A 115,343-nucleotide genomic window follows, 5' to 3' on the forward strand; every position below is an offset into this window, starting at 1 on the left:
AAGGGCGCGTAGCTCAGCGGGAGAGCACTGCATTGACATTGCAGGGGTCACTGGTTCAATCCCAGTCGTGCCCACCATAAAAACCCCAGGCCTAAAGCCTGGGGTTTTTATGTTGGATCAGCACGACGTTATCAAAAAATGCCAACCGCAAAGCGGCTTGGTGCGTGCCCACCATAAAAACCCCAGGCCTAAAGCCTGGGGTTTTTTTGGTGGATCAGCTTGGGCGTTATCAAATGAATGCCTGCCGCAAAGCGGCTTGGTGCGTGCCCACCATCGAAACCCCTAGGGAAACCTGGGGATTTCGTCATTTCTGGTTTTGTTATTTGGGGTCCATTTTAGGGCCAAGTGCCAAACTTCATCTCACTTTGCTCTCTGTTTTTGGCAGACGGAGAAGCGATAAGCGTGCTAAATTTACTTTGATCATGTCTGCTTTACGCCCTGAAATTGGGCATAATCTGAGGGTGGCTGGAACTTCTGCTTTTAGCCAATAAGAGACATCAAGAAAATCTTGAAATAAACTCAACCATAACCATGTGTTCCAAAGGGTCTTATATTTTATTTAAATTTGGTTTTTAAAAATGAACATGTCTGGGGGCAACATAGCTCGGAGGACTTTTGGCAAACTGGCAATCATCGTTGCCGTTTTAACATTGGTCGTTGTGTTCTCGCCTGCTCCGGCGGCTGCATTGGAAAAAGTCACCTTGCAACTGCGCTGGGATCACCAGTTTGGGTTCGCCGGTTACTACGCGGCCAAGTGGCAGGGTTATTATAAAAAGGCCGGTCTGGACGTTAATATTGTGTCCGCATTCGAGCCCGATGGAAAGTTTCATAAAGCCACGCGGGAGGTCGCCCAAGGTCGTGCCGATTTTAGCGTCGGCGGCGTTGATATCTTACAAGCCTGGGACAATGGAGCTCCACTCGTCGTGGTGTCATCCATATATCAGCAGAGCCCAGTTGCCTTTTACGCCAAAGCAGGGACAAAACTTAATAGCCCCGCTGACCTAACTAAGCTCCGTATTGGAACTCTTGGCCCCGATGGGATTGCAAACGTTGAATTACGAGCAATGTTGCGGGCAGAAAACATCGATCCTACCTTGGTCAAAACAACCCGTTTTAAAGAAAAGTATGGGCTTCTTGATCTTGCAAAGGGAAATATCGATGTCGCCTCGGGTTATACTATTTCGGCGGGCTGGTTGGCAAAAGAACTGGGACTGGAATTAATTCGCCTACGTGCTTCAACCTATGGGGTCGATTTTTACGGCAGCGCGATTTTTTCAAATCAAAATTTTGTCGAGAATAATCCTCAAGTGGTAGAAAAATTTGTCTCCGCCAGTCTAAATGGTTGGTCATATGCCCTAACGCATGGGGAAGAGATCGCCGACCGTATTTCACAAGAGTTCAAGCGCAAAATACTGCTAAAAGACAAGAAGGGATTCAACCGTTTCCAGATTGAGCCTGTAACGGAGTTGACACTTTTCCCAATTGTAGAACTTGGTCACACCAATCCGGAACGCTGGCGTCGCATGCATGCCGCTCTAAAAGACAGTGGCTTAATAAAGGGAAATTTCGACGCCAAAAAATTAATTTTTGACCCTGAAATGCGCGAACGTGAAAGTCGTGTGCAGTTTAATAAAAATTTTATTTTGATCCTCATCGTCGGCGTTGTTGTCGGTATATTTGTTTGGATTTGGACTTTACAGAGAAGTCTTGCCCAGCGTCGTTATGCAGAGAACGAACTGAAAATTATGCATGACGGACTAGAACTACTGGTTAAGGAACGCACCGCAGACTTATCCGAAAGTGAGGCAAATCTAACTGAAGCCCAAAGGATTGCCAACTTTGGAAGTTGGAAAATAAATATTAATACGGGGGAAGCTTTCTGGTCCGACCAACGCTATCGCATATTCGGTTTCGAGCCCGGTGAGATTGAACCGTCCCTTGAAAATTTTAAGAAATCCCTTCATCCGGATGATCGCGTCAGGGTGATTTCGGAAATGATGGATGCCTTTAAAACAGAAGAAACCCTCGATACAGAATGTCGCATTATTCGACCAAATGGCGAAGAACGCATCATTCATATAATCGGTGAAACCAGCAGTGGGGGTGATCCGGACAACCAATTGATGTCGGGAACCGTTCTCGATATTACCGAGCGTAAGATTGTCGATAATGAACTCCTCAGTGCCAAGGAAGAGGCTGAAGCCGCCAACCGGGCCAAGTCCGAATTCCTCGCCAACATGAGCCACGAGTTGCGTACGCCCCTGAACGCGGTTATTGGTTTTTCAGACACGATGAAGGAGGGAATATTCGGCCCCCTCAACGAAAAGTATATGGAATACGCTAAAGATATTAATAGTTCCGGCGTACACTTACTCCAACTCGTCAATGATATCCTCGACCTTGCAAAGCTGGAAAACCAAACGACAGAATTGCATAATGAAGAAGTCACACCGAAAGAAATTATTGGTGAGATAATCCCGTTTCTCAGCGGAATGATGAGCGCCCGGCGTATTGAATTCGTTGACCTGTGCGATGGTCACGAAAATGTCGTGTTATTGGCCGACAGGACCAGATTGAAGCAGGTTCTGCTAAATCTTTTCACCAATGCGATCAAATATAATAACGAAGGTGGCAAGGTTTTTCTAAGCTGCGAAGGGTTAGCCAATGGAATGAACAGGATTATGATCGAAGACACCGGTTTGGGTATCCCTTTGTCTTCACAGTCACATCTGTTTGAAGCGTTCAATCGTTTGGGTTATGACGACTCCAATATCAAGGGAACTGGCATCGGCCTGACTATCTCAAAGCACTTAATGGAGCTTATGGGTGGGCAGATCGGTTTTGAAAGTAAAGAAGGCAAGGGAAGCAAATTCTGGATTGAGATTCCATGAGATGCTTTTGATGAACTCTGATGCCCGCTATGGGTCAAAAACAGAAATTAATAACACCCCACAATAATGTCTGCTCTACCCCCTCAAAGCGACATTAAATTCCGGAAACTGGATTTTCCGATTTTACTTCTGCTTACCGTAGAAAAGCGGACATAATCAGGTGGTGGAAATTGAGATCATATCAGAGCGAGAAAAGGCATCGAAATGAATAGCCCCGTACTAATTGCCCGGGCTGTCTGGAAGAAGTTTTAATTCTCTCAGTAACTTCCGAACTTTTGAGGCCGGCACACCCATGTTTGCTCCCCCGTATTCAGGTATGATGGCGGCATTAACGGCAACCACCGCTCCATCGGTGTCAAGCACCGGTCCCCCGCTGCCGCCGCTTGTGGTTTCGGCATCATAGACGATTGCCGTTTCCGACGCCTTGCCAACAATTCCCCGACTGACAAGGGGTACAATTAGGCTTTTCTCGGCAAGCTTTGCGGCCACGCTCCAGAATCCCATATCACCTGATTTTTGAAGCTCCTCGATAAAGGATTCGCCTGATTGGGCCAACATCAGTCGTAGGCCGGTGGGATATCCCATAACCAATATTTCGTCACCGGGTATAGGTGGGTCGGTAGCCAGTGGCAGGAATTTTTCCGGTCCGTCCCCATTTATGAAGCGCAGGACCGCCAGGTCCGCGTTCTCACTGGCCTGAACAAGTTCAACATTTCCCGCAACAGGAGATCCGGACACGTAAAAGATAAATTTCATCATCTCTGGCTTCAGCCCCTGATTTGCAAGTGTCTCGGTACCGGCATCGTTCTCCCATGGCAAAGCCACGTGCCGGTTCGTAATAAGCACCCCCTTTTTACTGACGACGAAGCCGGTTCCAGTAAACTTTCGTTCTATGACAGGCCCATTACCTTCAAGCCTTACCAGCGGTTTCCCCTGAGGTGAGACTAAAAGCTGGCCTTCCTCATTGACGACATGGCGGAGTATTCGTCCACTGGATGTCTCCCGAAAGCCATAAGCGCCTTGCAGAAAAACAATTGCAGATAGTGATTCCGTGACCACGCGGGCGCTGGACTCCGAACGACGTTCCAAGGTTTTTAAGCGATCGGCATGGGAGCTTATGCGATTTTTGATGTCTTTTCGGAGGTCATTCAAATCGTTGGGCGTTAACGCTTCGCTGCGGGCCCGGGCCAAGGCACGAGAGACGTTATCAAGCCGGGATGCACTCTGTTCCAAACGTTGTTGCAGCAGAACGTTCAGGCGGCTTTGTTGGTAAGTGACAATAACAAGCCCGGAAATTGCGACAATGACGCCCAGGCGAAAAAGCAGGGTGGTCTCACTCATCAGACGCCTCACCAAGCCGCCAAATGCAATCAAGAGCCGTTGAATTAGGGGTCGGCGACTTGTGCGCAGATAGGCTAATCCGTCGCTTAGTATGTCGCTGATCGATTTCTTGGGCGGCTTGTCTCTTTGATAGAGCCGAAAGCGGGACAGCGGCCCAGCGTCACCGAATTCGATCATGTCCCCATGCTTGAGCATTTGGCTGGTGACGGGCTTCTTGTTTACCCGAACGATCCCCTCCTCAAGTGCTTCAATTTCATAACTGCCTTCGATACCGTGCAGGCGCGCGATGGTACCGTCTCGCGTTTCACCTTGAGGTGGTTCACCCACACGGACGATTCTGCCTGGACTTAGGGAAACATCCAAGGTGGAACCTTTTAGCCAACTGACCGTACTTTTGGATGGGCCTGTCTGATGCACCAGGGAGGCCACGCTATCTTGCTCACGTTTGCTCGGCAATTTGTTCATTGTACTGCCATCTAACCGAAGGGCGGTTTTATTGAGCACTATTCTAGAACAAGTTAAAAGGATGGCAATCGTTCAGGAAAGATTCTTGATGTCGACTTTTGGTCAGAAGCAGAAGTAATCAGCACACCAAATTTACGTCTGCTATACCCCCTCAAAGTGGACATTAATCTCGAGAAATCTGATTTTGCTTTTTTGACTTCTGCTTTCCGTAGAAAAACGGACATTATCGGGTGGTGGAAATTAAGTCCGTTATTAGCCAATAGGAGACATTGGCGTTAGTTAAAATTGACGATGGAATGCTAAATTGGAACGGGGCAAAATGTGATAATTCAAGTCACGGCTATCTCCAAATTCAATGGGCGACTTTCTGAGATTTCCGCTTATTCTATTCATTCCATCCCTATCGAGCATCCTGACAAACAAGCGCATAGAGAAATGCGTTAACCAAGGCTATTCTTCCTAAATGCTTGATGCCCTTACTCACAGGCCGTTGATGGCCATTATTCTGGTCGCCTTTCTTCTCTGGATCGGGGTGCGGGCCGTAAGACCCAGAACCATTCGCTACCGGCAGCTCTATATTTTGCCGAGTGTCTTTCTGGCCATCTCGGCGAACCAGATGTTCCTTACTTACGCCGTTGAAATATGGGGCTTTTTGGCATGGGTCGCGACGACAATACTGGCCTGCGGGGTTAGTTGGCGAATGTCTGAAAAAACATCAATCCACATTGACAGGAGTGCCGGGACCATTGAACTGCCCGGGACCTGGGTGACACTTTCCCTGATACTGCTTTTTATTGGCGCCCGCCTGTATTTCGGTCGGCAGCTTTATGTCTCCCCTGATTTACGGGTCGATCCGGACTTCATTGCCCAGATACTCGCCATGACAGGTCTGGTCAGCGGTTACTACCTGGGCCGGTCAGGCTCCTTCCTGATCCGCTATTTTCGAGCGACACCGCGCTGAGGGCGGTTATTTATCAAGTATTTTGTGAATTTTCCGGGCTATGTCTTCGCTACCGACCCCAAACGGGAAATAGCTTATAAACCGGCCATCGGGCCCCATCAGATATGTTGCCGCGGAGTGATTGATCAGGTACTGGTTTTTTTCCGGCTCTTCAGCCTGGTCATCCGAGTTGCCAATGGAAGGGGGCAGGAATACTTTGAAAAAAGTCGCACCGTAATCGTCGGCAAGACTGATAATCTTATCCTTTTCGCCCGTTAGTCCGACCATGCGGGGATGGAAGTTGCTGACATACCCAGCCAGTTCCTGAACCGTATCACGCTCCGGGTCGACGCTTATGAAGACCGGTTGAATTGACCGGCCTTCCTCGCCCAATAAATCCAGCGCGTCGCCAATAACCTGCATGGTTGTCGGGCAAACGTCCGGGCAATAGGTGTAGCCGAAAAACAGCAACAGATACTTACCCAGAAAATCCCGGTCAGTGACAGTTCGACCCGTATGATCGACAAGGCTGAACGGGCCCCCGTACTGACCATAACGGGCAAGCTTGTCGTCATCATCAGCGCCATATGCCGCGTCAGACGTTGCTATAACCAACAGAAAGGAGAACAGGATAAGGTACGTTTTCTTCATTGTTCGGGATTATGGGAACACGGCCACGTAATAAGCAAATGATTTCAGGATGCAATAGCTGCTTCGGCATCAGAAGACCCGTCAGTGTCTTCTGGATATTTCTTACCAGCCAAAAATCCATCGATTCTGGCACAGGTTTCAATGGACTGTTTTACACAGGTCGCGATAGCCGGTCCGGTGAAATAATTGCCCGTCACAAACAGGCCGGGATGGCGTTGTTCGGCTTCATGGATGCGTTTCAAGCGTCGCCCATGGCCGGTTGTCAATTGCGGCAGGCCCTGCGACCATTGGCGAACCCGCGACACGACAGGCTCGCCTGTTGCCCCCAGCAGATCGCCAAATTCTTCCCGGGCCAGCGCCGTTATATCCTGCGTACTCATTAAAGCCATATCGGGAGCCCGCGCCCCACCAACATAACCAGAAAGCGCTACATGCCCGACGGGGGCGCGATTTGTGAACATGCTTGAAGGGAACAAGGCACCACTCAAGGGGCGTTTTTCACCTGCCGGGGCAAGAAAGCCCAGACCGTCAAGCGGGTGGTCGACCTGATTGCGCCTGTAGCCCAGGAAGGCAACGGCAATGGGCGGTGCAGCAATTTCAGAAATCGCCTGTGCCGCCGATGCATCCATTGCTTCCAACAATGACGCAGAGACATGTGGTTGCGTGGCGATAATGACGGCACGGGCCGACACGGCGCCGGATTTAGCCGTGGAAATTTTGAAACCTTTAGCGATGCGCGTCAAAGAAGTGACCACAACACCGGTCCGGATCGTACTTCCAAGCTGGTTTGCCAATGCTGTTGGCAATGTGCCGATGCCGTCTGTCCAGGAAAACAGCCTGCGACCTGGCATTCTTCCGTTTCTGAATCGCTTGCTAAGAACGGCCCTGGAAATTGAGCCATATTGACGCTCCATTTCAACGATGGTTGGGAACACGGCGTTAACTGAAAGGTTTTCAGCCTTTCCCGCATAGAGCCCGGCAACCAACGGATCAATAACCTTGTCAGTGAATTCACGGCCAAAGCGGCGACCCCAGAATTCGGCAATCGTTTCCTCCCCGTCTGATTTGCGCCTGGGAATGATCATTTCAGACATCAGGCGTAACCGTGCAAGCGGTGACAGATATCCCGACATGAGGAACCCCAGGGGATGGGTCGAAATCCCCTGTAAGCGTCCGCCACCGACCAGGTATCGTGATTTAACTTGCGTATCCAGTTCTGTGCGCAAGCTTTCAAGGCCAAGATCGCGAGATAACCCGACCGCCTCCATGGCCTGGGCATTGACCGAACTGGGCCCGTGTTCCATCAGAAAACCACCGAACTTTTCTGACTGTGCGTTGCCGCCGGGCCTGATCTGGCGTTCCAGCACAACGACTTTATAACCCTGAGCGGTCAACGCGTATGCGGCGCTCAGGCCGGAAACACCGCCGCCGATAATGGCAACATCGAAAGTCATTGCTTGACCCCCAGTCGCTTTAAAAGTGACCCTGCGGGGCTGTCGGATGCAAAGGATGGCGGCTTTCCACGGCCTTTGAATTTTTTTCGGGCCAATGCACCCATGACCTCTGCCGTCACTTCATTTCCGCCCTGATCGCGCACGAAGCTTTCCGCCCTCACCCGCACGAAACGACGCACGAACGAAGGAATTCTCCCCAACCATTCTTCCGCGCCCGGCGTCCATGTCATGGTGCTTTCTTCTACCCCAAGAGGCTCGATAATAGCGCCACCCTGAGGCTCGTACCCGCACAGGAAGTCCTCGCCCATCATGTTGCCGTCGCGGGCCAGAGGGCGGGCCCGGCAACCACCACACAATTTACTGTATTCGCAAGCCCCGCAACGTCCTTGTAGGGTGGGGCTGCGAAGCTGCTGAAATACCGGAGCATCTCGCCACAGCTCTGAGAATGAAGTTTCGCGTACATTACCGACAGAATTTTCCATGTAGGGACAGGGTGTCACCTCGCCCGTTGGGGTGACTCTGGCATAACGGGTACCGGCCAGGCAGCCGCCGGCTTCGTATCCGTGTGCCGTCGTTACTGGCCAGGATGGGTCAAGCTCAAGGGCCATGCGTTTGAAATGCGGTGCGCACTTGGCGCGTACGATCATACCGGTTTCATCACGCGCCGCTTCGGTGACCTGGGCCAATACCCTTTCATAAGTCTCAAGCGATATGTTGGTGACCTTCTCGCCGCGCCCGGTGCAGACCAGGAAAAAAACGTTGAAAACGAAGGCCCCGGATTCCCGTGCAAAGGCGATCATGTCATCCAGCTCATCGGCATTGTCGTTGGTTACTGAAAAATGAATTTGAAACCGCAGATCATTGTTGCGACAGGCATCAATACCGGCCATGGCTTTTTCCCATGCTCCGGGCTGGCCGCGAAAGTCGTCATGATAAGCCGGATCAAGGGAATCGATGCTGATGCCAATACCCTGCACACCGGCTTCCTTCAGGGCCTTGGCCCGTGCGTCATTTAGCATGGTGCCATTGGAACCGACGACAACCATCAAACCATGATCGCTGGCATGAGTCGCCAATTCACCAAGGTCTCGACGCATCATCGGTTCGCCACCGGTCAGAACGATCATGGTTTCATCACTCATGGCGGCGATGTTATCGATCACGAATTTTACTTCATCCGTGTTCAATTCTGAGCCATCGCCGTTTTGACGGGTCCCGGCATCAAGATAGCAATGGGCGCACTCAAGATTGCACCGCTGGGTCAGATTAAGGGCGACCAGAAAAGGTTCCTTGGGGTCGGAAACCACCAACGGGCTAGTCCTCCGCGTCCGCTGTTTTTGTGTGGCCGCCATCCAACATTGCCTGGTGCATGGCCTTGCGGGCTTCCTCAAGCCCGGCCTCGACGATTTCAAGGGTAATGTCGCTCGCCCCACGCGCCCGTGCCACTTCCTCGATACGGGCCTTGGTCTTTTCACGCATACCGTCGGGAACCCGTGAAATACGCGCCAATGAAGCTGCCGCCCAGGTGAACTCGTCTGTTTTTGCGGCCGTCTTGTCCAGGAACGCCTGAACATGTTCGACACCGATTTCAGACGCACCTTCACGCCGGGCTTTCTTTTCTGCCCTAAGCATAATCCCGGCGGCAATATCGTTATCCCCGGTTGCATCGACCAGCGCCATGGCCTCAGGGGCCCATTTCAAGGCCTCCTCTCCGGTTTCCTTGGCCCGGTGTGCCGGACAACCTTTAGGCATCAACTGTTGGCTAACAACATCGACGATGTCCCGGGTAATAAAGGTGTGACCATGTTCCTGGGCGTGGCGGATGACCGCCTTGCGCGCCATTCCACGGGCGAATTCAGGGGCCCGGCCTAACAAGTCCTCGGCCTCGTTACTCCATGAAATCGTTTCCTCTGCAATGACCTCAAAGGGTGGCCGGTGCGAGGTCTGGCCAAGCCAGACATGGCAAGGAGCGGTGCGAAGCAAATTTTCAGCATTGCCGCCAATATCCAGATCATCATCGACATGAACACCGGTCTTGCCGATAACCAAAAGGCTTGCGTTTACGTCGATCAAATAATCCAGGATCGCTTTGAAAACTTTGCCGTCAAGCAGCTTGGTCGTCAGTTCGACGCCTTCATCGGCGGCGGTTCGTTGAGCAATTTCAAGGTGCGACTGATAGATCTTGGCGATACCGTCATCGATCAGTTCTTCATGCAGCTGTTCCTGTTCCTTGAAACGGAAGACCTTTCCGGCTTCGTCGCTAAGAACACCGGCAATCTTGTTAAAGGCGACATAGTGATAATAAGGGTCATAAGCGGCGACGGCGTGAACTTCGACCCCAAGACGCCGACCGATATCCAGTGCCGTCATCAAGGCACCATTGGAAAGTTCCGATCCATCAATACCGACGACAATCGGGCCATCGCCAATCGAACGGTTGGAATCCTTTATGACCAATGTGTCGATGGGGCTGCGTCTTACCACCCTTTCACAAACAGTGCCGATCAGGCTGCCCGGTACAGCGCCCAGGCCAAGCGCCCCCAGAGTCAGCACATCGTAATTTCCACTGCTGGCGGCCTCGACAATACGAGCGTAGTTCTTGCCTTCGGGGCTTAGACGATGAAATGGCAATTCAGCTTTTTCGCAAGCCTCTGCCGCGACGTCATGGTAGCTGTCGGATATGATGTTCAGGCCGCGCGTGATCAGGCTGTCATGAACATCGCGCTGATACATCATTTCCTCTTCTTCCAGATAACGTTCCGGCAATCCGCCTTCCATCTGCTTGAAGCGCCGGTCGTGCAACATGGCGGCGTAAGCATGGATTCCGGTAATTTCACCATCGGCAGATTTGGCAAGACGTACGGATTCTTCAAGCGCCCGGTCAGAGTATTCCGATGCATCCAGGGCGACCAGAACACGGCCCAGCTTGGCGGCACCACCTGTAACTTCAACTTCATCTGAAGCAACTTTTTGGGACTGGTTTTGTGGCGTCATGTGGGTTTCCTTTTTTTACTAGAACAGCGGGTGACTGTCGTCTTTGGCTTCTTTCAATGTCGCCCCCATGTGAGAGGCGCCACCAACCATCTTCCATTGTCCATCAATTCTCGTCAGCCAGTGGTTGAGCATGATCCAGCGATCAACAGCCAGAAAATCGCCACCCTTTTTCTCAATCCCCATCAAAGCGCCTGTGCAATTGAGAATGGCGTCGCCACCGGTGACATGGATGTTTGAAAAGGCGTGAATGGAATAAAGATCATCGTAGGCATTAAAGATTTCAAGCCACATGAAGCGCAGCTGCCGCTTGGTGATGCCCTGGTGCAGGTAATCATCCGCGTAAAGCGCCATGATGCGGTCAATGTCTTCGGCCTTAAGCGCCGCTTCCACTTCATCATAAAAAGCCCGGAATTCCTGCATGGCTTCATAATTTGCGACAATCTGATCTTCTTCCGGCAACTGAATGTCGGCCCGCGCCGGGGTTGCTGCGAGCACGAAGGCCGCCAGCAGAACCATCAAGAAATTTGATTTTCTCATACTTTTTTTCCTCCATCAGATTGGCGGCGAGACGCACCCATGGCGGCGCCGAGCGCAAACAACACTATTCCAGTCATAAAAATTCCCGCATGAAACGGATTAACTTCCATTGATCCGCGCCACGACAACATCATGTCGAGGGAACCGAGAATGATCAGGATAACTCCAAATATTTTTGTTACGACGCCTTTTGGGTTTGTTGCCATGGCTTAGACCTCTTGATCCTTTGCAGCACTTTTGGCCCACCAGACCAAGCCACCAAAAATTATACCGGCGACGATTAACGCCAATATGTATGGTTTGGCGCTATCCGCAGGTTTAAGCAGCAACCAATACCACGTGGTGCGCGTATGCTTGGTTCCGGTCTCAGAGTTGGAGCCATCCCAGTTTGCAAAGGCGATGGGAATGAAGCGCCCTTCAACAAGTTGCAAGTCGCTTTCGGCGTTGGAAGTGCTCAACGGTCGTTTCATAACCACCCGCCATGTTCCATCCTTGTAGGCGCTGCTGGCCACCAGGCCGATGTTGGCGGCATCTCTTTCTTCGATATTTTCAGAACCGGTAGCATTTGCGGCACTGACTGATTGGGGTGTTTCGGAAGTACCGCTGCGCCAGGTCAGTAAATTGACCGGGTTATTTGTGTCACCATTGATGAAGTACGGTTTCTGCGTGCCTTCCGGTATGGTCACCGGCAATTGCACGGAAATCATGTCTTCAAAGGGTACCTTATCGGCGATCTTGTCGATGTCGGGATCGCCCGGAATACTTCTGGTGCGATCATCCCACTCCAGCATCATCGCCAGTTCCGTTTCGTTATAAAAAGCGCTGAGCGTGATGGTGTCATTGGAATAGGTGAACACCCGTTCTTTTTCAAAAATTTGCGGCACCATCATGAAAGTGGTCAGTTCCGCCGTGTCCCAGGCCGGATCGTTTGGATCGGACGGCACATCACCTTCGATACGGTTGGCCTTGACCACGGTGTTTTCAGCCGCCACGACCTTGTCGGTCTTGGCCAGCGACTGGACATAGTTGGCGACATTCCAGCGGTCCTCGACAGAAAGTTTAACCTTGCTCTTGGGGTTGGCGAAGGACGGCATCTGGGTGCCGGGAATCCCGGTCGAGACACGGGTGAAAATGTCCTTAGGATCGTTAGAACCCCGGAAAGTCCATGGCTTGGTCAGGTTGCGCGGCCACGTGCGCTCGCCGTTATCGCCTTTCAACTTCTTGATGCCATCGCCCTTACCGTCCTGGCCATGGCATTCTGAGCAGCGATCGCCTTCATGGAACAATTCCTTTCCCTTGGCGATGCTGGCTTCCGACGTCGCCACCTGGGTGCCGTAGTCGACGCTCACACCGGGCTCTTCTTCCAGTTCAGCGAAGGCCTTGATATAGGCGACCAAATCCCAGCGGTCCTGCTCATCCTTCAGGATATCCTTCCACCCCGGCATGTCGGTTCCCGGCATACCGTCGGAGATCATGCGGAAGAGATCGGCGTCGTTGGGGAAGTCCTCGTCGAAGGGGGTCGTGATGATCTTGTAAAGACCACCGGTGAAGTCACGCGGTGGCGGCACCAGCAAATCCCCGGCAGGTCCGTCGCCCTCGCCTTCTTCGCCGTGGCACCAGACACAACGCTTCATGTAAATCTTTTCGCCATTTTCAACATCGCCAGGGGCCGCCACTGACGGGCCACCGGTGATGGTTCCGGCAATCAAGGCTACAAAGGCAAGCCCTTTGAATAATTTAAAAGTCATCATTCGTGCCCCCATGATCTGGGCTCGTAGCCGGTGTAGTCATAGAGGAACAAAATGACCTTCCAAATCTCTTCTTCTGTCAGGAAATCCTCCCAGACGGGCATGGCCGACAGCCAGGGCGTCGCTTCTTTTGGCAGGCCGGGACCACCTGTGGAAATACGCCAGAACAGATAAGCTTCCTGCAATTGGGCGATGGTGCCAATGTCCTGGAAATTAAGTGGCACAGGGTTCAACCCCTGCGCATAGGGCCCCTTACCATCGAGCTTGTCGCCATGACAGTATTGGCAGTTCTTGATGTAGACGGCGCCACCTTCCATGACCAACTCTGCGAACTTTTCCGGATCTTCCTTTTCAAACTTGCGATACGGGTTTTCCAGGGTCAGAAGGTTGTAGCGTTTGCCAAAGACCTTGACCGCCGCAGGCGGGGCCGGGTGAATAGTGCGCAATTCCAGTGGCGCTTCAAAACTGGGCTTCATTTGCTGATAGGTAAACCAGCCGAAGAACAGCGGCACCACCACGAATACGACATTACGAAGCATTTTTTTGGACGGGTCTTCAACCAGCGCCTTTATCGGGCCGACGATTTCCTCGGTGCTTTCCTCATTGAAGGTAAACACCATGTAAGTGCCGGCGACGACGAAGAACATATACATGTTAAGCAGGCTGGACGGAATGACCTGTTCCAGAATGACATCAAAGACCAGAACGAATCCGCCGTAAACGCCGACAAGGACGAGAATGGCTTGCAGTAGTCGGGGTATTTTCACCGCATTCTCCTCCTATTTCAGTCCACTTAGGTATTCGGTCAGGCGTTCGATTTCGACGGCGAACATCACGTCCCCCAGATCATCAGGCATGATGTCTTCTTCAAAACCTTCGGCAATTTCAGCATTGGGATAAAGGATTGCCCGGCGCAGGTATTCCCGATCACGCGTCGCCCCTATCTTGCTCAAATCGGGGCCAAGATCGCCTTCATCCTCGCCGATGATGTGACACGTACCGCAGCCGAATTCGGCGGCAATTTCAATGGGGTCTTCCAAAGGCTCGCGCTCTTCAACTTCCGCCTCTTCTTCTTCCGCGTCGCCCGCGTCGGTTGGGATCTCGACGGTGACTTCGGCGCCGCCGGAATCCTGAAGGAAGGCGACAACAGCCAGAAGCTCGGCCTCTAACAAACCGATAGATCCCCCTGAAACATCAGGCATGGGGCTAATCGTGTCACCACTGCCGGCCTTGCCAAACCCGGCGACCACGTAAGCGGAAGGCTTGATCATGGATTCTATTATGTATCCGGCCAGATCATTCGCCTCGCCCTCGTACCTGGCATCGGCCAGTCGTTCTTTAGTATTAGGAATGATTTGCTCAAGCATGGGAGCGCGTCCCAGTTCGTTATGGCACAGTTTGCATGTGCCCTTGCCGTTCAGAACCCTGTCCCCCAGTGCAATAAACTGATCCATGGTCATGGCACCGAGATCAATTTTTTCCTGCACGGGCGGAGGCGCCGGTTCAATGCGTGGAATGCCGAAGTTGGAAAACCCGGCGAAACCGGCAATGGTTAAAAGAGAAAACCCGATAACTGCAAGGAATTGTTTCATCTTTCTATTCCTTCCAGAACCCGGCAGCATCGGTCTTCTGACCGCTGATTTGGGCAAGCCAGAAGACGAAGATAACCATCGCCATGAACATGATCGTTGCCACCGATATGACATTCGTCGCGTAACCGAGCGAAGGCGTGAAGGCGTCGGGTGAATTGTCACGGAAAACATCAACAACGTGCCAGTGCTGGCGAATGCCTGATCTGATGTAGCCCATCAGGCCCATTAGCCAGGTGAAGGATACGGCCAACAGGAACAAGGCGTACTGGGAGCGTGGTGGCACGCGGCCCCAGCGCTGCGGCGCCACCTCCCTGGCGTTCTTGTAAATCATTGAATCGATCACCGTCGAGATCACAATAACAGCCAGTGTCGTCAACACCTGCGGGATTGACGCTGCCACCTTGTAGACGGTGTTGGTGAAATAGCCGTGATAGATGCCAAGAAAGAAGATGTTGGCGAATGCCATGGTAAACAAGGCGATTTGGGCGGCGTTGCCGGCCTTGATCCAATCGACCGTCGCGATCTTGTTGGCCCGTCTGTAATAAAGGAAGCTCAGATAGGTCAAAAGGATCATCAGGTTCACGGCGGTGTTCTTGGCCGGCATGATGCCAAGCGGCCCCAGGTATTTGTGATAAGGCCCGCCAAGAGCTTTCAGTTCCTCGTTGCTTAGCACCAGTGTGTGCGGTGTAAACCAGACCAGGAAGGCGGCGACGATGAAGAAACCCAGATACTTCATGTATTTGTAATAACGCACGCCACCTTCACTGCGCCCCAGACCACACCAGAGATAGTAGTTGGCCGACAGGAACAAGGTGCCGATCAGCACCGCCTGAATGATAAACAACCAGGCGAAGATGCCACCCATCAGGGTGATGCCCATTTGCTGACTGTAAGCGTAGATTTCCGCCACCAGATAGTATCCGGCGAAGGGCAGCGGCAGTAGGCCTGCGATGGCCACGAAGTTGGCGTTGTAGCCCATCCAGTCGTAATGGGCCTTTTCTTCAGGCGTGCGGGCGCTAAGAAACTTGTATGCCGCGTAAGCGCCAATGATCGAACCGCCGTAAGCGATGTTGGCGACAAAGCGGTGCAGGTTGATCGGGTTCCACAGGAAGTTATGCATGGCGTCCCAGACCTGTCCGTTGAAGACGCCGGCGGCATCTACCGCTTCGGGACTCATCATGAAGGTCAGCCACGAATTAGCCAGCAGCATCAAAACCGTACCGACAGCATTGAGCAGAAGCCCGATGGTCAGATGCACCCATTTCCTGAACGGGCCTTGCAACCAGTGCCAGCCATAATAATAAATATACAGGCACGCGCTTTCAGCGAAGAAAATCAGCGCGTAATAGATCATCGTCTCTTTAAAGATAGAGGTCATATAGGCCATGACATGGGGGTAGAAGACCAGCAATCCCATGGTCAAAAGGCCGCCGACGATAGCGGTCAGGGAATAAGCCGTCAGGCTGACCTTGATAAATTCGTAAGCCATATTGTCGTAGCGTTTGTCCCGGGTCTTCATGCCAATGGCTTCGATGATGAAAACAAATATGGGAACGGCCAAAACGAAAGCGGCAAACCAGAGGTGCAACTGGGCCGCGATCCAGACAAAAATGCGGCCGTTAAACCCTAAGAAACTGGGATAATCCTTTTCAGTGGTTTGCGGGGCTGGCTGATAGGGTGAAACGTCAAGAGCGGCGTCTGCTGCTACTTCTTCAGCGGCAAAAGCCAAACCGGCATCCAGTCCGGATGAAACAATCGGAACAATGAACAAGCCCAGCAAAAGCGCCAGCAGCACTCCGGTTATTTTGCTTGGAATTCTCGGCTTCATTTTCATGTTCCCGTTTAGCCGTGAAAGAACAGAGTGAGCCCTTGCGCGCTCATCAGAGCGTAATCAAGGGCGAAGAACAAAACGCCGAACGCGACGGCAGCAACGACAAAAGCTACGAAAGAGTTGGTCACGGTCTTCCTCTCTTATTCAAAGGCGTCGGTTAGACGGCCCTGTCACAGGAACCAGATAAAAAATGCCAGGCAACCACACGCAACAACGCTGAATAATGCCGGGCCTGCCCATGGGTATTTGTTTTCTGGCTCTTCGTTCATATCCATTTCCGTTCAGCAATCCGCGACATTGTGTTTCTTGGTGTTGACCCGGCCTTCGTTCACCCGTAGTTTTTGTTTCATGGACACAGATAAAAAATCAAAATTCGCGAACGGCTTTATCTTCTTTGGTATGGCCATCAATGCCGTCTTTATCGTACTGATCCTGATTTATTACGTATTCTGATCCTGCTATCCCTGTTTTCCCTTGCACTGACACAGATCACGCAGCTTCTTGACCAAACCGTCAATGTCGGCGTCGCTCAGTGTCTTTCCCCAAGGCGGCATCATTTCTGATTTAGAGGCGATAGGCCCGCCCTCGCGAATAACATTGCGAAGGTCGGCGTCAGTAAGTTTGTCCATTTCGGTAGCGTTGTTAAAAGCTCGTGGCGTGACCGGGAAATCCTCGGTCACGTTAATTCCTTTGCCGTCCCCCTCTGCGCCATGGCATTGGGCACAATAGAACTGGAAGACTTTTTCGGTGTCTTCTGCGAAGGCATTGCCCGTCCCAACCGTAGCGGTCATGACAAGAGCCAATGCGAAGATGATGCTTTTGGTTTTCATCGGTCTGTTGTCCTTATTTCTTCGGCTTGAAACTGGCGATATGGCGAGAGACATTTTTCATGTCCTTGTCACTGAGGATGCCGACGAAATTCGGCATGTCTTTGACAGGTTTGAATACTGTCGGGTTTTTCAAATAGGCGAGTATCCAGTCCGGATTCAGGCGCACCCCGGCTTCAACCAGGGATGGGCCGCTCAGGCCGCCCTTAACCCCCTTTTTCTTGTCCGGATACTGATGACAGCCCGAACACGGCATCTTCTTGGTGAAGATTAATTTCCCTTTGGGGTTTTTCTTAGGCTTGACTGATCCCGCCTCGATATCCGCCGAGGTAAGGCTCATCAGAAAATCCTTAACCGATGCAGCGTCCCCGCCTGCCAGCTTGGGGTGATCACCGGGGTTTTTGTCGGTTAGTGAATTATAAGCCATCAGGCGTATCGGTTGAGGATCGGCTAGCCAGCCACCGAGCCAATCAGCATTGAACTTTGATCCCGCGTACCACAATTCAGGCCCTTTCTTGGCAAGCACATCATCGATGGTTTTTTCCTTGGCCGGACCATCGGTGTAATGGCAGTCAGTACACTTGTTGGCTTCAAATGTGGCCTTGCCAGCAGCGGCATCGGCAAAGGCATCGCCTGCCGAAAGGCCCGCCAGGGCCAGTCCTGTCATTATTGAAATGACTGTTTTCATGTTCCTATTCTCCTCATGTCGTCTCGGATTCTGGTTCCGCCTCAACTCTTCTCACCATCCACACCAGCAAGACGCCAGATATGATGAAACCAAGGGCGCTAAAGATGTAGACACTCATCGGAATACCGGCATCGATGAAAACGTAGTGCCATGTTGAGAGGCTCATGATGATGCCGTGTTCGCCGTTGGATCCATCCCAGGCATTCAGGGACATGGGGATGAACTGTCCGGCTTCAAATTGAACATCGTTCTTGTCGCTTGTCTTGCGCGGGCGTTTCATGACCATGGTCCACTGTCCCTGATCCCAATTGGCTTTCGAGACAATTTGCTGCTGGTCTTCCTTTTGAATTTTCGGATTTTGACGCCAGCCCCGGGCATTGGCATCGACGGCGCCATTTCCACCCTGCTCTGCGCTGTCCGCATTCCACATCCACAAATTCACCTGATTGGATGAATCCCCGCGGAAGAAATGGGGCTTTTTGGTTCCCGATGGCGGTTTTACAGGAAACTGCAGGGCAATTGAGTCCCGGAAAGTATTCAGGTCGCGAGCGATCATATTGTTGGCAGCAACATAAGAACTATAAGTGCCGACCTTTTGAATTTCGGCGACGTTCAACTCCTTCGCCGGATCATGTTTGATATCCTTAAAAGGATCATCCCAAGTCAGCTTGAAGGCAATTTCAGTGTCATTGACCATGGCCTGAATCGTCGCCATTTCGATGCTGGGGTTCTGCCAGCGAGGCGGGGAAACGACCTGCCCGGCTAAGCGCATGTCCATTGGCTGGGCATTGTTCCAGGCCTGATCCGACGGATCGACTGGTAATTCACCAGTGGTTTGAAATGCTTCTAGAACCTGATGCTTCGTCAAATCGTGTTGCATGGATTTGATGAAATTGGCCAGCGCCCAGCGATCTTCTTCCGGCAATGTCTTGACGAACGACGGCATGGGCGTGCCGTTGATACCTGAAGTAAAGCGCATGAATATTTGTTCGACTTCGCTTCCCCCCTTGATCTTCCATGGATGGGTGACATTGCGAATACGGATCGGGAAGCCCCAGTCATCCTTGCGGAATTCCTTGTTGCCATCGCCGCGGCCGGTTTTACCATGACAACTCCAGCACTTGGCCCGCTCAAAAATTTCCTTGCCCCTGGCAACAAGTTCAGGGCTGAAAGGCGGCATATTGGCCGGCAATGAAACAGTTTTACCGGTCTTAACAGGATCAAGATCGGGCTCATCAAATTCCATGGCAAAAGTTTTAATATAAGATATGACCTCCCAGCGTTCTTCTTCGGACAATCCGTTCTTGATCAGATCGCCGTCAAATGCCTGCATGGCCGTGCCGGGAAGGCCGCGACTGACGGTGCGGAACAGATCATTATCGGTCGGCAATTCACCGGAAGTTGTCGTGCGGAATTTGTATGTACCGAGGGTAAAGTCGCGGGGCCGCGGATCCAGATAATCCGCTGCCGGTCCACCACCATCACCAAGCAATCCGTGACAGAAACTGCACCGCCTGATGTAGGTTTGGCGGCCTTTTTCGACAAATTCTTCCGTTGCCTCCGGCATTGGTCCGCTGGGAACTGTGCCAGCCATCGCCTTAATGGGAGCCAGAAAGACAAGCAATGTCAGGGCTGCGCCGAAGATTCCGAAAGTCATGTTTGTTATCCTGTTCATGTTATCGGTCCCCACGGCTCAATGTTTTTCAGGAATACGGGGCGTTTTTTCCGCCAAATCGTATTCCGCCATGATGATCAACCAACGCTCTTCTTCGGTTAAGCTGACTTTCCATACGGGCATCGCTGAATCCCAGGGGGTCGCTTCCAGCGGCAATCCGGGGCCGCCATTTTCCACACGCCAGAATGTATAACCTTCGACAATTGTTTCGATGGTTCCGTTGTCCGTAAAGTTAATCGGTCGCAATTTAAAACCATCGGCCATGGGGCCGTCACCGGCCACGCTGTCACCGTGACAGGGCCTGCAATTCATGGCGTACAGGGCGCGCCCTTCATATAACCGCACTTCAAGCAAAGCGGCATGTGCCGTTTCAGCATCAACGTTTCCGGATTCCAACGCCTCCCGGAACTTTTTGATTGCCGGGGTATTAATAGCGAGTAACGGATCTTCCTCACCGGTCTCATCCATCCAGATTTCAAAATCGGGCAGGACCTGTTCGATAAACTGGATTTCACCGGTCTTGGCCTGTTCGATGAATGCCGCGACCTGATCTTCGGTCGGATTGGCCATGGGGTTTTGCAGATCTTCCATCTTCTTGGGAAAGTTGGAAGATGGATGCTGAATGCGCAGGGCAACGGGGGCTGCAATCTTGGGAACAACATTATCATAGACGTACCAGCCAACCGCAGCGGAAACGAGAACAATACCGACAGCCCGAACCGGTTTTGTAAATTCACCCCGCAGGAAGCGTTTAATGGGGCGAAGAAAATCGTTCAAAGGCCCATCGTCAAATGTGACCAGCAAGAACATGGCGATCAACGTCAACACCATATAGATGAAGATCAGCGCACCCGGCACCGGCAGTGGGAAAGGTAATCCGGTGACTTCTCTGGCAACGGCAGGGATACCAAACTTAACGATCAGGTAAATGACGACGACTGAAAGAATGACCGTCCAGAAGCTGTTGAGTCTAGATTTCATCGTATCATTCCCCATCCTTCTTTTTGGCTTTCTGCATAATCATGAAGGCTTGCAGGTCCTGGAAATCCTTGACTGTCATCGCTTCGTTCAAGTCCTCAGGCATAACTGATGCGTTCTCGTCAACGGCCATTGACTTGATGTCCGTCTTGGCGATTTCTTCTTCTTCACCATTTTTCTTTATGATGGTGACCAGTGAGGCATCCTCGGCGGATTTCACACCGATAATCTTCGTGCCGTCCTTGGTTTCAACAGTGTAAGTCTCGAAACCCGGTGTGATTTTTTTGGCGGGGCTCAAGATGCTCTCGGCAATAAACTTGATCCCCTTATCGCCAATAGTGGACAGGTCTGGCCCAACCATAGCTTCGCCCTCAAGGGAATGGCATTCTTCGCAATTGTCTTCCCAGACAACGGCCCCGTTGCCGGGATCGCCACCACCCGCAGCCTGAGCGGCCTGAATCTTGGAATAGAATTTCGTGGAAATTTCAGATGGCGCACTGTTGATCGCTTCCATATCCAGATCACCGCCCTGAACCATCAGGTAAGCGACAATGGCTTTGATCTCGTTCAGGTTGAGGGAAATGGGCGGTGCGTAAACGACAGCCATTTCATTCTTGTATCCGCTAACGACGTAAGCACCCGGCTCAGCCATACTCTCGATCACATAATCAATGGCGGTAAAAGCATTTCCGGTTTTCTCAGAGCGCTCCTTGGCCCGTTCGGCGGCTCGTGCGCCCATCGGCAACGGGAACTTTTCACCAAATTGCCCGTGATTTGGGCCACGTACAGCACTACCTTGCCCGCCCAGGCTATGACATGTGTAACAACGGCCCTTACCCCAATAAAGCGCCTCGCCACCTTCCGGGCTCATATCTACAGCCCCTGTTGGTTCCTTGGCGCCCCCGGAAAGATCAGTAATCGCGTATCCGATCCAGTTGTAGAGAAGAATAGTAATCACCAGAAAGCCGAATACTTTGTAGATTGGTTTGTTCATTCTGCTTCCCCCTCGTTTTCACTGGAGGATGGCTCGCTGTTCACCTTGTTGACCAAATTGCCAAGCCAGAACATAAAGGCACAACCGACAAGGAATAACAGCACAGCGCCGCCGACCTGCTGGGTCATCACGAAATTGGTCGGTGTACCTGCCCAGTCGGAGGTATCACGCATAATTCCGAAAATGTGCCAGTCACCACGCAGACCGGATCGTATAAAGCCCATCAGCCCCATGTTCATGGTGATGACAATGGTCAGCAACAAAAGGGCATACTGGGAACGGGTGGTCATCTTGCCCCACTTCAGGGTTCCCACTTCTTTTGAACCTTTCCACAAGAACATGTCGATGGCGGTCACCAGGATCAAACAACTGATCAATTGCAGGAATTGCGATACCGCGACGTTGCGCAATACAGGAGACGCTTTCTCCATAACGACAAAGCCCCAGACGCCTAGGAAAATGGCAACATTGAAAGCGGTTACCGAAAGGTAGATGCCCTGCGCCAATTTGCCGTGATCGTTTAACGCCAGCACCACACACACGGCCGCCGTTGCACATTCAAAGATCAGCAACCAGCCCATGACGCGCATGTAATAGGCACGGTCGGCAGGCAGGTCTAGTGCCGCCGGGTCCATCGTCATCATCGTTAGCGCATATTGACCGACCAGCAAAATGGCAGCGATACCCGCTCCGATAATCACCAGCTTGGCGGTCTTTCCCTGTTCGCGGATTGATACGGGATCAACCTTGTTGCCACGCCTGTAGAGCAGGAAACTGAAGAAGGTCGACAGAATAATCAGGTTGACGACGGCGTTCTTCGCAGGCATCAGGCCCAGGAATTTCAGCATCGGGTGGTACTGGCTTCCGCCCATTTCCCCAACTTCCAGCGCGGACAGCGGAAGGTTATGGGGGGTTAACCAGATCGCAAAGGACAGGATCAACGCAAACAGGATGAACTTGATAAATTTATAATAACGCTCGGCTCCCGGAATGCGGGTCATGCCGCTCCACAGATAATAATTGGAAATCAGGAACAATGATCCGACGAGCATCGCCTGAATAATGAATGTCCACGAAAAGTCACCGCCCATCATATTGTTACCCATGACGGCGCTGGTCGAATAGACCTCGCGGCCAAGATAATAGCCGGCAAACGGGAGCGGAATCAGGGCCGCCACAGCAACCATGTTGGACACATATCCCATCCAGTCGTAATGGGCTTTGTCTTCAATGGTTTTGGAACCGATAAATTTGACGGCGGCATATGAGCCTGCGACCAAACCGCCGAAGGCCAGATTGCCAAGCATACGATGGATGGCAATGGGGGTGGCCAGAATATTTTCAAACGCCTGCCAGGTGGTGCCGGTAATTTCGAGTGCCGCGTTTACACCGACCGGGCTCATCATGAATCCGGCCATTGAGTTGGCGAGCATCATGATCATGGTGCCTGCAACATTCAGCATGATGCCGATGGAAATGTGCGTCGTCTTCAGATTTTTTGTCATGAAGAAACAGGCGGCGACAGGTACAAGGTAGAATACGATGATAAAGACACGCGTATCCGTGCGCATACCGCCTTCGGGATCAAAGACGCCAAAAGTGAAAGCGATGGTAAGCAGGATGGATACAGCGCCCAGCGCTTTCAAAATCAACTGCAACGGGCGGCCGAATTCCCGGCCCCCTTTCATTGCCTTCCATCCGTAGTAGTAGAGATAGAGGAAGAACGTTTCAAAGAAGAACAACAAGGCATACATGAACATGATGTCTTTGAAGACACCCGCCATGAAACCCCAGAAAGTTGGATAAAGGGTGACCATCGCAAAGGCCATTAATCCCCCAAGGGCCGCAGTCGTAGCGTAAGCAACGCTTAAAAGAGACGTAAATTCATAAGCAAGTTTGTCATATTTATCGTCTTTTGAACGCCAACCGACGATTTCGATAACCAGGGCGAACATGGGCACGCCGAGCACAAAAGCACCGAAGTAAAGATGCATTTGCGCCAGGAACCAGACAAGACGCCTTGAATCTAGCCCCAAGAATTGCCTGTAAACATTTCCTTCCTGGGCAAAAGCCTGAGAGGCAAAAAGAACAAGGGCCAAAAGGGCTAAAACAGCAACACCCGGCTTTGTAAGGCGATTAAACACCTGTTTCATATCCTGTTTTTCCCTTGCTCTATTCGCTTCGCACAATTCTTGCCATGACGTTTTCAGCCGTCATCTTTGAAGGTAAAGCTTTGTTCAAGCGAACCACCCGCCTCAACCGTGATTTTGGCTTTTTGCACGCCATATCGCGGATGCCATGCCTTCAGGGTGTATTTGCCGGCAGGAATGCCGTCCAGAGAGTACGAACCATCTTCGCCGACAACGACTGCGTAGGGATGGGAAGGTGCCATCATGAAGCCGAACATGAAGTTATGGGCTTCGCAGTTAATGCCGATGTAGGGTCCACGCCTGGTTTTCAGATCCTGCACCAGGTCACCCGGATCAGGCTGGCCGAAGTTGAAGATGCCCTTCTTGACGACGCGGCCTTTTTCGACGCCGATCATCTCGCGGGTATTGATGTTGTGCAGCACGCCAGGGTCGCTGTTACGAATGGTAATCGGGCCGGGTTTGATGACCTGGGCCCAGGGATGGAATCGGCATCCCTTCTGATTAATCAGATAAACCCCATCGGTCGGGGTTCCCCAATCCTTGCCTTCCTTGATTTTGTCCAGGAACACGAATGAGCCGCGCAATGCCCCGTCCTTGACATCAACCCAGATGACTTCGCGATCTCCATCACCACAAACTGTCTGATCCTTGGTGATAAGGATTTGTTCGGTAGCATCAGCCGGCAAAGCGCCTTCAAACATCACCTTGCCGGTAACCGTTGCACCACCAGTGACGGCGATGACCTTGTATTTATTCTTGGCGGCTTCTGCGGCCAGTGGGGCCAACATCATCAAGGCGATGGCAGCGGCGAAGCCCTTGCGTATTACGTTTGTTTTCATGGGAGATAAATCCTTTCTTCCTTCAATCCTTGTCATTTACGCGACAACCGGCGCCGCGCTGGAATTTTGACTTCCATTCAGTTCCTCAAGCGCTTCGATCGCCACTTTCCAGAACCGTTTGCTCTGTTCATCATGAAGCGTCTCGATAAACAAGGCGCTGGCGGCTTGCCGGTCGATGCCCTTAAGCATCCGTGCGGCATGGCGACCGTGATAGCCCTCGTGGGCATATGAAAATTCCACCAGGGTTTCGATAACCCCGGGGGCCGCTGTATCGGCTAAGGCCTGCGCGGCGGCAAGCCGGACAGAGGAATCCGGATCCGCCAACAGTCTGCCAACGCCAGCCCCGGCCTCGCCCAGACGCCCGAGAGAGCGAATGGCTTCGCTACGCACGAAGCTATCCTCATCATCAAGACAGTTAATCAGGACCATCACCACAGAGGCCGTGTTGGTTCCTCCCAAGGCACGTACGGCCTGGTGGCGGATGTCCCGGTTATCGGATTTCGCCTCGGCTTGCAGGGCATCAAGGACTTCAAGCGGCATCTCAGATACATCACCGGCAATATGGGCCAGGGAATCGATGCTCGTTTGCCGAAGGTCTTTGTCGCCGTTTAACAATGGATCAAGCAGGGCGAGGGTTACGTCGGGTTGCGAAAAATTGCCAAGCAATCGCGCCGCGAACAGGCGCACATCTTCGTGCAAAACAACATCAGGAACGACCGGGATCGTCCGTCGACCCTTTTTACCAGCCCCTGTCAGACTCAAAAATTCAATGTCTTCTGGCGTCAACTCGACATCATCGGGGGGAGAAACGACCTCTTGGGATTTGAACCCGCCAAGGATTGAATCAAGAGTCGAAGTTGGAATTTCTTCTTCCGGTTCCCCGGCAACGTCTTCATCGACTTCCTCTGCATTTTCCTCTGGCTTGCTGCTGACAGCCTCTTCTGCATCATCTGTTTCAGGTTCCACTTCAGGCACGGGAACAAGCTCGCCGGAAACGGCCGCAAGAAGAGTCTCGCCCGCTGCATTGGGCCAATCGTCCTGGGCGGCCAATTCTGCAATTGCCGACATCGCCTCGAGACGAACCTGCCTGTCCGTGCATGTCAGGATTCCTGCTAGGCCTTGCAGGGCTTCATCCCCGCCGACCATCTGCAGGCCGCGAATGGCGCCGCGCTGGACTTCTGATGAAATTTCTTCATCAGCCAACATGCTGGCCAGTTCCGATGTCGCTTTCTTGGGATTGACGGCTGCAAAAGCAGTCGCGGCGGCAGACGCGATGACAGTGGATGGGGAACTCATCAGTTCGCACAACCGATCATCGAGCATCGGGGTATTGGTCAATTCAGGATGTTCGGTCAGCAATTCGAGCACCGCCAACCGGACTTCCGGGTTCTTGTCATCAAGCAACAGATCCAGTCGGCTTTCGTGGTGGGCTCCGCACAGACGCACCGTTTCAGCACGGACCTGTGGTTCCTCATCAAGAAGCAAGGCGACAAGACGTTCGTCCGCTGGATTTTTTTCGGCCAGGCCCCTGGCCGCAGCGAGACGCACTTCACTTGATGGATCTATGATTGCCAATTGCACGGCGTCCATGACCCCCGGTCCCTCACACCCGGATATCACCGAAGCCGCGTGGCGGCGCAGCCGCGTGTCACTATTTTCAAGGTACGTGGCAAGGGCGCTTACGCCCGAGGAGCCGATCCGGGCCAGGGCTTTCATAGCGGTATCTGTAATGTCGAGCGCTTCATCGTCGTTTATCGCCGCAACGATACCCGGAATCGCGTCATCTACTCCAAGGTTGGCTAGTCCCTCCATAGCCTTTAGCTGCATGTCAAGCCAATCGTCCCATCCGGTTGCGAAGAATTCCTCTTCATCCCAGACGATGTCTTCGTCACGACCGGCCAGAATGCGCAGCAGCCACGGTATGACTTCGTCGTTTCGGGAAGCAGCAAGCGCCGTCATGGCCGCCAGTTTTACTTCCGGGCAGGGATCTCCGATCAAGTTTTCAAGAAGTTGTTTATTCGCTTTCGGGTCGGCAAATCCGGCCAATGCGGTTGCGGCATCCGTGCGGACATCCTCGTCCTCGTCCAAAAGCGCCTTTATCAAGGCATCTACGGCTTTTTCACCACCGATTTTTCCTAACGCCTGGGCGGCGACAGTACGATGGATATCGATACCCCCAAGCAGCACTTCGCAAAGAATATTGCAAACATTGCCATCATCAGTTGCATTGGAGTTTGGCATTGGTGGTATTTCAGTATTTTTTGTTTCTATTTTCACCCCAGCTTCCATTATCGCCTTCTATTCGATGTTTACATTTGTATCGAAAAAAAATCCGAAAACGTGGCCCGGGAAATTAATCCCGGACCACGCCCACGCAGGAGAGATCAGATAATGTCGCGCGGTGCGAAGGACATTGTTCGGAAGGTCCGTTTGTATTTGGACTCTCCGATCTTCTTCACTTTCGCCACACCCATCTTGTAGTTGTAGTTACCGCTGATCCAGTCGACGATACGACCTTCAAGGGCGTTCGCAGGCTGTGACTTATGCAGGAAGTCCATGAACATGACACCCGGCTTGATATGGCGGGTGACAATCGCGACACCTGTTACGGCTGCTTTTGTCAGGACGACATTATCGTTCTTCATTTGACCGGAGAACGAATAGTCACTGCCTTCGATACCAAGGGTGGATTCTTTCAATCCCGGTACCCGGTTCGAGTAGACCATCAGAAGGTCGCCACTTTCGATGCCGCGAGCTTTGGCATCGGCAGGACTGATTTCGACATAGTTGTCGGGCCAGCGTTGATGGATATACGGACGCCGGTCGTCATCGAAGCCAGACTGCCAACGTTCGTTTGTCCGTCCAGAGGTGCACCACAATTCGTCACCTTTGGGGCTTAGCCATTCCCAATAGTCCGAGAACAGCGACCATGGCGACTTCTGAATGTTGCAACGTCCGGTCTGACTGTTGAAATGCGTCAGTTTCTTGTTGAAGACGTTGCCAGCCTGGGCACCTGTCGCCGACAGCTTCCGGGTCGTGTCATGAAGCCTGACGGAACCGACGAGAGTGCCATCCTCTTCCATGGTGACCGGACCCTGAATGCCATCGGTTCCAAGTTCCCGCATTTTTTCATGCAGGGTCTTGCCCTCACGATGGGCTGCCACCTTGACCATGTTGAAGTCCTTGCGGCTGCCGCGCGAGAAGCGGGCGGACTCTTCGGCAACTTCGTTGGAATTCTTCCAGTCGAAGCCGTCATAACCCATGCGTTGGGCAAGTTGGGCAATGATCCACCAGTCGGGTTTTGCATCACCCGGTGCATCATAAAACTTGCTGTACAGCCGCAGGCGTCTTTCGCCGTTGGCGCGCATGAAGTCTTCTTCACCCCAGGTAGCGGCAGGGAAGACGATGTCGGCGAATTGGGCACCGATCGGGTCAACCAGATAAATGTCCTGATTGATCACCACCATGCCACCGGAATCGGCCCGTTTTTTCAGGGTATCGACGATATCCTTCTTGTCATACGAGCGAACCTGATGCGGATTGGCCGAGACCAGTTCCCTGAAACGCTTGGCCAGTTGCTGCGATCCACACATTGACTGGATCCAGGTGGTGCCAATGACGTGGGCAAAACGGGTGTGTCCCGAAATTGTCCAGGTATCGGTATCCAGGGCGCGTTTACGACGACCCGGCACCTTCAAGGGTGATTTGGCACGCGGATACTTACCGCCGCGCTGACCACCGCGTTGATGGCCACCGGCCCGTCCGATCATCTGACCCGGACGACCGCCAGCACCACAGATGATGCCGAGGGCGGAAATAGCCTGGGTGTTGCCAACGTTATTGGACCAATAGAAGCCTTTCTCAATCATGATCGAGGTTTTAGGCCGTTTGCCGTTGACCGGCTTGGCAAGCCATTCGGCTGCCGTGCGGATCTTGTCGGCGTCAACGCCCGAGACCTTGGATGCATTTTCGACCGTGAATTCTTTCTGGGAAAGAAGCCACTTCTTCCAATCCTCGTAGCCACCGGTCTGGAACTTGCCCCAGGTGGTGCGCCACTGCCAGGGGGTATTACGCGTTCCCTGGCCAAAGCCTGAACTGGATCCCCACTTGTCGTTGACCCAGTTCTTGATCCAGTCAGCGTCTTGCCAGTTATTTTCTGCGATAATACGCGCCATCGCATTGACAACCAGCAAGTCAGTTCCGGGAAGAACGTCTAGCCACAAGCCGCCATTTTTCTCGGCGTAAGCAACACCGGCAGTGCGGCGCGGTCCCATCATGATGGCCTTCTGGCCGCCCTGGATGGCTGGCATGATCCATTGAGTCCACAAAATGGTTTTGGTCTCGTAAGGATCCGTACCACACATCAATAGCGTGTCGGCATCGTGCCAATCCTGATAGGCCGGGCCAAAGTTGTCGAAGCCGGCGTCTCGGAAGCCGGGCGTCGATGACACGTCCGAGGGCGTGTCGTGGAACGTGAAATTGGCCGTGTTGATGTGACGCAACGCATACTTGGTAATGGCGTACGTATTCTCGATATATTGATACGAGTATGTTTTAACACCGTAAGCGTTGTCGCCGTGTTTGGCGATCACGTGGCGACCCACCTGGGCGGCGACGTCAAGGGCGAAGTCCCAACTCACCGGTTGCAAAATACCATAAATTCTCATCAAGGGAGATTTCAGGCGATCACGGGTTGGTGTTTGCGGATTGTAGCATTTTTCCGCAATACAACCGCCACGGATCGACGAATCGCCATTGACGTTGACGGCATTGGTATCCTTGTCAGGCAGGATCACAACGTTGTGCGGTTTTTCATCGTGCATGACGACATTGTGTTGAGTGGGGGCGACCCATGATCCTAGCGGCGATACGGGGAAATCTTCCCCGAAGGCGTTCTGATCAGCTGTCGGTCCACCATCTTCAACGGTGGTGGGCCAGCGGTAAACCTTGTAGCCGCAGGCAACAATGCAATAGTCACATGCCGTGGTCAGGACTTCCGCATTTTTTGGCGGAAGCGGGACGTCGGTCTTGGGGATGTAATATGGTGTTGACAATTTATGTTCCTCCCTAACCCTGCAAGTTGTCGTGACGGCCGAAGATCAGGCCGAAAACGCCAACCGCGTAAATGTTGTCACCATCAAGCTCCAACAGGACCTGCGGCAAACTTTGATAAGCCTGACCCGAAATCAGAATCCCGTGACGGGTCAGATCGTAGGTCGACAGATGCAACGGACAGGCACCAAGGGATTTGGTATCGCCCTTGTAAGAGCCTGAGAGAGGCCCACCCTGATGAGTGCAAGTGTTGTTGAAAGCGACGACGTCACGATCGGCGCCGATGCCGCCACCGGCCTCTACGCCAAGCTTGACGATGACCGATTCGGAATAAGCGCCTTCGTCAGGATATGAAAAGTCGAGAGGTTCATCCTGTTTCAGGTCGCTCATCTTGGCGATCAGCTTGCGTGGATAGGTAGAGACCATCGCCGGTGTATTTGCGGCGACGCCAGCGCAACCGCTGAGCATGACGACCGAAACAGTGGCCCCCGATGTCAACAGGAACTCGCGCCGGTTTACCAGGCACTTGCCGCCCTTTTTATCGCTTTTGGCCATTTCGCTGTTGGCCAAATCATGGCTTACCGGAACATCCGATCCGCTCATATGGGTTTCGATAGATTTTGTTTTAGTCATTTTCATATCCCCCTTATCTGACCGGAGCAGGTAATGGTGCGTAGGGTGGAAGTTTCGGCGATGCGATCTTGATCTCGTCGCCGGAAAGAGATTCCAGGAAAGCAACCAGATCTGTGATCTCGTCCTCGGAAAGATTCAAGGGTTTGATCAAATCAGTCTTGTTGGCCGAAAACTCGTTCTTACCGCCACCCTCGTTATAGAACTCAACAACCTCTTGCAGATCGAAGAAAGTTCCGTTGTGCATATATGGCGCCGTGTAGAGCGTATAACGCAGACTTGGCGTACGGAATTTGCCTTTGTCCTGCTCCAGCTTGGTGCGGAAGTAGAAGCCCGCATCGTCCTTGACTTCGCGATACATCTTCTGGGTTACACCCTTGGCATAGTTCTCGAACCGGAAGGTGATCTGAGCCAGGCCATTATCAAGCCAGGTTTCGGCACGTGGAACGCCCAGGTTGTAGTACTTCTGATCGCTGAACAAGGCACCGTTGTGGCATTCGATGCAGTTGGCTTTGCCTTCAAACAGGCCCTTGCCACGAACCGCTTCTTCAGACAACGCTGACTTATCGCCGTTCATATATTTGTCGAAGGGCGTATCGCGTTGCACCAGGGTGCGTTCAAATGATGCCATTGCCCGCCAGGCATTTTTCATCTTCGGATATTCGTCGCCGAACACATCCTTGAACCGTTTGCGGTATTCGGGGATGAAGGCCAGACGCGCGGTGCCGATATCCGTTTCCAGATTGCCGGCAACACCACCTTTGGCGGCTGATGGCGCCTGAGCTTCCAGCGACTTGGCCGAGCCGGCCCAGAACAACTTGCCATAGTAGGCAGAGTTAACGACCGTCTGGCTGTTACGCCAATGTATGGTGCCGGGATAACCGCGGGAAATATCGCCCGAGAATCCCCAGCCTTGTTTAGGCTCATGGCAGGTTGAACACGCCACCGACGCATCGCCGCTGAGGCGTGTGTCGAAGAACAGCAGCTTGCCAAGTTCAATTTTTTCCGGCGTCTGCTTGTTATCGGATGGAATTGGTGGCGGCCCGAGGGCAGCCAGAGGCGCATTCACATCCGCCTGCACTGGACCGACAAGGGCGGCAACAGCAACCCCGATGGCCAGCCCGAAGGTGGTGGTTTTTGTCATAAACGTTGTCATCATCCTGCTCCTAGTTCGGGGTGTTGACCCAATCCGCGATAGCCGTGTAGTTGGCCGGGATTTTGTCTTTCCACACATGTTCTGCACTGGTCAGTGGATCACCACTAAGGGACTCCAGATAGGCAACCAGATCGGATTGTTCGCCTGCTGACATGCCAAGAGGCTTAAGAGCCTTGTCCTTGTTGGCATCCGAGCCACCGCCCTTGTTGTAGAAAGCGACAACATCCGACAGGGTTTTGATCATGCCATTGTGCATGTAAGGCGCTGTGTACTTCAGTTCGCGAAGTGTTGGCGTCATGAATTTGCCAATATCGGAACCGTCAGTTTTGTGTGAACGCACATGTGCACCGACGTCACGGCGAATGTTGAAGATGTTCTCAATACCCATAAACAGGCCGAAGGCGACATACGTATGATGACGCATGGGATCAAACCAGATGTCCGGGTTGTTGGGAACGGCCGTATTATGAGGCTTGTCATCCGTAAAGCGGGTGCCGGTATGGCAGGTATCGCACTTTTTAGCATGGAAAACGTTTGCGCCACGCTTGGCGGCGGCAGACAACGTACCTTTATCGAACGGAGCACCGCGCGAGGTAAGGGTCTTCAGATATTCGGGAATGGCTTTACGAACCGAACCGTTGGACGGTTCGCCGTAACCGGCATCCTTGAACATTTTCAGATAGACAGGATCCTGCTTGACGCGTTCCTGCATGATCCGCATATCCATATTCATTTTATAATCTTCAGTGATCGATTCACGGGTCACATCATTAAGGTTGGTACCCAGACGTCCGTCATGGAACCACGCCGCTTTATGAGCCGTATTGATCAGGGTCGGGGTGTTGCGGAACCCTTCCGAACCCGGGTATGCCTTGGAAAGTGCCAGGCCGTCCGCGAAACCTTTTTCGGGTATGTGGCAGGTAGCACAGCTCTGTGAACTGTCTCCGGAAAGACGCTTGTCGAAAAACAGTCGTTTTCCTAAAGCCGCCTTTTTGGCATCGACCTCGATCGCCTTAACCGGCCCGGTTTCATGAGCGGTGGTGTTATTCGATACTAAAGTGAAAGAAACTAAAACAGCCAAGGCCAGCCCGATATTTTGGGCCCAACCAAGACGCATCAATTTTGGAAAGCATGGTGACATTAGCTTTTCCCTCCCGTTCAAGGCGCTCTTGCTAGCTATAAGATGACGCCTCATTATTCGTGGGCCCCTTAGATAATCTTCGTCGCAAAGATGGTCCCACATCCTCAAATCAGGGGGGGAGTTTGAGCGTGATTTTTTCCCAGATCAATTCGCTAAATTGTTCATTTTATTGACTTTAGACTGCGTATAATGTGCGCAGCCTGCCAACATGAAAAACAACGGTTTAATGGGCTAATTCAAATTGTTTTAATATGCGAAAAGGAAAAATTGAACGTTTCGTTCAACACCGCCGGGATGTTTGAATGATTCGGGGACGTGGTTTTTGGAAAAAACGGAGAAGAAAATTTACAGTTGATCACTCTTCACGAACGAAACCGAATTCACCGATCCGGCGTTCCAGCCGGGGCCGGCTTATACCGAGAATTTTACAGGCTTTTCCCTTGTGCCAACCCGTTGCGACGAGCACCGAACGGATATGATCGCGTTCCAGTTCCTTGAGCGACATACCTGAAGTCTTTCCTTCCGAGGGAGGTGTGAGTTTCTTTCCGCTAACGATTTCCTCTGGCAGGAACTTAATGTTCAGGGAATCCCCCTGAGCGATGACAACAGCCTTCATCAGTATGTTTTCAAGTTGGCGCACGTTGCCGGGCCAGTCATATGCGACAAGGACATCCATGCAATCGGATGCAACACGCTTGATGACCTTGCCTGCTTCCTTGTTGATCTTGTTAACCAACCGCTCGACAATCAGGGGAATATCTTCTCGGCGCTCACTGAGCGGCGGAATGGCAATGCTGAATACGCCAAGCCGGTAGTACAGGTCTTCACGAAATTTCCCGCTTGCCACCTGCTGGGCCAAATCATCACTGGAAGCCATTATCAACCGGCATTCGGCTTTCACCGGCATGACGACACCGGTCGGGGTGTATTCGTTGTCTTCAAGAAACTTCAACAATTTTCCCTGAAGATGGAGAGACAGCGAAGTAATCTCATCTAGAAACAATGTGCCCGTACCGGCCAGATTGATCTTACCCGGTTTGTTTCCATCGGCATTCCCATTCACGATTCCGAAAAGCTCATTTTCCAGGAGTGTGTCGTCCGAAGAAGAACAATTGACTACGACAAACGGTTTTTCAGCATCAGCCGCCGCTCCGGCATTATGGATGGCTCTTGCCACGGCTTCCTTGCCGGTACCCGGCGCACCATGAATATGAACATTTACGCGGTTTTGTGAGGCAATTCCGATCAGCTTGAAAACATATTGTATGCCCGGTGATCGCCCAACGATGATCCCGTGCCGATCATCCTGGGCAAGGATGATGTCGTCTCCTGAATGACTGGTAACCTTGGTGATGGCCTTATCGACGGCGGCCTCCAGCTGTTCAAGGTCGATCGGCTTGGGCACGTAATCGACGGCTCCGCCACGCATTGCGGCCACCGTACTGTCAAGATCCTGAAAAGCCGTGATCATGATAAAGGGCAGTTCCGGCACCATTTCGTGAACTTCTTTCAGGAGCGACAGACCGTCCCGTCCGGGCATACGGATGTCGCTGATCACCAGGTCAAAGGATTCAGATTTGATAAAAGCCAGGCCTTCCTCGGCGGCGCTTGCGGTTTCGACATCGAAGCCATGGTCTTCAAAGTGCAGCTTCAGCGTTCTGCAACTCGCTTGCTCGTCGTCGATTACCAGTATTCTCGTCATCACCGTCAGCCTTATTAATCTCTTTTCGCCGTTGGCAGGGTGAACGAAACCTGCGTTCCAATGCCGACACGCGAGACCAGGGATATTTCACCGCCATGGCGCTCAATGATACCTTTAACGATAGCTAAACCCAAGCCTGTGCCTTTGGTGCGTGTCGTAAAAAATGGTTCCATGACGTCACCAATGACGTCTTCTTCTATACCGCAACCGGCATCTGAAACTTCTATGGTAATCCACGGATTTGCAGATTGCTCCTGTAATTGGCCTGAAATTGTCATAACTCCGCCATCGGACATCGCGTGAATGGCATTTTCGATCAGATTTCTCAAGGCCGCGATAACCTTGAAGCGGTCACAATAAATGCGCGGCAGGCCCTTATCCAGATTACATACGACTTCAATGGCGTATTTCTCGACGATGTGCGACACCGCCGTCAAGGCGTCTTCGATAATCGTGTCGAGTTGATGCCAGTCGGATTGCAGTTTTTCCGGGCGAGCATAACTCAACATATCGCTCAGGAACTGTTCCATATATCGGACCTGATCGAGTCCGATTTGTGTATGTTCCTGCTCCGGGTCACCTGGATTGGAATGCTTTCTGTTGAGAATTTGCAAATTCATCTTGATCGTTGAGAGAGCATTCCTCAGGTCATGGGCGATCATGCTGGCCATGCGGCCAAGGACAGTCAATGAGCGCGTCTCGGTAATTTCCCGAGACCTTTCTTCAACTTCTTTTTCCAGTTGCTCCTGATAAGCCCGAGCCAGGGTAATGTCACGCTGAATACCCAAAAACGAGACAATATGACCGCTCTCGTCGAGAATCGGGCTGATGGTCAGATCGGCTGGATAAATTTCACCATTTTTTTTCTTGTTCCAGACCTCGCCCCGCCATGGTTTCCCAAGCGAAATTGCCTTCCACATTTTGCGGTGGGTTTCCGGGCGTGTCCTGGGCGATTTGACGATTGCAGGCCTTTGCCCGATGGCCTCGTTTGTCGAATAACCGGTAATCCTCTCGAAGGAAGGGTTGGCGTAATAGATTATACTTTCCGGATTGGTCAAAATAATGGCATCGGTGGCGCCTTCAACAGCTTGGGCGAAGGCCGCGAGTTCATTTTCCGACTGACTGACCCGTCGGGCCATACGGTTAAATTCTTCGGCCAGTTCGCCAATTTCATCCGAGCTTGAGATTTTTACCGGATGATCCCTGTCGCCTCGGGCGAACTGGCGAACACCTTTGCGTAAATCATGCAAGGGCTGGGTCATTGTCCAGGCCAACAAACCACCGGCGAACCCAACCAGAATAACACCAAAAAAACCGGTGACAGCAAACGATCCCAGGGATTTCTTTAGCCCTGCGTAGCTTTCATCTGGCGATTGCGTGACAACCACCGACCACCCTGGCAAGGAGAAAACATCTCTCAGGGCGTTAATTGAAGCAATGGGAGCGACGCAGACAAGGCGATCCCACAAACCGCCATCGCTGGTGGGTAGGGAAATCCAGTAAGGTTCGGAACCGGGCTTCAAACCCTTGGCGGGAACAGCATTTGATGGCTTTTTTTTCGATAGGGCGGCGATCAGGAATGGCCGCGCTTCTCCGTGTAATGGCACGCCCGCGTAATCGACAGCAATGGCTTCACCGGTCTGGCCGAAACGCAGCGACATCACATCCTGGGTAAAAATCTTGAAATCCAGTTCAGCGTAGACAAACCCGGCAATGTTGACGCCGCCCCATACCGGCATCACCACTTTCAACAGATTGCTGGAAATGTCGATGTCCAGATAAGTAAAGTGTTCTTCTCTGGATTTGACCTTTAGGTACCAGGCATGGTCCCTGACAACCCTGTCTCCCGTCGTGACCGTCGAACCAATAAGCACACCGCGGTGATCATAAACCGAAAAATCCTTGACCAGGGCGCCTTCAAGGCCGGCCAGAATGGACAGACGCTGGGAAAGTTGTGGGTGAAAGTATTCCTTGCGCAGTTTGCTGTTCGCCGAATTCTGCCATTCCCGATCCAGACGCTTGAGCCGTACTTCGATCCAATCATCGGAACGGTTGCGATAAAGGTGGTTGCCTTCCATCACCGCTTCCGCCGTCAGCACGTCAATGGCGATATTGCGTATCAGGGAAGTTTTCTGCGTTAAATGGTTTTCAAACTGGTCGGAGACCCGGCTTGCGATTTGGCAATAGGTCTGGCCGAGAGTGCCCTGAATCGAAACAAGACCCGTCACATAAACGACAGCCGCAGATATAAGAAGCACACCGACTGCGCCAAGACCAAACCAGGTCGCCAGGCGACCGCGAATACCGAGTGATTTTCTTCCGGTGTCTGATGTCATGCAGCAACCTTCACAAATTTCCTGTTCGCGTGCTTCCCCATCTGGACGTTCGATGCCTCTAGCATGTAACCTCACCGTGCCATCGGCACCCAAGAAACGCATTTACTCTAGACTGACAGTACAATGAATATCAGCAATGACAATAGATCGGGCGCAAGCATACGCCGCGATTTAGGGACAGCCAAAGAGACAACATCCCCGAAGTTCACTGGTGTTTGTCTTTTGTTGTTGCTGGCTTTCGTCATGTCCTTTAGCGCAAGAATGGACGCCAGGGCCTACGAATTGAAGCAACCTGTTGACTCTGGCAGCATCCGGGGAAAAGTTCATATTGGCAATGCCATTCCATTGGTCAAGCGCATGCAAATCTTCAAGGACCAAAAGATATGCGGAACCAAGCACCGGGACATCCCGCTGGTACAGGCGAGTGGCGACGGATTGCTTAATACCGTTGTCTATCTTGAAGACATCTCATCAGGCAAACCGTTCCGGGCGGCTTCAAAGAAAATTACCGTCAACCAGCTTGGCTGCCGTTTTATTCCGCATTTGTCGGTGATGGCCAACGGCGGCGAGATCGAGATTATCAACTCCGATACGATCCTCCACAACATCCACACTTATGAAATGGTTGGGCCCGCCAATTTCTCGGCGTTCAGCGTTTCACAACCCCAAAGGGGGGATATCGTCACAAAGCGCATTGAACTAAAAAGAAGCGTTGGCATGAGAATAATGTGCGATGCCCATGATTTCATGCGTGGCTTTGTCTTCGTTGCCCGCAATCCTTATTACGCCATTGTCGATGGTGATGGCGAGTTCTTCATAGACAACGTGCCACCGGGTACCTATGCAATCAAAAGCTGGCATGGAACCCTGGGAGAAAAACAAGCCTCCGTATCCATCCAGCCAAATGGCGTTGTAAAAATTGAATTTTTTTATTGAAGAGCTTTGTCAGTGGGGGCTCTGTGGGATTAACCGAACTGAACAAACCTGTTGTTTTGGAAAATGTAATCACCGCATGAAAATTACTGGTTTTTGAAATATTTCTTATTAACTTCAACAAAAGATTTTAGTCCGCTTTGGGTCAAAAACGGAAGTAAACAGCACCCTGAAATAACGTCCGCTTTACCTCTTGAAAACGGACATCAAATTCCGGAAACTGGATTTTGTGTTTTTTTTACTTCCGCTAACCGTAGAAAAACGGACATTATCGGGTGGCCACCAAAAAGTCAGCTTTTAGCCAAACTCGGACATTCATCAACTCACCGGGTATATCCGAGAAAAATCGGTTTTTGGTTGGAAGTCACGCGTTTATTTTCTATCATTTGCAGGGTGTGACAAGTGCCATCAGAGGGCCGAGTTGATGACCGTAGAAAATCATTTCAACTGGGAATGGAAGGAACTGGCAGATAAGTCCTGCCTGTATGTTACGGTCAGTGAAGTGGTTGACGACCAGCACTGGATCGCCTTTTTCGAAGAGGTAATGGAAACTTACCAGGACGTCGAAGCCTTTATTATTATCGATATCCGGCATGTCGAAGATCGAATCAGCCTGGAGGGTCTCCAGGGAGTCATCGACATCCTCAAAAGACAGGGTGTCAAAAGCGCCGTTTTCGCCGCCCTCACGACCCACGAATATCACGATTTGACGGCCAGTATGTTCCAATGCTTGGCCGGAATGAGTGACTTCAAACTACAGGTCGACGTCTTCTTCAATGAAGATTCGGCGAGAAGATGGATGATAGAGAGGATCGGATGAGACTAAAGCTGATTTATTGGAACCTTATCCGTGAGATTATCCGAAGCGGCCAATAAATGTCGGCAATGGGTCAAAAACAGAAGTAAACAGCATCCTATAATGACGTCTGCTTAACCCCCTAAAAGTGAACCTGTACTTGCAAATTTTAAAGATAAAATTATTACCCTGGGTTCATCATTATTTAATCAGCATTACTGAATGAGAAATACAGCCTGGTGTATTGTCATCCATTTAATTCCAATAGATCATCCGCACCATTTTCACTTCTGATAATATTTTCACGTAGGTGTGTTATGGATGTTTTGAGTTGACGAAGGCTGGCACGATAGCCGAACCTGAACCCGCTATTAAATAACGGGTGCGCAACAGGATGACTGACTCCCCTTCGTACAACGCAAACCGCTGGCAGCGTTTCTCCGACTGGGACAAGCGTCCGTTGAGGCTCGATCAGTTTGCTGTTGAAGATCCTGAAAACGGTTTCGCCGCTTTTGCCGGGGCCAAAGACCCCGAACCGGGTGTCGCCATCGTCGATGGAAAAATCACATCAATGGACGGTGTCGCTGTTGAAGACTTCGACATGATCGACGCCTTTATCGCTCAACATCACCTTGATCTTGAAATTGCAGAAGAAGCCATGGCGATGGCGTCGGGCGACGTCGCCCGTATGCTGGTTGATATGAATGTGCCTCGTGTAGATTTAACACGACTGGCAAGAGGCATGACCCCGGCGAAGCTCGCCGAAGTGGTCGCCCAGCTTAACGCCATGGAAATCAGTTTTTCCTATTCAAAAATGCGGGCCCGGCAAACACCGGGCAATCAGGCCCATGTGACAAATGCCAAGGACGACCCGTTGCAACTGGGCGCCGATGCCGCCATCGCCGTTGCCCTTGGGTTTGACGAAATCGAGACGACGATGCGTGTCTCCCGTAACGCCTGGTCAAATGCAATGGCCTGTTGTGTGGGTTCGTCCGTCGGCCGCGCCGGTACTTTGTTCCAGTGTTCAAGCGAGGAAGCCGAAGAACTTGAAATCGGTATGGCCGGGTTCACCTCGTACGCCGAGACCGTGTCCGTCTATGGTACCGAAAGCGCTTTTATTGACGGCGACGACACGCCCTGGTCAAAAACCTGGCTGGCTGCGGCTTACGCCTCGCGCGGGATCAAGATGCGCTGTACATCAGGGGCGGCTGCAGAATTGTTGATGGGCTTCCACGAAGCCAAATCGTTGTTATATCTTGAAGCGCGTTGCCTGTGCGTGCAACGCGGTATGGGATCACAGGGAACGCAAAACGGTGGCATCGATGGTGCGCCACTGGCATCCACTGTTGTTGGCGGCGTCCGCGAATTGATGGCTGAAAACCTGCTCGCCGTGTGGCTCGACCTGGAATGCGCATCGGGTAACGACGCCCGCCATTCGGAATCGGAAATCCGGGTTGGCGCCAAAATCCTGCCGTTCCTGATTGCCGGATCAGACCTGATTTGTTCGGGTTTCGGCAGCATCCTGAAATACGACAATTCCTTTAACCCGTCTTCTTTCAACGGTGAGGAACTGGAAGATTTTCTTGTCCTGCAACGTGATTTTGAAGCTGACGGAGGTTTAAAATCGGTCGAAGAAGCGACTGCCCTTTCTTTGCGCACCCAGGCCATTGAGGCGCTGTCCTTTGTATTTGATGACCTTGGGCTTTCAACCCCTGATGAAAACATGAAGCGATCTGTCGCCGTCGCGTCCGGCTCCGACGATACCGATAGTTACCTGCCACGGGCTGTCGCCGACATCAGCGACCAGATCAAAGACCGCGCCATCACTGTCGTCGATGTCATAAAGTCGCTGCACAAGGGAGGATTTATCGAGGAAGCCGAAAACCTGCTTTTTCTCGTCAAGCTGCGTGTCTCTGGTGATTATCTGCAAACATCAGCCGTTGTTCGGGATCGCAAGATCATCAGCGCCATCAACGATCCCAACCTGTACCAGGGACCGGGAACCGGTTACCGGGTCAGTGCTGAGAGACGAGAAGAACTGGCGGCCATTCGTGATGTTCTGGATCGGGAAAGCGTACTGCGGGCCGAAGCCATTTACGAACCGGCCGAAAGCAAACGGGTTTCCTATCACACCATGGGACCGGCAGAGCCCGGAACGAACTCAGCTGAAGTGGTCATCGCCTTAAGTCCCGGCTTCGGCAACGCTCTTTTTAGGACCTTGGCCGGGCACCCGCTAAGTCACGTTATTGGGGAATTGAAAGCAGGCATCGAAGGCGAAGGTGCGCAAATGCGCATTGTCCGCTGTCGTCATACGGCGGATACGTCATTTCTCGGCCTGACGGCGGCGGGATTGTCGGGCTCTGGCGTAGGCATCGGCTTACAAGCCAAGGGAACCGCGGTCATTCATCATAAAGAGCGTCTGCCCCATAACAATCTGGAACTGTTTTCCAATGCGCCGATCACGACTTTGCAGCACTACCGTGGGATGGGCCGTAATGCCGCCATTTACGCCCGGGGCCATATGCCTGACCCGATCGTCGTTCCGACCCATGGGGAAGCGCTGGGTGCGCGTTTCCACGCCCGGGTCGCACTGACTTACGCCATTGAAACCGAAATGACGGAAGACGGGGCGAGCCCGGAATTGATAGACGTGCGTTTAGCTAAGGAAACATCATGACCGGCAAACCCCTTTCCGCCGCCGACTATCCCCTTGCCGAAAAACGTTCGGAATTGGTCAAGGGCGCGCGTGGCAAACACCTGGACGACTTAACCCTTGACGGGGTTGTCAGCGGTGATGTGACCATGGAAGATTTACGGATCACCCCTGAGGCCCTGCATCAACAGGCCGAAATTGCCCGCGCGGTAGGGCGGGGTGAGCTGGCCCAGAATTTTGAACGGGCATCGGAAATGGCGCGCATACCCCAACCGGTGATCATGGAAATGTACGAAATGCTGCGCCCCGGTCGGGCCTCTGACAAGCAAGCACTGATTAATGCAGCGCAGCGCCTTCGCGCCGAATTTCAGGCGGACATATTGGCTGCTTTCATTGAAGAAGCAGCCGATGTTTATGAAAATCGCGGCCTGTTCACGGCCCGCTATTAACTGATATTGAAAGGATCGTTCCCGTGAATTGGAAAACCGATTACCGTTCTATTTATTATGATGGCGCACCCGAACCTGACGATCTGGTGCTTAAGCCTGAAGAAACCGCGCTGCTTGTTATCGATGTTCAGAATACCTACCTGAAACGCCCGGACCGTGATGGCTTAAGTGCCGACGAACAAAGCAGCTACGACGCCTGGACTCCTTTTCATGATCGTATGCGCGATAGTGTCATTCCCCGCACCCGGGAGCTTCTCGATTTGTGCCGCGCCAGCGACATTGAGTGTTTGTTCGCCCGCATCGCCTGTCATACAACGGACGGTCGCGATCGGTCTTTAAGTCAGAAGATGCCCGGATGGAATAACCTTCTTTTACCCAAAAACGATGAACCCTCGCAAATGGTCGATATATTGTCGCCGCAGGGCGATGAAATTTGTGTCACAAAAACCACAGATTCAGCGCTAACAGGAACCAATTTACGGCTGATCCTGAATAATGTCGGGATCAAGAATGTCATCTGTTGTGGCATCTTCACAGATCAGTGCGTATCATCAACGGTAAGAAGCCTGGCTGATGAAAGTTTCAACGTCATTGTTATTGAGGACTGTTGCGCAGCGGGATCAAACGATCTGCATGACAAGGAACTGGAAATCATCAATATGATTTACTGCCATGTCATGTCTGCCGCAGAACTAAAACAAATGATGGGTCTTAAATGACAGCAAACAGGCCGTTTTTTCGTGTCAAGAACCGCCTACCAAGGGTCAAGACGGTTAGTTAGCGTGGGCATAGTGTATTCTTGATAATTGTATGTTGTTTGTTTTCTGGCACCGTCCATTTGGCAGCCTTCAAGGCCTTAAAAAACAAAAGAGGCAGGGGCGCAAACGGGGTTCTAAATTGAGCTCTAAACAGGCAACCACTCAGAAAAGAACAAAATAGGGAGACAACAATGTTCAAAAATAAAATTAATCGTCGAAACTTTATGCAGCAGACGGGTGTCTGGGCGGCAGCAGCCGCTGCCGGAACGTTACCCAAGTTCGCCCACGCTGCCCGTGACAAGGAACTCAACATCTACTGTTGGGAAGGTTACAACTCTGATGATGTACTTGACCCTTTCCGTCGTGAATTTGGCGCCAAGGTTCGTGCTGAAGGCCTGACATCTGATCCCGACGCGGTCAACCGGTTGCGGGCAGGGGAAACCAAGGTCTGGGATCTGGTCAATCTGAACAATCCCTGGGCTCGTGAAATGATGTATCCGGAAGGCCTCATCAAACCGATCTCGCGTGAGCGTTTCGAGCCCATGTACAAGGATATGATGCCGGCATTTCATCCCCCCTACTCTTGGGCTATGGACAAATCCGGCAAGGAATTGCTTGGCATGACCCAGCGTTTCGGCCCCTTCAACTTCGTCGTCAACACCAACAAAATCTCGCGTTCCATGGGCGAAGATCAGGGCTTTAATTTGTTTCTTGATCCCAAGATGAAGGGCAAGTACGGCATCCTCACGTATGATAACTGGAACATTTATCACATGTGCATCGCCGCCGGCGTCGATCCCTTCAAGAAGCATTCGAAGGCGGAAATCGCGGCCTATGCCAAGGTCTGTAAGCAAATATTCAATGGCGCCAAGCTGTTGACTGATGATCTGGTTGCCATGAACCTGGCGATGATCAACGGCGAAATTGATGCTTCCTTCACGGGCGGCACCTACACCGCTTCTCCGGCACGTTTCGACGGCGCCAAGCAAATCCGTGGCATCACCCCGAAAAAGGGACCGATGAATGGAAAAGGCGGTATCGTCTGGATTGAATTAACCTCGGTCGTTAACAATCCTGATCCTTCCGGACTGTCAGAAGACTTCCTGGCCTACGTGCAGCGCCCCGATGTCTCCAAGAAAGTGGCGTTTGCTGAAGGCACCTACAACCCAGTCACCCAAATGGGGTCGGATAAAGTAATGGCACAGTTCAACAAGGAAGAGCTCGATGCCATTCAGTGGGATACGCTGGAAGAGGAAATGTCCAATTCCACGGATTATGATATCAATCCGGATTATGCGGATATGTATGATATTTATTCCGCTGCCAAGCGTGAACGTGAAAGCTGAGACCAGAACGCAAACGCTTTGAAGATGTTTTACCGTTCCGGGAGGATTTATGACAGACAAGGCTGAGACGTTCCTGGAATTGAAAGGTATCACGAAGAAATTCGGTGAGTTTACCGCCGTCAGCAACGTGAACCTGCAGATAACCGAAGGGGAGTTTTTCACCCTTGTCGGTCCATCCGGATCGGGAAAGACAACAATGATTCGTTTGCTGGTGGGCATGGACCTGCCCACCAGCGGCGACATCAACCTGAAGGGGGCGCGGCTTAACGATGTCCCCGCAAACAAACGCCCCACCTGTATGGTGTTTCAAAGTCTGGCGCTGTTTCCGCATCGCAGTGTCGGCGAAAATATCGAATTTCCTTTAAAGATCGCCAAGGTCGCACCGGCACAAAGACGCGAGCGTGCCCATGCCTTGCTTGAGCAATTACACCTGCCTTTGGATTTTTACGACAAGGGTATTAACCAGTGTTCCGGTGGCGAGCGTCAGCGTGTTGCATTGGCCCGGGCACTGGCCTTTGACCCGGAACTTCTGTTCTTTGACGAGCCGCTTTCGGCCCTTGATTTCAGGTTGCGTAAAGCGCTGGAAAAGGAACTCAAGGACATCCACCGTGAAACCGGGAAGACCTTTGTCTACATTACCCATTCGCTGGAAGAAGCGATGGTGATGTCAGACCGCATCGGCATCATGAAGGACGGTGAACTTGTCCAGATTGGCACACCCCATGAAATTTATAACAAACCGATCAACAAGTTCGTCGCCCAGTTCATGGGTGAGGTCAACACCCTTGAGGTAGAGGCCACGGGCCCGACAACCGTGCGCGATATCCACGGCGAAGGGGATTTTGAGGTCAATTCAATGCCGGACCAGTTTAGCCGGGGTTATTTGATTGTACGACCCGAAGTGATGAAGCTAGGGCCCGGGGCATCCGGACTTCCCAACATTTTAAAAGGAAAGTTTTTCAACGACTACGCCTTGGGTTCGCGCATGCAGTACCAAATTCGCTCGGATTCGGGCGATCAATGGCTTGTCGAACGATTGCAGGACGAAGTCTTTGAGGGCACTTTTGGAGACACGGTTTCCCTTGGCTGGCGACCGGAAGATTCAATTCTGGTAAGCGATTAAATCCAATGGCTGAACAAAGCAGCAACAGCAAATGGCGATTTAACCCGGGCTCACTGGCAGCCATTCCGGTCTCTCTGTTTCTGCTGATCGGTTTTGCCGGTCCGCTGGCGATGGTCGTCGGGTACAGTTTCATGCCCGCCAAGACGTTCTCGCTGCTGCAAATTCCAACCCTGGAAAACTATGTTTCGGTTATTGCCGACAGCTACTACCTGTCTTTCCTGTGGTCGCTTTTACTGTCTTCCACGGCCGTCATCCTGTTGTTTGTGATTTGCTACCCGATGGCATACGGAATGGCCAAGTTGTTCGGCAAGTGGGCCAACCTGATTACCGCCCTAATTGTTTTGCCGCTGCTGATTTCTGAAAATATTCGCCTCTTTGGCTGGGTTCTGATCCTGCTCAAAAATGGTATTCTTGACGGTACGCTTAAATATCTTTTCGATGTCTCGGCATCCGGCCTTTTGTTTACGGTTCCGGCGATTGTCCTGGGCATCGTTTATGTCTATCTGCCGTTTATGTTGTTTCCGCTGGTTATCGGTATATCGATGGTGCCAGAAAGTTTGAAAGAGGCTGCCTCCGATCTTGGCGCTTCGCGCTGGCAAATATTCAAAGAGATCGAAATTCCCCTGTCCATGCCGGGAATCATGATCGGCGGCATCCTGACCTTTATTCTGGCCCTTGGGTCTTTGGCTGAATCAAAAATTCTCGGCGGGCAGGCTGTCATCATGATCTCTGATGACATCGAAAGCTCCTTCACTTTTGCCCAGAACTGGCCCAAGGGCTCTGTCCTTTCGGTTTTGCTGATTGCCCTTTCCGGTATCATCGTTTTTATCCTGTTCAGGAAAATTGATCTTGACCAGATTATCGGGCGGCGGTGAGCACGATGAATGAACAACAAAAACGCCGCCTGACAAAAAACCTGATCGCACTGTGGTCGATATGCGTTATCGGATTTTTGTACGTGCCGATGATCGCCGTGGTTCTGGCATCGTTTTCCAAGCAACGCTATTTCCAGTTCCCAATCGCTAGCTGGACTTTGAAATGGTATGAAAAGGCCAGCAGCTCCCTTTCCATTCGTGATTTGTTATGGACTTCGGTAAGCGTCGCCTTGCTGGTGACGCTGTTTTCCATCATCCTGGCTTTTTTCGGTTCACTGGCTTTTGCCCGTTACGAATGGAAGGGACGCAAACTCTATCAGCGCCTTATTTTGCTGCCGATCTTCTTTCCTCAGGCGGTCCTTGGTCTTGCCCTTTTGTTATGGTTTTCATCAATCGGCATCATCCCCAACTGGCAAACCGCCGTATTCGCCCACATGGTCTGGATCGTCCCCATTGTCACCCTGATCATGTCGATCCAGGTGTACAGTTTTGATCCGGCCCTTGAAGAGGCCGCCTTCGATCTTGGCGCAACCCGGTTGCAGGTGTTGCGGGAAATCACCCTGCCTATTCTGTCCCCGGGCATTGTTTCGGGCGGCTTATTCGCCTTTCTTTTGTCTTGGGGAAATTTTCCACTTTCGATGTTTACCACCGGCGCCGACCAAACCGTACCTGAATGGCTGTATGCCAAAATGGTTTCCGGATACACACCAATGGTACCGACCCTTGGTTCCTTTACCATGGGAAGCGCCGCTTCGGTGTTGATCATTGTTTATCTGGTGTGGTTTGTCTTGCGCCATAAAAATGCAAAACTACAACAAAATCCAGACGAGTAGGGAGAGTGACATGTTGACATCAATCAGTGGGCGTTCGGTTATTGTTACCGGTGGCAGCAAGGGTATTGGCAAGGGCATTGCCCGTGTTTTCGCCAATCAGGGCGCCAAGGTTTTAATAGTTTCGCGCACCCTTGCCGAAGGTGAGGCCTGTGCCGAGGAACTGGGTAACGGTGCCAGTGCGTTCGCCGCCGATGTGTCGGACTGGGATCAATCCCAGGCCATGGCCGCCGAAGCTGTTGAGCGCCATGGTGGTCTGGATATTCTGTGCGCCAACGCCGGTTGTTTCCCGCAAACCAACATTGAAGACATGGACCCGTCCGAATGGGACATGGTCATGGGCACCAACCTCAAGGGTAATTTCCTGAGCGTCAAAGCCTGTCTGCCAGCCTTGATAAAATCCGATCAGGGCCGCGTCGTCCTGACCTCGTCAATCACCGGCCCCGTAACCGGCTTTCCCGGTTGGTCCCACTACGGGGCGTCAAAATCAGGACAGCTTGGCTTTATGCGCACGGCCTGTATCGAGCTTGCAAAATACAACATCACCATGAACGCCGTCATGCCGGGCAATATCGCCACCGAAGGACTTGCCGATCTGGGCGAGGATTACATCAAGACCATGGAAGCCTCAATCCCCCTTAAAAAGATCGGCGTCGTTGAAGATATCGGCAATGCGGCCCTGTTCCTGGCGTCAAAAGAAGCCAATTACATTACCGGCCAGACAATTATTGTTGATGGTGGACAAATTCTGCCGGAATCTCTCGAAGCGCTCGAATAGAGATTAGCTCCCGATAAGACGCCTGCGCATCGCCCGCGGGCTTTCGCCAGTCCAGCGGCGGACCGCTCGTGAAAAGGCGGAAAGTTCCGAATAGCCAAGCAGGAAGGCGATTTCAGATAACGGCAGATGGCGTTGCTTCAAATAGGCATGGGCCAGATCGTAGCGAGTCGCCTGTATCAGTTCTTTATAGGTTAATCCGGCAAGAGACAGCTCGCGCTGGATGCTGGCCGATGACAGTTGCAGGGCCTCACCAACGATCTCCAGCGAAGGGCAACCTTCGGGCAGTTTCATCCGGATGACGGATCTGACGCGATCGGTGACGGACTCAAAACCATCGCGCCCGGAACCCAACTCGGCAAGACAAGTCTGCATCATTGTCATCAGGGCAAGATCACAGCTTGGCATTGGATGATCGAGAATTTCTGGTTTGAACACCAGTGCATTGACCGGTTGAGAAAAATAGGCGGCGGCGCCGAAGGCATTTTCATGGGCTTTGGCGGCTTCCGGTTTTGGGTGCTCGAAATAAACTTCCTCTGGCGTCCAGTCCTGACCCAGGCATTCGCGGAATACATTCAGAAACATACCGAGTGACAGTTCGGCATCCTGCCGTCTTTCAACAATTTCCGGGGCTGTAATCTGATATTCAAACATCATCATGCCGTCATTGCGCGAGCGCAGGTTGAGCATGGAATTTTCCTGATGATAGGGAAAATAGCTAACAAGGTTTTCCAGGGCTGCGCCCAAAGTTGGCGAGGTGACACCTACATAGCCCCATAATCCCAAATCCTGGGGCTTGAACTGGTTGCCGAACCATAAACCGAAATTCTGGTTTTCCGTTCGCCGCGCCGCTTCTTCAAACAGCCGGCAAAAAGATGAAAGCTTCAATTGCAGAGTGGTCTCGCCAGCCATGGAAGGGGCAAGCCCGGAATTTCCGAAAATGCTGTCAATATCGCCACCCTGTTCACAAATATGATCGACGATTCCAGTGGCAGCGGAAGCCAATATCGCAGGCGTAGAGGGACCGACCGATGAATTCGGCGACGCAAATTTCACAGCCTGCAATATATCTCCCATTCACCATCCCCAGCCGTCACGGCATTGATTTTGCCGATCTGCCAAAGATCATTGCATGAGGAAGGCCATGGGATCAAGCTAGGGTAGGTTAAGTTAACCGAAACGCAATAAATATGCTTCACACAAAGGGACGGTTCCACGGGTGTATTCTACGCCCATCGATTGCGCCAGATCCGTCTCGTTATGGGAGCCGATCCAGGCAACAAGCAGTAAACGGCGCAGCATCACAAAGGTCGGGATTTCATCTTCATCTTCTTTGGGAAGGTCAATGACTTTCCGGTAACCGCGAACCCAGGCTTCAAGTAACTCCGGAACTTCCGGCTTGTGTTCAAAAAACGAAACGGTGGTGGCGCAGTCATAAAGCAGCCAGCTAAAACCACTGTCGTCGAAATCAATAACCTTGGTGACGTCGCCATCAATCAGCAGATTGGCGAGGCGCATGTCGCAGTGAATTAAACCAAAGCGCTCATCCGATTTGCCAAATTTTTCCAGGCGGCGGCCGATCAGATCGACGGTTTTGGCGAAAACAGTCTCAATTTCCGGGGTTAATCCCATACCGTTGCGCCAGAAACCCCAGTGCGGGGTATCGCCCAGGCTGGTGTCAAAATCCCATATCAGGCGTTCAAAAAAGGCGGGCTTTTGCCAGCCCCTGACATGTAGGTGCATACGCGCCGTCATCTCGCCCAACACTTCAAAAGGGGCCCTCAAATCATGCTGTTCTTCGTCCGGCTCCTCGCCATCCTCCCAGGCGAATAAAACCACATGGCGCTGGCCCGGTACTTGCGCGTGCGAGACAACCTGGATGATCTCGCCATCCTTTCCGGCAATGGGTGTTGGCGTCACAACCGCACCGTCTTCGCGCAGGGCCGACGCCCACGCCAGTTCAGAGGCAATGGCAGCCTTGCTGTGATAGCCTTCCCGGTGGACACGCAATGCCCAACACTGACCCGATGAAGGATCATCGACGCGGTAAGTCGCATTTTCAGACAAATTGATGAGTGTTGATTCAGAACCGGCGGGTAAATCAAAATGACCAAGGGATTGCATGGACAGGCCGTGCAATCGACGGAGCTGTTCTTCGTAAGGTAAATGTTCAAAATCTGACATTTTATCTTCAGGCCCCGAAGTCGAAAGTTCTATGACTTTAAGTCTATCACCCTGGAATGGTCATCACTAACCCTAGCGTTCAGGCAGTGGCATTACTTGACATCAAGACGCGAGGATTTGACTGACGTTGGGGTTAATTCAGGCGCAATAAAAGGCGACGTTGTTGTCTAAAAAATGATTGTGCAGGTCTGTATCCGGATCATCATCGCTGATAACAATATCCAGTTCGCTTAGGGTGCATAACTGTTGTACGCCCTGCTGAGAGAACCGGAAATGATCGATCAGCAGCATATTTTTTGATGATTGTTTAAGCATCGTCTTGACCATCCAGCTGGTTCTGGAATCGGATTCCGAAACGCCGTCCGCTGACAAACCGTCAGCAAAAAACACCGCCACATCAGCATTATACCTGGACAGAAATTCCGTCGTCTCCTGACCCCAGCAAAATCCTTCCAGACGGTCCACATCCCCCGGCGCCAGTACGACCCGCAAATTATCATTATTAACCAGTGTCAGGGCTTCACGAATGCCGTTGGTGATAACGGTCAGGCGTTTTTCGGTTTCGGCCAGTTCAAGGGCCAGTAACAACGCCGTCGTTCCGGGACTCAACATGATAACCTGTTCATCCTGCAACAGGTCATGGGCCTTGCGGGCGATGGCCTTGCGTTCAGGCACATGCTTATCTTGGCGGGCCTCAAAACTAAGGACATTTCCGACCGGAATAACAACTGCGCCACCATAGCGCCGCTGTAACTGGCCACTGTCACACAGGGCATCGAAATCACGGCGGATGGTTTCCCGGGACACGTTCAGCTTGGCCGCCAAATCACGGATCATGATGCCCGGATCAAGGTTAATTTCCTCGAGCAATTTCTTTTGCCGGTTTGCTTTCTTTTGTGCGCCAAGGCCGGTCATTAAATTACGCTTACCCTTATCCTGAATATCAAAGTCTTGAACGTTCGGCCGTGAAAAGTCCAGAGATTTTGAGTAAATGTGGCATTTGCCAGTGAATACTATGCATAAAATCTGGCTAAAAATGGTGATTTATTGATAAACGCTATAAAAAATGTTGCAAATGGCACAAAAAATGATAACGTTCACACAGCTCCTATCAAGCTTAAGGCGAGGCACCCCGTGAGTCAGGCAAAACTCGATTTTCTTGAGGCATCAAAGACATACTGGAACCCCAACAAGACGGAGTTCTGGCAGGATGCCGGTATTGATCTGGTCATTGATAAACGCGAAGGCTATTGCTTCCACGATATGGATGGCAAGCGTCTTATTGATGTCCATCTTAACGGCGGCACATACAACCTTGGACACCGCAATCCTGAACTGGTTGAGGTCCTGAACGCCGGGGCCAAGCGCTTCGACATGGGCAACCATCATTTCCCGGCCCTCGCCCGCACGGCATTGGCGGAGGCCCTGGCAGAATGTACGCCAGAGGGCCTGCAATACACGATCTATGGCGCCGGTGGTGCGGAAGCCATTGAACTGGCCATAAAATCGGCACGCAACGCCACCCAGAAGCGCAAAATCGTCTCTATCATCAAGGCCTACCACGGTCATTCAGGGCTGGCCGTCAAAACCGGTGACGAGCGTTTCTCCAAGACGTTTCTGTCGGAAGACACGCTTGATGAATTTATTCAGGTTCCCTTCAACGATCCCGAAGCCATGGAAGAGGCGCTAAAGGGTCGTGATGTCGCCGCTGTGATTATGGAAACAATCCCCGCGACTTATGGTTTTCCCATGCCACACGAAGGCTATTTGCCAAGCGTCAAGGGCTTGTGTGAAAAATACGATGCCCTGTACATCGCCGATGAGGTGCAAACCGGGCTGATGCGCACCGGCGAATTGTGGGCGATCACCAAGTACGGGGTGACACCCGACATCATGGTCGTCGGCAAGGGCATTACCGGCGGCATGTATCCCATTTCGTGTTGTGTTGTTAACGAACGCGCCGGAGCATGGCTTAAACAGGACGGTTTTGCCCATATGTCAACAGCCGGCGGGGCCGAACTGGGTTGCGTTGTCGCCCTGAAAGTTCTTGAAATCACCCAACGACCCGAAGTCGCTTCCATGGTTCGTTATATCGGTGATTTTGCTCGCGCCGGGCTTGATGAAATTCAAGCCCTGTACCCGGATTTCTTCATCGGCATTCGCCAGAACGGGGTCATTCTGGGACTTGAATTCAATCATCCCGAAGGTGCCAAGCTGGTGATGCGGCGGATCTATGAAAACGGCGTTTGGGCCATTTTTTCGACCCTGGATCCCAGCGTCTTGCAATTCAAACTGGGCATTTTAATGACCCAGGGCCTTACCGAAGACCTGTTGCGCCGTATGGAAACGTCAATCGGTCAGGCCCGCCAGGACATGCTCGAAATGCGTGGACGGAAAGTATCTTAGATGGATCCGCAAATCGCCCAGTTGGTAGACATCAGCCAGTCACAAGTCGCCATGCAGGCGCGCGCCGAAATGGTCTTGGAGCGAGCCCGCTGGGCTTCCCAGGTCTTTCAACGCTACGACCGGCAAAAAACCATGGCCATCGCTGACGCCGTTGCCCATGCCGCCCATGCAAAGGCTGCAGAATATGGTGAATGGGCGGTGCGTGAAACGGGATTTGGCGTCGCCGAACACAAGACCCTCAAGAACGAACTGAGCAGCATTCCCCTTGTTGACTACTACCGCGACTGGAATTTCATCGACCCGCGCACGGATGAACGCACCGGTGTTATTGAAATCCCCAAACCAGCGGGCGTGATTTTTGCCCTGGTGCCTTCGACAAATCCCATATCGACGCTTTATTTCAAAATTCTGTCGGCCCTGATGACACGCAACGCCATTGTCATCAGCCCCCATCCGGCGGCGCTGCAATGCTGTGTCGATGCGGCCAGAACCCTTTCCGAAGCGGCAACCGCCGCCGGTGCGCCGGAAGGCATCATCCAGTTTCTCGAAGAAATCAGCCTGCCGCTTGTTGATGAATTTATGAAGTCGGAAAAAACCGATGTCATTTTAGCCACCGGCGGCACCCCCATGGTCCGCGCCGCTTATTCATCATCCAACCCGGCCCTGGGGGTTGGTCCTGGAAACGCGCCGGTATTTGTCGACGCGACAGCCGACCTGAAAGCTGCGGCCGGGCACATCATTGACAGTAAATCCTTTGATAATTCTGTCCTGTGCACCAATGAATCCGTACTGATTACCCTTGATGATGTGGCTTCAACACTTGAGCGTGAATTAACCCGCGCCGGCGCCCACGTTTGCAAGCCCGAACAAGCCGACGCCCTGCGTAGTTATCTGTTCCACGAACGCGGCTTTAACGTCGAAGCTTTGGGTCGTGACGCGACCTGGATTGCTGAACAGGCAGGCTTCAAGGTCAACCGTAACACCAAAATCCTTGTCGCTCCCATCAACATGATCGGGGTTGGCGAAATGTTGTCACACGAAAAACTGTGCCCGGTGCTGGGTTACTTCGTCGCCAGCAGCGTCAATCAGGCGTTGATGCAGGCACGGGCCCTGTTGAGGCTTTCGGGGGCCGGACATTCCGCCGCCATTCATTCAAACGACACCCAGACCATCACCGACTACGCCGCCATGGTCGAGGTCTACCGAGTTGTCGTCAATGCCCCTTGCAGTCAGGGTGCGGCAGGTTTTGCCACCAATCTTGCACCAACATTTACTATCGGCACCGGTTTCTTTGGCCGCTCGTCAGTTGGCGAGAACGTCGGACCGCAGCATCTTGTCAACTGGACACGGATCGCCTGGCACAAGGACGGCGGCCCCGTTGACAGCACCGTCATGGGGCAACTAAAGCATCCGGGGCCGCTGCCCAAAGCGCCCGCCGATGGCGTTCCCGGCCAAAGCCGCCCCGTTTCAATGGTTCCATCGGCCAGCAGCGCACAAAGTACGCCGCCCCGTGATGATCTGCGCGAACAAATTCGCCTGATCATCGCCGAAGAACTTCGCGATGTTTTGAAGGATTGACCGGTGGCAGAACTCAGATCATCAATTTTTATCGACCAGTTGCAACCGCAGACCCTGAGCTACATGAGCACCTGGATGCGCGGCTCATTGCCACGCTCGAACGTGGCGGCACAAATAATAGAAGTTGCGCCGGGACTGGATATCGAAGCACTGACCGATATTGCGATCAAGCACACGGGTGTTCAGGCGGGCATTCTGGTGGTCGAACGGCAGTTCGGTTATCTGGAGTTTCATTCCCGCGACACGGCGGCGGTGAAGGCCTCGGCATCAGCGGTGATGGACGCCCTGGGCGCGTCAGCCAGCGACGCCACCCGGCCAACAATTCTCGGCTCCAAAGTGATCACCAATATCGACCATCAACACGCCTTCCTGATCAATCGCAACAAACTGGGTTCGATGATCATCGCCGGTGAAACCCTGTATACCCTTGAGATGCAGCCTGCTTCTTACGCCATTCTGGCCGCCAACGAGGCCGAGAAGGCGGCGCATATCAAGGTTATCGATTTCCGCATGATTGGCGCCAATGGGCGGGTTTACCTTTCCGGCAGTGAAGCCGATATCCCCAACGCCCGGGCGGCGGCTGAAAATGCCCTGCACCTGCTTGGCGCGGAACAGGGGATTCAATGATGGCTGACCCGATGATGGCATCCCTGGTTCGTGAAGTGCTGGCAGAGGAACTGGCCCGTATTCGTGGCGACAAGGCGTCCGCCCCGCAACAATCGGCGGTCCGGGAGGAAAAAGTCAGCATTTCCAGCGATGCCGATTTGCAATTGCTGGTCAAACAGGTTCTGACGATGGCCGATAATCCGGCTGATCGCAGCGCCCTTGAGGGTGGCAATATTGTCTTCCGGCTGGCAAACACCGCAGCGTCCGTACAGGGTCAACTTAATGCCGGCGGCGGTGGCAGCCACACCTTTGAACGTGGATTGCTTTCCGAACGCCTTGTCGATCAACTTCCGGCAGGCATCAAAATACTGCAACTGGGAAAACATGCACAAACGACGCCGTTGGCGCGAGACCGCTTAAGCCAACGCGGCATCTTGATTGAAAGGATGAAACAATGATTAGAGGACGGATTATCGGCCGCATCTGGTCGACAAAACGAATCGACTCTCTGCCCCAGGGCGCTTTGCTTGAGGTCGAGATTGATGGTGGCCCCCGGGTGGTTGCATTCGACCCCCTTGGCTGCGGCGAAGGCGAAGAGGTCCTGATTACGCAAGGATCGGTCGCCGCCGGATATTTTGAAGGATTCAAGGCCCCTGTGGACGCCTTGATTATCGGTTCCATCGACGACCATTCCTGATTCCAGGGTCGTCACCATAATTGTTTATTTTGAAGTAAGAAGAGGAGAAGAAAATGGCTAATCAAGCACTGGGTATGATCGAAACGAAAGGCTACGTCGCCGCGCTGGCGGCTGCCGACGCGATGGTAAAAGCCGCCAACGTCATCATTGTCAAACGTGAAGAAGTCGGTGATGGCCTTGTCGCTGTTGTCATCTCGGGTGATGTGGGGGCCGTCAAGGCGGCCACGGAAGCTGGTGCTGAAACCGCCGGTCAGGTCGGTGAGCTTGTTTCGGTTCACGTTATTCCGCGTCCCCATCAAGACCTCGACAAGCACTTCACGTCGAAAAAATAAACTTGGGCAAGCTCAAACGGCCCGCTTTCCTGCGAAGCCAGCGTGGGAAAGCGGTCGCAGAGCCTTGCGCAAGAAAACGGGTTTCTAAATGACCGAACTACGTGTCTATCTTCCTATTGAGGATCTTCAACCCCAATTCGCGGCGTATATGTCAACGCCCGTGCGGGCCCGTGGCTACCCGCCCATGCAGGGTGATAACAGCCTGATTATCGAGGTTGCCCCGGCCCTGGCCATTCACAGGATTGTCGATCTGGCGTTAAAGGAAGCGCCTGATATGGAGCCCGGTATCTTGTTCACCGAGCGGCAATTCGGCCTCCTTGAGCTTCATTCCAAAAACAGCAAGGAGCTTGCCGGGGCGGGCCAGGCGATTCTTGAGGGGATCGGCGCCAAGGCAACCGATCAGTTGGCCCCGGCGACTCTTTATACGGACATCATCGAGAACATCGCCGACCAGCACGCCATTATTTTGAACCGTATGCGCAATGCATCGATGATCCTGCCAGGCCAGGCCCTGCTGCTATACGAGATGGCCCCGGCGCTATTTGCCGCCGTCGCCGCCAACGAAGCCGAAAAAGTAGCCCCTGAAACCACCATCGTCGATATCCAGATGATGGGAGCGACGGGCCGGGTCTTTATGGCCGGGACACCGGATGACCTGAAAATTGCTCAAGCAGCTATCGACAACACCCTTCAAGGGATTAATGGCCGAGCAAAATAATATTAGGCGATACCCCCCATCAACAACGAGGGCGTGGCCGGTCATAAAGTCGAAGCGATCGGATGTTTCCTCATTCGTAGCCCACCGTCGCCATATCCGATCATGGCTAAAAGCGGACTAACTTAAGACCCGTCGATAATGTCTGCTTTAGGGGGGTAAAGCAGACATTATCCGACGGTTGTTTGCACGTCTGCTAATAGCCAAAAGCAGCCGTCTGAGAGAATGGTTCTTGCGGACTGAATTTACTCACACAAGCACCCATTACCTGCGCGTTTGGTTAGTTCATCAAAGAAAAACTCGAAAAAACCGGAGCAAATTTCTAGATACCCATCAGGAACTTCTGCTTTTAGCCAGCAACGGACTCTAGAGGCTGCAAAATCTGCAGCGTCAAAAATTCTCTCTGCTTGCTTTTTAGTGATCCACTTCGTCTGTTTCATGGTGGATAGGCGCTGACGTCAAACATCGCACTGTGACGAAGGATGTTGTTCCGCATTTAGAAAATCGAAAGGCGCCATTTTTAAAACTTTAGTCGAAACACACGATTGACCAGAGCGAACAATCCCAAGCCCGAGACAGGTGTGACTTGTCGTGCCATTGGGTGAGGAATAGGCCGACTCAAGGTAATTTCCGTTATGACTAATAGGGGGTACTGTTCGAGTTGGGTCAACGGGCGCTGTCAAAGCCAGCATGTTTTTGAGTCCGCTCATCCACCTGATATCTCGAAGTCGCGGGCAATCAGACCAACACAGTCACCGGCACTCACACCGCCCTGTGCGCGGCGACAAATCAGAACCCCGTCTACGCCAGATTCGATCGGTAATGGCTTGGTTTGCAATAAGTCAAAACCATGAATTCGGCCGAGAAGAGATCCGCGGCTGACGTCGCCCCCGAGCTCGATCACCGGCTCGTAGATGCCGTCGATGCCGGCCATCACAAAAGATTCAGCCTCCTGCGTTTCCATCAAGCGCGTTTCCTTGGGTACCTCCTGCTCCGTCCCGATATCCATCTCCAGCACCTCGAAATGCGCTAGAATGCGGCGCACGCCGAGTTCTCCGATAGCGACAGCGCGTGGGGAGATACCGCCGCCTCCACCGAGCTCGGTGGTAATCACGAGCTTGCCTTTCGATTCGGCCGTGTAGTCAAGCAGTCCATAACTGTCAATATCGCTGGCAACAAGCCCGATAGGCGCGGCAAATGCCCGCAAAGCACTGAGCGCGCGCGTGTCTCTATCGTGATCTCCGGTGCGGTGCGTTGCTGCAAGAGGTTGGTATAGAAGAGATTGCCCACCCGAATGGAGATCGACCACGATATCCGACTCGGAAAAGAGGATCCGGGCGACGTAGTCGGCGATCATCTCGCTCGGTCCCCCATGGATATTTCCCGGGAATAATCGGTTCAGATTGAGGCCATCGAGGGGTGAGTTGCGATGGCCGGCTTTAAAGGCTGGAAAGTTCAATGCTGGAACAATGATGAGCCGACCATTCAGCAAGGTATGGTCAAGGTTTTGGGCGAGGCGCGTGAGCACAAGTGGGCCCTCGTATTCGTCTCCGTGAACGCCGGCAATGAGCAACACTGTCGGTCCTTCACCCTTGCGAGCCACAGCAATCGGCACACTTACGACTCCGTAGGCTGAATCGTTGGTTGAGATAGGTACGTGAAAGTGACCGCAACGAAGCCCCTCGGCGCCAAGGTCGATTGTCGCTCTTACCCGTTCTTCAGCCATTGCTGTTCTTCGTCCTACCAGAGCATTTAAAGTTTGATTCGAATTGTTACGCTCGATATTTGCTATAGTGTCCAGGCCCGCGTCGATCTGCCGTGCGATCAAGGGGTCTTACCATAACCTTCAATGGCCATCAAGCTGACCGTGAGCGGTGTTTTGCCGCGTCGATGCCTGTGGGTGTTCGCGGCCCGGCAGGCGGATGATAATTATTGACTCCAGAAACTGTTTTATTTACCGTTAAATGATACTTTATCGTTAAATGTATGTCTTGAAGGTTTGACGAAAGCATCGGATCTGTTGGGGGCCAAGAACAATGGACGGCAGCAAGACCAGTGTAGGCGTAATTCTTCCCGACGACGGTCCCTTCGATTACGAATGGCTGCGCTTGGAGCCGTGGCTGGCCGAGAGCCGCTATCACGACGTGACGTGCCTCGTCCAACGGTCTCCGGCTGATGGGATCATGGCCGAGGAAAACCTCAAGGCGATCGGTGCCGTGGACGCCCTGGGACCCTGTGCGCGAAAGCTCCGGAAGGCGGATGCCGAGGTTCTGCTTTGGGCCTGCACCAGTGGCAGCTTCGTTAAGGGATACTCCGGTGCCCGGCGGCAATTGGAGGAATTGTCGGCGCTCGGAGGCTGTCCGGCGACAAGCACGTCGATAGCGATGGCAGAGGCGATGCACAGCATTGGGGCCGACAAGGTCGACCTCCTCAGTGCCTACTCCGACCCCGTCACGGCCTTGCTGGTGGACTTTCTGCGCGACAGCGGTATCGCCGTCGGCCTCGTCAGTAGCCTTGGCTGCGATGTGACCGAGGAGTCCTTCGCCATCGATATCGAGCGCGAGGTCAGCAGCTTCGCCGAAGAATATCCAAGCCCGCTGCCCATCCTCGTTCCAGACACGGCCATTAATACCCTCGATCTTTTGGGTCGCCTTGAGGCGGCTGCGGGCCGGGTAGTTGTAACGGCGAACCAGGCCTCTCTTTGGCACGCGGTCTATCTGATTCGTGGCGGAGGCGAAGATATCGTGCGCGCATTTCAATGCACGGATTCGCGGGAACCGGCGTGATGAATTGGGACTATGTCGCGAACCTCAACTGGGCACTTGCCTGGGAGTTCCGGCAGGCGCTGTACCAGGGACTCCTCATGACGCTCACCTTCTTTTTTCTGGGCGGCGCTCTCGGCACTACGCTGGCGCTGGTCCTCAGCGTTTGTCTACGGAGCACCTTGGTGCCGCTGCGCTGGGTCGTGGTCGCCTTTATCGAGACTTTCCGTAACATGCCGTTGCTGGTACAATTGGTCTGGATTCACTTCGCGTTGCCGGCGTTCAGCGGCATCAGGACCGACGTTTTTGAGAGCGGGCTAATCGCGCTCACATTCAACGTCGGTTCATACGTTGCCGAGATAATCCGGGCTGGCATCGAGGCAATACCAAAGGGCCAGTGGGAGGGCGCCCGCTCGCTCTCCCTTGGCGGCTATCCCACTTGGCGCTACGTCATCCTGCCCCAAGCGTTCCGCATGATGCTGCCGGCGCTTGCCAACATGACAATCAGCCTTCTCAAGGGCACCTCGATTCTCTCCATAATCTCGATCGCCGAGTTGATGAGGGCGACCACGCGGATCAGCACCCACACCGCGCGCCCGGTAGAGATGTTCACCATCGCCGCTGTCATCTACTTCATTTTCGGCATTCTTTTCGTCCGCGCATTCGCGTGGTTGGAGCGCCGCTACGAACTGCGGACGTTCTAATGGCAGAAGGACCGCGAGAATCATGAACCTTGACTGGACCGTCGTAACCCAGAACTACAGCCTGTTGGCGGAGGGGCTTGGGGTCACCCTCCTCGTCACGGCAGTGACCCTGGTGTTCGGGGGGCTTCTCGGCCTCGTCGTCTGCGCGGCTCGATTATCGAGTCCCCGCGTCCTTGCTTCGGCGGCCCGCGGGTACATCTCCTTCTTCCGCGTCACGCCCGAGCTGGTGCTAATTTTCTGGATCTACTTTTGCCTACCACCACTCTTCGACTTGCGTCTCTCCGCCTGGACCTCGGGCACGCTGGCGCTGACCTGCGTCGCGGCCGCCTATATGGCCGAGATCTACCGGGCCGGTATCGAGGCGATACCGCAGGGCCAGATCGAGGCCTGCCGGGCTCTCGGCCTGCGTTGGCTGCCGATTTGGTTGAAGGTCCTACTGCCGCAGGCGGTCCGGCGTATGATGCCCGCGTTCCTCAACTACTTCACCGAAATCCTTAAGAATTCGACCCTGTTGGCTGGCATCGGAGTCACTGAGCTAGCCTATCAGGCCTACACAAAGGGAGCCCAGACATACCGCTATCTGGAGTTGCTGTCGGCTATTGCCATCATCTTCTTCTTGATCATCTTTCCTATCAGCATGATCGTTCGCGCTGGGGAGGCTAGACTGGCGAGGAAGACCGGAAACTAATACCACCGCCGGCACCGCCGGTATCGAAGTGGGGCGTGGCTCCGAACCCCGGAGAGGCCCTTAAACCCGAAGAAAACAAGGAGGAAGTTATGAGACATCTAATTCGAAACGGCCTGTTGGCACTTATCGGCTTTGCATTCGTTTCCGTGGCTTCGGCACAAACTTCGCCGACCATCGACAGTATCAAGAAAGAGGGCGTGATCCGCATAGCCATGGCTGATTCGCCGCCGTCCCAGGCGAAGAACCCGGCAACGAACGAATGGGAGGGCTTCAACGTCGAAATGGCCAATGATTTAGCCAAGGTCCTGGGGGTCAAGCTCGAGATCGTGGACGCCACCTGGGCGACCCTGATTCCCGGGCTGCTAGCCAAGCAGTATGACCTTTGTATGGTCGATATGTTTGCCACGCCTGAGAGGGCGCTGGCCGTGGTCTTCACAGACTCCTACAATACCCTCGGTTATTCGTTCCTGGTCCGGGCCGATTCCAAATTCAAGACCTGGCGCGACCTGAATGCCTCGGGAGTCACGATCGCGACGCTCTCGGGAACCTCGGGCGAACCTTTCGTGCAAACACGCATGCCGAAGGCAGAGATGAAGTCCATGGTCTCGGACAATAACTACGCGCCGCACATGGAGGTGATGAACGGCCGCGCTGACGCCCACATCACCGACCACATTAACAACCTATTGTTCATCAAGAACAATGCGAGCGCGAACCTGCGCACAGTGCCGGAGGATAAGCCACTACTCAATGCCACGGGCCTTGCCTACGCCACCCGGCCCGGCGACCCGCACTTCCACGCATTCCTCAACACCTGGATCAGTTATTTGCGGGATTCCGGGCAGCTGGAAGAGTTGCGGCTCAAGTACTTCGAATACTAAACACAAGGGCATGGACGGGGTAGCCGAGCTCCCCGTCCTTGTCGCCCTCGGCCACTTTATCTGGAGGAAACCCATCATGCCGGAAAGACCCACCCTGATCCGACTCGGTTTGCGCAAGCGGGTGTCGGAAATCGTTCTGCGACTGCGCTGGGACCGTTCGCCCCTCACCTGTGCGGCGGTGGTCCGCCAACTGCCGGTTGAGAACCAAGTCTGGCACGCCAAGTACGCGAACAACGAGATCTACACCCTGACGCCACCATTCGACGAACCGCCGCCAGCGGAATGGGGCTGCGTCTATCCGGGCCCCGGCGATCTGCTCTACATTCCGATCCCTTCGGGTGCCTTCATTCCACCCGGCGCACCGCCGATGGACACCTCGAAAGGGCTCGTCGACTACGGCTATTTCTACGAGCGGGGTAACACGCTCGCGGCTGGGCCAGCGGGGCCGGTTCCCGGGACTATTTTCGCGACGGCCAACGCCGTCGATGATGTCGAGGCCTTCGCGGAGAGCTGTTCTGACGTCTGGTTCGCCGGCGCGGTGGGCGAGCGAATGTTCCTAGAAGTCCTGGAGTGAGGTTGGCGATGATAGTCGACTGCCACGTCAACATCTGGAACGACGAGCAGGTACTACCCAGCTACCACGAGCAGTTGGGGCGTATCCGCGAGCTTTCGATTCCTGCCAAGGCCGACGCCGAGACCCTGGTTAAGGCACTCGCCTGCGTCGACAGAGCCATCATCTTCACCGTCCGCTACGGCGACACCATCGGTGTCGAGGGCGACGACCAGGTGACCGCGGACGCCGTCGCGCGCTATCCGAACAAGTTCGTGGGTTTCGCCTACGTAGACCCGCGGCGCCCGGATTACATGGGTGAGCTGCGCCACGCCGTCGAATCCCTCGGCCTCAAGGGGGTCAAATACGGGCCGATCTACAACGGCGTGGCCCTCGATGACCCGCGCATGGAACCGGTCTACGACCTCTGCGAGGCCAACAACTTGCCGCTTACCATGCACATGGGGACCACCTACACGCGCCTCTACAAGGCCGATCTGGGCCGTCCGCTACATGTGGAGGACGTGGCGCTTCGTCACCCCGAACTGAAGTTGGTCATGGCCCACATGGGACATCCCTGGTTCGAGGAGTGTGTGGCGATCATACGCAAGCAACCCAACGTTTACGCTGACATGTCGGCCCTCTACTATCGCCGTTGGCAGTTCTACAACGTCATGATGGCGATTCAGGAATACCAGGTCCCCGACAAGGTTTTTTTTGGCAGCGACTACCCCTTCTCGACGCCGGAGGAGGCGATCGAGTTGACCCGCCAAGTGTTGGACGTGGGGGACGCCGCCGGCCTGCCGGCGGTTTCGCGCGAAGTGGTCGAGCAAATCATTCACGCCAATCCCTTTGAGCACTGGTGGCACGGCGGCTTCGAGCCAACCCAGAGAGAGGGGGGGGAATGAGCAGACCGGAGAAGCGCAGGAGACAGGCCAAGCTGCGCGACGTGGCGGCGCTGGCCAAGGTCTCGCAGATGACGGTCTCGAACGTCGTCAACGGTCGCTATGGCGCCATGTCCCAAGAGACCCGAGAGCGCATCGAACGGGCGATCGCCGAGCTCAACTACAGGCCGCGCTCTGCGGCGCGGGGCCTACGCTCCGACCGTTGCTTCTGCGTCGGCATGCTGATCGTCGATCGCGCGCCGACCTACCTAGCCGACCCCTGGATCACCCAACTTGTCGCGGGCCTCAGCAACCAGCTGAGCAGCCACGGCTACAGCCTTCTCGTTCATGGCACTCCGGTGGCAAACCTCGCCAACTCCTCGATGCTGCGCCATGTGGCTACCGACGGGCTCTGCGTCCTGCTCTCGGGCCGACGGCGGGAGCGGAACTTGGCGATAGATATGGTCCGTAACCTGGGACAGCCGGTTATCCTCTTCCAGGAAGTGCAGACTAGCAAAAGCCCGGACCTCTGCGTGCTGCGCCAGGACGATCGTGGCGGTGGTGAGATGCTCGGAAAGCTGCTGCTATCCCTTGGCGCACGGCGGCTGCTGATTCTCGAATCGTCTTGGGAATGGCCGGCGCTAAAGGAACGTTCGAAGGGTGTGCGGGCGGCGATCCGGCGGTTCGGCGACGGCGGCGAGTTCAAGGTTCTGGGCTGCGGCATGGCCGGTTTCAGCGAGACCGTGGAGCGATTCCGGCGGCACCTGGCGAAGCACGATCGACCCGATGCCGTGCTCGGCGGTAACGATCAAATGGGCATCGCAGCGATGAAAGTATTGCAGGATGAGGGCGTAAACGTGCCGGGCGAGGTCATGGTAACGGGCTTCAACGCTTTCGATTTCTGGGCCTACTCTTCGCCGGTGCTGACCACGGTCCGATCACCCGCCTATGCGCTCGGGGCCAAGGGCGGCGAGATCATGATCGCGCGCCTGGCCGGCGGCCGCCTACCAGAGAGCGAGCTGGTGCTGCCGGTGGAATTGCAATTGGGCGAGACTACGCTCTCACCCTTGAGTACGGACAAATAATAGAAATGAATCCAACGAGGAGAAATGCGATGGCCAAACTCGAACACACGATTGAAGACATAACGTCCAAGCTTTATACTGCCGTGCTCAGCGACGTGCTCGATTCCTTTGGGCTATTCCACCAGGCCATGCGGCCCTTCGTCCGTCCTTTGGATGACTCGCTGGTGCTCTTCGGGCAGGCGCGTACCGGGATGTATATGAACGTCTGCGATGTTTCGGCGGGGGAGAACCCCTACGAGGTGGAGATTGCCTTGGTCGACGACCTCCGGCCCGGCGACGTGGCTGTGTTCGGCTGCGACGGGCCGACAGAGCGCATCGCGCCCTGGGGCGAACTGCTGACGACTGCGGCGCTGGCTCGGGGGGCGAGCGGATTCGTGACCGATGGCTTGGTGCGAGACGTCCGGTTGATCCGTAACCTTAAATTTCCGGTGTTTCACGGTGGAATCGGTCCATTGGATTCGGCTGGGCGCTGTCGCATGATGACGATGGATCAGCCGATTGATTGCGGTGGCGTTGGAGTTAGATCGGGGGACTTCGTTTTCGGTGACGCGGATGGGGTTGTTGTCGTCCCACAAGACTCGGCAAAAGCCGTGTTTGAGCTTGCTTTCGAGAAGATACAATCTGAAAACGTATCACGCGAGGAATTGCGTGCCGGCAGCTACTTGAGGGACGTTTATGAGAAATATGGCGTGCTGTAGTACTCGCAGTAGGACAAACGACTGATAAACTGGTCCAAATCGAGCCTCCAGCGGTCGTCTTTGACATGTAGTTTTTGGACCTCGACACGAGCTCCCTAAATACGGAACGCTTCGTCTATATTGGGCCAGGCCGGACTGATCGACACTACATGATCATCAGTATCCACCAATGTTATCGCAACTAGCGCAAGCCTTTGCATTCCCGACGCCGTTACTGTTATTTGTGCTATTTGGGTCTTGATGCCATAAATACGCTGCAAATAGTCGGAGATTTCCTGCCGTAACGACATTTTTTCGCTGTTTGGTTGATAGAAATGGTCATTTGACCGCAATGCCTGAATGGCTGCGTTAATGGCTATAGTGGAGGTTGGCCAATACCCTTCACCGAACCACAAGGGGATAACGCCGTCCAGTTTCATCCCTTCTTCCGCAACTGTGCGGATCAAACTTGACTGAAGTGCACTGACACGCTTGCTAAATTTGTTCAAGCCTTTTACTCCGCTGCAAAAACGACTTGTCGTTGCGTGCCGAGACCTTCGATTCCTAACGTGACCACATCACCGGCTTCCAGAAATTTTGGTGGATTTTGTCCGATTCCCACGCCCGGTGGTGTGCCAGTTGAAATGACGTCACCCGGTTGAAGCGACATGAACAGGCTGACATAGGAAACGAGGAATGCAACCTGATACACCATCGTCATAGTTGATCCATCTTGAAAGCGATGATTATTTACGTCCAGCCATATGGAAAGGTTTTGCGAATTTTTGACTTCATCACGAGTTACTAGCCAAGGCCCGATTGGTCCGAATGTGTCGGCAGACTTTCCCTTTACCCACTGGCCCTGTCTTTCAAGCTGGAAGGAACGCTCGGAAAGGTCGTTAATTACACAGTATCCTGCAACATGGTTAAGGGCGTCCGCTTCGGAAACATTTAGTCCAGGCTTTCCGATCACCACGCCTAACTCTACCTCCCAGTCAGTTTTTGTGGAACCGCGTGGGAGAATTATTGGATCGTTCGGCCCACTGATTGCACTAGTCGCCTTCATGAAAAGGATCGGTTCAGGCGGCAGGTCCATGCCCGACTCTTCTGCATGGTCAGCATAATTAAGTCCGATACAGATGAATTTTCCGGTCTCGCCAACACAAGGTCCAAGACGGGTATCAGCGCTGATGACAGGCAGTGCGGAAAGTTCGGCATCTGCAATGGTTTCCAGTCCGCCGTCCAATAATGTCTGGCCTGCAATATCCTTCACCACGGAAGACAGATCGCGAACAGTACCGTCGACATGTAGTATTCCAGGTTTTTCAGCACCTATTTCACCAAACCTTAAAAGTTTCATAGTTTCTTCCTTACTTAAAGGGCAAAACCGCCATCGATTATATGTTCGACACCTGTGGTGAAGCCGGATTCATCTGATGCCAGGTAAATTACCAGCGCTGCAATTTCCCTAGCCAAACCTAAGCGACCCATCGGTTGGCGTGCAATGTAGGCCTTTCTGGTGGCGTCATAATCGCCGTCTTTATTCATACGGTTCTCAAGTGACGGGGTCTCTATCGTTCCTGGACAAATCGCATTACAGCGAATGCCCTGCTGGATGAAATCTGCGGCAATCGATTTTGTCATGCCAATGACTGCCGCCTTGGTGGCGCCATAAACAAAACGATTTGGTGCGGCGATAACAGAGGAGACGACCGAAGACATATTGATAATCGACCCGCCGCCATTTTCCAGCATCACCGGAAGGAAGGCCCTGCACATCTGGTACATGGCCGTGACGTTGAGGCTGGTCGAAAACTCCCATTGCGCCTCATCACAATCCAGAATAGTTCCCTCGGCGACAAAACCTGCGCAATTGAAAAGAACATCGATCTTATCAATACGTGCAACAGCGTCAGCGATGGAATCCTGATTCATCACGTCCAGAGCGAATACCTCAAGTCCCTCTGCAGCGAGACCTTCAAGCGAGTTTTTATTGATATCCGTCGCGTATACGGTTGCGCCCTCGGACTTCATAGCGAGCGCCGAAGCGCGTCCAATACCTTGGCCGGCTGCTGTTACCAGCACTTTTTTCCCTTTAAGTCTCATTTCTTCTAAACCTTATATTTGTCGGATTGCTTGTTTTTTTGGTCGGTTATCCCAGCACTGAAAACTGCATTCCGTATTGATTTTGCGATTTCGGGAGTAAAATCCCATGGTGACTGAGCGGTCTAAATTATTGAGATGGAACTGGAGTGGAGCCGCATCTTGATCGTGGCCGGCTTAGCTAGCCGAGATCAGATCAGCCATTATTCTACCAACAAATGGGGCGCTTTTAAACTGGTTTCCGTTTGTGCTGGTGGCCATGTAATATCCAGAAAGAGCGGATTTACTTCTGACCATCACCATGATTTCCGGCTTCAGCACTATCGTTGGTGCTCTGTGTACCTGGTTTGCCAGCATGTATCTTGTTGAATCTGATTTAGGCAGCAACGCCCAGACCAACATCTTGCTTATTGTCTTCCTGTCGATATTCGTCATCGCCGCCATACCCATGGCCTTTGTCATCCTCGGCAAGGACAAAGGCTCATAAAGCCCTCACCTGTCCTGCCCCCCTATAACTGAACCACTTGTGGTATGAATATTTCAGATATTTTGGGAGGAATTAATGACGCGGAAGCGATTTTCAGAAGAAGACATATTGGGGATATTACGGCAGATAGAATTGGATTTGGCGGGTGGTAGTGCTGTTGAGATGGCGATCCGGACAGCTGGCATCAGTGATGCGACGTATTATAAATGGCGCAAGCGTTATGGTGGGATGGGTAAATCAAAGCTCCATGAATTCAAGTCGTTGGAGAAAGAGAATGAGCGACTGAAGCGTATCGTGGCTGAGCTTGAGCTGGATAAATTAATCCTTAAAGAAAGTCTCGATTATTTAAAACCCAGAGCCTGACGACTGCCAATCTGCGTCAGGCAATAATTTATGTTCGTCAAAAGTTGGATACCTCTGAGCGACGAACTTGCAAAACGATTGGCTTAGCCCGTAGCACCCAAAGATATGGAACCGTCGCTAAGAACGATGACGATGATCTGGGTTTATCAATGATCAGACTGGCCAAGCAGTATGGCCGGTACGGCTATCGCAAGATTGCTCAATTGCTTCGCATGGAAGGTTGGGTGGTTAATCATAAGAAGATTGAACGGCTGTGGCGGGAAGAAGGTCTGCAGCTGCCTCATCGCCATAAGAAACGGAAGCGACTGTATCATAAGAATAGTTCTGTTATCCGATTACGTCCTCAATATCCCCGTCATATCTGGAGCATCGACTTCGTTCATGACAAGCTGAGCAATGGCCGTAGCTACAAGATGCTGACAGTCATTGATGAATACACCAGAGAGGCCCTGTGTGTGGCTGCAAAGCCGAGAATGGGACATGCTGAAGTACTGGATGCGCTTTATCCTTTATTCCTCAAACATGGAAAGCCACATTACATACGCTCTGATAATGGTTCAGAGTTTATTGCCCATGATCTACAAGCCTGGCTCAAGAAGGTCGGCATCAAGCCGATCCAGATCTATCCCGGCAGTCCTTGGGAGAACGGGTATAACGAACGCTTCAATGGAACGCTCAGAAGAGAGGTCCTCAATGCGGAATGGTTCTCGACAATTAAACAAGCTCAGATCGTCATCAATACCTGGTTGAAACAATACAATCACATCCGGCCTCACCAGTCGTTAAACATGAGGCCGCCGGTGCCAGAAACTCTGCAACAAAGTGGTACATAACAAGGGGGCTAGACACATCCATTGACGTATATTTCGAGTTCATCATGGCTTCATCTATCTCCCCTTAAATAGGGTTAGTATTTTCTCACCATTTTGTCACCTAATTTGTCACCTAATTAAAGTTACAAAAGAAAAAAGACTTAGAGATTTCTCTCTAAGTCTTTGATTTTAATGGTAGGCGCTGAGGGATTCGAACCCACGACCCGCTGATTATGAGTGAGATGGTTCTGTAGAGCCTACCGCCTGACAACGCGGCAATAAACGTAGCAATTATTTTACAGATCCTGAATAGTACGCGGATGCTTAAACAAACAAAAACCCCAATAAACAATTAAGTTTCAAGGAGTTATTTGTTGGTTGCGGGGGTAGGATTTGAACCTACGACCTTCAGGTTATGAGCTTTAAGGCCGTGACATCTTTTGAGCTAAATCCCGCGCTTTAAGATTTGTATACCGCTTTAGAGATTGCAGGTCCTTGTGCCCTGATACGGCGGCGACTTCCATTACGTTCCAACCCCGTTCGAACAGTCGTGAAATAGCCTCATGCCGTAAGTCATGGAAATTAAAGTGTTCCATATCTGCTCTTTTCCGGGCGCGTTCATAAGCGCTTTTGATGCCTTCGGCGCTGGTGGGAAAAACGTATCCCTTTAGCGAGCGGGGAAGGTCTTTCAGGGTTTGTAACGCAATTGGCGACAGGGGTACATCTCGAGATTCGCCATTTTTGGTGTCCGGCAGATGCGCGGTTCGATCTTTCAGGTTGATGTTCTCCCAGCGCAGGTCCAATAACTCGCCTCGCCGCATGGCGGTTTCCAGAGCTAGGATGACGGCCGGTTTAACCCATGAATTCCGACAGCCGTCCAGGGCGGTCATCAGCGCCTCTTCCTCGCCGTCCTGAAAGCGCATGATTCGATTATTTTGCACCCTGGGTCGGCGAACGTCGGAGATCGGGTTTTCAATAAGACCGAGGCGACGACGGGCGCTTTCTATAACGCTGTGCAGGAGCGCCAGTTCTCTCTTCACAGTGGCGGGTGCCTTCTTTTCTACTTTCAGGCGGCGGTCCCGATAAGCTTCGAAGTCCTCGATCTTGAGAGTCGCCATGGCGTGTTGGCAGAGCTTCGATTGATCCCGTTTGAACTTTTTCAGCCGCAAAATCTCGGAATCGCCGCCCTTGTGATCGGGCGCGATGTTGTCGATATAGTTTTGGATGACTTGATTCAGAGTCTCGCGTTCGGCCCTTGAGCGGTCCACGAAAACGGAGCGTGTCATTTCCGACTCGATGACCGACACCCAGGCTTCCGCCTCGCGTTTGGTTTCGAACGTTTTCGCTTGAGAAGGATAGCCCCGGCGGCGAACTTTCGCCTGCCATTGATAGGGGCCGCGTTTCATTATGGTTGCCATGGGCGCTGTTCCGTAATTGCTTTTACGAGTTAATTGTCCCAAATTTGTCCCAAATAAGCAATCTTAATAAATTGGTGACTGTTAAGTCATTGAAAACATTGGCGCACCCGACAGGATTCGAACCTGTGACCTCTGCCTTCGGAGGGCAGCGCTCTATCCAGCTGAGCTACGGGTGCTCCTTGTTTTTAAAGGGTTTTTTTGACCCTTAAGCGGCATTCTCGTTTTCAACCGTGACCAAAACGTGACCAAATGCGTCCAAAGCCTGGATAGCCTTCTCCGCATAGTCGGGAGCGAGGTGAGAATACCTTTGCACCATCTCGAACGACTTGTGTCCGGTCAGGTGCATGACCTCATACAACGGAACCCCGGCTTGTACAAGTCGGGAAGCAAACGTATGGCGAAGATCGTGAAACCGGAGGTCTTCCAGGCCCGCTCGCGTGCGTGCCCGGTTGAACGCCGTCTTCATGCTTTTCACCGCTTTCCCCTTGTACGTGAAGACTGGGCCGCTCTGTTTAGGACTTAAGGCCGCCAGTGTGGCGCGTGCCCGTTTGCAAAGCCTTATGGACCTGTCTTCCCCGTTCTTGGTATCCGTAAAGCGTATCCGCCCGTTATCCAGTTCCACGTTCCGCCAGTCGAGCCCTAAAAGTTCGGACAGTCTGCCGCCGGTATCGACGGCCATACGAATAAGGGGAACCAAATGGGATGATGCCGCTTGCGTAAGTTTCTCCTCTTCTTCCAGTGTCAACCAGCGGGTTCGGTGCTTTAAGGCCTTGAACTTTGGAAACCGGGGCAAGCTGTCAATCAGGCCTTCCCGGTGTGCCTTGTTCAAAATCGCCTTAAGGATGGCGGTGTCTTTTTGCACGGTCGCACGGCTAACGGTTTCAAACCGTTCGTCCATAAAATCCTGAACCACCTGGAACGTAAATTCCGAAAGCATCATGCCCCGGAAGCGTTCCTGAAAATGTTTCAGGCGGTAACGGGTCACCCGCTCGAACGTTCGCGTATGATCCCGCTTGTGGGTCTTGGCGTATCGCAACAAGGCTTTCTCAAAAGGAACGTCCGGCTTTTTACCGAAATGTTCTTCAAGGAAACCATCCTTGACCCATTTTGCGGCTAGCGCTTCAGCTAGCTTTCGATTCGCAACCCCAGTACTTCGGCGAATTCGCTTTCCGTCCTGGTCATTCCAACTGACCCAATATTTGTTTGAGTCGTTGCGTTTGTAGAGTTGCATGGCCTTCTCCTCTTATTTTCAGAGGTTCGGGCGCTGTCGCTGCGTTTAGTATCGTTGGCAAAGGCTTCAATGTCCACGATATCCCAACGCCGCAAGCGCGGCCCGAAATCACAATAGGGAATGGAAAACCCTGTAAAGCTATCGACGGAAACCCCCAACCACGCTGCAGCCTCTTCCCGGCTCAAATAGCGCCGGGGTGGGATCGTTGCGTTAAGGGTCGGTTCCGTTGTCATTGTCTTCAAGTATTTCCAGGTTCTGTTTTCCCGAATCGTCAGTCAACTTTGTGCCGTTTCGGCTTTCCCAATCAAACCCGTATACGGAAACTTTTCCGTATACGGAAAAAAGCAGGAAAATCAGGTTTCTTTCTTTTTTTCGTATACGAAAAAAGAACCGCGAATCGTCTCTCTATTGTTAAAGGAAATTAGTTCCCCTTCGCCACCACGTGTTTGAACACGTATACGTTTGAAAACACGTGATATTTTTGGAAAAATACGGGCCGAGCAGGAATTTTACTGAAATGTCGTTTTGTTTTTGAGGTGTGACTCTTAAGACACACACGTATACGTGCCTGAGAACCTGAAAGTTGTCATCAACCAGCCTCCCCAAATTCTCCGCAAAACACGTATACGTGTTCTTGGTATTACGTATACGTGTTTGGGCTTTCAAAACTTAAGGCAGTTATTGTCCGTAAAATGTCGGCTAAGCGTTCGGAAGCGGAAGTTATCTAGAGGCGATACGAACTTCGCCTTTTAGCCATAAGCCGCCGAACGACGATTGGGTAGGGAACCCGCCCCCTAAGACAATGTCTGCTATACCCCCTCAAAGCGGACATAAAATAGTGATTATGACTTCTGCTTTCAGTAGAAAAGCAGACATAATCAGGTGGTGGAAATTGAGTCCGCTAATAGCCATTTGCAGACGTGTTCAAAAGGACTTACATGCAGAGCCTAAATCAGCCAATCTCAGGTCAGAGGGGTATTATTCGAGGTGCCCTAGGGTTCATTGTTCTGATGAGGTTACGCTATGTCCGACGCCCCCGACTTGCGACGCCCGCCTAAAGTTCTGATCACCAAGATCGGCCTGGATGGTCACGACCGGGGCAGCCGCATCGTTGCCACGGCCCTGCGCGATGCCGGTATGGATGTCATTTACACCGCGCCTTGGCAGAAAATCGGCATCGTCGCCAAGGTCGCCATGGAAGAAGATGTCGATGTTATCGGCATCAGCTCACTTGCTACCGATCATCTGCTGGTGCCAAAATTGATGCAGGCTATCCGTGACGAGGGGATCGATCACGTCAAGGTCGTGGTAGGCGGAATCGTTCCCGATGAAGAAGAACAGAAACTACTCGACGCCGGAGTGGCTAGAGTCTTTCATCCCGGCAGCAGTCTGGATGATATTGTCGCTTTTGTCGCAACCCTGGCGGTCAAAGCCCAGACCGACCCGACCCGATTGTAAGGACGAAAACCATGACCGATAAGCCTCAGATGACCCTGCCCGGATATGATCAATGGAAACGCGAATATGATGCTGCCGCCGGGGATCAAAAACCAATTCATAACCGCTCAGGGATTGAGGTTAAACCGATCTACACAGCCGAGGACTGGGATGGTTCGGCTTACGAAAACAAACTCGGCTTTCCGGGGGCGGCACCATACACCAGAGGCATTTACCCCTCCATGTATCGTGGGCGGACTTGGAGCCAGCGCCAACTGATCGGGCTCGGCCTTCCGCAAGACTACAACAAACGTCAAAAGCGCCTGGTTGATGCCGGTGCCACCGCCCTGAGCATGATCCCGTGCAATTCCATCTACCGGGGCATCGACGCCGATCAGGTCGACCCCTTGCTGTTAGGCACTTGTGGCGCGGTTATCAATACCGTAGGCGACATGCAGACGTGCCTAGATGGCATGCCCATTGACAACCTGTCCACGGCCCTGAATGACCCTCTGCCCTTCACCATGTTGGCGCAGCTTCTGACTGTCGCAGAAAGAAATAACGTACCATGGAGTAAGATCACCGGCACCTCGAACCAGAGCGACTACATTTCACATTATGTAGCCAACCACATGTTTTTCCGCATTGCCTTGCCGGGATCGCGTCGGGTGCTGCTGGATCATATCGCCTATACCCATGAAAAAGTGCCGGGGTGGAATCCGTTGTCGGTTGTCGGCCAGCACATGCAACAGGGCGGCGCGACACCGGCCCAGGCGATGGCGTTCACCCTGTCATCGGGAATTCAATACGCCGAAGACTGCCGTGCGCGCGGTATGGACCTGGATGAATTCTTGCCGCGGTTCACCTTCTTCTTCGATATCTCAATCAGCTTTTTTGAAGAAGTCGCAAAATTTCGCGCCGGACGGCGCATCTGGGCCCGTGTCGTTAGGGAGCGTTTCGGCATCGTCAACCCAAAGGCGCAGCGATTCAAATTTCATGCCCAAACATCGGGCGTCGACCTGACTCGCCAACAGCCTTTGAACAACATCGCTCGAGTCTCGTCCCAGGCGATCGCCGGTATTTTCGGCGGCCTTCAATCCCTGCACACGGACTCCTATGACGAAGTGCTCAGCGTTCCAACAGAAGAAGCAGCCCGTATCGCCATCGCCACCCAGAATATCCTTCGCGACGAGGCGCACCTGACTGATGTTATCGATCCATTGGGTGGTAGCTACTATGTGGAAAGCCTGACCGATCAGATGGAGGAGGAGATCATCGCCCACATGGACGATGTTGAGGAACACGGCGGTATGTACAAGGCCGTGGAGACTGGCTGGATTCAAGGCGAATTGGGCAAGGCCGCAATGGAATTCCAACGCCGCATCGACAGAGGCGAGGAAACCGTTGTCGGCGTAAACGCCTATCAGGTCGATAGGGAAGTGGAAATCCCGACAAAATCTCTGCCCCGCCCGGATGAGAAAGACATCGAGCGCTATCTGGAAGAACTGGCTTTGTATAAAAAGAATCGTGACAACGACAAGGTCGTCAAAACCCTTGATGCGCTGGCAGACGCCGCCAACACCGAAGACATCAACCTGTTTGAAAAAGTCGTCGACGCCACTCGCGCCGACGCCACCCAGGGTGAATGCATCGCCGTGCTTCGCCGGGAACTGGGTTTCGGCACGCCCCTGATCGTCGCCTGAAATAATTTTTTAACGTCCCGACAACTTTACCTTGAGCCTTCCAGGACTGCGTTTTGTTGCTTGTCGTGTGCGCGGGTGGTTTCCCCCTCAAAGCGGACCTTATCTTTAAGAATATCTGCTTGCTGTTTTAGAGCGGACATAATGCTGTACTCAATGGGACGTGCCCTCGATAGTGTTAATAAGAAAATATTTTTGCTATCGATATGGTGATGGCTATTTCATCGTGTGAAATTTTTTGGAAATACGGATATGGAAATTGAAGAGAAGCAGGTTCGCGATAAGGTTATGGAACTCGCTGAAGGTGACAAGTTTGCTGCCGCTCTAGGCATTAAATGTGTTGATGCTGGCTTGGGTTGGGCCGTTGTGCAAATGACTGTGGGAGAAACACACCTCAATTTTCTTGGAGGGTGCCACGGTGGCGCACTCTTCGCCTTAGCCGATCAAGCATTTGGATTAGCATCAAATTCGCACAACACGATTGCTGTCGGTATTGATACTCATATGGCCTACCTAAATGGCGCTGTAACGGGAGATACCCTCACGGCTACAGCAAAGGAAATATCTTGTGGCAATCGTACTGCGGTATATCGAATTGAAGTCGTGGGCCAGAATGAGAAGCAATTAGCAGAATTTACGGGCACCGTTTACAGAACGGGAAAGCCGATAGATAAATAAACCCACAATTAGCATCACCAAAATGTCCGCTTAGGGTCATAAGCAGACCTAATTAGCTACCCAAAACAATGTCCGCTTTACCCCCTAAAAGCGGACATGGGATTTCTCAATCCGAATTAAGTTTTCCTGTGATGTTGCATGCTCGTTTTAGTTCATTAGTTATAGATAGCTAATCGATTCTAGACTGATAAATAGTCATCAATTTTAACTGGACTTCAGGCTTAACCAGAGCGTCAATGCAATAAAGCAATGACGCTCTTCAGTCATGAGAGTCATAACCCGCCCGTACCATAAATTGAGGTCGGGTTCTTCTCGGTGACAGAGCTAGCTTTCCGCTGGCGTTACACTGAAGGAGAAAAACATGCCAATAGTTCAAGGCCCATGAGTAACCTCGATCCAGACCGCCGGCAGACTTTGCTGGATTGGCAAGAGGCCTTCGGCTCTCCACCACCAGCTTATTTGTCAGTTGGGTTTATGCGCAAAGCACTGACCTATTTCGTACAGTGTAAGGCGTCGGGTGGCCTTCCTGCATCGACCCGAAAGATATTGATGCAGATTGCTTCTGGTAAATCGGCCGACCTGATTAATCCTGGTGGTATTAGGACGGGAGCACATCTGGTGAGGGAGTGGAACGGGCACACATATCAGGTTGAGGTTATCGATCGAGGTTACCGAATGGATGGAAATTTGTGGTCATCCCTTTCCGCGATTGCCAAGCACATCACAGGCACTACCTGGTCGGGCCCACGCTTCTTTGGTCTTAACAGTCGTACAAGGGAGCAGGTATGAAGAAGATTCGTTGCGCCATCTACACTCGTAAATCTTCAGAGGGTGGACTGGAGCAAGAGTTTAACTCGCTGGATGCACAGCGGGAGTCCTGCGAGGCCTATATTGACAGTCAAAGGCATGAAGGCTGGGTATTGCTGCCGGAAGTTTATGATGATGGTGGATTATCAGGGGGCTCACTGAAACGCCCAGCATTACAAAAAATACTGAAGCATGTGGAAGAAAAGCGCGTGGATCAGATCGTTGTTTACAAGATCGATCGCCTGACCCGATCTCTCGCGGATTTTGTCAAGATTGTGGATATTCTTGATGCTGCCAGGGCATCGTTTGTTTCTGTCACCCAGTCCTTCAATACCGCAACCAGCATGGGGCGACTTACCCTAAATATGCTCCTGAGCTTTGCGCAGTTCGAGCGTGAAGTAACAGCCGAACGCATCCGAGACAAAATCGCAGCCTCAAAGCGAAAAGGTCTGTGGATGGGTGGGGCGGTCTCCATCGGATATGACCCTGATGGACGAACCTTGAAGATTAATGAAGCAGAGGCAGTGACGATCCGAACTCTGTATGGTCTCTATGAGCAGCATGGATCAATCAGTGCCGTCAGGGAAGAGGCAGAGCGACTTGGCCTGCGCACACGTCGTCGCGAATCAATTTCCGGAGATGTGAGCGGTGGCGGACCTTTCGATCGGGGGCATATTTACTACATACTGACCAACCCGACCTTTGCAGGAAGGATCCGACATCGCAAATTGATCCATGATGGACTTCATGCCGCTATTATCGATCCGGAGCGCTGGGAGAAAATACAGGTCCAATTGCAAGATGGGGCGTCTCGATCACGCTCAATGACCACTGCAAATCAAAAGTCACTCCTATGTGGAAAGCTCTTCGACGAGACGGGTGATCGATTAACGCCATCGCATACGAAAACACGAAAAGGGATCCGCCTGCGCTACTATATCTCCCACCGACTGATGACCCGTAGTAGGAAAGCTCATCTTGATGCGTGGCGGTTACCTGGACCAGAGTTGGAGAACAAGAGCGCAGATGTGCTCAAATCTATATTCAGGGATCATGCTTTTGTCATTGGCCTATCACCTGGTTCCCAAGCCGAAGAAATTGGAAGAATTCAATTCCGGCTATCGGAACTGAGTGATGCCGAAGACATAAAAGGCCTTATTCGTTTTATTGATAGAATAGACATTAGGCCTGGCCACATTCGGGTCAGTGTCAATGGGCCTTTGCTCGCTGAGGAGCTTGGTTTATCAGCAGATGCCATTAACAATGAGATATTAACACGGAACTTCCCATTTCAGCTTAGGAAACGCGGTGTTGAAACAAAGCTCATCCTGGATGACAGCCCAACAGGCGTTGATGAAACACTCATTCGAAACATTGCCAGAGCACATAGTTGGTTTGAGCAGATAATGAAGGGCAATACCTTCGCCGAGATTGCACGCACCCATGAAACTTCTCCAAGGCGTGTTCAGCAACTGATTGACCTTGCGTTCCTTGCACCAGACATTGTGCGCAATGTTCTGAATGGTAAACAACCCTTGGGGTTCACATCCAAGTGGTGCCTATTACATTCCCTGCCATCAGATTGGGCAGAACAGCGAAAAATTCTCGCAACCCTCTAATCACTCCCATCCAAACTCGTATCCCGGAAATGGCGATCGCAGACTTCTGCGATAAAGTAGCGTTAATCAGTGCACTTTAGCAGTCTGCGCGAATGAACCTATCCTGTAAGGCTTTGAAATTACACAACAATGTCGTGGACAACGTGCAGTGTCTGGAATCGCGAGAGTGGGTGGCTGGGGAACCTGGACTCGAACCAGGATTAACGGTGTCAGAGACCGTCGTCCTACCATTAGACGATTCCCCAAAAAATATCCAATAATATCAATAGCTTATGAGCTAAAAATATTTTTGTGAACTTTTTGTGAACTATTAAGTGTCGCAAAATCATACACTTAACAGTTTGGCATTCAAAAGCATTGCTACCTGTGAACGTGCTCTACTTACAATTCCCTACATTTTTTGGCAACCGTCAATTTGCGTGGATTGAAGGGAATGCAAGTTGGTTTGGATGATATATTAACCACTGCCTTAGGTCATGTTTGCAATATGGTTATACTGAACGCAAATTATCTCATCTTAAATGAGATGCCGTCCGTCCTTATTGCCACAATCATTATCGCATTGAGCTATTTCAATTATCTATTTGCTTAGACCTCATAATATCCTCACAATATGTAGGGAAATTAGTTTATCTCATGTCAAATGAGATAAATGGGGGAGTTGCAGAGATGGGATTACCGCCAGCACGGCTGCGTCACCAACTGGAGGCAGCAAGAACTGCGTACACTACCTTCGTAAATACTGAGAGACGAGCATCAGGTCAGGCGCTCGTTGCCTTATCAGAAATCTACGCATTTTCCCTTCAGGCAATTCACGACAACAGAATTCGTGATGAGTACGAAGTTAATAGGGTGACGGTGCGTGGCGATGCTGCCGCCAACGAATTCCTGCTTCCCATCAAGTACGCGATTGGCGAGGCTGTAATTGACCAGAATGGTAATATTGATAAATGGACTTTTGACAGCACCAGATTGGGTGCTTACGGAAACATTTGTTATCACGCCAACTCACTTGGCATCACAGCCAACCAATTTTTAGATTGGATTAGTGATAGGGAACGTGGTGGTGGAACAATTGCAGAAGCAAATCTTAGAGCACAACGAAGCGGAATACTTCCTGGTCCCGCAAGAATTAATCCTGATGCGGAAGATGCTGACCCAGTTGAGTACATAACCCAAATGCTAGGCCCGCGTTGGCAAGAAGCGGTCGGCAACATTCCAAACATCAAAATTAATATGAACAGGGCTGGTATAGGCCCGGGGCTTGCCCAACTGATTACGACCGTTGATGAAGACGGCAATGTGACAATTTTGGGTGTGTTGCCTATTGATCCGGATACTGTAACGAAAGAACTTAAAAAGCTCCCAGGCATTCCAAGACCTCACGACATTCTCATTGAAGCGGCAAAAATGGCTGCTGATGCTGACGAGTTAATAATCCACAACAGCCAGACGCAGGTGCTAGCGAAATTTGGTGAATTCACTTCGACATTGAGTGAGGAACCAAGTTCATTTCTGCCAGCAAATACGGTCATCATACTGGATCAAAACAGTATCAATGCCATTGTACAAATCGACAAAGATTTCAAAGACACAATATGGGAAATTAATGGAAACAACTTTGTCGTTTCAGTTCCAAATCAGACCATAGAACAAGCCATGATGGATATTACGGCGGAACGAAAAAAGAAATGGAAGCTAAGACGTGATCTAGCCCGCGCTGCTGGCAAACCAGATCCTCATGTTGTTAAGCCATATGCATTGCCAGAAAAGTTAACGTCTAAAAATGGCAAGCTCCATATACCATTTACGGTGAAGAAAAATGGATGAAGATTTTACAGATTTTCATAAGGATTTTGGCGGACAGGCTTTGTTTCTGCCCAGTATGCACGTCAGTTATATCAACGCGATCTCAAAAGAAATTCGCGATATCCGCCCAGACTTCAATCCAAGACATCTTGTCTCCATGCAAATGCTCAATTTCTTCAATGAGGAGCATGGGCTGTTTTTCTATCCATGGGCTTTGTATTCGGCGGGCGTTGCCAATCTGGACATGGACAGAGCTGCTGAAACTGAAAGTTCCATATACAACAGGGATCGTGACAAAACATTTTTGATGGTGGACAGCGGCGGTTTCCAAGTCGTCACAGGTGCATTGAAGATCAATGGCAGACCCTTTGACTGGGCAAACCCAGATGAAGGGAGAATGCAAATATTGCGATGGCAAGAGGCTATTGGCGATGTTGCCACCGTTTTAGACGTGCCAACATTTGCCATTCAAAAAGACACCCCATTCAAAACCTTCAACGATTGTCTGGCTCAAACCAACGACAATCTTCGGTTCATTGACGACAACCGAACAAACAAGGTTCCATTCATCAACGTCCTTCAAGGCGATAATAACTCAGAAATCCAGCAGTGGTATGATGGTGTAAATTGGTTTCCAGCAAGTGGATGGGCTTTTGCGGGTGGCACAAAACTAAATCTCTACAATCTGCTGCGAACGATCATCATGTTGCGAGATGATGGAGCATTAGAAGGCGATAAAGGTAAGTGGCTCCATATTTTAGGTGTTGGCAAACCAGCTGTTGGTGCGGTTCTAACAATCATTCAGAAAGCCATACGAGAAAACGTAAATTCAGAAACTATGGTAACGCTGGATGCTTCCAACCCATTCCAAGAAGCGGGCTTACGGGGAAGCATTCAACTTCATTACACGTTCTCCAACACACAGAAGGCAACAAGGGGAGTGACAGAGAATTTTGAAGACCTGCTCCCCTACTGCGACCCAGACAAGGGCATTCCAGAAGCATTTGGCCCTGTTTTAAAAACAAGCGGAATACCAGCAAGGGAAATCTTTATTCAGAATGCTGATGGAACATGGAGGAATAAAGAAAAGGATGGAAAACGGGCTTCTGATGCAATTTCCTACGCCACCATTATGGCCCACAACACCTACATGCTGCTGGATGAATTTCTCACCAATAACTTGATGTTTGCAGGTGTTGATGTGGATGATGGAACTATATTAAACGCAAAACTGAACGGCATTGAGTTTGAAACTTCTACAGAGGCAAATTTCCACAAAATCACCAAAATCATAAACAAGGTTTTCAAAACTGAGCACACTGGCAAGGAATTGGAAAAGAACCATACCTTCCTTGAGAAATTTATAATCTGGAACCCACACTAAGGATTTCACAAATGGCGAATTCGGCAGTAGTTCACAGAGAAATTGGCATTGATTGCGGTCATCGTGTTCCTGACCATGCTTCAAAGTGCCGCAGCCCACACGGCCACCGTTACAGAATCATCGCCACCTGTACTGGCGATGTGTTGGAAAAGGCTGGTGAAGCCGAACATGGCATGGTGATCGATTTTGGTCACATCAAGCAGTTTATGATGGACCTATTAGACGCCATCTTTGATCACGCTTTTGTCGTGGCTGGGCATGATGAAGTCTTAATGAATATGTATTTTCCTGGCGAAGATCCTGAGGATGTTATTACCCGCTACTTTGTAGAATTGGAAAATCAGTTAGAGGACTATTGCCAGCAAATTAAGCGAGGCGATAATAAGCCCCAACCAATCCAGCTGCCCAAGACGCTTGTTAGCAAACAAGACCCTGATGGAATGAAAATTGTTCCTGTCAGTTACACGCCGACTGCTGAGAACATGGCAAAGCATATGTTTGAACTAATGGACCGTGTTATGAGCAGTTATTACAGGGCCGACCTAATTAGCATGACCAACATTCGTCTTTATGAAACGCCAAACGGAAGCGTTGATTATCCTGCAGGCACAACGATTTTGGGTCTTGAGTAATGGCAGTTGTTTACTCTGAATATTTCAAAAGCGTTCAGGGTGAAGGTCATTATACGGGTGTTCCAAGCATTTTCATCAGACTGTTTGGCTGTAATCTGACCTGCCCAGGATTTTCCAATCCTGAAAATCAAGATATTGGATTTGACCCAGATGAATATCAGAATATTGAGGACATGCCTATCATCGAGCATGGTTGCGACAGCCGTTATAGTTGGGCTCCCGAGTTTCGAAATTTCCGTCATCAAGATGAAACTCAAGATTTATGTGATGACATTCATTCTCAGTGGGGTCCCTTCAAGCATCCCAATTCAAAACAGCAAACCCACCTTGTAATCACAGGTGGCGAACCAGTCCTGTCTCAAAATGCTATAGCAGAAATCATTAGCGAATTTAGCAAACAACACAATTTTCCCAACTACGTCACAGTAGAAACAAACGGCACTAGGCCATTGCATGAACCATTCATCAGTACGTTTCAGCGCCTCTACAGCAATAATGAAACTGAGTGGTTATGGTCCGTAAGCCCAAAACTTTCAATCTCAGGGGAGGCATGGGAAGAAGCTATAAAGCCCGATGTTCTAGCTGCATATGCAGCCCTCTCCAACAAAGGCCAATTGAAATACGTTGTTGATGGTAGTGAGCAATGTTGGAATGAAGTTGAAAAGGCAACAAGTGCCTATCGTGCTGTTGGTGTTGATTGGGACGTTTGGATTATGCCTGTCGGCTCTACAAAAGAGCAGCAAGAGGAAGTTCAGGAAGCAATTTGCATTGAGGCAGTTGATCGCGGATACAATTTTTCTGCTCGGGTTCATTCATGGGTCTTTGGAAACAAGGTGGGGACATAATGATGGCTAAAACACCAGTGAAGAAAACGACTAATCCAACAGTGAAAAAAGAAAAAGTAGCGCTGAAACGGCTTGCAAAGAATACTGCTGCAAAGTCCACAACACCTAGACGACCGAAACGGGCTGCCCCCATTAGATCAGCGGTAAGAAGCACCAAGCAAAGGATCAGAGCAAGAGTTGCGGATGACCCTCGTGTAGCGGAAGGTAAAATTCCGCTTATTGAAGGGTCACTTTCTATATTCAAAGACCCAAGTCAAAAAAATGTATGGAAGGCTGAACGTGCCCCTCGACCCAATGAACGCCGTCGCCAATTAAAAACTCTGGATGCAGTTACGATGGACGGCGCCATCATTGAAGCTATGAACCTTTTTTATGAAGACGGGTTTGGCCGTAAATCCCGCCGCATATCTGAGCAAAGGGCTATGGCAGCAGTTAGAGATCTAATTAGTTGGACTGGTGATAACCCAGATCGTGAAGGCCTCCATGGAACCCCAGATAGGGTTATTAGAGCATACAGAGAATGGTTCGCTGGATATGAGGCAAATCCAGATGAAATCCTGTCAACGACATTCAGCGAGACTGGCAATTACAAGGAAATGATCTCTCTTACGGATATTCCGTTTGAGAGCCATTGTGAGCACCATATGACGCCGTTCGTTGGCAAAGCTCATATCGCCTACATGCCTGAGCAACGAGTAGTTGGCATCAGCAAATTAGCAAGGCTGGTTGATGTCTTTGCCAAGCGTCTTCAAATCCAAGAAAAAATGACTGCCCAGATTGCGGATACCTTGCAAATATCCCTCGTTCCTAAAGGGGTGGGCGTCGTCATCGAAGGAACTCATATGTGCATGACGACACGCGGTGTCAAAAAGCCAAATGTCATCATGCGAACAAGCTGCCTACATGGCTGCTTTGATGAGGATACTAAAGTCCGTGATGAATTTTTTAGGATGATTGATAGCAAGGCGTAGCAAAATGTTGGCTTTCGATCTGGATGGCATTTTTATTTCTGAACTGGTGAAACGACCAGATAAGGAGCTGATGACTGTCATTACCGAAAAAGCCGACAACATCCTTCCCTTCTTTAAAATTGAACACCCCTATTATGTGATCACCAGTAGGAAAGCGGCTATTGCAAAGGATACACGGCAATGGTTTGAGGCGATGTTCGATCCTCAACATCAACCGCAAAAAATATTCCATGATAATGATGGGCCTGATAACGCCATTACCTATAAGGCCTTTGTTCTTAACAGGCACCCAGAGGTTAAAGTCTTCTTTGAAAGCGATTTAGAACAGGTGAATGAACTAAAAAATATGGTTCATTGTCCAGTTGTCCACTTTGATGAATTAATCAATTCCGCCATCAATCTGTATGTTGAGGGACTGTAATGTTTGGGCCAAATCACAGCCCTCGCTATCACCACAGAGAACGGGATTTCAGCGAGCATTATGCCGACACGGCAAGATTATTCTGTGAATTCGCTGGAATTGATACAGATGATTGGGATGTGTTCTTCGTAACAGGCAGCGGAACCTGTGCAATCCAGACCATCTTATACAGCCTCAGTGACCAACTTAATGTGGTCACAGAAGGTCATTTTTCTGATCGAATTAAGCGTTATCTGACCGATATTGGGAAAAAATCAAATTCCAGCTCTAAGACTGCAGGAGTTGTTTACGAAACTTCCATCAGCCATCTCAACGATGATCTGCCTGACGATATTTTCATGTGTGATTGTGTGTCATCCTTCCCCTACTACGAACCCAAGGGCCAAATATGGGCGACGGTGACGAGCAAGCAGATTGGGTGTGCTCCTGGGTTGTCCATCGTCGTTATGAAAAAATCTCTTTGGGATGATGGTTCAATAAATTTTGCTGATGAAAGTTATCTCTCCTTGGGTAAATTCAAGGCTAAACGTGAAGACCATCAAACTCCCCATACGCCAGCAATTACACTAATTGATGACCTGAATGAAAAATTACGGAATTGGGATGCTGAACGCTTCCGCACAATGATTTCCAAAAGACGGAATGAACTTCTCATGCACATTCCAACTGATTGCATTATTGGAGATGGACCTGTTCTCACACTTAAAGACGATGAACGGTCACGCGGTCTAACGACCCTATTCAACCTCTACAACTACAGTAGCGATGGCCCCCAAATTTTCCTTTGGTCAGGCACTGGCAAACAATATGACAAGCTCTATGAACGTTTGGGGGAGTTTTACTGATGAAAGTCTTAGGCCATTTAAGTGGTGGTTTTGACAGCGTGGCAGCTTGTGTACGGCTCTTAGAGGATGAAAACGAAGTCATGGGCGTATTCTTTGACCTTGGGCAGCCCTACCTCAAGCAAGAGGCTAAGGCTGTCGCATATGCTTCTGACTTTTTCACGAGCAAATATCCAAACTGGCTTGGTTGTAGAACTGACAATGTTGCGATGGAGCTTCAAAGGGCAGCGGACGGTAGCCCATCTGAATACATTCCCGTTAGGAATCTAGTGCTTGCTGCCCATTCTGCAAATATCGCTCTGGCTGAAGGATTTAATGCGGTGGCTGTAGGCAGCAAGACAGTCGAAGCAAGGCCAGATGACGATTATTCGTTTAATGATTGCTCCATCGAGTTCTTTGAGAAAGTCACAGACGTTGTGAGCTTCTGTTCAGAGGGTGGTGATAGCGCAGAGTTCATAATGCCGCTTATTGAAAATCGCGTACCCCTCACCAAAGGCAAATGCGTCCAACTTATCCTCAATTGCGGATTGGACCTGACTAGGTTGTGGAGTTGCTACGAAGCGGAAGGACAAGCCTGTGGTAAATGTTATCACTGTAAGGAATTGATGATAGCATTTGACGAAATTAGCTACGACTACAGCGGCTATTTCTTAGGCTGAGTTTGATTTAAATCGCACCAATGAACTATTCAATTAGCCTGGGAATTCTGCCCAGATCCCTATTTTAACATGTTACCCTACTGGCCAGGTCAGGCAACTAAAATGGCTAACAATATGGTTTGACCTTTAGGTAATTATCTCATTTAAAATGAGATAAAGCAGACATTAATGTCTGGATTACCCCCTGAAAACGGACATAATCGGTAGGTGGTTGGAACTTCTGCTTTTAGCCATTAGCGGACATGGCGTTATTCGTTTACCAGGACGGCATCCATCGGCGTCAGGCCGCATCCGTGTTGAGCGGCCCGTACTATCTTGTCGGTGGGTGTGACGGGCATGTTGATGGTGTCGGTCATAAATAGTCCTGACTGAATTGATTGGCGTCATGTGCCGGAAGCATAGATAGCGATACAGTATTTCATGTTTAGGCAGGAAAGAATGTCCAATGAAACCCCTCGAGTGGAATGACAAACTTATCGTCGATAATGGCCTTATAGACGAGGACCATCATATATTGCTGGATAATATTAACCAGTTTCGTGAGCAGGTCGGGCATTTCGACTCTTCCGACGATGCCATGAAAATTCTGGAATCCCTTAAATTATATACGGAACAACATTTCGGGCGGGAAGAAGAACTCCAGAGAGTGGTAAAATTTCCATACCGGGAAGCCCATCACAACGAGCATACCAACCTGATAAAGAAACTGGACTCCATGATGGCGGAGACCAAAGACTCCAGTGGCAATTATTTAAACACCGAAGTTGGTGAAAAGATTGGCATGCTTCTCAAGGGCTGGCTTTTTGACCATGTTCTGGAAAATGACCTTCGGATGAAGCCCTACCTCGAAGAAATGAGAGAACTTGCAAAAAAGATGGGGAGGATGGGGCGGTAACCACAGGAAAGCAGACATAATCAGGCGGCAACAAAAAGGTCAGCTTTTAGCCAAAAGCGGACATTTCAACAGTCCATCGTTTGATGAAGTGATATAAACGACTCTTCGGCAATTAGACGATATTTTGATACGCATCATGGTGCTCAAGCCGTATTTCAAGTAACATCCTGTGATGAGACCAGCGAAGGATAACACATCATGTTCACCAGAATCGCTGTCGCTACAGATGGCTCAACGACGGCAATGCGAGCGGTCCAGGTGGCTGCCGACATTGCTGCAAAATATGATTCAGAAGTAATTATTCTGCATGTCCTAATGTGGGAGGATCCGAAAGATATTCTGAAAAGATTGGCATTCGTTCAGCATATTATTGATGGCGAGCCTGAAGACCAAGCTGCATCTGACGACGTTCCAATGCAAACAATCATAGCGGATTTGGAATCTCGGCAAATTAAGATCAACGAAAAACTTATCACAATCCTAGGCGATAAAGTGGTTGAACAGGCCAGGCACAAATGTCGCGAGTACGGCATTAACTCTGTGAAAGTAGAAATTCTGGAAGGTGATTATGCCGATCAGATTGTCGCAACTGTAAAACGTACGGGTGCAGATCTGATCGTTCTTGGTGCTCGTGGCCTTGGGCAGTTGGAAGGCCTGCTCCAAGGCAGCGTATCCCAGGCGGTTGCGCGCGATGTTGATACCACTTACCTAATCGTTAAGTAGATTTTACAAGGTTTCGGCGTCAACCGAATGGTTTCCACAGCAAAATCAACTTTGGCAGCACCGTGAGTGCCGCCAAAAGGGCGATGAACATTGCCGCCCCGGTCAACACACCAAAATAGATCGTGGGGATGAAGTTGGACAACACCAGGCTGGAGAAGCCGATGATGATCGTCACGGTCGTATAGACCATCGCTTTACCGATACTGGAATGGCAAATTTTCATGGTCTGCTCGTAATTGCGCGTATGGGCATACTCTTCCCTGAAACGGTAGATGTAGTGAATACCATCATCGACGGCGATGCCGATGGTGATCGCAGCGATTGTAATGGTCATCATGTCCAGGGGGATTCCAACCCATCCCATGACGCCCAAAATAACCCCGGCACTCAGCAGGTTCGGCAGAAGGCCGATAACAGCCAAGGTCATTGACCGGAACAACACCATGAACATGATCCCAATACCCAGCATCACGACCCCGATGGACTTGATCTGCGATGAGAACAGACTTTGCAGCATGTTGTTGTAAAGCACGAGCATCCCACTAACGGTTACGTCCTTGATCAGGAGTTTATAGTCGGCGAGCTGCTCAAATCCGTTCTCCTCGCCTAAGTCACGGCGCACTTTCTCCAGCAATTCCTTGCGGTGAAGATCCGGTTTTGAATCCACTACACGCGTCATGACCCGTACTTCGTTGTCATTGATGGAGACGTATGGTTCGATGAGAATCTTTTTTACCGACTTAGGTATCTTGGTATACAGCAGGGCCATATCCATGCCATCCAGCTCTTTTTCGGCAATCTTTTCAACAACTCTGACCGATGATGCGAGCGAGAGCACCTTGCCAATTTCGGGCAATCCGTCCAGATAGTCATGTGCTTTTTTGACGAGCTGGACCTTGGTCGGCGTAAACCATAATTCCGGCTGGGTGCGCAGCACTTCCATGTACGCACGTTCCTCCCGTATCTCTTCCTCGGTCATCTCTGCAAGATCTTCAGGTGTCAATTCTTCGACGTCATCCTCGAATTTTATCAGTATTTCCAACGGCGTTGTTCCGCCGAGTTCTTCATCGACGAGCTTGAGACCTTGATAAATTTCGGTGTCCTCGCTGAAGTAATTGATGAAGCTGTTTTCGACACGCAGCATGCTGATCCCCGCTGCGCTAACGATGGCCAACAATACCGCTAAAACAAGAATCTTGTTACCCTGGAACTCGGTCAATCGCGCCAGATATTCAGGTAAGAAAAACCGGACCTCTTCAACGATGGTCGGAGGTTCGCTTTTTCTCATCATCAACAGCAGTGATGGAAACAGCAGAAACGAGGTCGCAAACGTCACCGCCAATCCGGCGCTCATCATCCATCCGAAGTCGATGACCGGTTTGATATCGCTGACAACCAGAGAGCCAAAACCGATGATGGACGTCAGCGCGGTGTACAGACAGGGTTTTACCATTTTATGGATGGTGGTTCTAACCAGCGCCAACTGATCGTCATCATGATGATCCCGATGCAGCTGTAGGTAACGCACGATCAAGTGAATGTTCATCGAGAGGGTGATAATCAACATCAGGGCAAGAAAATTGGATGAGATAATGGTGACCTTCCAACCGGTCAAGCCGAGAACCCCGATCATGATCAGTCCGGCGTAAAAGCAGCTGAGCAGGGGGAGCACGATCCAGCGCACTTTTCGGAAGATGGCGGCGAGTATGATAACCAGTAATACCAGAACACCGCCCCCGAAGACGATCAGATCGTTGCGCACGAATGTCACCATGTCGTCGGAAATCATCGGCAAACCGCCGAGATGTACAGCGCCGTATTGGCGGTACGGCTTGATGATGTTTCTGATGTGGGAGATGTCCAGATGACGCTGTTTGCTTACCGCTTCATGAACCTGATCGTATTCAGCCGAGATGCGTTTCAGGGTTTGCGTCTCTTCGGCCGAGAGACCGGTATCACGCTTTTTCTCCCGCAACTGGCCTCGGGACTTTAGCAAGCGATCGTACTGTTCATTCTCAACCAGTTCCAACAGCAGGGCAGTGGTTCGGCCATCCGTGCTGAGGATGAGATCGCGGTAAATGTAGTTATTGATCAGCTCGTCCTTAGCCTCGGCCCGATCGATACCGGGTTTCTCCAGGCTCGGCATATCGTTGAGCATTTTCTGAATATCTTGATTCGGGCTGTTGAATAAAGGGGCGTCGAGGATCGTGAACAGCGAGTTCACGCTGGCGACTTTCTTGATCTCGTCACGCAGTTTCTTCAAAGGTTCCAATGCCCGATCCGAGAAGAGATCTTCATCGGGTGTGTAGGTGACAATGAGCAAGTCGCTGCTCGGATATCGCTCGTAGATTTTCCGGAATACCTTGAGGTCTACATCGTCTTCTAGCAACAAGGTATCGGCCGACGCGTCCAGCTTGAAGTCTTTTGCGTTATAACTGAAGAAAGCCAGAATTGAGAGCAGCACAACCAGGACCAACTTGGGATTGTGAAGCACCAGCGTGTCATAGGCTTGCACGATACGAGACGTCATGAAGTTTCCTCTTTGAGCAATGCCGATACAGCCAGGGGAGAAACGATGTTAGTTGTTGGTGTGCACTCATTTCCAGAGGGGTGAAGATTCTCGTCAGCCGGCCGGTTCGGATCGCCGCCTAGCGGTCAATACTTGCATTCCCCAGATGACCACTTTAGTCGACATTCCACAGATTGCATCAAAATTCGGGAGAACCGTATTGTCGTTACACCGCCAAGGGAATTACAGCTTTTCGCCAGCCAGCCAATGGCCGGATCAGCCGGGTGATCAACGTGGCGTTTGCTGGGTTGCTCATGGTGTCTGTTGTGATCACGGTACTGTTATAGGATTTAGCATATCGGTTCTTTATAATGGCTCTCGATATTCCCCAGGATCCGCAGGAGGTTGGATATGGTTGAGTCTGGTCATCTTCAATTTGTCCCTTACGAAGAGTTAGGTGACAGGGCTAATATTATTGTCGATGGGGCAGCCAATAGAGGAACGGAAATTACACTTTCCCATTGGCCGAAGAGTGGCTGTCCGAAGGCCTTGAAAGCTGATAGCTCGGCGGAAATTGTTTTTAATTATCTGGCCTGCCCCGAGCTTCATGCTGCTGCTTCTGCAGTTTCCAACAACCATTTCGATCAGGATGGGCTGGTTGGCCTCTATAGTCTGATTAATCCAATAAAGGCTTTTGCCAATCGCGACTTGTTGATCGATGTGGCTCAGGCTGGTGATTTCGCCATCTATCAGGACCGCCGGGCGGCAAGAATAGCCTTTACATTGGCGGCATATGCCCAGGGCGAAGTCTCGCCCCTTGATAGCGCAATATTTGCTCTCCCTTATGAAGAAAAATGCGCCGCCCTTTATCAGAAAATGATCCCCCTTTTGGATGAAATTATCGAAGACCTTGCTTCCTTTGAGCACTATTGGCATGAAGAAGATCAACACCTTTCAGAAAGTGAAGCACTAATACGCCAGGGCCGTGTCGAGATCGAAGAAATCAAGGAACTCGACTTGGCCATTATCACCCTACCCAAAGAAATAAAAACAGGCCTGGCGCGTCGCTTTAGCCAAGACCTGATGACCCTTCTTCATCCTATGGCGATCCATAACAAGACAGTTTGCAACCGTATTCTGAGGGTCCAGGAAAACCGATATTCCTTCACCTATCGCTATGAAAGCTGGGTCCAGTTTATCTCGGCACCACCCTTGCCAAGGGCAGACCTCTCGCCCTTGGCAGAAGAGCTAACAAAGGATGAACCCGGAGACGCAGTTTGGCTGTTTGATGAGGTCTCCGACCTTGCCCCGCAGATGACCTTAAGCGGCAATAATGTGAGCGCTATCCCGGTGGACAAATTCAAAAAGCGACTCATTGATTTTCTGGCCACTGCCCCATCTGCCTGGGATCCTTTTGACCGGGATTGAAAATATCAGGCACCGGGTCCGGCCAATGTCCAATTCATGGCGATCAATGTCCGCTTAGCGTAAAAAAGAAGACATTATGTGGTCATGGCTGACACATCGGGTTTTAGCCATAAGCGGACCAACAATTCACCTTACCTCACATTTATCGACATTATTTATTGGGTTTTAGCTCAGGAGATAGTGTAGTCACAATATATGAACCAGACCACGGACCCCACGAAGAGATCCTTAAGGCCTGTCACGGTGCTCGCCGGAACCATTTTGGGCATGGGGATCATTGTGTCGCCCGTGCCGGAAGGTTTTTCGCCTGATGCCTGGAAGGTGCTGGGCGTGACTCTCTGGATGGCTTTTTGGTGGTTGACCGAGGCCTTGCCGATTGCCGTTACGGCCCTCATGCCCCTGATCATCTTCCCGGTCCTGGGGATTTTCGATTTCAAAACGTTGGCCGTGTCCTACGCCCACCCACTGATTTTCTTGTTCATGGGTGGTTTCATCATCGCCAAGGCCATTGAGGCTTGGAACCTGCACCGGCGCATTGCCCTCCTGATTGTGCGGGCCTTTGGCACAAGGCCTGATTATCTGATCGCAGGTTTTATGTTGGCCACGGCTATTTTGAGCATGTGGGTCAGTAATACGGCGACCACGGTCATGATGTTGCCCATCGCCATTTCCATCATCGGGGTGCTGAACGAAAAAGAAGAACCGCAGATCGCCGCCAATACGGCGACGGCCCTTCTGTTGGCCATCGCCTATTCGGCCAGTATCGGAGGGGTTGGTACCTTGGTGGGGTCACCGCCCAACGCTCTGCTTGCTGCCTTCGTCCAGGAACAGTTCGGCATTGAGCTGGGATTCGCCAAATGGATGACCATTGGCTTACCAGTGGTCTTTATCATGCTTCCGTTGTCCTGGCTGTTGTTGACCCGGGTCACTTGTCCGGTAGCGCGCCGTTCAATTCCCGGCGCCGATGAAATTATCAAGCAAGAAACGGAAGCCTTGGGGCCCATGTCCATTGAGGAAAAGCGAGTGCTGGCCGTTTTTGTGCTAACGGCTTTATGCTGGATTTTCCGGCCCCTGATCAGCGTTGCCTTTCCCTACATGGGTTTGACCGATTCCGGCATTGCCCTAATCGGCGCGCTGTCGCTTTTCATTATTCCCACCGGCAAGGGAAACGGAGGCAGCCTTATGACATGGCCCCGGGCCGTCTCGCTGCCATGGGGTATATTGCTGCTTTTCGGTGGCGGTCTGAGTTTGGCCGGGGCCATTGCCAATAGCGGACTGGCCGGTACTATCGGCGGCGGTCTGACCGGTTTGGGAAATTTTCCGGCCATCGTTCTGGTGGCTGTCGTAACGGCAATGATCGTCTTTCTGACCGAGATCACTTCTAACACGGCGACCACGGCAATCTTCCTGCCCATCGTCGCCACGGTGGCGGTAAGTGCCGGTATCGCTCCCCTGGAACTCATCGTCCCCGTGGCCCTGGCGGCTTCCTGTGCTTTCATGATGCCAGTTGCGACCCCGCCCAACGCCATAGTTTTTGCCAGCGAGCGGTTGACCGTGGCCCAGATGGCCAGGGCGGGTTTCCTCCTTAACATAATTGCTATTTCCGTGATTATTTTTGTCACCTGGGCCTTGCTGGGCTAAGCCCCTCCTGTGACCGGAAAGCGGTAATGTCCGTACGGGGTCAGAAACAGACTAAATCAACTGCACGAATTGACTTCCGCCCGCCGGCGTTCGGAATACTGTGCATCTCCTGGTCCAACACTTGCCGACGCTCAGGGTTGCCTTATCTACAAGGCCCGGGCAACATTCATGCCTTCGAAAATAGCCTCTTCAGCGGAGCGCGGGCTGCGGCAGTCTCCTGCTGTATGGATCCTGATGCCGCTATCGCGCAACGCGTCCTCAAGATCGGTGAGCGGCCGATGGCCCTGCGCGATGACGAGGGTATCCATCCCGCCGCATTCCACGGCTTCGCCTGACAGGGAGTGCATGAAGAAGGCCGTATCGTCAGCCGCGCCGAAAAAGCGCACATAGGGAATAACCTCGACACCGAGTTTGTGAAGCTCGCCGGCCCAATGCCAGCGCAAGTATTTTTGCAGGTTCTGTCCCGCCATTTCGCCATCAACGCACAGACGCACGTATGAACCGTCCCGCGCCAGTTTCTCCGCGACCCCCAACCCTACCCAGTCGCAGCGCCAGTCGACGATGACAACCGACGCGCCGGGATTGGTTTCGCCTTTCAATATCTGCCAAACGTCAACTGCGTGGACGGTGTTCTCTATTTCAAGTTCGGGCCAATATGGAACGGCGCCCGTCGCAACGATAACATCGTCGGGCCGCTCGGCCTCGATGACGTTTCTGTCCACGGGGATGTTCAATCTGACCTCCACGCCGGCCAGTTCCATCTCGCGTTTCAGATTGTCGACAATGACGCCGAATTCGCTTCTTCCCGGCAACATCTGCGCCAGCAAGGTTTGGCCACCCAGCACACCTGATTTTTCAAAGAGCGTAACCTTGTGGCCACGCTCGGCTGCCACGGCAGCGGCCTTCATACCGGCCGGGCCGCCGCCGGCGACAAGGACACGCTTCGATGTTTCCGTTTTTGGAAGGGGTGGAAGTTCCCGCTCACGGCCGGAAACGGGGTTCTGAATGCAGGAGATGCGAATACCCATATGGTAATGGCCGATGCATGCCTGATTGCAGCCGATGCACGCGCGGATATCGTCAAGCCGCCCTGCTTGGGCCTTGTTAGACATTTCGGGGTCGGAAATCATGGCGCGGGTCATGCCGCACATGTCGGCCTGGCCGTGTTCAAGGATCTGCTCGGCAAGCTGCGGCTGGTTGATGCGGCCCGCGACGAAGACAGATTTCCTGACGCCCGCCTTTATTGCGCCTGCCTTGGGCGCCAGATAGGCATGGTCGATCATCATCGGGGGGACCACGTGAACGGACCCGGCAAGTCCCATCATGGAGCCGGTTGTGACGTTCAAATAGTCGAGCTCAGGTTCCTCGTTCAGACGGTGGCAAATTTGCAGCCACGCGGCCTCGTCGAGACCGTCAGGTTCGTGCTCATCGGCCGAAATGCGCAACCCGATGACCTTGTCGGGGCCAACCTCTTTCCGGGTGGCATTGATGATCTCGAAAAGAAACCGAAACCGGTTTTCTTCGGATCCACCAAACTCATCGCCACGGAAATTGGTCTGTGGATTAAGGAACTGGGCGATAAGCATGCCGTGGCTGGCGGTCAGTTCCATGCCATCCAGACCAGCTTCGGCCATGCGACCGGCTGCTCTGGCGAAGCAATCGATGATATGCCAGACATATTGCGTCGACATGGTGCGCGGCATGCAGTGGAACCTGTGATCGGGCACCATGGACGGTGCGTGGGCGACACGCTGCATGCCGTCCTGCGTATAGGAAATACGGCCACCGTGGTTGATCTGGCCGAAGACCTTCGTTCCGTGCCTGTGCACCGCGTCCGCGACCATGCGGTATCCGGGGATGCAATCATCGTTGCTGGTGTTCAGGTAATACGATTCCGCTACCTCGTCATCCACCGGGCGCGACGATTCCATGATGATGAGACCGGCCCCGCCGCGTGCGCGTGCTTCGTGATACGCCGCCATGTCCTCGGAAGGTGCGCCGTTCCTGGCCAGGATGGTTTGGTGCGAAGACGAAAATATCCGGTTTTTAATCTCCAGCCCTCGGATTTCGTGAGGTGTGAAGAGGTGTTTAAACGTCATGACAAATTCAGAGCTGTTGCGGAAAAGGCTGGATCGAGGATCGGCATTTAAGAACTACGATAAAAGACCGAATTCATCATCGACGCTATAGTTAAATTACAGAATTGTCGTTGATACCTAATCTCGCTCACGATTTTAATAAAACCTGAGATAAAGAATGTCCGCTTACCACCTTAAAGCGGACGTACTAGTTTTTTATAACGTTTTATCTATCAATAAAATACGCAACGGCCTGTTAAAAAGATTCAATTAAAGGCCTCGGCCCGCGTCATCAATTCCTTGAGGTTCGGTTCATCGGGATTGACCGGCTGGCCCGGATGGATGATGGCGACCTGGCAACTTTCGGCGGCTAGTACCAATTGCTTGTAGGTGCCGGCATTCAAGTCGGCTATGTATGCCTGCTTGTTGTCGTCGTAAAGGAACATGTTTTTATTAATTTCCACGCATTCTTCACAGGTGGTGCAGCGGGGCGTTTCGATATAGGGCTCATCGGACGACGGCGGCGTGAATTCTTCGCTGACACTCTCCACATCGGTTTCAATTTCATCACTTGTGGCTGTGTCCGGTCCGGTTTGGGCTTCCCGATTTTCCCTTTCCGCAGCCAATGCCTTCCTGGCGTATGAATTGTCAACGCCGCCCAGTTCCCGAAGACTTCGCCACATCCTGCAACATCGCCGTGCGGCCTGAATTAATCTGGCCTCGACGATGACCCGGTGAAGGTCGTTATTTTCGTCAACCATCAGGATGTAAGGAACTTTCCCTGCCGCTTCTGTATCGTCAAATTCCATGAACGCGCTTGCCGGAACCATCTGGTCATTCCATTGGGACTTGGGAACGCCGGCGAAGCGCTTGCTATATCGTTCATCCATGGCGGCGAAGTCGACGAAGGTAAAAGCGATTGTATCGGAAAATTTTTGCAGATCTTTATCTTCGTAGACGAAATCATGAACCGGCCAGTCCATTTCGGGTTGCGGGTTTCCTTCCACCTGGAAACGGGATTCCCAGTCATATCCGGCGCCCGGGTCGTAGACAAAGGCAGGACATGCACGGGAATCAGTTGCCGCTGCCGCCCGCAGGTAGAGCGGTTTCTGGGGTGTGTTTTTGGCCGCACGAGATGGTTTTCCCGATTGTCCTGAATAAATGCTGAACAGGGCCGGACCGCGGTGGGTCAATCCCTTAAGGACTTTTTGGTGCATCCGGTACAGGTCGGCGCCACTGGCCTGAAGGATAAAGACGTCGCTCAGGCCCAATGCCATGGAGGCTAATTGTGATCCCCTGACACCAAATGAAAGCTGGCCCGAAGCGATTGACAACTGCTCTACGATGTCATCGTTCTGTGCCAGAACCTTGATGGGAAGACCCGAGGAGAGAACCTCCATCAAATCGGCTTTTTCCTCCTTGGCATCTGTGCAGTTGCGCAGGCAAATAAGATAGGCCGGCAACATGGCGAGATCATCGGCTTCCAGGTAGCGTTCGTCGTAATTGCGGAAGAACGGGTCATGTGTCGCTTCCTTGTAACGGCTTTCAATTTCCAACTGGGCGATTGTCATGGCCTTGACGAGACTAACCATTTTCGGCAATCGCAACCGGAATGCCTCCATCGCCGGTGCACAATGGTCAAAAATATAGGTTTGCGTTTTTTTCCGCCGTTTCTTCCCGTTGTTTCCGTTTACTGAAGGGAAAAACTTCTGCGCATTGAGGGTCGATAGAACGGACTGGATTCGACGCCAGCGTTTTTCAGGCAAGGCCCCGGGTACAAATGCCGTGCCAAGAATATCGGACATGGAATTAAAATCGAAAGCCGATTCATAAGATGAACCGACCGTACTTTTAAGGGCTTCGGGGTTAAACGCGGTGGCGGACTTCATCGAGTCGCCTTTAAGAATATTCATCAGTTTAAGCGTCAGCTCATCGAGCCTTCTGGAAAACTTGCGCGCCTTTTCTTCCTGAACGGCGTTCCACGCGTGGGACAGGACCTTTTCCGGGGTGTCCTCATCATAGTCGATAACTTCACCGTTTTCAGGCAGCGCATCGCGGATCGTCTCGAGGATTTTCTCGTCCAGCTTTGGCGCGCCATTGCCACCGCTCTGCGATAGCAGGTTGCTTTCGGCCAGTTGCCATAATTCGTTTAAGGATCCCTTGTTGCCGTCCTTTACCAGAACCCGGATTTGCTCTTCTAGGCGCAGAGCGACCTTACGCAGCCGCTCGCCTTCCGTCCCCGTGGACGTGAATTCGCTCAGCATTTCTGTGACAACATCGCAGAGAGAATGAACCCACGGCGTGCCGTTGCTTCCTTTGAACAGGACCAAAGGAAAATCATAACGGAGTTTAGACAGGTCCCCGTAGCCACTGAGCAATGCTGGTTGAAGACCGCGCCGCCCTATCTCAAAAAGATCGCCGCCGGAAATTTGCCCGGTAAAATGGAACGTCGACAGTGGTGAATGTATTTCGTTCATGGCGTCATCACATTCTTTTTTTCATGATCCTGACCGACAGCGCAGACATTTCACGCCGCGGGGTGAATCGTGAATTGATCGAACTCCTTCTCCAGCACGCTTTTAACAACATCGGGTGTATACAAACGGTCGGGTTTGCGCAGGTCCTCATAGCAAGGCATTTCCTGATTTCGATACAGAACGCCCACCGGCATCGGATGATAGGTTGATGCAATTTCGCGGGCCTTGTTGCGATCTGATGGATCGTGCTGTTCCAGGTTCGGGTAAACTTTCCCCAGTTCCGGCCTGACTTTGACACCGTCGTCATGGTTAAGAAGCAACATACGCGCGGGGTCCTTAACCCATTCATCGAACCGGCCCGGCAGGAATTCGGGGCATCTTTGCAGAATGCGCACGAATGAAAATCCCTTGTGATGGAAGGCCGCCTCGATAATGTCGTACAGCATGTCGGGTATCCAATCGACAGCCTGGGCTACAAACGATGCGTTGCGGATACCAAGGCTGACACTGACCGGGTTAATCGGTTCAAGGAGCGTGCCGCTTGGTGTTGTTTTACTTTTCAGACCTTGCGGAGAGGTTGGCGAGGCCTGATTTTTGGTTAATCCGTAAATGCCATTGTCATGCATCAAGACGGTCATATTCATGTTGTAGCGCAGCGCATGAATCCAGTGTGCAGTGCCAATGGAGCAGCAATCACCGTCGCCGGTAACGACAAACACATGCAAATCCGGTCGGCGCATTTTTATACCCTGGGCGACGGGCATGGCCCGACCGTGGAGACCGTGAAAACCATAGGTGTTCATGTAATGGGGAAAGCGGCTGGAACAACCGATTCCCGAAACAAAGACGGTCTTTTCCGGGGCCAGTTGTTCATCCCGACAAAGGCGCTGCACGGCCGCCAGAATGGCGTTGTCGCCACAGCCGGTACACCACCGCGGAACACGCCCTTTGTAGTCGTCAATGGGATGTTCGTCTTCAAGTTGGCGCAAGGCGCATTCGGCGATTGGTATTGACATCGTCGTCATTCCTTCCGTTGCAGGCGCTGACTGGCGGCTCGGACGACGGAACCCGGTTTAATGGGACGTCCGCGGACTTCCGTCCAACAATCTACGTCGACCAGGAACCGGGCCCGCAGGAGCCAGGCAAGTTCCGAATAGCGTCGATTTTCCTCGTCGATGATTTCGTGTTCCAGGTTGTCCGACCAGTTGCCCTCTACCGTCATCACGCGCTCAAAGCCCTTTAACACGTCCTTGATCCCCGATGGCATGGGCTGGATAAACCTAAGGTGCAGGGACGACACCTTGTGACCATCCTCCTGCAACAGTGTTACCGCTTCTTCGACCGCGCCCTTGGTGCTTCCCCAACTGACGATCAGCAGGTCGCCCTCGCTGTTGCCGAAGACGGGCGGCGTTTTCAACGTTTTTTGAAGGGCCGCCAATTTAAGGCTGCGGTGCAGCATACCATCCTGATTGGTGTCAGAATCGTAGGCGACACAGCTCTTGCGATCATGGGCAAGGCCAGTCAGGCAATGCATACCGCCCGGCTGTCCGGGAATAAACCGCCGCGAAAGGCCGGTTCGATGATCCCAGTCATAGGGAACAAGGCCCGCTGAAATTTCACTCTGATCCACCGGTGGCGCCATCCAGTCTTCACTGATATCGGGGCGCGGGAAAGGTTGCTGGGCCGATGCCAAACTGGCATCTGTCAAAACGACAACGACGGTGTTGAAGGTTTCGGCGATTTTGCGCGCGGTGATCATCGAATAGAAGCAATCCTCAATATCGGACACGGCCATCACCACCTTGGGATTGTCGCCATGGCCGCCGAAGCACGAAAACAGCAGGTCACTCTGTTCTGTTTTTGTCGGCAAGCCGGTGCTGGGGCCGCCGCGCTGAACATCGACAACGACCAGGGGAATTTCCGTCATCACGGCAAGGCCGATGGTTTCCTGCTTCAAGGCCAGACCCGGGCCAGAGGTAATGGTCACCGCACACTTACCGGCATAGGAGGCGCCAATGGCAAATGCGCAGGCGGCAATCTCATCTTCGGCCTGATGGACAACACCGCCAACGGTTTCAAAAACCTCACTCAAATAATGGGAAACCGAGGTCGCCGGTGTAATCGGATACATGGCGCAAACTTCCATGCCCGAAGCCATAATGCCAAGGCCCAGGGAAACGTTGCCGTTTACGACGATTTGCGCTTCGTTCAATGGCGAAGGGGGAATGCGGTATTTGAATGTGAGATTGGCCTCGGCCCAGTCGTGCCCGGCTTCAAGTAGCTGAATGTTGTTATCGATGATGTTCTGGTCTTTCTTGGCGAAGATGAAGGCAACCTGTTCGCGGGCGACCTGCATGTCCAGACTGTAGATGCTGCACAACATGCCCAGGACAAACATGTTCTTGCCGCGCCTCGGGTCGGCGACATATTTCAGGCATTCGCTTTCCATGGGGATTTCCTGGATTACGTAACCGCTTTCCTCCAGTTGCCCGATGGTCCGTGTATAAGCCGCGACAATTTCCGCATCGTCATCGTTCCGCCATTTGTTTTCTATGAGGATCGTACAACCGGGTTTTAGCTCGTGCGCATGAACGCGTCCCAGAAGAACTTGCTCGTTGAAAGCAACAACCAAATCAGCTTCGTCACCGCCGTTGGTAACCCGACCCGCCGCCAAGCGGACGCGGTTACCGCTACCCCCGGCGATGCTCCGTGCCGGCGGTTGAATTTCGGCCGGGATAATTTCGACTGTCCAAATTCCGTTTCCCATCCGTGCCGCGATGGACGCCAGGGACTGACCACAGCGTTGTGCCCCTTCACCGGAATCACTGATCACTTCAACGATATGCTCGCGCAATTCCTGCACGGGTTTCTCTTTCGACGATACCCGTTGCGGCTTTCCCATGGGCGCTGAAGCTTTCGCGGGTTTTTGAGCGCGCGCCTGTCGTTGCCGGGTAGCGGTTTTTTCTTTTTTTAGTGCCTGTGGGTTCATCTCATTTAATCCTTCCGCTCTTAAGCGATGCGGACCCGGGCGAAATTTTTCTCGCGGGCGTCAATGCCAAACAGGGTGGGTGGGATATCTTCGCGTTCAGTTGTGCAGAGGCTGTCGGTATCGCGAATACCGAGGTATTTTTTCATGCTCGATGCAGCATTGCGACCGGCGCCCATGGCCAGAATCACGGTAGCGCCACCGGTAACGATGTCGCCACCGGCATAAACACCGGCCATCGATGTGGCGAGATTTTCATCGGTTGCGATGTAGCCCCACTTGTTGAGCTTTAACTTCGATGTCTGACCAATGATCGGGTTGGCATTGGTGCCGATGGCGTAAACGATCATATCAGCCTCGAACTCGAACTCACTACCTGCGACGGGAACGGGGCGACAGCGTCCCGATTCGTCGGGTTCACCAAGCTCCATGCGAATGCAGCGCATACCGCGAACGTTGTTCTGATCGTCACCTAAAATTTCGACGGGGGCGGCCAGCCAGTGGAATTCGACACCTTCTTCTTCGGCATGGTCAATTTCCTCGACCCGGGCAGGACTTTCATTTCTGGTGCGCCGGTACACGCAGTGAACGTTCGCGGCGCCAAGGCGCAAACATACCCGCATGGCATCCATGGCCGTATTACCCGAACCGATGACGGCAACCCTTTGGCCCAAATGCAAAGGGGTGTCGTAATCAGGAAACTCGCCCGCGTGCATAAGATTGCAACGGGTCAGCAATTCGTTTGCCGAAAGCACGCCATTCAAGGACTCGCCGGGAATGTCCATGAAGCTCGGATAACCGGCGCCCGTGCCGACAAAGACGGCGTCAAAACCCATCTCGTCGCGCATTTGTTGAAGTGTGAATAATCGCCCGACCAGGGTGTTGCACTTTATTTTGACGCCCAGTTTGCTAAGAGCGTCAATCTCGGCATCGATGACGGCGTTTGGCAACCTGAATTCCGGAATGCCGTATCTGAGGACGCCGCCGGGTTTGTGAAAGGCTTCATAGACGGTGACGTCGCATCCGGCTTTTGCCATATCCGCCGCGCAGGCAATCCCGGCCGGGCCAGAACCGACGATGCCAATACGAAAGCCATTTGGCTCTATGTAAGGAATGTTGCTCCAACCTTCCTTGATGGCCATGTCCCCGACCCAGCGTTCGAGCCTGCCAATGGCCACCGGCTCGAGTGTATCGGCGACTGTGCAAACACCTTCGCATTGATCTTCCTGTGGGCAAACCCGTCCACAGATGGCCGGCAGCAGGTTGGACTGGGTCAATACATCGTAAGCGCCACGGTAATCCTTGGCGGAAATTTTGGCGATAAATCCTGGAATATCGATGCTGACAGGGCATCCGGGAACGCACTGTTTTTCAGGACACATAAGACACCGTTCGCTCTCGTTCAGGGCATCTTCCAGCCCGTAACCAAGGGCAACCTCGTCGAAGTTCTTCACCCGCTTCTTGGGGTCTTGATGCGGAATTGGCGTTCTTTCCTGAGGGATGGTGCGGATGGTTTTCTTTTTAGCCATCACGACCCCGATCCGGCAGATGGGGCGTCTTTACCCCTGATGCGACAACTATCGGACCAACGCTCCATGGCTTGTTTTTCATCTTCGGTGAAGCGTTTTAACCGGTTCATAAGATCGTCGAAGTCGACGAGATGGCCGTTGAAATCGGGTCCATCGACGCAGGCAAACTTGATGCCCTCACCGATTTTAACCCGGCAGCCGCCGCACATGCCGGTGCCATCAACCATAATCGGGTTAAGGCTGACGGTGGTTTTAATGTCCGCCGGGCGCGTCGTTTCCGCGCACGCCTTCATCATGATTGGTGGGCCGATGGCGACGACTTCGTCAATATCGGTGTGCTTTTCCATGGCCAGTTTGATGCCATCGGTAACCAGCCCCTTGATTCCGGCGGAACCATCATCGCTGCAGATAATAAATTCATCGCAGTATTTTCTGAATTTATCCTCCCAAAAGACCAGTTGCTTGTTACGAAAGCCGATGACGCCAATCACATAGGCGCCACTTTCTTTAAAGGCGCGGGCTTGCGGGAATACAGGGGCCACGCCCAGGCCACCGCCAACGCAAACAACCTTTTTGCTGTTTCCTATGTGGCTCGGCATTCCCATGGGGCCGACAACACCGAAAAGCGTGGTTCCTCTTTGGCAGATCTGCTGCATCTCTTTGGTCGTCTTGCCAACGGCCTGGATGACAAGTGTTACGGTGCCTTTTTTGCGATCAAAATCAGCAATTGTAAGGGGGATGCGCTCACCGTGCTCCTGGGCAATGACGATGACAAACTGGCCCGGCCTTGCCGCCTTCGCCATGATCGGGTGACGGAATTCAAGCATGAAGGTAACGTCAGAAAAGTCTTCCCGCCTGACGATCTCGACAGTGGGTTCATCCTCAAGCCCTGGGGATGAAATTAATGTTTCTGATAAGTCTGTTTTTTCGCTCGACGTGGTACCCATCTTGGATCACCTCCGGCAGCGGCATCAACAATACCGCGGAATAATAGGCCGATGCCTTTGCCGGACAATGATCTAGGTCAAATTTGTCGTTTCGACAGGCACCGGGTCTGGTTGAGCATTCCTGGATATGTTGTATCCAGCTTCCTCAAGTGCCCCAATGATGTCTTTAGCAAGCACCTCCGGGGAGGGATGGGCCGATAAAAAACCACTTTCTGCAATACTCATTGCATGATTTTCCCCGATTTTCAGGGTTCGCTCGATAATCTGGACAATCTCTTCGTTCATTTCGACCCCCGTGCTTAAATTCAACAAGAACGTAACAAGGGTGTGTTTTAAAATGTCTGGTGATCAGGAAACACAAATACCCCTGAGCGTAATCATATGACAAAGTTTTCACGAGAATTGCATTGATCTAGATCATCACCCGCCCTGTGGCGGCCCACACAGATATCCACTCTACCCGCAAGCCTGAAATCCGGATTTTATGACGGCATCAAATGATTGCTGGCCGTATAGGCATATTTCAACGATTACCGGGTTGTCCCGGTAAAGCGAAACGATACAATATGAAATAACCAGATCGGGGAATGGGGCCATGGATCAAAATATTAAAAACATTCACAGCTATTACTCGCCAGGTGATTTGTATAACAAGATCATTGAAGGGCTTGGCAAGCTTGGTAAGGATTTAACGAAAGTCACACTGGATGATCTTCATCCCGTGGATGAGTTTCATATCCGGGGCGAAACGGCCACCAGGGAGCTCATTGAGCTGTCTGGTTTTTCCTCTGACCTTCATATTCTGGATGTCGGTTGCGGCATCGGCGGCTCCACACGCCGCCTGTCCCATGAAACAGGTTGTCGTGTAACCGGCATCGATTTAAGCGATGCCTACATTGATACCGCAGAGCGATTGACCGCATTGCTCAATATGCAGGAGCGGGTCAAGTTCCATGCGGCCAGTGCGTTGGAATTACCGTTCGATGACAATTCATTTGACGGCATCTGGTCTTTGCAGATGAACATGAATGTCGAAAATAAACTGTCGTGGCTAACCGAAACCTGTCGTGTGCTCAAACCTGGCGGTAACGCCGTCTTGTATGAAGTGTGCGGCAGTAAAAACACCCCCCAGCATTTCCCCGTACCGTGGGCGCAAGACAGTTCCATGAGTTTCCTGGTGCCACCCGACGCGTTCCGTGAGCTCATAACATCCGCGGGTTTTGAAATTTCCGTCTGGAATGACAAGACCGATCTCGCAAAGCAGGCCTTTGCAAAAGTGCAAAAACCTGTGGGTGAGCCTGATCTGCCGGTACTGGGTGTGTACATGCTGGCTGGAAACGACATTGGCGCCAAGGCCTATAACCTGCGCCGCAACCTTGAGGAAGAACGCGTCAGCCTGATTGAAACTGTAGCGCTAAAACCCGGTCTATAAAGCGTCTGCGCAAAGTGGATATCCGGCGACCATTACCCTGCCAAGATAAGCTTAAGCGGTGTCCTTGCGGTGATCCCAAAGATAAACAGCCGCCCCGGCAAGAAGACCCCAGAAAACCCCGCTGATGCCAAAAAATGTCATCCCCGAAGCCGTGACAAGGAATGTCACGAGCGCCGCCTCACGATCCGCTGGCGAGGACATGGCCGAAACAAGGGAAGCGCTTAAAGCGCCAAACAGGGCAAGGCCGGCAACGGCGGCAATCAGGATTGGCGGTGAAATGCTGATGAAGACAATGGCCGCACTGGCGCTCAGTCCGAAGACAATATAAATGACGCCGCCAATGATCGCCGCCCAGTAACGCTTTGCAGGATCGGGATGGGCTTCCTCGCCCGCACAAATCGCCGTGGTAATGGCGGCAAGGTTAACCGCGTGGCCACCGAAGGGCGCCGAAGCCAGACTAAACAATCCGGTCCAACTGAACATGGCGCCGGCATCGGGTTTGTAACCAAAACTGTTGAGGACGGCGATGCCGGTAATATTCTGTCCTGCCATGGTGATGATAAACAAAGGAAGGGCAATGCCGATAATGCCCGGGACGGTAAAGCCGGGAGTTACAATAAACGGCATTGACCAGATGGCGTCGATCTGGCCGACATCAACATCGTGAACCATGACAATGAGCACACCAGCGACCAGCACGGCCGCAGGGACGGCCAACAGCCGTTTTATTCTGGCGACGACAGCCCAGACCACAACAATGGACAAGCCGACAATTGGAAACCTGGCGATGGCTTCAAAGGGAGCCAGACAAAGCGGTAACAGAACACCCGCCAGCATGGCGCTTGCCAAAGCGTTCGGTATGGCTGAAATGGCGCGCCCGAACGGCTTCCATAAACCGGCAAGAATGATAAGTACTGCGGTAACAATGAAGGCGCCAACGGCGACCGGGAAGCCACCCTCTATAGGCGCGAGTGTCGCCAGGAACGCAGCGCCCGGCGTTGACCAGGCGACACTGATGGGCATGCGGGTCTTGATGGCCAGAAAGACCGCGCACAAACCCATGGAAATGGCCAGGGCCATCAGCCCGGATGTCGCCTCTGCCGAACTGGCGCCGACACCTTTGAGGCCCTGAAAAACAATCGCGAATGAACTGGCAAAACCAACAAAGGCGGCAAGAGCGCCCGCCGCAACAGCCCCTACAGATAGATCCTGTCGCATCCTGTCCCCCATGAAAAAGATTCCCGCACGTAGGTACACTGCCGGGAGTTGGGCGTCCAGACCTGGCGTTCATTAGCCAGAGGCGGACCGATCAACACCTCCTGTTTTCTAACCCGCAACACGCCCGAATGTCTGGATGGTTGCCGCAACAATCATTCAGCAGAAAAGAAACCAGACTTCCAAGATTTTCAAAGTTTGCGCGATAGATGATATTTCGCGATTGACGTTCCGAAGTGATCACGCCTGCACTTTCCAGTGCTGAAAGATGAAATGAAGCCCTTGAGGATGTCGCCTCAACATATTTACCAACATCCCCGGCTGAGGCCCCATTCGCAGCACATTTAACCAAATATCTGACGATGCGCAGTCGGGTTTCTTGGGAAAGCGCTCCAAACATATCGAGTGCATTATTTTCAATCATATCTCAATATCTCTTGAATTGTTGAAGTAATGAGTATATATCCTTTTTAAACGCCGTCAAGAAAGCCTTGTAGGTTGAGAAAAATGGAGTCAAGAAAATGAAAATTGTCAGTTACAAAATTTGTCCCTTTGTTCAGCGCGTCACGGCTCTGCTTGAGGCAAAACATATTCCCTACGCGATCGAATTCATCAGCCTGAGCGATAAACCGCAGTGGTTTTTGGATATATCGCCAAACGGTCAGGTTCCCGTGCTGATTACCGATGATGGAACGGCGCTTTTTGAGTCCGATGCGATCGTTGAATATATTGAAGAAGTCTATCCGACTCTACTGCCTGAAATCTCACCTGAGGATAAAGCCCTGAACCGAGCCTGGAGCTACCTGGCTTCAAAGAACTATCTTGTTCAATGCAGCGCACAACGCAGCTCCGATAACGACGCGCTCAAAGAGCGTAGTGAAAAATTGGGTCAAGCCTTTGACAAAATCGAAAGTCGGCTGGGCGACACGCCATTCTTTGACGGAAATACGATTGGTATGGTTGACGTTGCATGGCTGCCACTTCTGCACCGCGCAAATATTATTGAGAAGCGCACAGGCTATAATTTCATTGGAGATCGACCCAAAACGAAGGCATGGCAAAAAAATCTGATGGCAACTGGACTTGCTGAAAAATCAGTTGCATCAGATTTTGAAGAAGCGTTCACAAATTTCTATCTCTCCGATCAAACGTTCCTCGGTCGTGGATGTGATGCTGTAAAATCCACTGCTGACGAGGCATGTGCAACTGGAACATACTGCTGATCCTAGCGCCCCGAAGCGGATAGCGTAATGTCCGCTTCGGATCATTCCCGGTCTGATGGCTGCCCTGAATTGACTTCCGCCTTTCCTCCTTATCCCAAACGGTTCATTATTTCATGCTGATTTTCAGCGCCGGTAACCCAAAGGCTGCAGTTTTCCCTTTGACCTCTGATGTCCCTTCGGCATGATCCGGCCCATGAGTATCATCGCCTTCCTTTCGATCAGTCCGCGCTTTCTGGCTTTCGGGTTTTTTACGGCCTTTGCCTCGTCCTTCGGGCAGACGTTTTTCATTGCCTTGTCGAGTGCCGACATTCGGGCTGAATTTGACCTCAGCCATGGTGACTTTGGCCTGATCTATTCGTGCGCAACCATAACAAGCGCCGGGTTGTTGATTTGGGCCGGCCGTAAAATCGACGACATCGATTTACGCCCCTATACCTGTATCGCCTGTATCGGCCTGGCGCTGGCCTGTTTGGGGATGGCCAGTGTGGGGTCGGCGTTGTGGTTGATCCCGGCTATCTTCGGCCTGCGTTTTACGGGTCAGGGCTTGCTGACACACGTATCGGCGGTTTCAATGGCGCGCTATTTCGATAGCCACCGGGGCAAGGCGCTCAGCGTTGCGGCTATGGGCTACCCTGTTGGCGAAGCGCTTTTTCCGACCCTTGCCGTGGCCGTAATCGCAACCCTCGGCTGGCGTCAAATGTGGTTGGCGCTCGGGGTTGTGCTTTTGGTGCTGTTGGCGCCGTTTATGCTGTGGCTTCTGAAAGGCCATAGCGAGCGTCACAGAGGATTGGATATCGGAGTCCGTTCAGCAGACCAGGCGGTGAAAATAACCGGCTGGACACGCGCCCAGGTTTTGAAAGACCGGCGTTTCTATGTGTTGTTGCCGAGTTATCTGGCCTTAAGTTTTATTGGCACCGGTTTCTTTTTTCATCAGGTTCATCTGACCCAAAGCAAAGGCTGGAGCCTGTCTCTTTTCGTCAGCTTCTTTGTTGTCTATGCCATTACCCAGATATTTTCCGCCTTGCTCAGTGGTCTGCTTGTTGATCGTTTCAATGCCCGCAGCTTGATGCAGGTTTATTTGCTTCCTGCCGCTGTTGGTCTTGGCTTTATTGCGACCTTTGACGCCCCCTGGTGCGGGGCTGTCTTCATGGCGTTTATGGGGCTGTCTTCGGGTGCAGTCGGCGTTACCCACGGCGCTATCTGGGCCGAAATTTACGGCATTGCCCATCTTGGCGCGATCAAGGCCCTTGGGGCGGCGTTGATGGTTCTCTCTACTGCCCTGTCACCGCCGGTTATGGGACTGGCCCTTGATGCCGGCATCAGCATGGAGGAGATCGCCCTTGCCTGTATCGCCTTCATCCTGTTTTCGGCGGCCCTTGTCACCTTTGTTTTTCCCCGCATATATGTGCACCCGGCATGATCTTGGTCAATGCGGTGATTTGCCATTTTCCCTTATAAATACAGCAGTCTGGAAAGGTCTGGCGCTTTCGATGCGAATGCACGCTTGGAAAAAGGCGCGTCGGGTGGGGTAAAAAATGGTGAAGCTTAAATGGCTCGATAGTTTTGCGATCGGCATTGAACATATTGATGAGGATCACAAACAAATTCTTCAGATCATGCAGGATGTCCAGGTAGCAGTGGACAACAAGGATTACGGCCTTTGCGCCTCACTGCTGGACGAACTGGTCGAGCTGGGGGCCTCTCATTTTGCCAGCGAAGAAGAGTATCTGGCCAAGGTCAGTTACCCCTACATCGAAGAACACATTCTTTATCACCAGGAACTGTTGTTGAAGGTCAAGGCCGTAAAGGCAATCTGTAACAATGCGGACAGTGACGGCGGGCTGGAGGAATGCTTCAATAGCATGGCCGAATTTTTGATCGACGATATTATTGCCGGCGACTTGCAGTTCAAATCCTATTTGCAGTCCCGCGGCCTGGTCAAATAAGCCTTTCGGGGTTGGCCACCTGACTTTGCAAATCACGCCTTAAATATATGGAATCTTAAGAATTTTATGCGCTTGCTTTCGTGTGATTCACGCTTAGATTCAAGAGCGTGTGGAAGGAGCAGGCGTGGAAAAAATGGCTGATGCTATCCTGAATACGGGTGGATCAATCAATTCAGGGGGGAAAGTACGGACTTTTCTTGGCCGGCTTGCGCGTCTGATCGGGCAATTCCTGCGCCTTAAAAAAAGCAAGAAGAAAACCGTTTCCAAGGGCCGTCGTCCTGCACGGGAGAAGCTCGAGGCCGATGATGAAACGGCGGCAGACAGTTTCGAGCCCGCGACGCTCTGGTCACCCGAACGCCTGAACGTGATTGAAAAATTATGGGGCGAGGGTTGCATCAGTCCGGGCAGTGCGGAATTCCTGCGGGTGACGCTTCCCTTGCTTGGTTTATCGGAAAAAAAGAGCCTGCTTATGCTGGGTGCCGGGCTTGGCGGTCTTGGCCGGGCGATGGTCGATGAGACGGGGGTCTGGGTTACCGGGCTTGAAGCCGATGAGGAACTGGCCGGGTTGGGCAAGGACATGACCAAAATGGCTGGTATGCAAAAGCGCGCACCGGTGACGCTGGGCAATCTTGAGCAGCCCAAACTGAAGGAAAATTCCTTTAACGCCGTTGTTTCTCTGGAAAGTTTGTACCGGGTTGCCGCCAAGGAACAATTGTATACGGCGATGGCTGCCGCCCTTCGCGGCGATGGCGAGTTGATGATGACCGACCTTGTTAAAGCTAATGACGAACCGCTAAACGATATCATGAATGCCTGGGCAGGGCGCGAACCCACGCCGCCTCATTTATGGACAGCCGATGCCATCCAGTCCTTCATGAAGACCTTGAACCTGGATGTCCGGCCCTATCAGGATATTACAGCCCCCTATCGGGCCAACATCTTTAAGGGCTTTTTCAATTACCTGTCGGGGGTTACCAAACCCGAACTGCTGGAAATATCCGGTGATTTGATCAACGAATGTGAATATTGGGCAAAGCAGCTTACGGCCATAGACAGCGGCGGGCTCAAGGTCTACAGGTTCCATGCCATCAAGTTGCCTGATAAACGCAAATCGGCGTTTTAAAGCCCATTTAATAAATCCCGGCACGGGCATTGACAGATCGCTCTGATACCCCTATTTTCCGCGCCTTGCGCAGCCGAATGTCAGGTTGCTCTAGTTTAAGGATTTGAGAGCTATGAAGGTAAGAAATTCCCTTAAGTCGGCCAAGATACGCGACAAGAATTGCCGGATCGTGCGTCGCAAGGGTCGGGTTTATGTCATTAACAAGACCAATCCACGCTTCAAAGCGCGTCAGGGATAACCTTTCGTCTTGTTTTAGCTCTGCCTTTCGGGTTCTGCCCGGATGGTGAAAAATTTCAGAAAACCGTGCTATTTGGCGCGGTTTTTCTTTTATATGGGTCCCTGAAAGCCTAAATTTACAAGGTATTCATTAAATCAGGGCGCCACCATGAAGATGCCAACGCCAGACTCCGGGATTCTCGCCCGGCGCGACGAGATCATTACTGCATTGTCAGGGTTGCTGGCTGCGGAAAGTGTGATTTCCGACGCTGACGAACGGCGCGTTTATGAATGTGACGGCCTTTCCGCCTATCGCCAGTTGCCAATGGTCGTGGTGCTGCCTTCAACGACGGCGGAAGTTTCGGCTGTTTTGACGTATTGCTTCGCAGAAGGCATCAAGGTTGTGCCACGCGGGGCCGGTACGTCCCTTTCCGGCGGTGCCCTGCCGCTGGCCGATGGGGTGATGCTGGGGCTTGGAAAACTCAATTGCATCCTTGATGTGGATTTTGACAACCGGGCGGTGGTCAGCCAGCCGGGTGTTACCAATCTGGCGATCACCGAAGCCGTCGCTCACAAGGGTTTCTATTACGCGCCCGATCCTTCAAGCCAGATCGCCTGTTCCATCGGCGGCAACGTTGCGGAAAATGCGGGCGGCGTTCACTGCCTGAAATATGGCCTGACCACCAATAACCTGCTGGGTATCGAAGTGGTGATGATGGACGGTCAGGTGGTGCGCCTGGGCGGCAAGCATTTTGACAGCGAAGGTTACGACCTGCTGGGCCTGATGACCGGTTCGGAAGGCTTGCTTGGGGTGGTTACCGAAGTCACCGTGCGGATTCTCAAAAAACCCGAAACCGCCCGTGCCGTGCTCGTCGGTTTTCCTTCCAACGAAGCCGCTGGCGATTGCGTCGGTGCGATCATCGGCGCCGGAATTATCCCCGGCGGTATGGAGATGATGGATAAACTGGCGACACAGGCGGCCGAAGACTTCGTGCACGCGGGCTATCCGCTGGATGTTGAATCACTGCTGATCATCGAACTCGATGGCCCCGAAGCAGAAGTCACGTATCTGATCGAACGGGTCGATGGCATCGCCCGCGAGGCCGGGGCGACCTATTCGCGTATCAGTGAAAGCGAAGAAGAGCGCATTGCCTTCTGGGCCGGGCGCAAGGCGGCGTTTCCGGCTATTGGCCGCATCTCGCCGGATTATTACTGCATGGACGGCACCATCCCGCGGACCCGCTTGCCGGAAGTTCTTTCGCGGATGGCTGAAATGTCAGAACGCTACGGATTGCGCGTCGCCAACGTTTTTCATGCCGGGGACGGGAATCTGCATCCGCTGATCCTGTACGATGCCAATATTCCCGGCGAATTGGAAAAGACCGAGGAATTCGGCTCCGAGATTCTTAAATTATGTGTCGAGGTGGGCGGCGTGCTGACCGGTGAACATGGTGTTGGCGTTGAAAAGCGTGACCTTATGGAAGTGATGTTTACAGAAGATGATCTTAAGCAGCAGCAGCGGGTCAAATGCGCATTCGATCCGGATGGGTTGCTTAATCCGGGCAAGGTCTATCCAACCTTGCACCGTTGTGCCGAATTGGGCCGTGTGCATGTGCATGACGGCAAAACCCGCTTCCCCGATCTTCCCAGGTTCTGACGGTCATGGGCGAAACCTACAAACCGGACACGCCAGAGCAGGTTCTTGACGCCGTTAAATGGGCGCTGGCCGAAGAACAGACGCTGGATGTTTTCGGCCACGCCAGCAAACGCAATTTTGGCTGCCCTGCGAGCACTCACAACAACCTCGACCTGTCGGCCTTAAGCGGCATCACTTTGTATGAACCGGCTGAACTGGTCATGAGCGCCGCCGCCGCGACACCCATGAGCGAAATCCAGTCAACCATTGACGAGCACAATCAGCGTCTGGCTTTCGAGCCGCCCAATTTTGGGCCACTGCTGGATTCCGGGCCTGAAGCCGGGACAATTGGCGGCGTCCTGGCCTGTAATCTGGCTGGTCCGCGACGCATATCAGCGGGAAGTGCGCGTGATCATATCCTTGGCTTCCACGCTGTCAGTGGCCGCGGCGAGGTCTTTAAATCGGGTGGAAGGGTGGTCAAGAATGTCACCGGATTTGATCTGTCCAAGTTGCTTGCCGGTTCCTTCGGCACTTTGGCGGTGATGACGGATGTCACCTTTAAAGTGCTGCCGGTTCCTGAAAAATCCCGAACCGTGCTGGTCATGACGGAAGATCATGCCAAGGGCGTGGCGGCCATGCGTGATGCCCTGCACAGTTCTTACGAAGTCTCTGCCGCGGCTTATTTGCCGGCCGACATTGCGGCGCTTTCTGATGTCTCGTATGTCAGTTCGGGCAAAGGCGGGCATTGCGCATTGCGTGTGGAAGGGCCGGGACCATCGGTGGAATATCGCACCGGGGCCTTGCGGCAATTATTGGCCGGTTTCGGCGAGACGGAGGAATTACACACCACCAACACCAATGCCCTGTGGAGGGAAATTCGCGACGTTGCTTATTTCGTTTCCGGTGGTGAACAGCTCTGGCGTCTGTCGGTTCCGCCTTCCGAAGGCGCCCGGGTAATGCAAAAAATAGCCGAAAGTATTGGCGGACGCGCTTTCCTTGACTGGGGCGGCGGCCTGATCTGGTTCGCCATCAAGCCCCGCGACAATGCCGCCCATCAGGAAATCCGTGCAATTCTGGGTGACGTCGGTGGTCACGGGACCCTGATCAGGACGAGCGATGATGTGCGCGCCCGGGTTCCGGTTTTTCAACCACAACAACAAGCCCTGGCCGACCTTAGCGCCCGGATCAAAGACAGTTTTGATCCCATGGGCATTCTGTGTCCGGGACGTATGGGATAAAAGGATGGAAACCACCTTTAGCCCCGAACAAATGCAAGTCCCGGCGATTGCCATCGCCAACGACATTTTGCGCAAGTGTGTACATTGCGGTTTCTGCACCGCGACGTGCCCGACCTATGTCTTGCTTGGTGACGAGGCGGACAGTCCACGCGGCCGCATCTACCTGATCAAGGACATGCTGGAAAACGCCAAGCCGGCCCCGGCCAAGGTGGTCAAGCATATCGACCGCTGCCTGACCTGCCTGTCCTGTACCAGCACCTGTCCGTCGGGCGTCGATTACATGCATCTGATCGACCATGCGCGGGTCTATGTGGAAGAAACCTATTCCCGGCCCCTGGGCGACAGGCTTTTGCGGATGTTGCTGGCTTTCGTCGTCCCCAACCCTGTGATCTTTCGCTTGTCGCTGATCGGGGCCAGGCTGGGGCGACCGTTCAAGGCGCTGATGCCGGGTCGCCTTAAGGGCATGATCGCCATGGCTCCCGATAAATTGCCGGCGGCTTCCACAGGTGATGAACCACAGGTATTCGCCGCACAAGGCGAACGCCGTATGCGTGTCGCGCTGATGACCGGTTGCGCCCAGAAAGTCCTGCGCCCGTCCATCAACGAGGCAACGGTGCGGCTGCTTAACCGGCATGGCTGCGAGGTCGTCGTCGCCCCGGGAGCAGCCTGTTGCGGGGCGCTGGTTCATCACATGGGCAAGGAGGATGCCTCCCACGCTGCGGCGCGTAACAATGTTGCCGCCTGGACGAGCGAAGTCGAAGGTGCCGGACTGGACGCGATTGTCATCAACGCCTCGGGTTGCGGGACGACGGTCAAGGATTACGGCTTCATGCTGAAGGATGATTCGATCTGGGCCGAAAAGGCGGGCCGAATCGCCTCCCTGACAAAGGATGTGAGCGAGGTCATGTCCGCCCTTGGTGTCGGTGAGACGCAACTCAAAGATCAGCCCAGCGTTGTTTATCATTCAGCCTGTTCCATGCAACACGGTCAAAAGCTGCGCGAGGAACCGAAAAACCTGCTCAAAAGTGCCGGCTTTGAAGTCCGCGATCCGGCCGAAGGCCATTTGTGTTGCGGTTCGGCGGGAACATATAATTTATTGCAGCCTGAACTGGCCGGGGCCTTAAAGGTGCGTAAGGCGGCTCATCTGGAAGCTCAGGGTGCGGCGGTTATCGCTACCGGTAATATTGGTTGTCTGATACAAATTTCCGGTGCGACGGAGATCCCTGTCGTTCATACTGTGGAATTACTCGACTGGGCGACTGGCGGCCCGGTCCCTGAAAGTCTGAAATGAACCCGGAACCACCATCAAGAGCGACCGTTTCCGAGGGCTTTATTGAAGACCTGCGTTCCATTGTTGGCGACAGATTGTCAACCGGTGCCAGCGTTTGTGAACAACATGGTCAGGATTTATCCTACCACACCCCTTCACCGCCCGACGTGGTTGTCTTCGCGATCAGTACGCAAGAAGTCTCTGCCATCGTTAAGCTGTGCGCGGCCAGCAAAGTGCCGGTTATTCCTTATGGAGCGGGAACCTCGCTGGAAGGCCATCTGATCGCATTGAGAGGTGGCGTCAGTATCGATTTGAGCCAGATGAACGAAGTTGTCAGCGTCAATGCCGATGACATGGATGTTGTGGTGCAGGCTGGCGTCAGCCGCAAGCAACTCAATCAACACCTCCATAATACGGGCCTGTTTTTCCCGGTTGACCCGGGCGCCGATGCTTCTCTGGGTGGCATGGTGGCGACGCGAGCGTCGGGCACCAATGCGGTGCGATACGGGACCATGCGCGAAAACGTTCTGGCCCTGACAGTGGTGATGGCTGATGGCCGGATCGTCCACACGGGCAGCCGGGCCAGGAAATCCTCGACAGGCTACGACCTGACCCACTTGATGGTCGGTTCGGAAGGAACTCTGGGTGTTGTCACGGAAGTGACCCTCAAACTGCACGGCATTGCCGAAGCAACCTCCGCCGCCGTGGTTCCGTTTGAAACCCTTGAAGGGGCCGTTAACACCGTCATTCAGACCATTCAGTTCGGCGTTCCCATCGCCCGCATTGAGTTGCTTGATGAGGTTCAGGTGAAGGCGAGCAATCTTTATTCCAAGACCGATAACCCGGAGCAGCCGACCTTGTTCCTTGAATTCAACGGGTCGGAAGCCAGCGTCAAGGAGCAGACAGAGCAGGTCAGGGACATCTGTGATGAAAATGGCGGCGGAGAGTTTCGTTGGTCAACCCGCCATGACGAACGTGATAAACTGTGGGAGGCCCGCCATAATGTTGCCTATGCCAATATGGCGCTGATGCCGGGTTGCAAGATCATGGTCACCGATGCCTGTGTGCCGATCTCAAATCTGGCCGCCTGCCTTCTTGAAACGCGCAAGGATATTGACGAATCAGGTATGTTCGCGCCAATTGTTGGCCACGTCGGGGATGGTAATTTTCACCTGACCATTTTACTCGACCCCGATGATGATGAAGCGATCACACGCGCCCATGCCCTCAATGACAGGATGATCAAAAGGGTTCTGGATATGGGCGGAACCAGTTCAGGTGAACACGGGGTCGGCATGGGTAAAATAGAATACATGGAAGATGAGCACGGCGAAGGTGTTGCCGTTATGCGTCAGATAAAGCAGGCTCTCGACCCCCAAAACATTATGAATCCCGGAAAGATTCTTCCTGCGGGATAAACAGATCACCCTTTGGTTTGCCCATTGCAGGCCAAGTCACTAATATCCCTTGTATTATATGACGTTAAGGAGCGAACAAGCGTGAACAAGATTCTGACCGGCGCAGGCATTTTGATTGCCATTGTTGTTGCGGCAATCCTGGTCGGTCCGGGCATGATCGACTGGAACAGCTATAAGGCCGACATTACCGAGCAGGCCGAGCATTTTACCGGGCGCAAGCTGAGCATCGACGGGACCATCGAAATTTCGATTTTGCCAGCCCCGGCCCTGATCGCAAACGATGTCCGCCTGGCCAACGTCGATGGGGCCAGTGCCGCCGATATGGTCAGCCTGAAATCACTGCAGGTTCGTGTCGCCCTGGGGCCTCTGCTTAGTGGCCAAATCAAGGTGCAGACTGTCCATCTGGTTGATCCGGTAATCGAACTGGAAAGTTTTGCAAACGGTCGCACCAATTTGGAATTCGCCGTTGGTGGCGGGGACGTCGCTGCGGAACAACCCGAAAGCACAAAAGAGGCATTGCCTGAAACGCCCACGACCCAGGCTGGCGAAGGGGGCTTTAGTCTGGATAATTTCGTCGTCCAGAATGCGACTGTCATTTATCGCGACGCCAAGGCTGGCAGCATTGAACGTATTGAAAAATTTAACGCTACCTTTGCCGCGGCGTCCCTGGACGGTCCCTTTGAAAGCACCGGCAATCTTTTCGCCCGCGGGGTTCCCCTGGAATATACGGTTTCGGTCGGCAAGATCATTGAACAGCGCACCGCACCGCTCAGCCTGACCATCGGCTTGCAGCCCGGGGATACCAAATCCACCCTGTCGGGCGCCATTATCGGTCTGAATGAAGTGCCGACGTTTAAGGGTTTTCTTAAATCCACCGGCAAGAATTTGGCGTCGCTTATCCAGTCGTTGGGACCCAAGGGGCGGCTGCCGGGTTTGCTCGGCCAGACCTTCGCCCTGGAAGGTGAGGTCGAGGCTTCGGCAAGCGAACTGAAAGTCGCCAATATGAGCGTCAGCCTCGGCAACACCACCGCGACGGGATCGGGTGCTCTTAAACTGGAAGAAAACATCGTCGTCGATCTTGAGCTTGGCGTTGACAGTATTGACGTCGACAAGTGGATGGCGATTCCGGAAATTAAAAAAGTCGTCGTCCCGGCCCCGCAAAGCAAGCAGGTCATGACAGAGGGGGCGGAGCCTAAAACCACGGTTTCTTTGGAAATGCCGGCTAAAATCAGTGAATCTGCAGCAGACCCGATGGCGGGGGGCTTGCCGAAAAATATAGAGGCAACGTTGAAATTC

102 protein-coding genes and 3 tRNA genes (1 of these 105 running past the window's edge) are annotated in these 115,343 nt (G+C 52.3%); 59 read left to right on the top strand and 46 right to left on the bottom strand.

Annotated features, from left to right (window positions below; genetic code table 11):
- The first annotated feature begins 2 nt into the window (after window positions 1-2).
- A tRNA-Val gene (locus HOL66_12740) sits at window positions 3-77 on the top strand.
- Between the two features lie 501 nt (window positions 78-578).
- A complete protein-coding gene (locus tag HOL66_12745; protein MBT5245099.1) occupies window positions 579-2,891 on the top strand; it encodes an ABC transporter substrate-binding protein in 2,313 nt (770 codons plus the stop codon).
- Window positions 2,892-3,110: 219 nt separating this feature from the next.
- Here the strand turns inward: HOL66_12745 and HOL66_12750 are convergent, their stop codons facing one another.
- On the bottom strand, window positions 3,111-4,697 hold the full coding sequence (locus tag HOL66_12750; protein ID MBT5245100.1) for a trypsin-like peptidase domain-containing protein: 1,587 nt from the start codon (window positions 4,695-4,697) through the stop codon (window positions 3,111-3,113).
- Window positions 4,698-5,160: 463 nt separating this feature from the next.
- Here HOL66_12750 and HOL66_12755 point away from each other — a divergent pair, with 463 nt between their 5' ends.
- Complete coding sequence (locus HOL66_12755; GenBank protein MBT5245101.1) at window positions 5,161-5,658, top strand: hypothetical protein; 498 nt, start codon at window positions 5,161-5,163, stop codon at window positions 5,656-5,658.
- Window positions 5,659-5,664: 6 nt separating this feature from the next.
- Here HOL66_12755 and HOL66_12760 read toward each other — a convergent pair whose 3' ends face one another.
- The 24 genes from HOL66_12760 to HOL66_12875 form a co-directional block, all read right to left on the bottom strand.
- Window positions 5,665-6,288, bottom strand: coding sequence for an SCO family protein (locus tag HOL66_12760; GenBank protein ID MBT5245102.1), 624 nt, complete (start codon window positions 6,286-6,288; stop codon window positions 5,665-5,667).
- Window positions 6,289-6,332: 44 nt separating this feature from the next.
- Window positions 6,333-7,742: a protoporphyrinogen oxidase gene (hemG, locus tag HOL66_12765; GenBank protein ID MBT5245103.1), complete on the bottom strand. Its 1,410-nt coding sequence runs from the start codon at window positions 7,740-7,742 to the stop codon at window positions 6,333-6,335.
- Window positions 7,739-9,052 carry a radical SAM protein gene (locus tag HOL66_12770; GenBank protein MBT5245104.1) on the bottom strand — a complete coding sequence of 438 codons (1,314 nt, stop codon included), beginning with the start codon at window positions 9,050-9,052 and terminating at the stop codon, window positions 7,739-7,741. The genes hemG and HOL66_12770 overlap by 4 nt, the downstream gene beginning before the upstream one ends.
- Before the next feature lie 4 nt (window positions 9,053-9,056).
- Window positions 9,057-10,736 carry a universal stress protein gene (locus HOL66_12775; GenBank protein ID MBT5245105.1) on the bottom strand — a complete coding sequence of 560 codons (1,680 nt, stop codon included), beginning with the start codon at window positions 10,734-10,736 and terminating at the stop codon, window positions 9,057-9,059.
- A gap of 18 nt (window positions 10,737-10,754) precedes the next feature.
- Entirely contained in the window at window positions 10,755-11,273 is a 519-nt protein-coding gene (locus tag HOL66_12780) for a nuclear transport factor 2 family protein (protein MBT5245106.1), read from the bottom strand.
- Window positions 11,270-11,479, bottom strand: a complete 210-nt coding sequence (locus HOL66_12785) for a hypothetical protein (protein ID MBT5245107.1) — start codon at window positions 11,477-11,479, stop codon at window positions 11,270-11,272. Before HOL66_12785 ends, HOL66_12780 begins: the two co-directional genes overlap by 4 nt.
- 3 nt (window positions 11,480-11,482) lie before the next feature.
- Window positions 11,483-13,024 (bottom strand): c-type cytochrome, encoded by a 1,542-nt coding sequence (locus HOL66_12790; protein ID MBT5245108.1) that lies wholly within the window; start codon window positions 13,022-13,024, stop codon window positions 11,483-11,485.
- Entirely contained in the window at window positions 13,021-13,788 is a 768-nt protein-coding gene (locus tag HOL66_12795; GenBank protein ID MBT5245109.1) for a cytochrome c, read from the bottom strand. The genes HOL66_12790 and HOL66_12795 overlap by 4 nt, the downstream gene beginning before the upstream one ends.
- 12 nt (window positions 13,789-13,800) lie before the next feature.
- On the bottom strand, window positions 13,801-14,613 hold the full coding sequence (locus tag HOL66_12800; protein ID MBT5245110.1) for a hypothetical protein: 813 nt from the start codon (window positions 14,611-14,613) through the stop codon (window positions 13,801-13,803).
- 4 nt (window positions 14,614-14,617) lie between these two features.
- The gene (locus HOL66_12805) at window positions 14,618-16,441 is read right to left on the bottom strand and encodes a hypothetical protein (protein ID MBT5245111.1); all 1,824 of its coding nucleotides are present in this window, start codon (window positions 16,439-16,441) and stop codon (window positions 14,618-14,620) included.
- Between the two features lie 461 nt (window positions 16,442-16,902).
- Window positions 16,903-17,274, bottom strand: coding sequence for a cytochrome c (locus HOL66_12810; GenBank protein ID MBT5245112.1), 372 nt, complete (start codon window positions 17,272-17,274; stop codon window positions 16,903-16,905).
- A 13-nt stretch (window positions 17,275-17,287) separates the two neighbouring features.
- Window positions 17,288-17,959 carry a cytochrome c gene (locus HOL66_12815; GenBank protein MBT5245113.1) on the bottom strand — a complete coding sequence of 224 codons (672 nt, stop codon included), beginning with the start codon at window positions 17,957-17,959 and terminating at the stop codon, window positions 17,288-17,290.
- Between the two features lie 13 nt (window positions 17,960-17,972).
- Complete coding sequence (locus tag HOL66_12820) at window positions 17,973-19,616, bottom strand: c-type cytochrome (GenBank protein ID MBT5245114.1); 1,644 nt, start codon at window positions 19,614-19,616, stop codon at window positions 17,973-17,975.
- Between the two features lie 36 nt (window positions 19,617-19,652).
- Complete coding sequence (locus tag HOL66_12825; GenBank protein ID MBT5245115.1) at window positions 19,653-20,615, bottom strand: cytochrome c; 963 nt, start codon at window positions 20,613-20,615, stop codon at window positions 19,653-19,655.
- 4 nt (window positions 20,616-20,619) lie between these two features.
- Window positions 20,620-21,606: a c-type cytochrome gene (locus HOL66_12830; GenBank protein ID MBT5245116.1), complete on the bottom strand. Its 987-nt coding sequence runs from the start codon at window positions 21,604-21,606 to the stop codon at window positions 20,620-20,622.
- Window positions 21,603-23,750, bottom strand: coding sequence for a hypothetical protein (locus tag HOL66_12835; GenBank protein ID MBT5245117.1), 2,148 nt, complete (start codon window positions 23,748-23,750; stop codon window positions 21,603-21,605). The genes HOL66_12830 and HOL66_12835 overlap by 4 nt, the downstream gene beginning before the upstream one ends.
- Before the next feature lie 62 nt (window positions 23,751-23,812).
- Window positions 23,813-24,595, bottom strand: a complete 783-nt coding sequence (locus HOL66_12840; protein ID MBT5245118.1) for a carboxypeptidase regulatory-like domain-containing protein — start codon at window positions 24,593-24,595, stop codon at window positions 23,813-23,815.
- A 36-nt stretch (window positions 24,596-24,631) separates the two neighbouring features.
- Window positions 24,632-26,884 (bottom strand): HEAT repeat domain-containing protein, encoded by a 2,253-nt coding sequence (locus HOL66_12845; GenBank protein MBT5245119.1) that lies wholly within the window; start codon window positions 26,882-26,884, stop codon window positions 24,632-24,634.
- A 95-nt stretch (window positions 26,885-26,979) separates the two neighbouring features.
- Window positions 26,980-29,649 (bottom strand): arsenate reductase (azurin) large subunit, encoded by a 2,670-nt coding sequence (locus tag HOL66_12850; GenBank protein ID MBT5245120.1) that lies wholly within the window; start codon window positions 29,647-29,649, stop codon window positions 26,980-26,982.
- A 13-nt stretch (window positions 29,650-29,662) separates the two neighbouring features.
- The gene (locus HOL66_12855) at window positions 29,663-30,250 is read right to left on the bottom strand and encodes an arsenate reductase (azurin) small subunit (protein ID MBT5245121.1); all 588 of its coding nucleotides are present in this window, start codon (window positions 30,248-30,250) and stop codon (window positions 29,663-29,665) included.
- A 43-nt stretch (window positions 30,251-30,293) separates the two neighbouring features.
- Complete coding sequence (locus HOL66_12860; GenBank protein MBT5245122.1) at window positions 30,294-31,433, bottom strand: cytochrome-c peroxidase; 1,140 nt, start codon at window positions 31,431-31,433, stop codon at window positions 30,294-30,296.
- Between the two features lie 10 nt (window positions 31,434-31,443).
- Window positions 31,444-32,550 (bottom strand): c-type cytochrome, encoded by a 1,107-nt coding sequence (locus HOL66_12865; protein ID MBT5245123.1) that lies wholly within the window; start codon window positions 32,548-32,550, stop codon window positions 31,444-31,446.
- 379 nt (window positions 32,551-32,929) lie between these two features.
- A complete protein-coding gene (locus tag HOL66_12870) occupies window positions 32,930-34,276 on the bottom strand; it encodes a sigma-54-dependent Fis family transcriptional regulator (protein ID MBT5245124.1) in 1,347 nt (448 codons plus the stop codon).
- Window positions 34,277-34,290: 14 nt separating this feature from the next.
- On the bottom strand, window positions 34,291-36,714 hold the full coding sequence (locus HOL66_12875) for a PAS domain S-box protein (protein MBT5245125.1): 2,424 nt from the start codon (window positions 36,712-36,714) through the stop codon (window positions 34,291-34,293).
- Window positions 36,715-36,735: 21 nt separating this feature from the next.
- Here HOL66_12875 and HOL66_12880 point away from each other — a divergent pair, with 21 nt between their 5' ends.
- The 10 genes from HOL66_12880 (at window position 36,736) to fabG (ending at window position 47,153) form a co-directional block, all read left to right on the top strand.
- Window positions 36,736-37,548: a hypothetical protein gene (locus HOL66_12880; GenBank protein MBT5245126.1), complete on the top strand. Its 813-nt coding sequence runs from the start codon at window positions 36,736-36,738 to the stop codon at window positions 37,546-37,548.
- Window positions 37,549-37,969: 421 nt separating this feature from the next.
- Window positions 37,970-38,365, top strand: a complete 396-nt coding sequence (locus tag HOL66_12885) for a hypothetical protein (protein MBT5245127.1) — start codon at window positions 37,970-37,972, stop codon at window positions 38,363-38,365.
- Window positions 38,366-38,735: 370 nt separating this feature from the next.
- Complete coding sequence (locus HOL66_12890) at window positions 38,736-41,018, top strand: propanediol/glycerol family dehydratase large subunit (GenBank protein MBT5245128.1); 2,283 nt, start codon at window positions 38,736-38,738, stop codon at window positions 41,016-41,018.
- On the top strand, window positions 41,015-41,443 hold the full coding sequence (locus tag HOL66_12895; GenBank protein MBT5245129.1) for a glycerol dehydratase: 429 nt from the start codon (window positions 41,015-41,017) through the stop codon (window positions 41,441-41,443). The genes HOL66_12890 and HOL66_12895 overlap by 4 nt, the downstream gene beginning before the upstream one ends.
- Before the next feature lie 23 nt (window positions 41,444-41,466).
- Window positions 41,467-42,162: a cysteine hydrolase gene (locus HOL66_12900; GenBank protein ID MBT5245130.1), complete on the top strand. Its 696-nt coding sequence runs from the start codon at window positions 41,467-41,469 to the stop codon at window positions 42,160-42,162.
- A 230-nt stretch (window positions 42,163-42,392) separates the two neighbouring features.
- Window positions 42,393-43,547, top strand: coding sequence for an extracellular solute-binding protein (locus tag HOL66_12905; GenBank protein MBT5245131.1), 1,155 nt, complete (start codon window positions 42,393-42,395; stop codon window positions 43,545-43,547).
- Window positions 43,548-43,596: 49 nt separating this feature from the next.
- The gene (locus HOL66_12910) at window positions 43,597-44,670 is read left to right on the top strand and encodes an ABC transporter ATP-binding protein (GenBank protein MBT5245132.1); all 1,074 of its coding nucleotides are present in this window, start codon (window positions 43,597-43,599) and stop codon (window positions 44,668-44,670) included.
- Window positions 44,671-44,675: 5 nt separating this feature from the next.
- A complete protein-coding gene (locus tag HOL66_12915) occupies window positions 44,676-45,545 on the top strand; it encodes an ABC transporter permease (GenBank protein ID MBT5245133.1) in 870 nt (289 codons plus the stop codon).
- 5 nt (window positions 45,546-45,550) lie between these two features.
- On the top strand, window positions 45,551-46,378 hold the full coding sequence (locus HOL66_12920; protein MBT5245134.1) for an ABC transporter permease: 828 nt from the start codon (window positions 45,551-45,553) through the stop codon (window positions 46,376-46,378).
- A 10-nt stretch (window positions 46,379-46,388) separates the two neighbouring features.
- Complete coding sequence (fabG, locus tag HOL66_12925; GenBank protein MBT5245135.1) at window positions 46,389-47,153, top strand: 3-oxoacyl-ACP reductase FabG; 765 nt, start codon at window positions 46,389-46,391, stop codon at window positions 47,151-47,153.
- A gap of 3 nt (window positions 47,154-47,156) precedes the next feature.
- On the opposite strand, the gene HOL66_12930 is transcribed toward fabG, so the two are convergent.
- From HOL66_12930 to HOL66_12940, 3 genes are all read right to left on the bottom strand, one after another.
- Window positions 47,157-48,227, bottom strand: a complete 1,071-nt coding sequence (locus tag HOL66_12930) for an AraC family transcriptional regulator (protein MBT5245136.1) — start codon at window positions 48,225-48,227, stop codon at window positions 47,157-47,159.
- Window positions 48,228-48,320: 93 nt separating this feature from the next.
- Complete coding sequence (locus HOL66_12935; GenBank protein ID MBT5245137.1) at window positions 48,321-49,334, bottom strand: phosphotransferase; 1,014 nt, start codon at window positions 49,332-49,334, stop codon at window positions 48,321-48,323.
- A gap of 138 nt (window positions 49,335-49,472) precedes the next feature.
- Complete coding sequence (locus HOL66_12940; GenBank protein ID MBT5245138.1) at window positions 49,473-50,249, bottom strand: DeoR/GlpR transcriptional regulator; 777 nt, start codon at window positions 50,247-50,249, stop codon at window positions 49,473-49,475.
- A 219-nt stretch (window positions 50,250-50,468) separates the two neighbouring features.
- On the opposite strand from HOL66_12940, the gene HOL66_12945 reads away from it, so the two are divergent.
- The 7 genes from HOL66_12945 to HOL66_12975 all read left to right on the top strand — a co-directional run bounded on the left by HOL66_12945 (window position 50,469) and on the right by HOL66_12975 (window position 55,671).
- Window positions 50,469-51,740 carry an aspartate aminotransferase family protein gene (locus tag HOL66_12945; GenBank protein ID MBT5245139.1) on the top strand — a complete coding sequence of 424 codons (1,272 nt, stop codon included), beginning with the start codon at window positions 50,469-50,471 and terminating at the stop codon, window positions 51,738-51,740.
- Window positions 51,741-53,318, top strand: a complete 1,578-nt coding sequence (locus HOL66_12950; GenBank protein ID MBT5245140.1) for an aldehyde dehydrogenase family protein — start codon at window positions 51,741-51,743, stop codon at window positions 53,316-53,318. It abuts the gene before it with no gap.
- Window positions 53,319-53,321: 3 nt separating this feature from the next.
- Entirely contained in the window at window positions 53,322-53,945 is a 624-nt protein-coding gene (locus tag HOL66_12955; protein MBT5245141.1) for a hypothetical protein, read from the top strand.
- Window positions 53,942-54,382, top strand: a complete 441-nt coding sequence (locus HOL66_12960) for a hypothetical protein (protein ID MBT5245142.1) — start codon at window positions 53,942-53,944, stop codon at window positions 54,380-54,382. The genes HOL66_12955 and HOL66_12960 overlap by 4 nt, the downstream gene beginning before the upstream one ends.
- Window positions 54,379-54,621 carry a EutN/CcmL family microcompartment protein gene (locus HOL66_12965; GenBank protein MBT5245143.1) on the top strand — a complete coding sequence of 81 codons (243 nt, stop codon included), beginning with the start codon at window positions 54,379-54,381 and terminating at the stop codon, window positions 54,619-54,621. Before HOL66_12960 ends, HOL66_12965 begins: the two co-directional genes overlap by 4 nt.
- Before the next feature lie 53 nt (window positions 54,622-54,674).
- On the top strand, window positions 54,675-54,953 hold the full coding sequence (locus HOL66_12970) for a BMC domain-containing protein (GenBank protein ID MBT5245144.1): 279 nt from the start codon (window positions 54,675-54,677) through the stop codon (window positions 54,951-54,953).
- An 88-nt stretch (window positions 54,954-55,041) separates the two neighbouring features.
- Window positions 55,042-55,671: a microcompartment protein gene (locus HOL66_12975; GenBank protein ID MBT5245145.1), complete on the top strand. Its 630-nt coding sequence runs from the start codon at window positions 55,042-55,044 to the stop codon at window positions 55,669-55,671.
- A 703-nt stretch (window positions 55,672-56,374) separates the two neighbouring features.
- On the opposite strand, the gene HOL66_12980 is transcribed toward HOL66_12975, so the two are convergent.
- Window positions 56,375-57,394 carry an N-alpha-acetyl diaminobutyric acid deacetylase DoeB gene (locus HOL66_12980; GenBank protein MBT5245146.1) on the bottom strand — a complete coding sequence of 340 codons (1,020 nt, stop codon included), beginning with the start codon at window positions 57,392-57,394 and terminating at the stop codon, window positions 56,375-56,377.
- Between the two features lie 310 nt (window positions 57,395-57,704).
- Between HOL66_12980 and HOL66_12985 the strand changes: the two genes are divergently transcribed.
- The 8 genes from HOL66_12985 to HOL66_13020 all read left to right on the top strand — a co-directional run bounded on the left by HOL66_12985 (window position 57,705) and on the right by HOL66_13020 (window position 63,920).
- The gene (locus HOL66_12985) at window positions 57,705-58,454 is read left to right on the top strand and encodes a maleate cis-trans isomerase (protein ID MBT5245147.1); all 750 of its coding nucleotides are present in this window, start codon (window positions 57,705-57,707) and stop codon (window positions 58,452-58,454) included.
- Window positions 58,454-59,134: an amino acid ABC transporter permease gene (locus HOL66_12990; GenBank protein MBT5245148.1), complete on the top strand. Its 681-nt coding sequence runs from the start codon at window positions 58,454-58,456 to the stop codon at window positions 59,132-59,134. The genes HOL66_12985 and HOL66_12990 overlap by 1 nt, the downstream gene beginning before the upstream one ends.
- Before the next feature lie 22 nt (window positions 59,135-59,156).
- Window positions 59,157-59,822, top strand: a complete 666-nt coding sequence (locus HOL66_12995) for an amino acid ABC transporter permease (protein MBT5245149.1) — start codon at window positions 59,157-59,159, stop codon at window positions 59,820-59,822.
- An 89-nt stretch (window positions 59,823-59,911) separates the two neighbouring features.
- On the top strand, window positions 59,912-60,703 hold the full coding sequence (locus tag HOL66_13000) for an amino acid ABC transporter substrate-binding protein (GenBank protein ID MBT5245150.1): 792 nt from the start codon (window positions 59,912-59,914) through the stop codon (window positions 60,701-60,703).
- A gap of 76 nt (window positions 60,704-60,779) precedes the next feature.
- Window positions 60,780-61,277, top strand: a complete 498-nt coding sequence (locus HOL66_13005; GenBank protein MBT5245151.1) for a DUF3830 family protein — start codon at window positions 60,780-60,782, stop codon at window positions 61,275-61,277.
- An 8-nt stretch (window positions 61,278-61,285) separates the two neighbouring features.
- Window positions 61,286-62,161 carry an amidohydrolase gene (locus HOL66_13010; protein MBT5245152.1) on the top strand — a complete coding sequence of 292 codons (876 nt, stop codon included), beginning with the start codon at window positions 61,286-61,288 and terminating at the stop codon, window positions 62,159-62,161.
- Window positions 62,158-63,222: a LacI family DNA-binding transcriptional regulator gene (locus HOL66_13015; protein MBT5245153.1), complete on the top strand. Its 1,065-nt coding sequence runs from the start codon at window positions 62,158-62,160 to the stop codon at window positions 63,220-63,222. The genes HOL66_13010 and HOL66_13015 overlap by 4 nt, the downstream gene beginning before the upstream one ends.
- A 29-nt stretch (window positions 63,223-63,251) precedes the next feature.
- Complete coding sequence (locus tag HOL66_13020) at window positions 63,252-63,920, top strand: RraA family protein (GenBank protein MBT5245154.1); 669 nt, start codon at window positions 63,252-63,254, stop codon at window positions 63,918-63,920.
- A gap of 95 nt (window positions 63,921-64,015) precedes the next feature.
- On the opposite strand, the gene HOL66_13025 is transcribed toward HOL66_13020, so the two are convergent.
- The 3 genes from HOL66_13025 to HOL66_13035 are packed head-to-tail and all read right to left on the bottom strand — an operon-like array spanning window position 64,016 to window position 66,005.
- Window positions 64,016-64,408 carry an aminotransferase class I/II-fold pyridoxal phosphate-dependent enzyme gene (locus HOL66_13025; GenBank protein ID MBT5245155.1) on the bottom strand — a complete coding sequence of 131 codons (393 nt, stop codon included), beginning with the start codon at window positions 64,406-64,408 and terminating at the stop codon, window positions 64,016-64,018.
- Between the two features lie 5 nt (window positions 64,409-64,413).
- The gene (locus HOL66_13030; protein MBT5245156.1) at window positions 64,414-65,259 is read right to left on the bottom strand and encodes a fumarylacetoacetate hydrolase family protein; all 846 of its coding nucleotides are present in this window, start codon (window positions 65,257-65,259) and stop codon (window positions 64,414-64,416) included.
- Between the two features lie 14 nt (window positions 65,260-65,273).
- On the bottom strand, window positions 65,274-66,005 hold the full coding sequence (locus HOL66_13035) for an SDR family oxidoreductase (GenBank protein ID MBT5245157.1): 732 nt from the start codon (window positions 66,003-66,005) through the stop codon (window positions 65,274-65,276).
- Between the two features lie 298 nt (window positions 66,006-66,303).
- Here HOL66_13035 and HOL66_13040 point away from each other — a divergent pair, with 298 nt between their 5' ends.
- The 3 genes from HOL66_13040 (at window position 66,304) to HOL66_13050 (ending at window position 67,685) form a co-directional block, all read left to right on the top strand.
- Window positions 66,304-66,489, top strand: coding sequence for a hypothetical protein (locus tag HOL66_13040; protein MBT5245158.1), 186 nt, complete (start codon window positions 66,304-66,306; stop codon window positions 66,487-66,489).
- 75 nt (window positions 66,490-66,564) lie between these two features.
- On the top strand, window positions 66,565-66,852 hold the full coding sequence (locus HOL66_13045; protein ID MBT5245159.1) for a transposase: 288 nt from the start codon (window positions 66,565-66,567) through the stop codon (window positions 66,850-66,852).
- 44 nt (window positions 66,853-66,896) lie between these two features.
- Window positions 66,897-67,685, top strand: a complete 789-nt coding sequence (locus HOL66_13050) for an IS3 family transposase (protein MBT5245160.1) — start codon at window positions 66,897-66,899, stop codon at window positions 67,683-67,685.
- A gap of 401 nt (window positions 67,686-68,086) precedes the next feature.
- Here HOL66_13050 and HOL66_13055 read toward each other — a convergent pair whose 3' ends face one another.
- The 3 genes from HOL66_13055 to HOL66_13065 form a co-directional block, all read right to left on the bottom strand.
- On the bottom strand, window positions 68,087-69,082 hold the full coding sequence (locus HOL66_13055; protein ID MBT5245161.1) for a site-specific integrase: 996 nt from the start codon (window positions 69,080-69,082) through the stop codon (window positions 68,087-68,089).
- Between the two features lie 99 nt (window positions 69,083-69,181).
- Window positions 69,182-69,258, bottom strand: a tRNA-Arg gene (locus tag HOL66_13060).
- Between the two features lie 29 nt (window positions 69,259-69,287).
- On the bottom strand, window positions 69,288-70,313 hold the full coding sequence (locus HOL66_13065; GenBank protein MBT5245162.1) for a site-specific integrase: 1,026 nt from the start codon (window positions 70,311-70,313) through the stop codon (window positions 69,288-69,290).
- 1,023 nt (window positions 70,314-71,336) lie between these two features.
- Between HOL66_13065 and HOL66_13070 the strand changes: the two genes are divergently transcribed.
- From HOL66_13070 to HOL66_13090, 5 genes are all read left to right on the top strand, one after another.
- Entirely contained in the window at window positions 71,337-71,771 is a 435-nt protein-coding gene (locus tag HOL66_13070; GenBank protein MBT5245163.1) for a methylmalonyl-CoA mutase, read from the top strand.
- A gap of 11 nt (window positions 71,772-71,782) precedes the next feature.
- Complete coding sequence (locus HOL66_13075; GenBank protein ID MBT5245164.1) at window positions 71,783-73,453, top strand: methylmalonyl-CoA mutase; 1,671 nt, start codon at window positions 71,783-71,785, stop codon at window positions 73,451-73,453.
- 249 nt (window positions 73,454-73,702) lie between these two features.
- Entirely contained in the window at window positions 73,703-74,128 is a 426-nt protein-coding gene (locus tag HOL66_13080) for a hotdog fold thioesterase (protein MBT5245165.1), read from the top strand.
- A 381-nt stretch (window positions 74,129-74,509) separates the two neighbouring features.
- Window positions 74,510-74,917 (top strand): DUF2924 domain-containing protein, encoded by a 408-nt coding sequence (locus tag HOL66_13085; GenBank protein ID MBT5245166.1) that lies wholly within the window; start codon window positions 74,510-74,512, stop codon window positions 74,915-74,917.
- Window positions 74,914-76,554 carry a recombinase family protein gene (locus HOL66_13090; GenBank protein MBT5245167.1) on the top strand — a complete coding sequence of 547 codons (1,641 nt, stop codon included), beginning with the start codon at window positions 74,914-74,916 and terminating at the stop codon, window positions 76,552-76,554. The genes HOL66_13085 and HOL66_13090 overlap by 4 nt, the downstream gene beginning before the upstream one ends.
- 171 nt (window positions 76,555-76,725) lie before the next feature.
- Here HOL66_13090 and HOL66_13095 read toward each other — a convergent pair.
- Window positions 76,726-76,799 (bottom strand) — tRNA-Gln (locus HOL66_13095).
- 391 nt (window positions 76,800-77,190) lie between these two features.
- On the opposite strand from HOL66_13095, the gene HOL66_13100 reads away from it, so the two are divergent.
- From HOL66_13100 to HOL66_13145, 10 genes are all read left to right on the top strand, one after another.
- A complete protein-coding gene (locus tag HOL66_13100) occupies window positions 77,191-78,384 on the top strand; it encodes a hypothetical protein (protein ID MBT5245168.1) in 1,194 nt (397 codons plus the stop codon).
- Entirely contained in the window at window positions 78,377-79,747 is a 1,371-nt protein-coding gene (locus HOL66_13105; GenBank protein ID MBT5245169.1) for a hypothetical protein, read from the top strand. Before HOL66_13100 ends, HOL66_13105 begins: the two co-directional genes overlap by 8 nt.
- A gap of 11 nt (window positions 79,748-79,758) precedes the next feature.
- Complete coding sequence (locus HOL66_13110) at window positions 79,759-80,379, top strand: 6-carboxytetrahydropterin synthase (protein MBT5245170.1); 621 nt, start codon at window positions 79,759-79,761, stop codon at window positions 80,377-80,379.
- Window positions 80,379-81,224: a 7-carboxy-7-deazaguanine synthase QueE gene (locus tag HOL66_13115; protein MBT5245171.1), complete on the top strand. Its 846-nt coding sequence runs from the start codon at window positions 80,379-80,381 to the stop codon at window positions 81,222-81,224. Before HOL66_13110 ends, HOL66_13115 begins: the two co-directional genes overlap by 1 nt.
- A 359-nt stretch (window positions 81,225-81,583) precedes the next feature.
- Entirely contained in the window at window positions 81,584-82,195 is a 612-nt protein-coding gene (folE, locus tag HOL66_13120; protein ID MBT5245172.1) for a GTP cyclohydrolase I FolE, read from the top strand.
- A gap of 4 nt (window positions 82,196-82,199) precedes the next feature.
- Window positions 82,200-82,616 (top strand): hypothetical protein, encoded by a 417-nt coding sequence (locus HOL66_13125; GenBank protein MBT5245173.1) that lies wholly within the window; start codon window positions 82,200-82,202, stop codon window positions 82,614-82,616.
- Window positions 82,616-83,461 (top strand): hypothetical protein, encoded by an 846-nt coding sequence (locus HOL66_13130; protein MBT5245174.1) that lies wholly within the window; start codon window positions 82,616-82,618, stop codon window positions 83,459-83,461. Before HOL66_13125 ends, HOL66_13130 begins: the two co-directional genes overlap by 1 nt.
- Window positions 83,461-84,117 carry a hypothetical protein gene (locus tag HOL66_13135; protein ID MBT5245175.1) on the top strand — a complete coding sequence of 219 codons (657 nt, stop codon included), beginning with the start codon at window positions 83,461-83,463 and terminating at the stop codon, window positions 84,115-84,117. The genes HOL66_13130 and HOL66_13135 overlap by 1 nt, the downstream gene beginning before the upstream one ends.
- A gap of 445 nt (window positions 84,118-84,562) precedes the next feature.
- A complete protein-coding gene (locus HOL66_13140; GenBank protein ID MBT5245176.1) occupies window positions 84,563-85,012 on the top strand; it encodes a bacteriohemerythrin in 450 nt (149 codons plus the stop codon).
- Window positions 85,013-85,210: 198 nt separating this feature from the next.
- Entirely contained in the window at window positions 85,211-85,735 is a 525-nt protein-coding gene (locus HOL66_13145) for a universal stress protein (protein MBT5245177.1), read from the top strand.
- Window positions 85,736-85,754: 19 nt separating this feature from the next.
- Here the strand turns inward: HOL66_13145 and HOL66_13150 are convergent, their stop codons facing one another.
- Window positions 85,755-88,265 (bottom strand): MMPL family transporter, encoded by a 2,511-nt coding sequence (locus HOL66_13150; GenBank protein ID MBT5245178.1) that lies wholly within the window; start codon window positions 88,263-88,265, stop codon window positions 85,755-85,757.
- Between the two features lie 390 nt (window positions 88,266-88,655).
- Here HOL66_13150 and HOL66_13155 point away from each other — a divergent pair, with 390 nt between their 5' ends.
- Both HOL66_13155 and HOL66_13160 read left to right on the top strand, forming a co-directional pair.
- Window positions 88,656-89,672 carry a hypothetical protein gene (locus HOL66_13155; protein ID MBT5245179.1) on the top strand — a complete coding sequence of 339 codons (1,017 nt, stop codon included), beginning with the start codon at window positions 88,656-88,658 and terminating at the stop codon, window positions 89,670-89,672.
- Window positions 89,673-89,867: 195 nt separating this feature from the next.
- Window positions 89,868-91,313 carry a DASS family sodium-coupled anion symporter gene (locus HOL66_13160; GenBank protein ID MBT5245180.1) on the top strand — a complete coding sequence of 482 codons (1,446 nt, stop codon included), beginning with the start codon at window positions 89,868-89,870 and terminating at the stop codon, window positions 91,311-91,313.
- A gap of 146 nt (window positions 91,314-91,459) precedes the next feature.
- Here the strand turns inward: HOL66_13160 and HOL66_13165 are convergent, their stop codons facing one another.
- The 7 genes from HOL66_13165 to HOL66_13195 all read right to left on the bottom strand — a co-directional run bounded on the left by HOL66_13165 (window position 91,460) and on the right by HOL66_13195 (window position 101,615).
- A complete protein-coding gene (locus HOL66_13165; GenBank protein ID MBT5245181.1) occupies window positions 91,460-93,412 on the bottom strand; it encodes an FAD-dependent oxidoreductase in 1,953 nt (650 codons plus the stop codon).
- A gap of 245 nt (window positions 93,413-93,657) precedes the next feature.
- Entirely contained in the window at window positions 93,658-95,868 is a 2,211-nt protein-coding gene (locus HOL66_13170) for a ferredoxin (GenBank protein MBT5245182.1), read from the bottom strand.
- 50 nt (window positions 95,869-95,918) lie between these two features.
- The gene (locus HOL66_13175) at window positions 95,919-96,884 is read right to left on the bottom strand and encodes a 2-oxoacid:ferredoxin oxidoreductase subunit beta (GenBank protein MBT5245183.1); all 966 of its coding nucleotides are present in this window, start codon (window positions 96,882-96,884) and stop codon (window positions 95,919-95,921) included.
- A gap of 5 nt (window positions 96,885-96,889) precedes the next feature.
- The gene (locus HOL66_13180; protein ID MBT5245184.1) at window positions 96,890-98,857 is read right to left on the bottom strand and encodes a 2-oxoacid:acceptor oxidoreductase subunit alpha; all 1,968 of its coding nucleotides are present in this window, start codon (window positions 98,855-98,857) and stop codon (window positions 96,890-96,892) included.
- Between the two features lie 20 nt (window positions 98,858-98,877).
- Entirely contained in the window at window positions 98,878-100,383 is a 1,506-nt protein-coding gene (gene gltA / locus HOL66_13185) for an NADPH-dependent glutamate synthase (protein MBT5245185.1), read from the bottom strand.
- Window positions 100,383-101,330 carry a sulfide/dihydroorotate dehydrogenase-like FAD/NAD-binding protein gene (locus HOL66_13190; protein MBT5245186.1) on the bottom strand — a complete coding sequence of 316 codons (948 nt, stop codon included), beginning with the start codon at window positions 101,328-101,330 and terminating at the stop codon, window positions 100,383-100,385. The genes gltA and HOL66_13190 overlap by 1 nt, the downstream gene beginning before the upstream one ends.
- A gap of 72 nt (window positions 101,331-101,402) precedes the next feature.
- Window positions 101,403-101,615: a hypothetical protein gene (locus HOL66_13195; protein MBT5245187.1), complete on the bottom strand. Its 213-nt coding sequence runs from the start codon at window positions 101,613-101,615 to the stop codon at window positions 101,403-101,405.
- A 310-nt stretch (window positions 101,616-101,925) separates the two neighbouring features.
- Here HOL66_13195 and HOL66_13200 point away from each other — a divergent pair, with 310 nt between their 5' ends.
- Window positions 101,926-102,762 (top strand): class I SAM-dependent methyltransferase, encoded by an 837-nt coding sequence (locus tag HOL66_13200; protein ID MBT5245188.1) that lies wholly within the window; start codon window positions 101,926-101,928, stop codon window positions 102,760-102,762.
- A gap of 51 nt (window positions 102,763-102,813) precedes the next feature.
- Here the strand turns inward: HOL66_13200 and benE are convergent, their stop codons facing one another.
- Together benE and HOL66_13210 are read right to left on the bottom strand one after the other, a co-directional pair.
- On the bottom strand, window positions 102,814-103,980 hold the full coding sequence (benE, locus tag HOL66_13205; GenBank protein MBT5245189.1) for a benzoate/H(+) symporter BenE family transporter: 1,167 nt from the start codon (window positions 103,978-103,980) through the stop codon (window positions 102,814-102,816).
- 91 nt (window positions 103,981-104,071) lie between these two features.
- A complete protein-coding gene (locus HOL66_13210) occupies window positions 104,072-104,401 on the bottom strand; it encodes a winged helix-turn-helix transcriptional regulator (protein MBT5245190.1) in 330 nt (109 codons plus the stop codon).
- 97 nt (window positions 104,402-104,498) lie between these two features.
- Here HOL66_13210 and HOL66_13215 point away from each other — a divergent pair, with 97 nt between their 5' ends.
- The 10 genes from HOL66_13215 to HOL66_13260 all read left to right on the top strand — a co-directional run.
- Window positions 104,499-105,200: a glutathione S-transferase family protein gene (locus tag HOL66_13215; protein ID MBT5245191.1), complete on the top strand. Its 702-nt coding sequence runs from the start codon at window positions 104,499-104,501 to the stop codon at window positions 105,198-105,200.
- Window positions 105,201-105,393: 193 nt separating this feature from the next.
- Window positions 105,394-106,620: an MFS transporter gene (locus HOL66_13220; GenBank protein ID MBT5245192.1), complete on the top strand. Its 1,227-nt coding sequence runs from the start codon at window positions 105,394-105,396 to the stop codon at window positions 106,618-106,620.
- Between the two features lie 115 nt (window positions 106,621-106,735).
- Window positions 106,736-107,146 (top strand): hypothetical protein, encoded by a 411-nt coding sequence (locus tag HOL66_13225; protein MBT5245193.1) that lies wholly within the window; start codon window positions 106,736-106,738, stop codon window positions 107,144-107,146.
- 133 nt (window positions 107,147-107,279) lie between these two features.
- Window positions 107,280-108,269 (top strand): methyltransferase domain-containing protein, encoded by a 990-nt coding sequence (locus tag HOL66_13230; GenBank protein MBT5245194.1) that lies wholly within the window; start codon window positions 107,280-107,282, stop codon window positions 108,267-108,269.
- Between the two features lie 112 nt (window positions 108,270-108,381).
- Entirely contained in the window at window positions 108,382-108,507 is a 126-nt protein-coding gene (gene rpmJ, locus HOL66_13235) for a 50S ribosomal protein L36 (GenBank protein ID MBT5245195.1), read from the top strand.
- Between the two features lie 147 nt (window positions 108,508-108,654).
- On the top strand, window positions 108,655-110,142 hold the full coding sequence (locus HOL66_13240; GenBank protein ID MBT5245196.1) for an FAD-binding protein: 1,488 nt from the start codon (window positions 108,655-108,657) through the stop codon (window positions 110,140-110,142).
- Between the two features lie 5 nt (window positions 110,143-110,147).
- Window positions 110,148-111,359, top strand: a complete 1,212-nt coding sequence (gene glcE / locus HOL66_13245) for a glycolate oxidase subunit GlcE (GenBank protein ID MBT5245197.1) — start codon at window positions 110,148-110,150, stop codon at window positions 111,357-111,359.
- A 4-nt stretch (window positions 111,360-111,363) separates the two neighbouring features.
- The gene (gene glcF / locus HOL66_13250) at window positions 111,364-112,650 is read left to right on the top strand and encodes a glycolate oxidase subunit GlcF (GenBank protein MBT5245198.1); all 1,287 of its coding nucleotides are present in this window, start codon (window positions 111,364-111,366) and stop codon (window positions 112,648-112,650) included.
- Window positions 112,647-114,047: an FAD-binding protein gene (locus HOL66_13255; GenBank protein MBT5245199.1), complete on the top strand. Its 1,401-nt coding sequence runs from the start codon at window positions 112,647-112,649 to the stop codon at window positions 114,045-114,047. The genes glcF and HOL66_13255 overlap by 4 nt, the downstream gene beginning before the upstream one ends.
- 81 nt (window positions 114,048-114,128) lie before the next feature.
- Window positions 114,129-115,343: the beginning of an AsmA family protein gene (locus HOL66_13260; GenBank protein MBT5245200.1), read on the top strand. Its footprint extends 2,382 nt past the window's final position; only the first 1,215 of its 3,597 coding nucleotides appear in the window; it begins with the start codon at window positions 114,129-114,131; its stop codon lies beyond the right edge, outside the window.

The organism is Rhodospirillaceae bacterium, assembly GCA_018662005.1.
In the GTDB taxonomy this organism is placed as follows: Bacteria; Pseudomonadota; Alphaproteobacteria; order Rhodospirillales; family JABHCV01; genus JACNJU01.

Excerpts from the sequence above, each read along its gene's own strand:
- HOL66_12745 (MBT5245099.1), top strand. The coding sequence starts at position 579 with ATGAACATGTCTGGGGGCAACATAGCTCGGAGGACTTTTGGCAAACTG.
- HOL66_12750 (MBT5245100.1), bottom strand. The coding sequence starts at position 4,697 with ATGAACAAATTGCCGAGCAAACGTGAGCAAGATAGCGTGGCCTCCCTG.
- HOL66_12755 (MBT5245101.1), top strand. The coding sequence starts at position 5,161 with ATGCTTGATGCCCTTACTCACAGGCCGTTGATGGCCATTATTCTGGTC.
- HOL66_12760 (MBT5245102.1), bottom strand. The coding sequence starts at position 6,288 with ATGAAGAAAACGTACCTTATCCTGTTCTCCTTTCTGTTGGTTATAGCA.
- hemG (MBT5245103.1), bottom strand. The coding sequence starts at position 7,742 with ATGACTTTCGATGTTGCCATTATCGGCGGCGGTGTTTCCGGCCTGAGC.
- HOL66_12775 (MBT5245105.1), bottom strand. The coding sequence starts at position 10,736 with ATGACGCCACAAAACCAGTCCCAAAAAGTTGCTTCAGATGAAGTTGAA.
- HOL66_12780 (MBT5245106.1), bottom strand. The coding sequence starts at position 11,273 with ATGAGAAAATCAAATTTCTTGATGGTTCTGCTGGCGGCCTTCGTGCTC.
- HOL66_12785 (MBT5245107.1), bottom strand. The coding sequence starts at position 11,479 with ATGGCAACAAACCCAAAAGGCGTCGTAACAAAAATATTTGGAGTTATC.
- HOL66_12790 (MBT5245108.1), bottom strand. The coding sequence starts at position 13,024 with ATGATGACTTTTAAATTATTCAAAGGGCTTGCCTTTGTAGCCTTGATT.
- HOL66_12800 (MBT5245110.1), bottom strand. The coding sequence starts at position 14,613 with ATGAAACAATTCCTTGCAGTTATCGGGTTTTCTCTTTTAACCATTGCC.
- HOL66_12805 (MBT5245111.1), bottom strand. The coding sequence starts at position 16,441 with ATGAAGCCGAGAATTCCAAGCAAAATAACCGGAGTGCTGCTGGCGCTT.
- HOL66_12810 (MBT5245112.1), bottom strand. The coding sequence starts at position 17,274 with ATGAAAACCAAAAGCATCATCTTCGCATTGGCTCTTGTCATGACCGCT.
- HOL66_12815 (MBT5245113.1), bottom strand. The coding sequence starts at position 17,959 with ATGAAAACAGTCATTTCAATAATGACAGGACTGGCCCTGGCGGGCCTT.
- HOL66_12820 (MBT5245114.1), bottom strand. The coding sequence starts at position 19,616 with ATGACTTTCGGAATCTTCGGCGCAGCCCTGACATTGCTTGTCTTTCTG.
- HOL66_12825 (MBT5245115.1), bottom strand. The coding sequence starts at position 20,615 with ATGAAATCTAGACTCAACAGCTTCTGGACGGTCATTCTTTCAGTCGTC.
- HOL66_12830 (MBT5245116.1), bottom strand. The coding sequence starts at position 21,606 with ATGAACAAACCAATCTACAAAGTATTCGGCTTTCTGGTGATTACTATT.
- HOL66_12840 (MBT5245118.1), bottom strand. The coding sequence starts at position 24,595 with ATGAAAACAAACGTAATACGCAAGGGCTTCGCCGCTGCCATCGCCTTG.
- HOL66_12845 (MBT5245119.1), bottom strand. The coding sequence starts at position 26,884 with ATGGAAGCTGGGGTGAAAATAGAAACAAAAAATACTGAAATACCACCA.
- HOL66_12855 (MBT5245121.1), bottom strand. The coding sequence starts at position 30,250 with ATGAGCGGATCGGATGTTCCGGTAAGCCATGATTTGGCCAACAGCGAA.
- HOL66_12860 (MBT5245122.1), bottom strand. The coding sequence starts at position 31,433 with ATGACAACGTTTATGACAAAAACCACCACCTTCGGGCTGGCCATCGGG.
- HOL66_12865 (MBT5245123.1), bottom strand. The coding sequence starts at position 32,550 with ATGCGTCTTGGTTGGGCCCAAAATATCGGGCTGGCCTTGGCTGTTTTA.
- HOL66_12870 (MBT5245124.1), bottom strand. The coding sequence starts at position 34,276 with ATGACGAGAATACTGGTAATCGACGACGAGCAAGCGAGTTGCAGAACG.
- HOL66_12875 (MBT5245125.1), bottom strand. The coding sequence starts at position 36,714 with ATGCGTTTCTTGGGTGCCGATGGCACGGTGAGGTTACATGCTAGAGGC.
- HOL66_12880 (MBT5245126.1), top strand. The coding sequence starts at position 36,736 with ATGAATATCAGCAATGACAATAGATCGGGCGCAAGCATACGCCGCGAT.
- HOL66_12885 (MBT5245127.1), top strand. The coding sequence starts at position 37,970 with ATGACCGTAGAAAATCATTTCAACTGGGAATGGAAGGAACTGGCAGAT.
- HOL66_12890 (MBT5245128.1), top strand. The coding sequence starts at position 38,736 with ATGACTGACTCCCCTTCGTACAACGCAAACCGCTGGCAGCGTTTCTCC.
- HOL66_12895 (MBT5245129.1), top strand. The coding sequence starts at position 41,015 with ATGACCGGCAAACCCCTTTCCGCCGCCGACTATCCCCTTGCCGAAAAA.
- HOL66_12905 (MBT5245131.1), top strand. The coding sequence starts at position 42,393 with ATGTTCAAAAATAAAATTAATCGTCGAAACTTTATGCAGCAGACGGGT.
- HOL66_12910 (MBT5245132.1), top strand. The coding sequence starts at position 43,597 with ATGACAGACAAGGCTGAGACGTTCCTGGAATTGAAAGGTATCACGAAG.
- HOL66_12915 (MBT5245133.1), top strand. The coding sequence starts at position 44,676 with ATGGCTGAACAAAGCAGCAACAGCAAATGGCGATTTAACCCGGGCTCA.
- HOL66_12920 (MBT5245134.1), top strand. The coding sequence starts at position 45,551 with ATGAATGAACAACAAAAACGCCGCCTGACAAAAAACCTGATCGCACTG.
- fabG (MBT5245135.1), top strand. The coding sequence starts at position 46,389 with ATGTTGACATCAATCAGTGGGCGTTCGGTTATTGTTACCGGTGGCAGC.
- HOL66_12930 (MBT5245136.1), bottom strand. The coding sequence starts at position 48,227 with ATGGGAGATATATTGCAGGCTGTGAAATTTGCGTCGCCGAATTCATCG.
- HOL66_12935 (MBT5245137.1), bottom strand. The coding sequence starts at position 49,334 with ATGTCAGATTTTGAACATTTACCTTACGAAGAACAGCTCCGTCGATTG.
- HOL66_12940 (MBT5245138.1), bottom strand. The coding sequence starts at position 50,249 with ATGACCGGCCTTGGCGCACAAAAGAAAGCAAACCGGCAAAAGAAATTG.
- HOL66_12950 (MBT5245140.1), top strand. The coding sequence starts at position 51,741 with ATGGATCCGCAAATCGCCCAGTTGGTAGACATCAGCCAGTCACAAGTC.
- HOL66_12960 (MBT5245142.1), top strand. The coding sequence starts at position 53,942 with ATGATGGCTGACCCGATGATGGCATCCCTGGTTCGTGAAGTGCTGGCA.
- HOL66_12965 (MBT5245143.1), top strand. The coding sequence starts at position 54,379 with ATGATTAGAGGACGGATTATCGGCCGCATCTGGTCGACAAAACGAATC.
- HOL66_12970 (MBT5245144.1), top strand. The coding sequence starts at position 54,675 with ATGGCTAATCAAGCACTGGGTATGATCGAAACGAAAGGCTACGTCGCC.
- HOL66_12975 (MBT5245145.1), top strand. The coding sequence starts at position 55,042 with ATGACCGAACTACGTGTCTATCTTCCTATTGAGGATCTTCAACCCCAA.
- HOL66_12980 (MBT5245146.1), bottom strand. The coding sequence starts at position 57,394 with ATGGCTGAAGAACGGGTAAGAGCGACAATCGACCTTGGCGCCGAGGGG.
- HOL66_12985 (MBT5245147.1), top strand. The coding sequence starts at position 57,705 with ATGGACGGCAGCAAGACCAGTGTAGGCGTAATTCTTCCCGACGACGGT.
- HOL66_12990 (MBT5245148.1), top strand. The coding sequence starts at position 58,454 with ATGAATTGGGACTATGTCGCGAACCTCAACTGGGCACTTGCCTGGGAG.
- HOL66_12995 (MBT5245149.1), top strand. The coding sequence starts at position 59,157 with ATGAACCTTGACTGGACCGTCGTAACCCAGAACTACAGCCTGTTGGCG.
- HOL66_13000 (MBT5245150.1), top strand. The coding sequence starts at position 59,912 with ATGAGACATCTAATTCGAAACGGCCTGTTGGCACTTATCGGCTTTGCA.
- HOL66_13005 (MBT5245151.1), top strand. The coding sequence starts at position 60,780 with ATGCCGGAAAGACCCACCCTGATCCGACTCGGTTTGCGCAAGCGGGTG.
- HOL66_13010 (MBT5245152.1), top strand. The coding sequence starts at position 61,286 with ATGATAGTCGACTGCCACGTCAACATCTGGAACGACGAGCAGGTACTA.
- HOL66_13015 (MBT5245153.1), top strand. The coding sequence starts at position 62,158 with ATGAGCAGACCGGAGAAGCGCAGGAGACAGGCCAAGCTGCGCGACGTG.
- HOL66_13020 (MBT5245154.1), top strand. The coding sequence starts at position 63,252 with ATGGCCAAACTCGAACACACGATTGAAGACATAACGTCCAAGCTTTAT.
- HOL66_13030 (MBT5245156.1), bottom strand. The coding sequence starts at position 65,259 with ATGAAACTTTTAAGGTTTGGTGAAATAGGTGCTGAAAAACCTGGAATA.
- HOL66_13035 (MBT5245157.1), bottom strand. The coding sequence starts at position 66,005 with ATGAGACTTAAAGGGAAAAAAGTGCTGGTAACAGCAGCCGGCCAAGGT.
- HOL66_13040 (MBT5245158.1), top strand. The coding sequence starts at position 66,304 with ATGATTTCCGGCTTCAGCACTATCGTTGGTGCTCTGTGTACCTGGTTT.
- HOL66_13045 (MBT5245159.1), top strand. The coding sequence starts at position 66,565 with ATGACGCGGAAGCGATTTTCAGAAGAAGACATATTGGGGATATTACGG.
- HOL66_13055 (MBT5245161.1), bottom strand. The coding sequence starts at position 69,082 with ATGGCAACCATAATGAAACGCGGCCCCTATCAATGGCAGGCGAAAGTT.
- HOL66_13065 (MBT5245162.1), bottom strand. The coding sequence starts at position 70,313 with ATGCAACTCTACAAACGCAACGACTCAAACAAATATTGGGTCAGTTGG.
- HOL66_13070 (MBT5245163.1), top strand. The coding sequence starts at position 71,337 with ATGTCCGACGCCCCCGACTTGCGACGCCCGCCTAAAGTTCTGATCACC.
- HOL66_13075 (MBT5245164.1), top strand. The coding sequence starts at position 71,783 with ATGACCGATAAGCCTCAGATGACCCTGCCCGGATATGATCAATGGAAA.
- HOL66_13080 (MBT5245165.1), top strand. The coding sequence starts at position 73,703 with ATGGAAATTGAAGAGAAGCAGGTTCGCGATAAGGTTATGGAACTCGCT.
- HOL66_13085 (MBT5245166.1), top strand. The coding sequence starts at position 74,510 with ATGAGTAACCTCGATCCAGACCGCCGGCAGACTTTGCTGGATTGGCAA.
- HOL66_13090 (MBT5245167.1), top strand. The coding sequence starts at position 74,914 with ATGAAGAAGATTCGTTGCGCCATCTACACTCGTAAATCTTCAGAGGGT.
- HOL66_13100 (MBT5245168.1), top strand. The coding sequence starts at position 77,191 with ATGTCAAATGAGATAAATGGGGGAGTTGCAGAGATGGGATTACCGCCA.
- HOL66_13105 (MBT5245169.1), top strand. The coding sequence starts at position 78,377 with ATGGATGAAGATTTTACAGATTTTCATAAGGATTTTGGCGGACAGGCT.
- HOL66_13110 (MBT5245170.1), top strand. The coding sequence starts at position 79,759 with ATGGCGAATTCGGCAGTAGTTCACAGAGAAATTGGCATTGATTGCGGT.
- HOL66_13115 (MBT5245171.1), top strand. The coding sequence starts at position 80,379 with ATGGCAGTTGTTTACTCTGAATATTTCAAAAGCGTTCAGGGTGAAGGT.
- folE (MBT5245172.1), top strand. The coding sequence starts at position 81,584 with ATGAACCTTTTTTATGAAGACGGGTTTGGCCGTAAATCCCGCCGCATA.
- HOL66_13125 (MBT5245173.1), top strand. The coding sequence starts at position 82,200 with ATGTTGGCTTTCGATCTGGATGGCATTTTTATTTCTGAACTGGTGAAA.
- HOL66_13130 (MBT5245174.1), top strand. The coding sequence starts at position 82,616 with ATGTTTGGGCCAAATCACAGCCCTCGCTATCACCACAGAGAACGGGAT.
- HOL66_13135 (MBT5245175.1), top strand. The coding sequence starts at position 83,461 with ATGAAAGTCTTAGGCCATTTAAGTGGTGGTTTTGACAGCGTGGCAGCT.
- HOL66_13140 (MBT5245176.1), top strand. The coding sequence starts at position 84,563 with ATGAAACCCCTCGAGTGGAATGACAAACTTATCGTCGATAATGGCCTT.
- HOL66_13145 (MBT5245177.1), top strand. The coding sequence starts at position 85,211 with ATGTTCACCAGAATCGCTGTCGCTACAGATGGCTCAACGACGGCAATG.
- HOL66_13150 (MBT5245178.1), bottom strand. The coding sequence starts at position 88,265 with ATGACGTCTCGTATCGTGCAAGCCTATGACACGCTGGTGCTTCACAAT.
- HOL66_13155 (MBT5245179.1), top strand. The coding sequence starts at position 88,656 with ATGGTTGAGTCTGGTCATCTTCAATTTGTCCCTTACGAAGAGTTAGGT.
- HOL66_13160 (MBT5245180.1), top strand. The coding sequence starts at position 89,868 with ATGAACCAGACCACGGACCCCACGAAGAGATCCTTAAGGCCTGTCACG.
- HOL66_13165 (MBT5245181.1), bottom strand. The coding sequence starts at position 93,412 with ATGACGTTTAAACACCTCTTCACACCTCACGAAATCCGAGGGCTGGAG.
- HOL66_13170 (MBT5245182.1), bottom strand. The coding sequence starts at position 95,868 with ATGAACGAAATACATTCACCACTGTCGACGTTCCATTTTACCGGGCAA.
- HOL66_13175 (MBT5245183.1), bottom strand. The coding sequence starts at position 96,884 with ATGTCAATACCAATCGCCGAATGCGCCTTGCGCCAACTTGAAGACGAA.
- HOL66_13180 (MBT5245184.1), bottom strand. The coding sequence starts at position 98,857 with ATGAACCCACAGGCACTAAAAAAAGAAAAAACCGCTACCCGGCAACGA.
- gltA (MBT5245185.1), bottom strand. The coding sequence starts at position 100,383 with ATGGCTAAAAAGAAAACCATCCGCACCATCCCTCAGGAAAGAACGCCA.
- HOL66_13190 (MBT5245186.1), bottom strand. The coding sequence starts at position 101,330 with ATGGGTACCACGTCGAGCGAAAAAACAGACTTATCAGAAACATTAATT.
- HOL66_13195 (MBT5245187.1), bottom strand. The coding sequence starts at position 101,615 with ATGAACGAAGAGATTGTCCAGATTATCGAGCGAACCCTGAAAATCGGG.
- HOL66_13200 (MBT5245188.1), top strand. The coding sequence starts at position 101,926 with ATGGATCAAAATATTAAAAACATTCACAGCTATTACTCGCCAGGTGAT.
- benE (MBT5245189.1), bottom strand. The coding sequence starts at position 103,980 with ATGCGACAGGATCTATCTGTAGGGGCTGTTGCGGCGGGCGCTCTTGCC.
- HOL66_13210 (MBT5245190.1), bottom strand. The coding sequence starts at position 104,401 with ATGATTGAAAATAATGCACTCGATATGTTTGGAGCGCTTTCCCAAGAA.
- HOL66_13215 (MBT5245191.1), top strand. The coding sequence starts at position 104,499 with ATGAAAATTGTCAGTTACAAAATTTGTCCCTTTGTTCAGCGCGTCACG.
- HOL66_13220 (MBT5245192.1), top strand. The coding sequence starts at position 105,394 with ATGAGTATCATCGCCTTCCTTTCGATCAGTCCGCGCTTTCTGGCTTTC.
- HOL66_13225 (MBT5245193.1), top strand. The coding sequence starts at position 106,736 with ATGGTGAAGCTTAAATGGCTCGATAGTTTTGCGATCGGCATTGAACAT.
- HOL66_13230 (MBT5245194.1), top strand. The coding sequence starts at position 107,280 with ATGGCTGATGCTATCCTGAATACGGGTGGATCAATCAATTCAGGGGGG.
- rpmJ (MBT5245195.1), top strand. The coding sequence starts at position 108,382 with ATGAAGGTAAGAAATTCCCTTAAGTCGGCCAAGATACGCGACAAGAAT.
- HOL66_13240 (MBT5245196.1), top strand. The coding sequence starts at position 108,655 with ATGAAGATGCCAACGCCAGACTCCGGGATTCTCGCCCGGCGCGACGAG.
- glcE (MBT5245197.1), top strand. The coding sequence starts at position 110,148 with ATGGGCGAAACCTACAAACCGGACACGCCAGAGCAGGTTCTTGACGCC.
- glcF (MBT5245198.1), top strand. The coding sequence starts at position 111,364 with ATGGAAACCACCTTTAGCCCCGAACAAATGCAAGTCCCGGCGATTGCC.
- HOL66_13255 (MBT5245199.1), top strand. The coding sequence starts at position 112,647 with ATGAACCCGGAACCACCATCAAGAGCGACCGTTTCCGAGGGCTTTATT.